The 93,254-nt window shown below is 37.9% G+C and carries 106 protein-coding genes, 1 tRNA gene, 1 riboswitch and 2 other annotated features; of the genes, 17 read left to right on the top strand and 90 right to left on the bottom strand.

Features of this window, described 5'->3' with window-relative positions:
* Positions 1–964: 964 nt before the first annotated feature.
* From EW028_RS14760 to EW028_RS14725, 8 genes are all read right to left on the bottom strand, one after another.
* On the bottom strand, positions 965–1,399 hold the full coding sequence (locus EW028_RS14760) for a helix-turn-helix domain-containing protein (RefSeq protein ID WP_131521419.1): 435 nt from the start codon (positions 1,397–1,399) through the stop codon (positions 965–967).
* Between the two features lie 374 nt (positions 1,400–1,773).
* Positions 1,774–2,106 (bottom strand): hypothetical protein, encoded by a 333-nt coding sequence (locus tag EW028_RS14755; protein WP_131521418.1) that lies wholly within the window; start codon positions 2,104–2,106, stop codon positions 1,774–1,776.
* Positions 2,099–2,482 (bottom strand): hypothetical protein, encoded by a 384-nt coding sequence (locus EW028_RS25670; RefSeq protein WP_227744959.1) that lies wholly within the window; start codon positions 2,480–2,482, stop codon positions 2,099–2,101. Before EW028_RS25670 ends, EW028_RS14755 begins: the two co-directional genes overlap by 8 nt.
* A gap of 35 nt (positions 2,483–2,517) precedes the next feature.
* On the bottom strand, positions 2,518–2,910 hold the full coding sequence (locus tag EW028_RS14745) for a DUF3797 domain-containing protein (RefSeq protein ID WP_131521417.1): 393 nt from the start codon (positions 2,908–2,910) through the stop codon (positions 2,518–2,520).
* 60 nt (positions 2,911–2,970) lie between these two features.
* Complete coding sequence (locus EW028_RS14740; protein ID WP_131521416.1) at positions 2,971–3,681, bottom strand: hypothetical protein; 711 nt, start codon at positions 3,679–3,681, stop codon at positions 2,971–2,973.
* Positions 3,682–3,740: 59 nt separating this feature from the next.
* Complete coding sequence (locus EW028_RS14735; RefSeq protein WP_131521415.1) at positions 3,741–3,965, bottom strand: hypothetical protein; 225 nt, start codon at positions 3,963–3,965, stop codon at positions 3,741–3,743.
* Positions 3,966–3,996: 31 nt separating this feature from the next.
* The gene (locus tag EW028_RS14730; protein ID WP_131521414.1) at positions 3,997–4,308 is read right to left on the bottom strand and encodes a hypothetical protein; all 312 of its coding nucleotides are present in this window, start codon (positions 4,306–4,308) and stop codon (positions 3,997–3,999) included.
* Positions 4,293–4,709 carry a RusA family crossover junction endodeoxyribonuclease gene (locus EW028_RS14725; protein ID WP_131521413.1) on the bottom strand — a complete coding sequence of 139 codons (417 nt, stop codon included), beginning with the start codon at positions 4,707–4,709 and terminating at the stop codon, positions 4,293–4,295. The genes EW028_RS14730 and EW028_RS14725 overlap by 16 nt, the downstream gene beginning before the upstream one ends.
* A 280-nt stretch (positions 4,710–4,989) precedes the next feature.
* Here EW028_RS14725 and EW028_RS14720 point away from each other — a divergent pair, with 280 nt between their 5' ends.
* Positions 4,990–5,460, top strand: coding sequence for a hypothetical protein (locus EW028_RS14720; protein ID WP_131521412.1), 471 nt, complete (start codon positions 4,990–4,992; stop codon positions 5,458–5,460).
* 218 nt (positions 5,461–5,678) lie between these two features.
* Here the strand turns inward: EW028_RS14720 and EW028_RS14715 are convergent, their stop codons facing one another.
* The 16 genes from EW028_RS14715 to EW028_RS14640 form a co-directional block, all read right to left on the bottom strand.
* A complete protein-coding gene (locus EW028_RS14715) occupies positions 5,679–5,867 on the bottom strand; it encodes a hypothetical protein (protein WP_131521411.1) in 189 nt (62 codons plus the stop codon).
* Complete coding sequence (locus EW028_RS14710; RefSeq protein WP_193767390.1) at positions 5,860–6,333, bottom strand: hypothetical protein; 474 nt, start codon at positions 6,331–6,333, stop codon at positions 5,860–5,862. The genes EW028_RS14715 and EW028_RS14710 overlap by 8 nt, the downstream gene beginning before the upstream one ends.
* Positions 6,330–6,620, bottom strand: a complete 291-nt coding sequence (locus EW028_RS14705; protein ID WP_131521409.1) for a hypothetical protein — start codon at positions 6,618–6,620, stop codon at positions 6,330–6,332. Before EW028_RS14705 ends, EW028_RS14710 begins: the two co-directional genes overlap by 4 nt.
* Before the next feature lie 32 nt (positions 6,621–6,652).
* On the bottom strand, positions 6,653–7,492 hold the full coding sequence (locus tag EW028_RS14700) for a DnaA ATPase domain-containing protein (protein ID WP_131521425.1): 840 nt from the start codon (positions 7,490–7,492) through the stop codon (positions 6,653–6,655).
* Complete coding sequence (locus EW028_RS14695) at positions 7,428–8,219, bottom strand: DnaD domain protein (RefSeq protein WP_131521408.1); 792 nt, start codon at positions 8,217–8,219, stop codon at positions 7,428–7,430. Before EW028_RS14695 ends, EW028_RS14700 begins: the two co-directional genes overlap by 65 nt.
* Positions 8,220–8,234: 15 nt before the next feature.
* A complete protein-coding gene (locus tag EW028_RS14690; RefSeq protein WP_131521407.1) occupies positions 8,235–8,462 on the bottom strand; it encodes a hypothetical protein in 228 nt (75 codons plus the stop codon).
* Between the two features lie 78 nt (positions 8,463–8,540).
* Entirely contained in the window at positions 8,541–8,744 is a 204-nt protein-coding gene (locus EW028_RS14685; protein ID WP_131521406.1) for a helix-turn-helix domain-containing protein, read from the bottom strand.
* 175 nt (positions 8,745–8,919) lie between these two features.
* Positions 8,920–9,723, bottom strand: coding sequence for a recombination protein RecT (gene recT, locus EW028_RS14680; protein WP_131521405.1), 804 nt, complete (start codon positions 9,721–9,723; stop codon positions 8,920–8,922).
* 2 nt (positions 9,724–9,725) lie between these two features.
* Positions 9,726–10,655: a YqaJ viral recombinase family nuclease gene (locus EW028_RS14675; protein WP_131521404.1), complete on the bottom strand. Its 930-nt coding sequence runs from the start codon at positions 10,653–10,655 to the stop codon at positions 9,726–9,728.
* A gap of 68 nt (positions 10,656–10,723) precedes the next feature.
* Positions 10,724–10,954 carry a YqaI family protein gene (locus EW028_RS25335; protein WP_193767389.1) on the bottom strand — a complete coding sequence of 77 codons (231 nt, stop codon included), beginning with the start codon at positions 10,952–10,954 and terminating at the stop codon, positions 10,724–10,726.
* A gap of 523 nt (positions 10,955–11,477) precedes the next feature.
* Positions 11,478–11,996: a helix-turn-helix domain-containing protein gene (locus EW028_RS14665; protein WP_103118608.1), complete on the bottom strand. Its 519-nt coding sequence runs from the start codon at positions 11,994–11,996 to the stop codon at positions 11,478–11,480.
* 174 nt (positions 11,997–12,170) lie between these two features.
* On the bottom strand, positions 12,171–12,527 hold the full coding sequence (locus EW028_RS14660; protein ID WP_131521402.1) for a hypothetical protein: 357 nt from the start codon (positions 12,525–12,527) through the stop codon (positions 12,171–12,173).
* Between the two features lie 40 nt (positions 12,528–12,567).
* Positions 12,568–13,506, bottom strand: coding sequence for a PDDEXK family nuclease (locus EW028_RS14655; protein WP_131521401.1), 939 nt, complete (start codon positions 13,504–13,506; stop codon positions 12,568–12,570).
* A gap of 11 nt (positions 13,507–13,517) precedes the next feature.
* Entirely contained in the window at positions 13,518–14,303 is a 786-nt protein-coding gene (locus EW028_RS14650) for a phage regulatory protein/antirepressor Ant (RefSeq protein WP_227744958.1), read from the bottom strand.
* Between the two features lie 293 nt (positions 14,304–14,596).
* Complete coding sequence (locus EW028_RS14645) at positions 14,597–14,803, bottom strand: hypothetical protein (protein WP_131521399.1); 207 nt, start codon at positions 14,801–14,803, stop codon at positions 14,597–14,599.
* Positions 14,804–14,830: 27 nt separating this feature from the next.
* On the bottom strand, positions 14,831–15,079 hold the full coding sequence (locus EW028_RS14640) for a helix-turn-helix transcriptional regulator (RefSeq protein ID WP_131521398.1): 249 nt from the start codon (positions 15,077–15,079) through the stop codon (positions 14,831–14,833).
* Between the two features lie 153 nt (positions 15,080–15,232).
* Between EW028_RS14640 and EW028_RS25995 the strand changes: the two genes are divergently transcribed.
* From EW028_RS25995 to EW028_RS14625, 3 genes are all read left to right on the top strand, one after another.
* A complete protein-coding gene (locus EW028_RS25995; RefSeq protein ID WP_131521397.1) occupies positions 15,233–15,631 on the top strand; it encodes a helix-turn-helix domain-containing protein in 399 nt (132 codons plus the stop codon).
* Positions 15,632–15,737: 106 nt separating this feature from the next.
* Entirely contained in the window at positions 15,738–16,226 is a 489-nt protein-coding gene (locus EW028_RS14630) for an ImmA/IrrE family metallo-endopeptidase (RefSeq protein WP_131521396.1), read from the top strand.
* A gap of 1 nt (position 16,227) precedes the next feature.
* Positions 16,228–17,403: a tyrosine-type recombinase/integrase gene (locus EW028_RS14625; RefSeq protein ID WP_131521395.1), complete on the top strand. Its 1,176-nt coding sequence runs from the start codon at positions 16,228–16,230 to the stop codon at positions 17,401–17,403.
* Between the two features lie 94 nt (positions 17,404–17,497).
* Here EW028_RS14625 and EW028_RS14620 read toward each other — a convergent pair.
* Positions 17,498–17,571: transfer RNA gene (locus tag EW028_RS14620), tRNA-Arg, on the bottom strand.
* 221 nt (positions 17,572–17,792) lie between these two features.
* On the opposite strand from EW028_RS14620, the gene EW028_RS14615 reads away from it, so the two are divergent.
* Complete coding sequence (locus tag EW028_RS14615) at positions 17,793–18,539, top strand: SDR family NAD(P)-dependent oxidoreductase (protein ID WP_131521394.1); 747 nt, start codon at positions 17,793–17,795, stop codon at positions 18,537–18,539.
* A gap of 93 nt (positions 18,540–18,632) precedes the next feature.
* Complete coding sequence (locus tag EW028_RS14610; RefSeq protein WP_131521393.1) at positions 18,633–19,283, top strand: hypothetical protein; 651 nt, start codon at positions 18,633–18,635, stop codon at positions 19,281–19,283.
* On the opposite strand, the gene EW028_RS14605 is transcribed toward EW028_RS14610, so the two are convergent.
* The 13 genes from EW028_RS14605 to EW028_RS14545 all read right to left on the bottom strand — a co-directional run bounded on the left by EW028_RS14605 (position 19,280) and on the right by EW028_RS14545 (position 29,505).
* Positions 19,280–19,978 carry a YqjF family protein gene (locus tag EW028_RS14605; protein ID WP_131521392.1) on the bottom strand — a complete coding sequence of 233 codons (699 nt, stop codon included), beginning with the start codon at positions 19,976–19,978 and terminating at the stop codon, positions 19,280–19,282. The two genes, EW028_RS14610 and EW028_RS14605, sit on opposite strands and share 4 nt — an antisense overlap.
* A gap of 59 nt (positions 19,979–20,037) precedes the next feature.
* Positions 20,038–20,199: a DUF2639 domain-containing protein gene (locus tag EW028_RS14600; RefSeq protein WP_083225372.1), complete on the bottom strand. Its 162-nt coding sequence runs from the start codon at positions 20,197–20,199 to the stop codon at positions 20,038–20,040.
* A gap of 106 nt (positions 20,200–20,305) precedes the next feature.
* On the bottom strand, positions 20,306–21,766 hold the full coding sequence (locus tag EW028_RS14595; RefSeq protein ID WP_131521391.1) for a protein adenylyltransferase SelO: 1,461 nt from the start codon (positions 21,764–21,766) through the stop codon (positions 20,306–20,308).
* A gap of 129 nt (positions 21,767–21,895) precedes the next feature.
* Positions 21,896–22,399, bottom strand: a complete 504-nt coding sequence (locus tag EW028_RS14590) for a metallophosphoesterase (RefSeq protein ID WP_131521390.1) — start codon at positions 22,397–22,399, stop codon at positions 21,896–21,898.
* Positions 22,400–22,411: 12 nt separating this feature from the next.
* Complete coding sequence (locus EW028_RS14585; RefSeq protein WP_131521389.1) at positions 22,412–23,005, bottom strand: XTP/dITP diphosphatase; 594 nt, start codon at positions 23,003–23,005, stop codon at positions 22,412–22,414.
* A 1-nt stretch (position 23,006) separates the two neighbouring features.
* Positions 23,007–23,756 carry a ribonuclease PH gene (gene rph / locus EW028_RS14580; RefSeq protein WP_112116289.1) on the bottom strand — a complete coding sequence of 250 codons (750 nt, stop codon included), beginning with the start codon at positions 23,754–23,756 and terminating at the stop codon, positions 23,007–23,009.
* Between the two features lie 132 nt (positions 23,757–23,888).
* The gene (gene racE / locus EW028_RS14575) at positions 23,889–24,686 is read right to left on the bottom strand and encodes a glutamate racemase (RefSeq protein ID WP_004226440.1); all 798 of its coding nucleotides are present in this window, start codon (positions 24,684–24,686) and stop codon (positions 23,889–23,891) included.
* 10 nt (positions 24,687–24,696) lie between these two features.
* Positions 24,697–25,149: a MarR family winged helix-turn-helix transcriptional regulator gene (locus EW028_RS14570; protein ID WP_016991542.1), complete on the bottom strand. Its 453-nt coding sequence runs from the start codon at positions 25,147–25,149 to the stop codon at positions 24,697–24,699.
* A gap of 74 nt (positions 25,150–25,223) precedes the next feature.
* Positions 25,224–25,445: a helix-turn-helix domain-containing protein gene (locus EW028_RS14565; protein WP_004226437.1), complete on the bottom strand. Its 222-nt coding sequence runs from the start codon at positions 25,443–25,445 to the stop codon at positions 25,224–25,226.
* A 187-nt stretch (positions 25,446–25,632) separates the two neighbouring features.
* Positions 25,633–26,097 (bottom strand): acyl-CoA thioesterase, encoded by a 465-nt coding sequence (locus EW028_RS14560; protein ID WP_131521388.1) that lies wholly within the window; start codon positions 26,095–26,097, stop codon positions 25,633–25,635.
* Positions 26,098–26,290: 193 nt separating this feature from the next.
* Positions 26,291–27,070, bottom strand: a complete 780-nt coding sequence (gene sdhB / locus EW028_RS14555) for a succinate dehydrogenase iron-sulfur subunit (protein ID WP_004226431.1) — start codon at positions 27,068–27,070, stop codon at positions 26,291–26,293.
* A 5-nt stretch (positions 27,071–27,075) separates the two neighbouring features.
* Positions 27,076–28,830: a succinate dehydrogenase flavoprotein subunit gene (gene sdhA / locus EW028_RS14550; RefSeq protein WP_004226429.1), complete on the bottom strand. Its 1,755-nt coding sequence runs from the start codon at positions 28,828–28,830 to the stop codon at positions 27,076–27,078.
* A 66-nt stretch (positions 28,831–28,896) separates the two neighbouring features.
* A complete protein-coding gene (locus EW028_RS14545) occupies positions 28,897–29,505 on the bottom strand; it encodes a succinate dehydrogenase cytochrome b558 subunit (RefSeq protein WP_004226428.1) in 609 nt (202 codons plus the stop codon).
* A gap of 272 nt (positions 29,506–29,777) precedes the next feature.
* Here EW028_RS14545 and EW028_RS14540 point away from each other — a divergent pair, with 272 nt between their 5' ends.
* Positions 29,778–30,212, top strand: coding sequence for a YslB family protein (locus tag EW028_RS14540; RefSeq protein ID WP_048393678.1), 435 nt, complete (start codon positions 29,778–29,780; stop codon positions 30,210–30,212).
* Positions 30,213–30,310: 98 nt separating this feature from the next.
* On the opposite strand, the gene EW028_RS14535 is transcribed toward EW028_RS14540, so the two are convergent.
* From EW028_RS14535 to zapA, 14 genes are all read right to left on the bottom strand, one after another.
* Positions 30,311–31,537: an aspartate kinase gene (locus EW028_RS14535; RefSeq protein WP_131521387.1), complete on the bottom strand. Its 1,227-nt coding sequence runs from the start codon at positions 31,535–31,537 to the stop codon at positions 30,311–30,313.
* Between the two features lie 133 nt (positions 31,538–31,670).
* Positions 31,671–31,848, bottom strand: a riboswitch (Lysine riboswitch).
* 107 nt (positions 31,849–31,955) lie between these two features.
* Positions 31,956–33,746: an excinuclease ABC subunit UvrC gene (gene uvrC / locus EW028_RS14530; RefSeq protein WP_131521386.1), complete on the bottom strand. Its 1,791-nt coding sequence runs from the start codon at positions 33,744–33,746 to the stop codon at positions 31,956–31,958.
* Positions 33,747–33,869: 123 nt separating this feature from the next.
* A complete protein-coding gene (trxA, locus tag EW028_RS14525; RefSeq protein ID WP_004226420.1) occupies positions 33,870–34,181 on the bottom strand; it encodes a thioredoxin in 312 nt (103 codons plus the stop codon).
* A 121-nt stretch (positions 34,182–34,302) separates the two neighbouring features.
* Complete coding sequence (locus EW028_RS14520) at positions 34,303–35,619, bottom strand: amino acid permease (RefSeq protein WP_284705897.1); 1,317 nt, start codon at positions 35,617–35,619, stop codon at positions 34,303–34,305.
* A 91-nt stretch (positions 35,620–35,710) separates the two neighbouring features.
* Positions 35,711–35,944: a binding site (T-box leader), on the bottom strand.
* A 139-nt stretch (positions 35,945–36,083) separates the two neighbouring features.
* Positions 36,084–37,061: an electron transfer flavoprotein subunit alpha/FixB family protein gene (locus tag EW028_RS14515; RefSeq protein ID WP_131521385.1), complete on the bottom strand. Its 978-nt coding sequence runs from the start codon at positions 37,059–37,061 to the stop codon at positions 36,084–36,086.
* A gap of 47 nt (positions 37,062–37,108) precedes the next feature.
* Positions 37,109–37,882: an electron transfer flavoprotein subunit beta/FixA family protein gene (locus tag EW028_RS14510; protein ID WP_131521384.1), complete on the bottom strand. Its 774-nt coding sequence runs from the start codon at positions 37,880–37,882 to the stop codon at positions 37,109–37,111.
* Between the two features lie 114 nt (positions 37,883–37,996).
* Positions 37,997–38,770, bottom strand: a complete 774-nt coding sequence (locus tag EW028_RS14505; protein ID WP_131521383.1) for an enoyl-CoA hydratase — start codon at positions 38,768–38,770, stop codon at positions 37,997–37,999.
* A gap of 14 nt (positions 38,771–38,784) precedes the next feature.
* Positions 38,785–39,366: a fatty acid metabolism transcriptional regulator FadR gene (locus tag EW028_RS14500; RefSeq protein ID WP_054549980.1), complete on the bottom strand. Its 582-nt coding sequence runs from the start codon at positions 39,364–39,366 to the stop codon at positions 38,785–38,787.
* Between the two features lie 138 nt (positions 39,367–39,504).
* Entirely contained in the window at positions 39,505–41,199 is a 1,695-nt protein-coding gene (locus EW028_RS14495; protein WP_131521382.1) for an AMP-binding protein, read from the bottom strand.
* A gap of 447 nt (positions 41,200–41,646) precedes the next feature.
* Positions 41,647–42,060 (bottom strand): DUF350 domain-containing protein, encoded by a 414-nt coding sequence (locus tag EW028_RS14490; RefSeq protein WP_008179180.1) that lies wholly within the window; start codon positions 42,058–42,060, stop codon positions 41,647–41,649.
* A gap of 22 nt (positions 42,061–42,082) precedes the next feature.
* The gene (locus EW028_RS14485; RefSeq protein ID WP_131521381.1) at positions 42,083–44,449 is read right to left on the bottom strand and encodes an endonuclease MutS2; all 2,367 of its coding nucleotides are present in this window, start codon (positions 44,447–44,449) and stop codon (positions 42,083–42,085) included.
* A 17-nt stretch (positions 44,450–44,466) separates the two neighbouring features.
* The gene (polX, locus tag EW028_RS14480; protein WP_131521380.1) at positions 44,467–46,176 is read right to left on the bottom strand and encodes a DNA polymerase/3'-5' exonuclease PolX; all 1,710 of its coding nucleotides are present in this window, start codon (positions 46,174–46,176) and stop codon (positions 44,467–44,469) included.
* Positions 46,177–46,234: 58 nt separating this feature from the next.
* Positions 46,235–46,774, bottom strand: coding sequence for a CvpA family protein (locus tag EW028_RS14475; RefSeq protein ID WP_004226395.1), 540 nt, complete (start codon positions 46,772–46,774; stop codon positions 46,235–46,237).
* A 5-nt stretch (positions 46,775–46,779) separates the two neighbouring features.
* Positions 46,780–47,040 carry a cell division protein ZapA gene (gene zapA, locus EW028_RS14470; RefSeq protein ID WP_016991554.1) on the bottom strand — a complete coding sequence of 87 codons (261 nt, stop codon included), beginning with the start codon at positions 47,038–47,040 and terminating at the stop codon, positions 46,780–46,782.
* A gap of 135 nt (positions 47,041–47,175) precedes the next feature.
* Between zapA and rnhC the strand changes: the two genes are divergently transcribed.
* On the top strand, positions 47,176–48,099 hold the full coding sequence (rnhC, locus tag EW028_RS14465; RefSeq protein ID WP_131521379.1) for a ribonuclease HIII: 924 nt from the start codon (positions 47,176–47,178) through the stop codon (positions 48,097–48,099).
* A 182-nt stretch (positions 48,100–48,281) separates the two neighbouring features.
* Here rnhC and pheT read toward each other — a convergent pair whose 3' ends face one another.
* The 3 genes from pheT to EW028_RS14450 form a co-directional block, all read right to left on the bottom strand.
* Positions 48,282–50,699 carry a phenylalanine--tRNA ligase subunit beta gene (pheT, locus tag EW028_RS14460; protein WP_131521378.1) on the bottom strand — a complete coding sequence of 806 codons (2,418 nt, stop codon included), beginning with the start codon at positions 50,697–50,699 and terminating at the stop codon, positions 48,282–48,284.
* Positions 50,700–50,711: 12 nt separating this feature from the next.
* Positions 50,712–51,749, bottom strand: a complete 1,038-nt coding sequence (gene pheS / locus EW028_RS14455) for a phenylalanine--tRNA ligase subunit alpha (protein ID WP_004226385.1) — start codon at positions 51,747–51,749, stop codon at positions 50,712–50,714.
* 59 nt (positions 51,750–51,808) lie between these two features.
* Positions 51,809–52,049: a binding site (T-box leader), on the bottom strand.
* Between the two features lie 90 nt (positions 52,050–52,139).
* Entirely contained in the window at positions 52,140–52,904 is a 765-nt protein-coding gene (locus EW028_RS14450; RefSeq protein ID WP_131521377.1) for a TrmH family RNA methyltransferase, read from the bottom strand.
* A gap of 170 nt (positions 52,905–53,074) precedes the next feature.
* On the opposite strand from EW028_RS14450, the gene EW028_RS14445 reads away from it, so the two are divergent.
* Positions 53,075–53,470 (top strand): (deoxy)nucleoside triphosphate pyrophosphohydrolase, encoded by a 396-nt coding sequence (locus tag EW028_RS14445; protein WP_131521376.1) that lies wholly within the window; start codon positions 53,075–53,077, stop codon positions 53,468–53,470.
* Between the two features lie 7 nt (positions 53,471–53,477).
* Here the strand turns inward: EW028_RS14445 and EW028_RS14440 are convergent, their stop codons facing one another.
* From EW028_RS14440 to EW028_RS14430, 3 genes are all read right to left on the bottom strand, one after another.
* Entirely contained in the window at positions 53,478–54,455 is a 978-nt protein-coding gene (locus EW028_RS14440; RefSeq protein ID WP_131521375.1) for a sensor domain-containing diguanylate cyclase, read from the bottom strand.
* A 24-nt stretch (positions 54,456–54,479) separates the two neighbouring features.
* Positions 54,480–55,271, bottom strand: coding sequence for an alpha/beta fold hydrolase (locus tag EW028_RS14435; RefSeq protein ID WP_131521374.1), 792 nt, complete (start codon positions 55,269–55,271; stop codon positions 54,480–54,482).
* 124 nt (positions 55,272–55,395) lie between these two features.
* Positions 55,396–56,745: an FAD-binding oxidoreductase gene (locus EW028_RS14430; protein WP_131521373.1), complete on the bottom strand. Its 1,350-nt coding sequence runs from the start codon at positions 56,743–56,745 to the stop codon at positions 55,396–55,398.
* Between the two features lie 152 nt (positions 56,746–56,897).
* Between EW028_RS14430 and EW028_RS14425 the strand changes: the two genes are divergently transcribed.
* From EW028_RS14425 to EW028_RS14415, 3 genes are all read left to right on the top strand, one after another.
* The gene (locus EW028_RS14425) at positions 56,898–58,307 is read left to right on the top strand and encodes a glycoside hydrolase family 18 protein (protein WP_131521372.1); all 1,410 of its coding nucleotides are present in this window, start codon (positions 56,898–56,900) and stop codon (positions 58,305–58,307) included.
* Positions 58,308–58,438: 131 nt separating this feature from the next.
* Complete coding sequence (locus tag EW028_RS14420) at positions 58,439–58,603, top strand: YfhD family protein (protein ID WP_004226371.1); 165 nt, start codon at positions 58,439–58,441, stop codon at positions 58,601–58,603.
* Positions 58,604–58,616: 13 nt separating this feature from the next.
* Positions 58,617–58,808 (top strand): H-type small acid-soluble spore protein, encoded by a 192-nt coding sequence (locus tag EW028_RS14415; RefSeq protein ID WP_004226369.1) that lies wholly within the window; start codon positions 58,617–58,619, stop codon positions 58,806–58,808.
* 44 nt (positions 58,809–58,852) lie between these two features.
* Here the strand turns inward: EW028_RS14415 and EW028_RS14410 are convergent, their stop codons facing one another.
* Positions 58,853–60,997, bottom strand: coding sequence for a bifunctional diguanylate cyclase/phosphodiesterase (locus tag EW028_RS14410; RefSeq protein ID WP_227744957.1), 2,145 nt, complete (start codon positions 60,995–60,997; stop codon positions 58,853–58,855).
* A gap of 198 nt (positions 60,998–61,195) precedes the next feature.
* Positions 61,196–61,723: an RNA polymerase sigma factor gene (locus EW028_RS14405; protein ID WP_131521371.1), complete on the bottom strand. Its 528-nt coding sequence runs from the start codon at positions 61,721–61,723 to the stop codon at positions 61,196–61,198.
* A gap of 238 nt (positions 61,724–61,961) precedes the next feature.
* Between EW028_RS14405 and sspI the strand changes: the two genes are divergently transcribed.
* Positions 61,962–62,171, top strand: a complete 210-nt coding sequence (gene sspI / locus EW028_RS14400; protein ID WP_004226361.1) for a small acid-soluble spore protein SspI — start codon at positions 61,962–61,964, stop codon at positions 62,169–62,171.
* A gap of 78 nt (positions 62,172–62,249) precedes the next feature.
* Positions 62,250–63,629 (top strand): FAD-binding oxidoreductase, encoded by a 1,380-nt coding sequence (locus EW028_RS14395; protein WP_131521370.1) that lies wholly within the window; start codon positions 62,250–62,252, stop codon positions 63,627–63,629.
* A 47-nt stretch (positions 63,630–63,676) separates the two neighbouring features.
* On the opposite strand, the gene EW028_RS14390 is transcribed toward EW028_RS14395, so the two are convergent.
* From EW028_RS14390 to argF, 9 genes are all read right to left on the bottom strand, one after another.
* Positions 63,677–64,189, bottom strand: a complete 513-nt coding sequence (locus EW028_RS14390) for a GNAT family N-acetyltransferase (protein WP_131521369.1) — start codon at positions 64,187–64,189, stop codon at positions 63,677–63,679.
* Positions 64,190–64,204: 15 nt separating this feature from the next.
* Positions 64,205–64,918, bottom strand: a complete 714-nt coding sequence (locus EW028_RS14385; protein WP_131521368.1) for an amino acid ABC transporter permease — start codon at positions 64,916–64,918, stop codon at positions 64,205–64,207.
* A 12-nt stretch (positions 64,919–64,930) separates the two neighbouring features.
* On the bottom strand, positions 64,931–65,635 hold the full coding sequence (locus EW028_RS14380) for an amino acid ABC transporter permease (RefSeq protein WP_131521367.1): 705 nt from the start codon (positions 65,633–65,635) through the stop codon (positions 64,931–64,933).
* A gap of 24 nt (positions 65,636–65,659) precedes the next feature.
* The gene (locus EW028_RS14375) at positions 65,660–66,484 is read right to left on the bottom strand and encodes a transporter substrate-binding domain-containing protein (RefSeq protein WP_131521366.1); all 825 of its coding nucleotides are present in this window, start codon (positions 66,482–66,484) and stop codon (positions 65,660–65,662) included.
* Positions 66,485–66,504: 20 nt separating this feature from the next.
* Positions 66,505–66,783 (bottom strand): glutaredoxin family protein, encoded by a 279-nt coding sequence (locus tag EW028_RS14370; protein ID WP_131521365.1) that lies wholly within the window; start codon positions 66,781–66,783, stop codon positions 66,505–66,507.
* Between the two features lie 12 nt (positions 66,784–66,795).
* Positions 66,796–67,809, bottom strand: a complete 1,014-nt coding sequence (locus EW028_RS14365; RefSeq protein WP_131521364.1) for an LLM class flavin-dependent oxidoreductase — start codon at positions 67,807–67,809, stop codon at positions 66,796–66,798.
* Positions 67,810–67,854: 45 nt separating this feature from the next.
* Complete coding sequence (locus EW028_RS14360; RefSeq protein ID WP_131521363.1) at positions 67,855–69,183, bottom strand: LLM class flavin-dependent oxidoreductase; 1,329 nt, start codon at positions 69,181–69,183, stop codon at positions 67,855–67,857.
* Positions 69,184–69,326: 143 nt separating this feature from the next.
* Positions 69,327–70,223, bottom strand: a complete 897-nt coding sequence (locus EW028_RS14355) for a LysR family transcriptional regulator (protein WP_131521362.1) — start codon at positions 70,221–70,223, stop codon at positions 69,327–69,329.
* Between the two features lie 296 nt (positions 70,224–70,519).
* Complete coding sequence (argF, locus tag EW028_RS14350) at positions 70,520–71,485, bottom strand: ornithine carbamoyltransferase (protein WP_131521361.1); 966 nt, start codon at positions 71,483–71,485, stop codon at positions 70,520–70,522.
* Between the two features lie 243 nt (positions 71,486–71,728).
* Here argF and EW028_RS14345 point away from each other — a divergent pair, with 243 nt between their 5' ends.
* Both EW028_RS14345 and EW028_RS14340 read left to right on the top strand, forming a co-directional pair.
* Positions 71,729–72,175 (top strand): MarR family winged helix-turn-helix transcriptional regulator, encoded by a 447-nt coding sequence (locus EW028_RS14345; RefSeq protein ID WP_131521360.1) that lies wholly within the window; start codon positions 71,729–71,731, stop codon positions 72,173–72,175.
* Between the two features lie 22 nt (positions 72,176–72,197).
* Positions 72,198–73,196: a serine hydrolase domain-containing protein gene (locus EW028_RS14340; RefSeq protein WP_193767388.1), complete on the top strand. Its 999-nt coding sequence runs from the start codon at positions 72,198–72,200 to the stop codon at positions 73,194–73,196.
* A gap of 353 nt (positions 73,197–73,549) precedes the next feature.
* On the opposite strand, the gene EW028_RS14335 is transcribed toward EW028_RS14340, so the two are convergent.
* Both EW028_RS14335 and EW028_RS14330 read right to left on the bottom strand, forming a co-directional pair.
* Positions 73,550–74,638, bottom strand: coding sequence for a M42 family metallopeptidase (locus tag EW028_RS14335; RefSeq protein WP_016994857.1), 1,089 nt, complete (start codon positions 74,636–74,638; stop codon positions 73,550–73,552).
* A gap of 94 nt (positions 74,639–74,732) precedes the next feature.
* Positions 74,733–75,218 carry a dUTP diphosphatase gene (locus tag EW028_RS14330; protein WP_054549960.1) on the bottom strand — a complete coding sequence of 162 codons (486 nt, stop codon included), beginning with the start codon at positions 75,216–75,218 and terminating at the stop codon, positions 74,733–74,735.
* A gap of 105 nt (positions 75,219–75,323) precedes the next feature.
* Here EW028_RS14330 and EW028_RS14325 point away from each other — a divergent pair, with 105 nt between their 5' ends.
* On the top strand, positions 75,324–75,719 hold the full coding sequence (locus tag EW028_RS14325) for a hypothetical protein (protein WP_004226335.1): 396 nt from the start codon (positions 75,324–75,326) through the stop codon (positions 75,717–75,719).
* A 23-nt stretch (positions 75,720–75,742) separates the two neighbouring features.
* Here EW028_RS14325 and EW028_RS14320 read toward each other — a convergent pair whose 3' ends face one another.
* The 19 genes from EW028_RS14320 to EW028_RS14235 form a co-directional block, all read right to left on the bottom strand.
* Positions 75,743–76,006: a DUF1294 domain-containing protein gene (locus EW028_RS14320; protein ID WP_048393614.1), complete on the bottom strand. Its 264-nt coding sequence runs from the start codon at positions 76,004–76,006 to the stop codon at positions 75,743–75,745.
* A gap of 146 nt (positions 76,007–76,152) precedes the next feature.
* Entirely contained in the window at positions 76,153–76,512 is a 360-nt protein-coding gene (gene rplT / locus EW028_RS14315; protein WP_025114500.1) for a 50S ribosomal protein L20, read from the bottom strand.
* Between the two features lie 57 nt (positions 76,513–76,569).
* The gene (gene rpmI, locus EW028_RS14310) at positions 76,570–76,770 is read right to left on the bottom strand and encodes a 50S ribosomal protein L35 (RefSeq protein ID WP_004226312.1); all 201 of its coding nucleotides are present in this window, start codon (positions 76,768–76,770) and stop codon (positions 76,570–76,572) included.
* Positions 76,771–76,801: 31 nt separating this feature from the next.
* The gene (infC, locus tag EW028_RS14305) at positions 76,802–77,305 is read right to left on the bottom strand and encodes a translation initiation factor IF-3 (RefSeq protein ID WP_016994853.1); all 504 of its coding nucleotides are present in this window, start codon (positions 77,303–77,305) and stop codon (positions 76,802–76,804) included.
* Between the two features lie 415 nt (positions 77,306–77,720).
* Complete coding sequence (gene thrS / locus EW028_RS14300; RefSeq protein ID WP_103118643.1) at positions 77,721–79,652, bottom strand: threonine--tRNA ligase; 1,932 nt, start codon at positions 79,650–79,652, stop codon at positions 77,721–77,723.
* Positions 79,653–80,206: 554 nt separating this feature from the next.
* On the bottom strand, positions 80,207–81,145 hold the full coding sequence (gene dnaI / locus EW028_RS14295; RefSeq protein WP_227744960.1) for a primosomal protein DnaI: 939 nt from the start codon (positions 81,143–81,145) through the stop codon (positions 80,207–80,209).
* A 2-nt stretch (positions 81,146–81,147) separates the two neighbouring features.
* Complete coding sequence (locus EW028_RS14290; RefSeq protein ID WP_227744956.1) at positions 81,148–82,530, bottom strand: replication initiation and membrane attachment family protein; 1,383 nt, start codon at positions 82,528–82,530, stop codon at positions 81,148–81,150.
* Between the two features lie 16 nt (positions 82,531–82,546).
* Complete coding sequence (gene nrdR / locus EW028_RS14285; RefSeq protein ID WP_004226277.1) at positions 82,547–83,017, bottom strand: transcriptional regulator NrdR; 471 nt, start codon at positions 83,015–83,017, stop codon at positions 82,547–82,549.
* A gap of 187 nt (positions 83,018–83,204) precedes the next feature.
* Positions 83,205–84,227 (bottom strand): glyceraldehyde-3-phosphate dehydrogenase, encoded by a 1,023-nt coding sequence (locus tag EW028_RS14280; protein ID WP_004226274.1) that lies wholly within the window; start codon positions 84,225–84,227, stop codon positions 83,205–83,207.
* A gap of 206 nt (positions 84,228–84,433) precedes the next feature.
* Positions 84,434–85,027: a dephospho-CoA kinase gene (gene coaE / locus EW028_RS14275; protein WP_131521356.1), complete on the bottom strand. Its 594-nt coding sequence runs from the start codon at positions 85,025–85,027 to the stop codon at positions 84,434–84,436.
* Between the two features lie 13 nt (positions 85,028–85,040).
* The gene (gene mutM / locus EW028_RS14270) at positions 85,041–85,913 is read right to left on the bottom strand and encodes a bifunctional DNA-formamidopyrimidine glycosylase/DNA-(apurinic or apyrimidinic site) lyase (protein ID WP_131521355.1); all 873 of its coding nucleotides are present in this window, start codon (positions 85,911–85,913) and stop codon (positions 85,041–85,043) included.
* Between the two features lie 12 nt (positions 85,914–85,925).
* Positions 85,926–88,553, bottom strand: a complete 2,628-nt coding sequence (gene polA / locus EW028_RS14265; protein WP_131521354.1) for a DNA polymerase I — start codon at positions 88,551–88,553, stop codon at positions 85,926–85,928.
* Positions 88,554–88,557: 4 nt separating this feature from the next.
* A complete protein-coding gene (locus EW028_RS25330; protein WP_193767387.1) occupies positions 88,558–88,710 on the bottom strand; it encodes a hypothetical protein in 153 nt (50 codons plus the stop codon).
* A gap of 56 nt (positions 88,711–88,766) precedes the next feature.
* The gene (locus tag EW028_RS14260; protein ID WP_131521353.1) at positions 88,767–89,153 is read right to left on the bottom strand and encodes a hypothetical protein; all 387 of its coding nucleotides are present in this window, start codon (positions 89,151–89,153) and stop codon (positions 88,767–88,769) included.
* A gap of 260 nt (positions 89,154–89,413) precedes the next feature.
* Positions 89,414–89,863 carry a DNA polymerase I gene (locus EW028_RS14255; RefSeq protein WP_193767386.1) on the bottom strand — a complete coding sequence of 150 codons (450 nt, stop codon included), beginning with the start codon at positions 89,861–89,863 and terminating at the stop codon, positions 89,414–89,416.
* 147 nt (positions 89,864–90,010) lie between these two features.
* Positions 90,011–91,021, bottom strand: coding sequence for a protease modulator HflC (hflC, locus tag EW028_RS14250; RefSeq protein ID WP_131521351.1), 1,011 nt, complete (start codon positions 91,019–91,021; stop codon positions 90,011–90,013).
* Positions 91,021–91,992 (bottom strand): FtsH protease activity modulator HflK, encoded by a 972-nt coding sequence (gene hflK / locus EW028_RS14245; RefSeq protein WP_131521350.1) that lies wholly within the window; start codon positions 91,990–91,992, stop codon positions 91,021–91,023. The genes hflC and hflK overlap by 1 nt, the downstream gene beginning before the upstream one ends.
* 150 nt (positions 91,993–92,142) lie before the next feature.
* The gene (locus tag EW028_RS14240; protein ID WP_131521349.1) at positions 92,143–92,856 is read right to left on the bottom strand and encodes an LrgB family protein; all 714 of its coding nucleotides are present in this window, start codon (positions 92,854–92,856) and stop codon (positions 92,143–92,145) included.
* Positions 92,853–93,221: a CidA/LrgA family holin-like protein gene (locus EW028_RS14235; RefSeq protein WP_131521348.1), complete on the bottom strand. Its 369-nt coding sequence runs from the start codon at positions 93,219–93,221 to the stop codon at positions 92,853–92,855. The genes EW028_RS14240 and EW028_RS14235 overlap by 4 nt, the downstream gene beginning before the upstream one ends.
* Between the last annotated feature and the right edge of the window lie 33 nt (positions 93,222–93,254).

The following is a 93,254-nucleotide window of genomic DNA, read 5'->3' as shown; positions in this document are numbered from 1 at the left end:
TTGCTTGACCGAATTTCATTTATTTTCTCCTTTCAAATACATAATAAAAAGCCCCATCGCATTGATGAAGGCTTTTTCCTATTGTGATAATCCTATTGTCGAGAGCTCACTTGCGACTCGTGGTAGAGCGTACCACGTTATTTCGTAATTGTGTTTTAGATTTATAGTGCATTTCCGTGTACTTTGAAGCTATAGTAAGTTTGTTTTAGTAAGTTTGACTGAATTCTATGGAAAGTGGACGAAGTTCACATATAAACCACTCCTTCAGTTTTTATTAGCCTTTTATATTAATTAAGATACCTAATCTCTTAAAAAATATGGGCCGGCCATGTATGTCATGCTCCGAACAAGTTTGCGAAGCGCGGGTCGGTCGTCGGTCTGTCTTTCCCTAATATTTAGGTTTTTATAAATACCAAGAGAGGAAAAGCTTACCGCGCCGTCCTGCCTCCCAGTTTACAATGGATTTTTTATTTCACAAAACATGCTACATGTTTTACATTTGTTCCTTTTGTTACATCTGTTTCATTTGTTTCTTTCGTTCCACAATCGCGCCTGATTGTGGAAGATCGGTTTTTCAATTAAATGTCCTATAATTTTCTTCGTTTGTTTTTCAAATCATTTATTTTAATAACACCATAATAAACAATCCAAAATAAGAGAATTAAAAATACAGAATAATTCTTTTTACTTTCAGGCAATAAAATTAAAGTTACAATATATATAAGAACACTAGGAACAAGTAATACCCAATACAATTTTCGTCTATTCATTTAAAATCACTTCTCCTTCAAGACAATCTATTGACAGTATAGCTCTCGCGCAAACAACCCTAATAAAGGAATTTTAAATATATTATACCATTAACAAAAAAGCTCCTAAAGCGTCCTTTGGTGACCTTAATTGTTATTCAACAATCTGGCCCCGATTTTTGAATAAATGTTATTAAAAAGAAGTAGCCCATTGGCTACTTCATCATCTGACTTAAAATATTATTTCTCACTCTAAAAATGGTCGTGCTAGATAATCTCATATGCTTACCAATAGCACGCATACTATCACCATCCAGCAATCTATGAAGTACTTCCACCTCTCTGTCTCCAGTTACAAGAGGAATACGTTTTTGAACCTCTGCAATCTTTTGCTCATATTCCTTAATACGATAATTTAACGAATATACACGACGCTGTACTTCTGTATAAACTGGATCACTTGTACCTCCACTAGCTTTTGGCAATGTTGCCTCAATCCCATACATAGCCGTTTTTGCCCCAATGTAGCTATTGATATCAGCTTTCGCTACTGGCTGCCTTGCTTCCTCGATTGTTTCAACCATCCATCGATAATTCTCAATCCATTGTAGTAAATCCTCTTTTGTAACTTTAATTTGCCCTTGTTTCATAGGTTTGCCCTCCTACGGTGTGATATACTAGAGTTGTGAACACCATCAAAGGGCATAAACCAATTCGAGCTGTAGCGTGTGATGACGCTGCGGCTTTTTCTTTTCTAAAACTACTAATATGCTATAATTTGGTTAAAAAGGAAGTAGATAAATTATGTTCGATTTTATTATTGGAATATTAGAAATTATGGCTAAGATTATTTCAGTTATATGGGATGTACTTGTTTTACCATACAAGCTAATTTGGATAATTTTAGTTATCGGTATTCTAGCTAAATTTTATTTTAAAAAATCCCGAATTAACTAATCCTTAAAGTTTGGTAGGTAAATCCCCGCCAAACTTTTTTCGTTATTTCCTCATATTGTGCAGTAGTCTACGCTGGAATCACTTTACCTTTGTAATAATTAAATTCCTTGAATGTGTCACGATAACGTTTGGATAACTCACGATCACCATTAGTTAAGAGTATTTCAAGTTTTTGTGCATTGCCTTCTACAGTAAAGTTGGCTAATTCTTCAAACAGCATTGTTGTTGAAGCTAAAATTTCATCCTTTTTATCAATCACTGTATATACGCAACCGCAATCAGAACCAGCAAAAACAAAACGTAATCCCACATGGCGTACTACATAGTCAAATTCATCATTAGGAAATCGAATAATATCTCCTATTTTCAAATTGTGTAATGCGTGTTTTGGCTTATTCATTTCTCTCGCTCCCTCTTGGCTTAAATTCACCAATATCTGTACCAACTGAACCTAAATACATCTCACGATCATGTTCCCAACATTTTTTACACATTTTTTCACCTGGTACAAAATCCATTAAATGCGGCCCACTTAATTCCGTTGCTATTTCACCGCACCAGCCACACTCACCGCCATTTTCATATTCAGCCATGATTTTATCTAATTGCTGTTGTGTCAGTTCAACTTCTGTGAATGCCACCGCAGTAGCAAGCTCGCCAACATCGTAATAACTTGGTTTACCATCGTACCCATAGGACTCTGAATAGTCCTCTGTCATTTTGTTTAAATCTATAACAAGACGTTCATTTACGACTTTTAAATTAAATTTCGGCATCCCTTTTCCCCTTCCTGAAACTGCACATTTTCTTTCTAGTAAACACTTGCTGCTGGCACTTCCAAAGCCCATTTGCGACCTTCAGGGCTATTAAGCCAAGCCTCAATTTTTGAATTATGATCTATTCTCTTTACACCTGATTTTTCTTTAAGTTCAAGCAAAGGTAAGTATTTATGAGCATTTCGACCATGTATACGCACTTCATAAACACCTCCTACTAATTTTCCACTTCTACGCTGTGTTAACGTTGCTACATGTTTGATTCTTTGATCTACAGTTACAGACCAACCACATTTACAACTTCGTGTAAAGATGTCATCTTCAATTATTAAAGCCCCTTGTGATGGTTCTCCTCCTACCTTGTCGTTACCACACTCTGGACAAGTTGAGTATTTTTTTGTTAATTCCATTGCATCTCTCATATCCATTTATTTTCTTCCCTTCTGAACAATATGTTTCTGTTGTGATTGTTTAATAATTTGAAGTATTTATGCCTTACGCAAGGCTCGTATCTCTCGCGATAATCCAATATATTCATTCCAATATTCCTCACGATAATCTTCTTTCATTTTGAAATAACGTTCGTTATCCTTTACGAAAACCTCACACCACTTTTGATTCCACTTTGCTTGTAAGGTTGCTACCACTGACGGCTTTGGTGCTGCATAATGCGTTTGCACCTTTAAAAGTACTTCTTCAATCGTTAAACCGTCTTTATTCATGTATAATGCATGTTTTATTTTGTCTATAGTGTTTTTATATGGTGTAATTGATTCGCCACCTTTAACGCCACCAACATTTAAAACGTCTAGTTCTTCATCGATATAATCAGCAATTTTAAACCGTTTAGCACTTCGCTGACGCTTGCCCCAAAAATAAATAGACACTTTGTTGCGGTACGCTTTTTCATCGAAATAAATTAAACCTATTTCTAAGTGCTTCAACCAATCTAGGATTAATTGAGCGTGATAGTGTTTCGGCTTTGGAACTAAAATGAACATATAATCGACTAAATGTTTACGTCTTTCTGCTTGTTCAATTACTTTAAAATTAAGTGTCGTTTTCATTTCAATGCCAATGTACACATTTCCATGCTTGCCGACTACATCTAAATCTACTACCTCAGCAAACACTTTTTCACAATTCATTTCATTAGATAAAAACTGTTTTAATGGTTCAAATAAGTCTGATTCTTTCATTGATAAACTCACCTCATTTACTCAAAAATTAGTTTCTTTTACTGCACAATATCTTTCAATTACACCTCTAATTGCTTTAATTTCATGTTCCAAAGTTCTGCAATTTCTTTTGCAACATCAATCTCAAAATCATCAAAGATATAGGCGTTTTCAATATTCCTTGTGAATGTATAATGCCATCTAATGTCAGAATCATTAGCGATATATTCGGATATGATATCTGGTAATTCGCCTCTTATTTTTGGGGGTGTCATATAACTTTGATAAACAAGGTATCGTACCATATTAGATTCACCCTATTTCGCATTCTCTTTTTCAACTATTACTCAACACTGGCTCTTTATTCTTTTTAAACTCCTCAAACCAATCATCATAATCTCCATCCAGCTGTTTTCCTATTAATCCATGCTTTCTTGGTTTGATTACACCTAGTAGCTCCAAATCCATAACTATAAGAGCAGCACTGACCTTATGAATGTTCAACTTGCGATAAATCAGATTAAGAGAGAAATCAGCTTCCCACATACCAATGAATTTTTCGATCTGTGCATGTGTGAAATCCAGTTGCACCATTTCATGTTCTTCCTGTGAAAATAAGATGTATCGATTCTCTACTTTTGGTGCCATTCAATCGTCACCTCTGCCCTCGGATTATCCGAATACCACTTACGAGCAACTAACTCTGTCACTTGGCTGTCATCACGCCATATAACCTTGCTTAGACCGTCTTTAATGCCTTTTGCCAGATTGTCGATGTCTGGTTTAGTTGTTGGTCGCAACTCACCATTTAACGCCTGCTGTAGCTTTTTCTTGCTATTGCTGATAGCTTTTGGCATCTTACGATAAACATCGATAGTTAGCTTTATATCCTCTGTAATTAGTGATTCTGGTGCATGCTCTGCAGCTACTAGTCTCACGAATGATTTATAGTCTTTGGATTCTTTTGGATCGAATGTACCATTTCTTGTTACTCGTGGTCTTTGTTGTGCCTGCACATCTCCAGGTATTTCAAATGTGAGTACGTTCATGTTTGCCCTCCTGTCAGCACTCTCAGAAGTCTGCTGATAAAACAACCTAATGCGGTTCTACCAGCAGCATGTATTTTAGTTACAATTCAAAAATCCTCATAATTCAGCTTGTTATTTACCTGTTGGTACTGCTACTTCAACACCCATTTTAATTAGTTTGGATTATTATTTACGTTAAAGGAGAAAGTTGTTATACTATTTTTCAGAAAACAATATTCTATTATTATGAAACAGATGAAAAATTATCCTTTCTAATTTATAGATAACTAGGAGATAAAAAATGGGACCTATTTTTCCTATTGTTGTAGGAGCTTTTATGTTTATACCTTTGTTAATTATTAGTAGTGTCTATAATTTAATTACTGAAAAGGTTACTGAAAAAGAAATAAGGCCAGTAAAAAACATTGCAAAGAATATCGGTGGTACCATATATGATTTAAGTCGAATAACTGCATATGCTGTTATTCCAACAGGATTATATATATCAAGTATCTATTCTCATATAGCACTTTTTTCAGAATACTTTAAGGAAAATGAATTAGAAGTCTTTTCATTTTTTGTCTTTACATTATTATTGATAAGTGGTTATCACTCTTTGCGTTTTTTATTGAGATACAAAAGTTTTTATATTGAAAGAGTAGATTATTTATTTTTCTTGGTTTTGGTGCCTCTTTTTGTACCATTAGCAGGTGGGATTTTGATAAGAATTGCTTTTTGGTTCTATTATGACTTACTTTCATTCCTTCTATAATTTGTTATACTAATCAGTAGTAACTATAAAATCTTGTTTCTTTATTTCTCTTTCAAAATCTTATTAGATGTACTCCGTCCACCTTTCTTAAGAGAAACTTATCACCTTAAGGCGGTGGGCTATTCTATTAAATTACCTTTCTTCATTTACAAGAATTACATCTACATCCTCATTCCATGTAAATGTTTCTTCACATGCTTTACACCTTTTTAATTTACTCATGCAGCCATCGCCCCTTCCATTTTCATGATGAGATAATCCGTAGCCTCATCAGCATCTTTCAGCCCTACCATGACTCTCAATTGCTCCAAACGGTTATATGCCATGGATTCGTTATGCTTGCCTCCAAAGCGTTGAAATGTGCCTAAATACATCACGATTTGGTCTATTAAAAATTGTTCATTCATGAGCTACACCACCAAGTGCTTGACGTGCCTTTTCGCCTAAATCAACTGCTAAATCAGTTTCTTTATTCATGTGAGCTATAATTACGTATTTACTTAAATCACCATAAAAACAAAGCGTTTCGCGAAGCCGTTCATTTTCATTTTTAGTTTCCTTTAACATTTCACTAGCTTTAAACGTAGCTTTTTCCATAATTTCATAGCATTTTTCAGTTTGTTCTAGTCTTTTTTGCAACCTTTCAACCTCTGCAACAAGCACTGGCACATCTGTAATTGCATGTTTAATAAACTCTGTATCACCATCATTCAAACAATCGTAAGTTTCGTTACCTGTTTGGCAAACTGCGTAATCCTCATTAGGATTGAATATATCGATATGTCCTTCTGCTGTTTCTTCACTTTCCCACGGTCCCAACGTAGCCTTCGCCACACGTTCTTTAATGGCATTCAACTGTTCTTGATTCATCACTCAATCACCTCACGCTCATGTTCTGTCACATAAATGTATGGTCTTGTATGGAAATAATCATTTTCATTTGGGTACTGCACCTCAACTTCTGGATGCCTTGATACGAACTCTTCCACGTCCCATACATTACCTATATCTTCTGTTACTAATGGAATGTCGACTATGCTATGTCGTGTGTTTCCAGACCAACCAGTTCGTTTTAAAGATTCGATGTTTTCGTGCATTGCATCTAAATTGTTATGAATTACTCTGATTGTTTCTTTAACCTTTGTTTCAATAATGTGCATCCCTTCACCCTCCATCAAGGGGCTGTTGCCCCTCACTTGTTTTCAAAAACCTTACGTAATCGGTAGTTCACCTTCATGTCCTTTGGAATCGTTACCGTGAAATCCTGTGCCATTTCAAACAGCCTGCTTGTTAATGCCTCGTCGATGTAGAGCATGTCATCTAATGACAACTCGCTTGATATAAGCAACGGTTTATTGTTTAGGTAACGATAATTGACCACTTCAAAGATTGATTCAGCTTGCCACGGCTTCACATCAACCTTTCCACCAATCGGCTTGAACAGATCATCAATGAACAAGACATCAATTTCCTTCATACGGTCCATGATTTCGTTTTTACGTTCGAAATTGTTAGCAGCCAGATTGTTCATGCCATCCTTGTAAGGAAAATAGAGAACCGGCACTTGCTTTGTATGAATCAAATAATTAGAGATAGCTGTTAACAAATGTGTTTTGCCACAACCAGGTTGTCCAATTAGCATGATGCTGTTCTGTCGGTATCCTTTAATCTGATCAAATGCTGCATAGTACTGATTGGCCTTGCTTTTCATTTCAGCAACCTTTGGATGCACACCCTCCGTCGAGAAGTTTTTAAAACTCATTTTCTGAAATTCTTCTGTAATGGCACTAGATTTGATCAAACGATTAAGTTGACGTATTTTAGAGCATTCGCATTTCTGCCATTCTTCTGTGTCGTACTGCAAAATAACTTCTGTTCCATTTTGTAATAGCGTTGTTTCTCCAGCTTTCTTACGAACCATATAACCACCTTCGTCCTTACATTTAGGACAGTTGTAATTAGGTTCCTCAACTACTGTAGTCTCCGAACACAATTGGCTTCGTGCTCGTAGTTCCTCCAGTACTGCTGCCATTCTGTCGCCCATTCTTTCCATCAATCTTCACCTGCCAATCTGCGTATGAATTAACTCCTTTTTCTAAGGACCAGTTACGAAGTATCCCTTCGATATACTCGATACTTGATTTACCTAAATCAGCAGTAAGCTTAATCGCCTCAACAATTAGTAAGTGGTCAGGATATAAATCAAGAAGCTTGTCCATCTTTCGATGATCCGTAAAGTTACTGATTCGGATTGTTGAATCAAAACAATTTTTAATCTCCAAGAACGGATTGACCGACTGACTCTCTTCTCTCTCTGTCAGTACTTGGTTATTATCAGTATTTGGTTTATTCAATACTTGGTTAATATCAGTACTTAGTAGTGTTCGATTTTCTACTTCTTGAAAACCTACTTCTTGGTTTTCAACTTCTTGCTTTTCTACTTCTTGAAAATCGGTAAGTAGAGAATTTATAGGTACTTCATGAACGATCGTTTCCCATTCTTTAATTCTTTGCCCTTCACGAATAGGTTTTCGTTCGATGTAGCCACACGTCTTTAACTCATTGAAACCAGCTCTGAATGATGCTTTACCGTCTGTTGAGTGTGTCATTAGCTCGTCCATATAAAACACCCAATCATCTGGCATTGAAAGCATGTATGCCATTATGCCTTTAGCTTTCCAAGATAGCCGGTTATCGGTCAATGCCGTTCTATTCATCACTACATAGTTGCTGTTCTTAGCTACTCGGATGATGCCCATTTGCCCTCGCCCCTCCTAGAATGGCAGTGGTGTGCCATCGATAAATAAATCACTGACCTTTTTATTGTGAATCACAGATTCTACTGCTAGAGTTTGAAGCTCTTTATAAGTCGCATTATTGATTTCTTGAATAAATTTAAAAGCTGTATTTGTATCAAGTTGTTGATTAGCTTTTCGAGCGATAATTTCACTAATGATTTCTTTTCGAATTAGTTCTAGTTTTAATTTCAAGGATTTGTTCATACTTCAACCCTCCATATTTTCAATATTCAAACTTTAAGGAATATAAATCATCTTGCCGGTTGCCCTTGCTACTGCTATTTAAGCTTTTTCGTGCTGTATAATATCGCTGATATCACATTTTAAAACTGTACATAAAGTATCTAAATCACTGATTTTTATACTTTTCGAACGACCATAATATAAATCTCTTAATGTTGGATATGCGATACCAGTCATCCGATGAACATCACTAGCTTTTAAATTGCGTGCAGCACACCATATCCTGAAACGTAATTTGATCATAGTTACCTCCTAAAGCAATCCGTCTTGCCTATCACAAATGGCGAAACTACCACTCACTTTGAGCACCCTATAGTTGGGGTAACGTTGCATGTATTGCAGCACCAAGCGCCTTATTTCATCGTTATCCTTCGCCTGTTGGAATATCCAAGCAGGCAGAAGGACTTTGTGGGGTACGTTATTCATTCACTACTTCCACTTCAATTTCGGGTGCATCAACGAAAAATTCCGTTTCTGGTGTGATGTCTTTCATTTCACGTTTTGGTGCTGTACCCTCGTCATAAGCTACTTGTTGCTGCATCTCCACACTAATCGGTAGGTACTTCCACATGTGTCGTACAACGGTCTTTTTCGCCATTTCCTCGTAGTCTGTAGCCCACGGTGAATACGTGGAATTAGCAGCCTTCGAACGACCTTTGCGCTTCTCAATTTCGGCTTTTGACATGAACTCAAATTGATAACCCCCATCCTTAAAATGAGCGACCGCATAGGCACCAACAAAATTGCCTTTATCTTCATCCATACAAGGCTTGTGCTTTAACTTAGGGTCTAACCCTAGCTCATACTCAAATTCGTCTTTCTGGTATACGGCATGAGCGTAAATCGATTGGATATGACCACTTCGTCTAGCAAGATCAATCATCCCTTTGTAACCGATAATAAATTGAACCTCTGTAATGCCCTTTTTGTTATTTTTGAAAGGTAGTAAGTAGCAGTGGCCCATTAAACCCGGCTCTAATCCTAGTTGCGCTGCTTGCATAACAGCTCCTAGTAAACTAGAAACATCCGCATCTTTAAGTGCTGGTGTTGTACGGATTGTCGTCATTGCTAATCGCATTAAACGATCTACATCCATGTGTTTTGGTAAGGCCTGCGCCATTGCTGGTGCCATCTGTTTAAGATAATCATCTATTGTTTTTGGTTTTTGTTGTGTAGCAGGTGCCTGTTGCATTTGAGCTTTTAGATCAGTTGTAGTTGCCATTGTTAGTTAGCCTCCTTAATTGATAAGCGTCTTGATAACGATTCTTTGATATATTTTTCATAAATTGCTGGCTGTTCTTCTTTCAATCGCTTGCTATCCAAACGACTTGAAGCAATAGTTTTATAAGTTACTTTAAAGCGATCCGAATGCCCTTCTGCAGACTCTCCAAGCATCATTTTGAGTTGATTCTCATACTCTTTGCGTTGCATTTCGAGTTGCTTCTCTTCGACTTTTAATGATTCGATAGCTTCAATTAACGTATTCGATTGCTCGTCCAACATAATGGCTGAACCATCATCCTGTGGGTACATCTTGGCTAGTAATTCTGATGCCGATGAACTTCCATCAATAGCTGGTGGAACATTAGCTAGTACGTGATTCTCCCAAAACGCTTTCTCATGTTGGATCATCAATTCAATAAATTCATCATCCCTAGCTACTTCTTTCCAAACGAACTTGTTACCACCTATTAATACAGCGATGTATGCTTTTTCGTAGCCAGTGACTGCTAGGTAATGTTGTAACTGACAAAGGTATGCTGCTGGCACATCCTCGCCATTCCAACTATCTTTTAGGTACTCGCTCGCTGTCTTACATTCCAAAAATGCTTTCTCTCCAACTACATCCCTGTCTAGATTGGCAGTCATAAAATAGTGCTTAGGATGACGTAGCATTCTATTGATCTTTCGAATTTTCTTACCAGTTCGTCTTGCGAACTCCTTAGCTACCACATCCTCAAGAACGTTGCCCCAGTATGCAGCCTCACTATCTGATTCCTCAACAAATTCAGATGTTTTTTCTATATATAGTTGAAACGCTGATTTGTATCTGTTGAAACCTAAGATTGCCGATGCATCCGAACCGCCAATACCACTCTTACGGAGTTGTAGCCATTCAATGCGATCCATTTCTAAAGTAGAAACTGCTTCCATTCCCTTGCCCTCCTATGCTAAAATCTGATTAATAATTGTTTTTCTAAGCCACTATTACGAGTAGTGGTTTATTTTTTTGTGTAAAATTTCGCATTATAGTTATCCTCTAAATACGTATGGATGTTGTCTAAATGAACGATATCTCCATTCGGAAACTCCATGTAGTCATCATTGAAAACTATTAAACTACCGTAATGATCACGAAATTCTGTCTCGATATACCTAAATGTAGGTATTCTATTTACGGCTTCAATCATTCCCAACACCATTGGATTTTCAACTTCTATAAGTTGTCGCATATGCTCACCTTCTTTCCTATGTATTGATGGCATCCCATCAAGCAACTTACAGTGGCAAAGCATACCGGGGAGACGGTTCTGTAAACTGCTTGACGAGGGCGAGATAACTCTCGCAAACGTCTGATTTTGTGATATAATTGATTTGTATAAGTTGTCATAGCTGTTTAATCTTTCGCTCAGATTAAGCAGCTTTTTTGTATTCATTTAGCCTCACTAACACCCTCTTATCACAAAAGAAATGTACATATATTAACCTCTGTTTTAACGTCATGTGTCGCCACGCTCTAGGCTTGATGCGCAAGTTTCTTCACCACCTGTACAAGTATTCCTCGCTGGTTTAAATCAGCAACCGTTGCCCATAACTCTTTTCGCTTATGAAGTTTCTCTAGTTGATCCAATGAATTATGTAGGTCTCATTCTAGTTGTTTTGCTATGTTGATACGACCTGCTTTTACGTGTAGGTTGATTACAGCCGTTAGATCATCGATACATCTGATTTCACGCTCAATTTGTTCATCTATATTCATTTGATAAATCCTACCTTTTGAAGATATTTGTAATGGTCCATCCATACACCTGTGTAACTGATACCAAGGTGCTCGGTTGTTACTGCGATAAAGTTCGCTAGTGCTGTAGCTGCCTCCACTGCCTCTTCGATCATGTCCATAATGTTTTTCCGCTCATAATGCTCGATTGCATCGCTTGGTTTGGCTAAGCTTGTACTAGTTATGGCATCCAAGGCTTCTTGGAGTTCTTCTATTGTTTTCTCACGCACACTACAACGATGGAGGTCTACGTTTGGGCCGTTCAAGTAAATAGGTCCTGTTCCTGTATACTCATGCTGAACTGCTAGAGCAAGCTTCGGATTATCGAATCGATTAACCAACGTTCTACTAATATCTGATGGCACTTTCGCACGGCCATTTTCATATCGAGAAAGACGTTCCCTTCCTACCCCTATGTCCAATCCTAGGCTCAATTGAGTTTCGCCACCTCTCAATTCCTTGATTACTCCCCCAACTGTATTTTCAGTAACATTCACATTTACCACCCTTTCTATTTAATTAAGGTCACATTTCAGGTTAAAGTTAACTTGGTTGCAACCATCAAGTTTCAATAATTTGTGTATAATAATGGTTAAGAGGTAGATTTGCCCCTACCTCTTAGATTTCTACTAGATTGGTAGTTTGATAGAGGCCATTTGCCCTGGCCTCTCCTATGCCCTTAATAATCTAAGTCTTTCATTTTCACTCACGTAAATACCAAGACGCGAGTTCATGTATGACACATTATTGTTTTTCCATGCCAACACTTTGTCCCGAGGATAACGAGCACTTAACGCAAGACATTTTGGAAAACCATCCATTCGAATTATTTTTTCTACTGTTGGTAATTCGCAGTTGAATATTTTAGCTACATCTTCTTTTTTTAAGTTTGGTGGTAGAGAATTTTCGAATTTTGCTTTTTCTATCTCTCGTCCATCCTCTACACCCTGCTTATATGCTTTTTTAAACAAATCAGCTAATTCAGCGTTTAGTAACGCTTCTTTTAGTTCATCTATTGTTAGATTCATAGTTTCGCCTCCAATCTCAATCGCTGGTATAGCGCCTATCTTATTCGTTAGAAACTTTTTTTAAATACTCATTTGCAGCATGTAGGAAACCTTTTGAAGTATCGATGCCGTTTTCTTCTAAAATAACTAACAATTTTTCAATTCTTTTTTCATTCAAATCCGAAGTTAGACTTGTAACAGATTCTATTATTTCAAGCGATTTTTTCATCTCTTTGTTGAAATCAAACAGCGGATCATAGAAGCTGAACAGAGTTACACCTCCTACATCTTCTAAATACTCATCGAAAAGATTCGAGTTTGATCTGGTCACTTTTTCGAAATAAACGCCAATCGGATAAGAATTTGTTTCTTCTTCTCTAACGAATGAATAGTTGTAACAATCAACATTTAATTTTTCTGCTATTTTCAATACGTCGTCACTGATTTCTTTGGCAATTAAACAAACCCTTTTGATATTTTTGTCAAAAGAATATTCAAATGTTTGATAAACGTCCTTCCTCTTTGCTTTGCCGATTTTCAATTCTAAAGCGAACTGGCCGTTTATCGAAATATCAGATTTTCCGAACCCTAAGTATTCTTGTCTTTTAATGCTTTTTTCGTCACCGTAATAATCAATGAAATCTTTAAAAATCATGTTTTCTAAATCCTTTTCGAAACGGAAATTTTCTTTTTCAATTTGAATTCTTTCATCACAGATTAATAAATTTTTATAATTACGACCAAACAAGATTTCTTTTTGATTCTCTTGATGCAACTTATATTCTTCATCTTGAACAACGACTCCGTTATACGCATCAATGAAAATTTCATAAGCATCGAAACTGGATTGTACGAGCAAATATTTTGCATAAGCATGGCAATATGAAACGAACGTTGAAAAATTTTGTTTTTTACCAAAAACTCTGAAATATTCACTCTTATAATGTGGGTGCATCATATTTATTACAGCTAAATACTTAATGTTGATTACATTAGACATTTTTAATCCTCCTATGCTAGTTGTTTATTACCTTCAATGAGCTTTAACTTCATTCGCTCCATCGTTGGTAAAATGCCTTTTGCTTTTAAAGTTTCGTAAAGGAATAAACGCCCTTTTTGCGTCCACTTTGTATGAAGTCTTACACCAGTGGAACCATCTGGCTTTTTGTATTCTTTCGTTTCAGATTTTGTGTAGCCTTGACCTTTGAACTTGCTATACAGTAACCATTGTTTATTCAAGCTGTATTGAATGCCATGCTCGTTTAATAATTTATTTAGTGCGTATGCACTCATTCCGTAATCCTCTGCAATCTGCGAAGTTAGAAGTAAATCAGTACATTTCAGTACTTCGTCAACGTAAGTTACGATTGGTTGCATATCAGCTACTTGTTGCTGATACATTTGCTTTTCGATTTCAAGTTGTTCGTTCTTTTCAACTTCTTTGACTAACGCCAGTAAGGCTTCTTTGTAATTAGTTGGTAATTGCGGTTGCGTTAGTTGACGTTCCATTTCGTTGAATGCTTGAATGTATTTCAATTTGAAGTCTAGCGCTTTGCTTCCGTTGAAGCCCATTGCTAATAAAGTAAAACCATCTCGGTTCATATAAAACATGCGATATTGCTGTTTGTTTTGTGGATGTTTATAAACACCTTCTTTAAATAGGTCTGTCCAATTTTGGACACCCTCCCTTAATGCATCAATATCACGAAGTACATGATTGTGCCCTTTTTCAAAGTCTTGGGCTACCTGTAATGATGTAGTTACAGCTTGTCTATTTTGAATGATTACTAGATTCATGATATAACCTCCTATTTTTTAAAATTTTCCAATCTGCTAAACTATTGGTAGATTGGAGGTGGAATTTATGGCTACAAGAGCAGATATAACGTGTAAAAACTGTGAAAATACATTTCAAGTATTTTGGAATGATTTCACCAAACAGCTCCCATTAGGTTGCCCATATTGTTCATGTACTATTGACGAGACAATGACAGAGATGATAAAAAACGCTCTGGGTACTACATGGGAAGTAAACTATCATTTCCGAAAATATCACGAAGAAAGAGGTGAGGCTCTTTTCACCGTTGATATTAAAGATGTTTTTGTTCCAATTGATAAATTCGACTTTGATGAATAAAAAAGTCTAAAACTAGAGTTGGGTGTAAATTCGTTTGGGAAATAGCATTTTGCAAAAGTGTTTCTAACAAAGCGTAATGCTCACCCATCTCTTTTTTTAAAAATATTATTTTGTCCTGTTGATTTTTCAATTCATTTTCAATGTTCGCTAATCGATTCATGATGAAACCTCTTTTTTTATTTTTGTATCAAATTGCTACATTAATGAGATTAGATGAGTGATTTTGTAACATATCGTTACATTCATCATCAAAAAAAAGTACCCAATCAAAATCTAATACCTCAGATATAGATTTAGCTACATGTACTGAAGGTCTACGTTTACCTTGTTCAATCATGGTATAGTAAGCTCGTTCAATTCCAGATGCTTTCGCAACATCATCGTGAGTCATTTTTTTATCTAAGCGTTTTGCTTTTAACCAAGTTCGGTTTTTCATTTGCTCACCGCCTTTCGTATTACTTAACTATAATATAGTATCACTTCGTTACATTGTCAACACATTTTGTATCGTTTTGTTACATTTTTATTTTTTATTGGATTAGTAACAAATTGTTACATATAATTATGCTTAGAAACGCGAGGTGAAATTATGCTAGGTGTACGCTTGAAATATCTACGTAAATCTAATAACAAAACACAACAAGATATAGCTGACATACTAGGCATTACAAGACCAGCTTATACTGCTTATGAACAAGGTAAAAGAAATCCCGATTATGAAATACTAGAAAAAATTGCTGATTATTATAATGTCTCAACTGACTATCTTCTTGGTAGAACAGAGAATAAAGAAGCTTTACATAAACAAGCTGGTATCTCGGACGATGACTATAACAATTTAAGTGCATATCAAAAAGAAGTTATTAATTTCTTCTTAACTAGAGAGAATTTGTTTTTCAAAAACCAACCCGAAAATTTGCTTGATGCTTTAGAGCAATTCGAAGTTTATTACGAGGTATGGAAAAAGCAACAAGAAAATAAGAAGTGATTTTACATTCTTATGTAGACTTTCCAGACATTTAAAAATTCGCCTTTCCACTGGTGAATTTTTTTGTTAACATCAAAAGAACATATGTTTGTAAAAGAGGGATGTTATGACGTTTGTTTATACTCATTTAGAAGATTACGTTCGCGATTTATACACTAGTATTGGGGTAACTAAACCTTCCCACTTAGATCCGCGGATAATTGGCCCGAAGCTTGGCTTCACAGTAATTTACTTACCAATAGATTCAGTAAGTTACGACAATATAATAATTATAGATTCAAGATTATCTAAGCAAGAACAATGGCAAGAATTTTGCCATGAATTAGGCCATGTAATCTCGCATTCTGGCAATCAAACAAAAACTCACCCTTTATTTGTAGAGTACCAGGAATGGAAAGCGAATAATTTTGCTTTGCAAGCTTGTGTTCCTACTTTTATGTTAAATAAAATTAGACTTCCTATAGATGAAGAATTGGCGATTATTAAAATTTGTCTACTTTTCAAAGTTGAATATGACTTCGCTGAAAAGAGACTCAATCATTACTTTAACAATCATTTTTTTAAGAATTGTAATCTAGTTGAAAGGAGTTATTAACATGGGATATGTACAGAAAATTAGTAAGAACAAATTTAAACTTATCGCTGATTTAGGGTATCGTGGTAATCGTCGGATTCGTAAGACAAAAAATGTAGAAGCTAAAAACGAGAAAGAAGCAATGCGTCTACTCATACTGTTTGAAGAAGAAATGAAGCAAAATAAAGATGTCTATTTTAGTGATATTGATTCTATTACTCTAAACAATCTTTTTCCTAGATGGAAAGAAAATTATGCAAAACAACATTATAGTGCACGGTCGTTTCACGATAACTGTACACATTTAGAAAAGCGCATCCTCCCTATTTTCGGGCATATGAAATTAAAGGATATAAAAAAAGTGGATGTAGTATTCTTTATCGGTGACTTACAAAAGAAAAAACGTAGATTAGATGGTGATGAAAGTGAACTGGCCCCCTCAACCATCCATAACATATACAAAGCATTCGCTAGTATTATGAATGTAGCTGTTGAATGGAATTTAATCGAAGAAAGTCCATGTAAAAATATAAAACTACCCAAACTCAAATATGAAGAAGGAAAAGCCTACAATGAGGGACAAGTTAAATTGTTGTTTGAGCGATTAAATAATAGAGAGACTGCTGAAAAACGATTGTTAGTTGAACTGGCTGTAGTAAGCGCTGCTCGACAAGGTGAACTAGTAGCCATCGAAGAAAAACACTTAAACATAGAAAACAATACCTTATTAATTGAACAAGCTTTAGTTAATTTAACTGGAGAAGGAATCATTGTAAAAGAGACGAAAGGTAAAAGAAAACGAGTTGTGACTATCCCTTCAAATATCATGAATGATTTAGTTACACTTGCTGCAGTAAAAAAATATCAATTAGAAGAAGCTGATGACGAGCGAGAATGGGAAGGACATATTTTTCTTTTCTCAAATGAGTTTGGTAAACCTTATCGTCCAGATTCAATAAGTCAGTGGTGGGATCGTTTTATGAAAAGGAATCCAGATTTGCCTAGAATTCGTTTTCACGATTTAAGACATACTTCGGCCACCCTATTAATTCATGCTGGTGAACATCCTAAAGTTATTCAGTCGAGATTAGGTCATTCTAATATCACAACTACAATGAATACTTACGGACATCTTTTACAAGAAACAGATCAACGAGCTAGTTCTCATTTTGATAAACTTTTCGATGAAAAAGACTGATTTGGGCACCTCTTGGGCACCATTTAGTGAATTATACATTTATGTATAAAAATAAAAAGCCCTACAACCGTTGTGGCTGTAAGGCTTTACTTGACGTCCCAGGAGGGATTCGAACCCCCGACCGACGGCTTAGAAGGCCGTTGCTCTATCCAGCTGAGCTACTGAGACATGATGTCGTTTCTTATGTATTCCATAGGAAGGACAATATTTATTATATGTACTTTATAGCATAATGTCAACATTAATTTTACTATGCAGGCAAGGTTTGCCTCATATTTTTTATCATATGTTGCTACAGCGTCCATTATACCATTTCTTCACCCTCTTAACAGGACGGATAGCAAAATATTTGCTACACTATTGGCGATAAAAAAGTAGGAGGTTTGTGGATGTTTAAAGATTTAGTCGTTATGGTCACAGGTGGTGCACAAGGGATTGGTAAGGGTATTACGCTTGCATATGCACAACAAGGTGCAAAAGTGGTGATTGCTGATTTGAAGGCAGGCTTAGGTCAACAGTTAGAACAGGATATGCTTGCTCAAGGCTACTCTGCATTATTTGTGCCAACGGATGTGACAAAGGAACAGGATATCATTCATTTGATGCAGCGAGCTGTTGAGCAATATGGAACCATTCATATTTTAATTAATAATGCTGGGAAGTTCCAGCATCAATCTCCCTATGAGGTAACGTTTGATGAGTGGCAGGATTTGTTGCAGACGAATTTAACGGGTACCTTTTTCTGTGCCAGAGAGGCTGCAAAAGTGATGCGGCATAATGCAAAGGGTGGTTCCATTGTTTCGCTGGCCTCAACGCGAGCTGAAATGTCAGAGCCTCATTCAGAAGCTTATGCGGCTACAAAGGGTGGTATCATCGCGTTAACACATGCTTTAGCGCGATCTTTAGGGCCAGATCAAATTACAGTGAATTGTATTTCCCCTGGGTGGATTGAAACAGGTGATTACGAGGCACTACGGCCAATCGACCATGCGCAGCATTTGTCAGGAAGGGTTGGTCTGCCTGAGGATATTGCACAGGCTTGTCTCTATTTAACAAACCCGATCAATAACTTTGTGACAGGTATTAATCTTACAGTTGATGGTGGCATGACGAAGAAAATGATGTATGAAGCGTAATTTTGTCGTCTCTTCTTTTCTTTCTTGTTCTTCATACTCCGAGATTCCTTAGAGTATGCTACTGTAGGAGAAAGAACAAGAAGGAGTGAAGCCTTGTACCCCTATTCAAATGGTTTTTCATTAAGTCAGCTGTATCATGCTCCCTATACGCAGTATACGGCTCCGATTCGTCACATTTTACAGTCAAATGATTACCGACGCTGTATTAGTAAAGGCGAAGCAGACTTTATGGCTATGAACCGCTTACTTTGGATGGAGCATGTGAATTGGACACGGATGACTATTATTAGCATTGTGTTTAATTTGCCTGATTTACCCTTTGTGCAGCAGCGTTTGCTACGCAATGCAACCGATTTAGGGAATTGTTTACGCCCCTTTTATGGTGACTCCGTGGCGGATCGTTATGCAGCTTTAATTAAAGAGCATCTGGTAATTGCGGCTCAATTAGTGACAGCTGCTGCGAAAGGTGACGCTACCACAGCGGAAGCTAAAGAGAGGGAATGGTATCGTAATGCAGATGATATTGCTTTCTTTTTGCATACAATCAATCCATACCTAACTAGAGAGGCCGTACAAAAAATGTTTTATACGCATTTAGCTTTAACGAAAAATGAAGCTGTCACGATGATACAAAAAGATTATCAGGCAGATGTAGAGGTATTTGATGAAATTGAAGCAGAGGCACTTGCGATGTCGGATATGATTGCCAGCGCCATCGTTATGCAATTTTGCTACCTCTTTTAATGCAAAAATCTTGATGGATTTATGATCATTTTATGCTCAACTACTGGAGGAAAAACTCTCGCCGTTTTGTTTTTAGCATAATGAGCACGAGGCTGCATGCCCTGAAGTTTCCCCTTCATAAAAGAGGCTAATGTATTGCTTTCAATCGTTACGTTGGCTCTTTTTAATTCCCACGGGGAGTGGTGAATATCAATGCGAAAAAGTGTATCCTTCCATTTCGCCCATGAATGGTAGCGCTCTACAATCCATCGGTCAAAATTAGTATTGGTCTTGTCTCCTATAGTATAAATAACCCTCAATCTTTCGTCACATGCTTTGTAATGGCTTGTATATGAATAGTGATTCCCTCTTTGTTTTACTAGGATGTTGGAATGGCGATATGGCAAGCTACCTATTGCCGTAATTTTTGATAAGAAATTATTCGTCACATCTAAATGAAAAAAATAAATGCCTTTCATGCCGTTATACTCCACATATGTTCGGACATTCAATTGTAAATAGGTATTCATCCCAGGAAGAGGTGGTAAAAAGCGTAGCCGATGTCGATAAACTTTAAAAAGGACAGCACTAAGCCAGGCATTTTGTTCAAAGAGATCGAGCTTCAGTTCTTTAGGTACATGTTTTTCGAGTTCTTGAGGGGCTATCGGCCAATGTAAAAATAGAACATCTTGCCATGTTTGAGTCATCATCCACATCGTAAAACTCCTTTCTAATCACTAGTTTTTCCTAGAAAGGAGTTCTTCAAACAAACGATCTATTGATTTTGGTCAGCAGACTCTATTTCGACATAACGATAATATAAGTTTCGTAATTCAGATTCTTTATATAAGCCTAAATGACTTTTAAATTGAGGATGAACCATAATTCCATGAGCACGTAAAACTTTGACAAACCAACCCTTTGAATACTTATGCACCAACCCTATTCTCCTTTATTTTTATTCATACATAGAATATGCGTTTGAATACGGTAGAGTGCCTTTACAAATAAAAAACGAGAGAATAAATAGCTCTCGTTTTTAGTTATGTGCCACAAAACGTACGATATGGTTGATTAGTCGGTTCAGGTAATGAAGCGTATTCTTGTTGGTCTTTCGTATGAGCATATGGCTGGGCTAGGACTTTTAGTAAGTTGTTCATCACACTATAATCGCCTTGTTCTACAGCCGCTTCCAAAGCTTCTTCTACCCTGTGGTTTCGTGGAATAACAGCTGGATTATGTTGACGCATTAATTGTTGTGACATGTCTTTTGTTTGCTGCTGTCTCGCTAATCGAGCTTGCCATTTGTGATGCCAGTCTTTAAAAGCTGATGCATTAAATAATGGGGAATCCTCCAATTGCTCAAATGTTAAGGCGATAAATGTATTCGTATAATCAGCTTGATATTGCTGAAGAAGCTGAAGAAGCTCTTCAACAAGCTTGATGTCTTCTTGCTCCTCATTAAAAATGCCTAGCTTTGCACGCATACCTTCCAACCAATTTTCTACATATAATTTTGGATACTGTTGTAGCGTTTCTTGTGCCAGTTGAATGGCTTTTTCTTGATCATCATCAATTAAAGGTAGTAAGGACTCTGCTAAGCGCGTTAAATTCCAGCCACCGATATTGGGCTGATTTCCATAAGCATAGCGTCCTTGGTGATCAATCGAGCTAAACACAGTCGCAGGATCATAGATGTCCATGAATGCACAAGGACCATAATCAATGGTTTCACCGCTAATGGTCATATTATCGGTGTTCATGACGCCATGGATAAAGCCCACTAACTGCCACTTTGCTATAAGGGAGGCTTGTTTCTTTATGACTTCATTTAACAAATAAAGATAACGATTTTGATTGCCAATATTAGCTGCGTAATGTCGTTCTATTGCATAATCAGCTAAAAGCTGTAGCTCCTCATCTGTCCCCCATTGCGCAGCATATTGAAATGTCCCTACCCGCAAATGACTACTTGCAACTCTTGTGACAATAGCGCCTGGTAGTTCCGTTTCTCGAATAATCATTTCACCTGTAGTGACTACTGCTAGACTACGTGAAGTTGGGATCCCTAGTGCAAACATCGCTTCACTAATAATATATTCTCTTAGCATTGGACCTAATGCGGCTCGCCCGTCTCCACCGCGAGAATAAGGTGTTCTACCTGATCCTTTTAAAGCAATATCATACCGTTCCTTTTGAGGTGTGATTTGCTCCCCATATAATAGAGCCCTACCGTCACCTAGCATATTAAAATGACCAAATTGATGCCCTGCGTAAGCCTGTGCAATCGGTTCGCCACCTTCTGGAGTTGTATTACCAGCTAAAACGGCTAATGCTTCCTCACTCTTTAAAGCCTGAATGTCTAACCCAAGTGAGGCTGCAACTGATTCATTTAATAAGATCAATTTTGGTGAACGAACAGGATTTAACGATATGTCGGAATAAAAAATACTTGGTAGTTGAACGTAACTATTATCAAAATGCCAGCCAATTGTTTTTTTCATATTTTCTCCTTTATTGCCTTTACGATTTATTTTTGCTATTTCAGCATGAATCATTCATAGGCAATTTTACCATTATCAGTAGCCCAAATAAAAATCCGCATACTTTACTAGTTATGCGGATTTTCTCTATTATTGTCGATCAAATGTATATGTAGCCATACATTGATTATCATCTGTCATGCAATCAACTTTAAAAGATGTCGCATTGATTTCCACAACAGCAAAGCTTTTCTCTTTACGACCACGTGGTTTTAATAAGCTGCCTGGATTTAAAAATAGGATATCATCCATCATTTCGGCACCAAGAATATGTGAATGACCAAAGCAAACGATCTGTGCACCTACTTCTTTAGCACGATAGGATAATGATAAGATGGAATTTTTCACATTGAATAAATGACCGTGTGTCACAAAAATCTTTACATCATGGACCATGAAAATTTCTTCTTCAGGGAAAGCTTTCTCACGATCACAGTTTCCACGTACTTTTTTCAATCCTTCTAATGCCTCATGTGAATAGGGAAGTTCACTATCTCCACAATGAACCACAATATCTATTTCAGGATAAAAACCTCTAACCTTTTCGATGACATGGCTGTCACCATGTGTATCGCTCATAACAAGCATTTTCATGGATATCACCTCTTATTTGATAAGATTCGGTAATTGCTCCTTTAACTTGCGAATTGCATTGCCTCGGTGAGAAATAGAACCCTTTTCCTCTTGTGAAAGCTCAGCCATCATTCGATTTAAGCTTGGCACAAAAAAGATTGGATCATAGCCAAAGCCATTCGTTCCGCGCTTTTCATGGGCAATGACGCCTTCACATGTACCAAATACCGTTGTTGTTGCGAAATCAGGTCCTGCAATTGCAATACAGCAGCAAAAACGTGCTGTACGTTTGTCATCTTCGACGCCTTGTAAATTTTCTAACAGTTTAATCATGTTTGCTTCATCGTCATGGTCACCAGCATAGCGAGCGGAGTACACACCTGGCTCACCTTTTAATGCATCTACTGCTAAACCACTGTCATCTGCAATAACAATGGTATTAAGCTCCTTCGCCAATGCTTCTGCTTTTAAGATGGCATTTTCTTCGAATGTTGTTCCTGTTTCTTCTATTTCCATATCTGGTGCCACTTCAAACATTGTTACGACTTCATAACCAAGTGGTCCAAATAATGCTTCAAAATCTTTTGCTTTTCCTTTATTTTTTGTGGCGATGACTACTTGTTTCATATTATTGATTCCCTCCAACTTTGTGTGCCAGTTCACCAAGCGTTATTTTTTGAAGCTCCACTAATTGTTGTATGCCTTTTTCACCTAATGCTAACAATTCATTTAGTTCTTCACGAGAAAAAGTAGCTTCCTCACCAGTACCTTGTAATTCAACAAATCGTCCTGCGCCTGTCATCACAATGTTCATATCAACAGCTGCAGCCACATCTTCTACATAATTTAAATCAAGAATAGCGCCTTGTTCTTCAACGATCCCAACACTTGTAGCTGCTAAAAAGTCTGTTACTGGGAATTTTTCAAATGGCTTTTCTTCAGCAAATTTAGCAATGGCCTGTGTCATGGCAACAAATGCTCCCGTAATGGATGCTGTACGAGTACCGCCATCCGCTTGAATGACATCACAGTCAATCCATACAGTACGTTCGCCTAGCGCCTCTAAATCGACTACAGCACGCAATGCACGCCCAATCAAGCGCTGTATCTCCATTGTACGACCATTGACTTTCCCACGAGAGGATTCACGTGGTGTACGTTGAGCGGTTGCACGAGGCAGCATGGAATACTCGGCTGTAATCCACCCTTTCCCTTGCCCACGTAGAAAACCAGGTACCTTGTCTTCAATCGTTGCGGTGCAAATTACTTTTGTATTGCCTACTTGAATTAATACGGAGCCTTCAGGGTGTAATAGATACTCACTATCTATTTTCACAGGTCGTAGCCCATCTGCATTTCTACCATCATATCTTGTCATATATTTCGTTCCTCCTAAAAACTTTCGCGCCCTCATCTTATCATAATTTGTGCCATCAAAAAAGTACTCGGTGGCTTATGTACAATGCTAAAAACGTAAAAAATCAGCCTAGCCTGTTGCTAAGCTGATTTTTTATTTTAATGTGATACGTTTTATGTCGAGAGTACCTTGCTCTAACCAATTCTCAGCAATCGAACGGAAAATTGGGACAGAACCAGTTGCAAAAAATCTATGAGCAGGCACCGCATTTGCATTTGCTAAAGTGCCATTATACGCTAACATTTCCTGTACATCCTTTGCTGTTTCCTCCGCAGAAGATAAAACATTCACATCTTCTCCGACAACAGCTTCAATTTGTTTTTGTAAAATAGGATAATGTGTACACCCTAAAATAACCGTATCAAATTGTCGATTTTTCAACGGCTTTAAGCCTTCTGCTATTAAATTATTTGCAAAGTCACCTTTATATTCGCCACTTTCTACAAGTGGTACGAATGTGGGACAAGCTAGTGGAATAATATGTGTTGACGTATTGAGTGACAATAAGGCTTCTTCATACGCCCCACTTTTAATTGTTCCTTCTGTTGCAAGCACAACGACTTCATGTCGCTTCGTTTTTTTTACAGCTGCACGTGCGCCAGCATTGATAACACCTAGTACTGGAAAAGGCATATTTCTTTGTAAACTTTCGAGTGCTACTGCAGTCGCTGTATTACAAGCTATAACGAGCATCTTAACATTCATTTTTTCGAGTGCTTTTGCCATTTGCCAAGTAAAATTCCGTACTTCCTGACGACTTCTTGGACCATACGGACACCTTGCTGTATCGCCAATATAATAAATCGTTTCGTTTGGCAATCGCTTCATGATTTCTTTTGCTACGGTTAAACCGCCTACTCCTGAGTCAATAACGCCTATCGGGGCATTCATACTTTCCGCCTCAATCCTGTTTCATGTGTACATGTAGTTTTTCTAAATAGCTTGATAATTGCGCGACTTCTTGTTCATTAAAACCAACAAGCATCTCTTGCAAATATTGCTGTCTTTTTTCAATTACTTCTTGAATGATACGTTCGCCCTTTTCGAGAAGATGAACGACAACGACACGGCGATCATTTTCATCACGCACACGCTTGACTAATTCATTTTTCTCCATTCGGTCCACTAAATCTGTTGTCGTGCTAAAAGCTAAATATAAACGGTTTGATAATTCGCCAATTGTAATATCACCAAGCTCTTCTAACCACTGTAATGCAACAAATTGTGGCGGCGTAATCGCATAATCGGAAACAATTTCTCTTCCCTTTTGCTTCACGATGGCCGCTATATAGCGTAATTCCTTTTCAACCGTTGCAACGGTTTCAGGTGAGTGCTTTGTTACTTCATCCGACATATAACTATTTCACTCCTAAAAATACGTTGAATAGTTCTATTTTGTCGTTTTTTTCACGAAATAGCAAGTGTCCATTAGTCTAATTTAAATTCTTCCAAGCGTAACAGCTCAATTAACGCCTGAGATCGATTCGTTACACCTAGCTTTTGAATTGTATTGGAAATGTGATTTCGCACTGTTTTTTCACTAATACCAAGCTGCTCTGCAATATCTCTCGTTGTTTTTTCAGCTAATAAAAGCGCAAATATTTCACGTTCTCGGTTTGTTAAAAGAGAACGATGATGAGAGCCATTCATTCAGTTACACCCTCCTCCCCCGCACGTATTGTAACTTATGTTAAGGGGCAGGAAGCGGTGACGGCTATTTGCATGATTATTCCATGTTTCCTTAAAAATTTCGAAAATTACATTGTTACATTCATAAATTTTACGTAAAAAGTAAAACCTACTATTTCACTTAATTTACATATACTTATATATTGAACTAGTGAGGCAGAATGGCCAACTGAATGAATTTTGTTTTTTCTTCCTCTGAAATCGGCACACTTTTACCTGTACGAGGATCCATTTGCACAATTGTGCCACGACCAGTGAAACAGATTTCGTCCTTTTGATTTTTTGCTAGATAGTGAATGTCCAGCGACGAATTCCCAACTTGCGCGATTTTTGTATAGATTCGTAGTACATCATCAAAGAAAACCTGCCTTACATAATCACATTGTAAATCGGCTACAATGGGTATAGATTTCACATTCTCTTCTCCAACTGAGGGCATTAAAATTCCTAAATGTCGGAAGTAATCAATTCTTGCCTGCTCAAAATATGTAAAGCTAATCGTATTGTTCATATGACCATACATGTCTGTTTCTGAAAATCGCACTCGTACCTCACTAAAAAATGAAAAACCCTTTTCCCACTCTTGAAAATTATCGATATAATTTGCCTTCATGATATACCATCCCCTGTCATGTAATTGCCCGTCTTTTATCAATCAACGGCAAACAAAATGAATACATATTCATTATAAAAGAAAATACTATATTATCATAGAAAAAACGTAAATAACACTTGATAAATTTCATTTCTATAACTTTAAAAAACTCCCTTACACTTCGTGTAAGGGAGTTCAGCTTGTCCGTATATTAGTCTACGTAGTGGTCAGAACCGAAGAAGTTACGGAACATTTGCACTGTAGTTGCACGGTTTAATGAAGCGATGGATGTTGTTAAAGGAATACCTTTTGGACATGCAGCAACACAGTTTTGAGAGTTACCACAGTTTGCAAGGCCACCGTCACCCATAATCGCATTTAAACGTTCATCTTTAATCATAGCACCAGTTGGGTGAGTGTTGAAAAGACGTACTTGTGATAATGGAGCTGGTCCGATGAATGAAGCCTTTTCAGACACGTTTGGACATGCTTCCATACATACACCACAAGTCATACATTTAGATAGTTCATAAGCCCATTGACGTTTACCTTCTGGCATACGTGGACCTTCACCTAAATCATACGTACCATCGATTGGTACCCATGCTTTAACTTTTTTAAGCGCGTTGAACATACGTTCACGGTCAACTTGTAGGTCACGAATAACAGGGAATGTTTTCATTGGCTCCAATTTAATCGGCTCTGTCAATTGGTCTACTAGTGTAGAACATGATTGACGCGGACGGCCATTGATCACCATTGAACATGCACCACAAACTTCTTCTAAACAGTTCATATCCCATGATACTGGTGATGTGTTTACACCATCTTCAGTAACAGGATTTTTTTGAATTTCCATTAAAATTGAAATTACGTTCATACCATGACGGTAAGGCACTTGGAATTTTTGCCAGTAGCTATTGCCGCCTTGTGTATCTTGACGTAAGATTTCCACTTTGACCATTCTTCCAGTATTTGCTGCGATTTGCATAACTTTTAGTCTCCTTTCGCAGAGTAGTCGCGTTTACGTGGTGGGATTAATGAAACGTCGACTTCTTGGTACGTGATGATTGGATTACCAGTAGCTGGGTCAAACTTCGCCATTGTTGTTTTTAAGAAGTTCTCGTCATCACGGTTAGGGAAATCAGGTTTATAGTGTGCACCACGAGATTCATTACGTAATAGTGCACCTTTTGTCATTACTTTTGCAAGCACTAACATATTTTTAAGCTGACGTGTAAAGTGTGCGCCTTGATTGCTCCATTTTTGCGTATCATTGATGTTGATGTTGTTCCAACGCTCAGTAAGCTCATCAAGTTTTTTCAATGTATCTTCAAGCTGATCATTGTAACGTACTACAGTCATTGTAGCAGTCATCATTTCACCAAGCTCTTTATGCAGTAAGTAAGCGTTTTCTGTGCCTTCCATTTTCATGATAGCATCCCATTTCGCTTGTTCCTCTTTTACACGAGCATCGTAAATCTCTTGTGGAAGATCTTCAGCATGCTTTTTAAGGTGTTTTACATAGTCTACTGCGTTTGGTCCTGCAACCATACCACCGTAGATAGCAGATAATAATGAGTTTGCACCAAGACGGTTTGCACCATGTTGAGAGTAATCACATTCACCTGCTGCAAATAGACCAGGAATTTCAGTCATTTGATTGTAGTCAACCCATAATCCACCCATTGAATAGTGAACTGCTGGGAAAATTTTCATTGGTAATTTACGTGGGTCATCCCCTACGAATTTTTCGTAGATTTCGATGATACCACCAAGTTTAACATCCAATTCATGTGGATCTTTATGTGAAAGATCTAGGTATACCATGTTTTCGCCATTGATACCAAGTTTTTGGTTTACACAAACGTCGAAAATTTCACGTGTTGCAATATCACGTGGTACTAAGTTACCATAAGCTGGGTATTTTTCTTCTAGGAAGTACCAAGGTTTACCGTCTTTATAAGTCCAAATACGACCACCTTCACCACGAGCTGATTCTGACATTAGACGGTTTTTGTCATCTCCAGGAATCGCTGTTGGGTGAATTTGAATGAATTCACCATTCGCATATGAAGCACCTTGTTGATAAACGATAGAAGCAGCAGAACCTGTGTTAATAACAGAGTTTGTTGTTTTACCGAAGATAATACCAGGGCCACCAGTCGCCATAATAACAGCGTCTGCACGGAATGATTTAATTTCTTCTGTACGCATATCTTGCGCTACGATACCACGACAAACGCCGTCTTCATCGATAATAACACCAAGGAATTCCCAGTGTTCATATTTATTTACTAAACCAGCTACTTCATGAGAACGAACTTGCTCATCTAGCGCATATAGTAATTGTTGACCAGTTGTTGCACCAGAGAAAGCTGTACGGTGCATTAAAGTACCACCAAAACGACGGAAATCTAAAAGCCCTTCTGGTGTACGGTTGAACATAACACCCATACGGTCCATTAAGTGGATAATGCCAGGTGCTGCATCACACATACCTTTTACTGGTGGTTGGTTCGCTAGGAAGTCCCCACCATATACTGTATCATCAAAGTGGATCCATGGAGAATCCCCTTCACCTTTAGTATTTACCGCACCATTAATTCCGCCTTGCGCACAAACAGAGTGTGAGCGTTTTACAGGAACTAATGAGAATAAATCAACTTCAGTACCAACTTCAGCTGCTTTAATCGTTGCCATCAGACCGGCAAGACCACCGCCGACAACAATTATTTTGCTTTTCGCCATGATTATTTCTCACTCCTCTTAAAAAATTGCAATGATTGCATGTGCTCTATCGTAGCTTCTATTGAATTATACGAAAGCTAAAATAGCAGCCACACCAACTACACTTAGAATTACGAAAAGAATGTTTGTTACGTAAGTAGCGATCTTTTGAGACTGAGGAGATTGTGTAATACCCCAGCTTACTAGGAATGCCCATAAACCGTTAGATAAGTGGAAAGTTGCTGATAAAATACCAACAATGTAGAATCCAAGCATGAATGGATTAGCAACAATATTCGCCATCATGTCGTAATCAACGTGTGTGCCAAGTGCTTTTTGAATACGAGTTTGGAAAATATGCCATGCAATGAATATCACTAAGAATACACCAGTAAAACGTTGTAAAGAGAACATCCAGTTACGGTACGTGCTGAAACGTCCAGTGTTTGGTGTAGCAGTGAATGCAATGTAGACACCATAGAATGCGTGGAACATTAATGGAATATAGATGACAATCCATTCAACTAGGATAAGGAATGGAATCTTTTCCATTACTGCGGTAGCATCGTTGTAACTTTCTGCCCCGCCTGTTGCTGTAAAGTTAATGAACAGGTGCATCGTTAAAAACAGACCTACTGGAATGATCCCAAGTAGAGAATGTAAGCGACGCCATAAAAACTCTCGATCTTTCGACAAGACTGTTACCCCCCTTAGTACTTAAAATAGCACAACAAAAGAAGTCATCATTTTGTAAATGATACTTCATTGACTGTGTATTTCATCATGGTACAATATTATGACATGTTTATTGTACTCTCAAGAGCTACGAGCGTCAAGGCAACTCGGAGTTTTTCATAGAGCTTATTAAAGAACTAATCTAGTACATGATGCGTCGTTTTTTCTCGAAAAATCTATCATTACTTTATTACCGTTAAATTTTAAGAAAATTCTAAGAAAGAAGGATAACAATGTTAAACACTCCATCTCCTACAATCTCATCATTTGGCTATGAGATCATTCGTGATCATATTCTATCTTCTATACTTGGTAAACATGAAGATGACGTCCTATATTGGGCAGGTAAAGAGCTTGCTCGCAAGTTCCCATGTAAAAGTCAAGATGAACTTATCGCATTTTTCGCAGATGCCTGCTGGGGTACATTAGAACTCATAAAGGAATCAAAAGATGGACGTATTTTCCAGTTGACAAATGACCCTGAAATTCTGCAAATAAAGCAGCGCAGCTTTAAACTTGAAGCTGGATTTATAGCAGAGCAAATTCAACTAGCTAAAGGCTACCTAACAGAATGCTATAATGAAAAACGGGAAAAGCAACAATACGTCATGTTTACAGTCAAATGGGACGTTAAAGAACGTATTATGAATACCATTCCCTCAGAATAATTAAAAAGGATTGTTTCCCAGTAAAGAATGGGATGACAATCCTTCTTTTTTCTTCCTTTTATTTCGGTCAATTACATAAAATGCTGTTTCTTCTATTATTATATGTAAAGTGCTTGCTCTAAATTAAACTCATCATGGAGAGCATTAGCTGCTTGGATCATATCATCCTGTGGTACAACAACGGACACTTTTATTTCAGAAGTACTAACCATTTTTACAGGGATATTTTCACGACGTAACCGATCAAACATACGAGCAGCAACGCCTGGATTGGAAGCCATGCCTGAACCAATAATAGAAACTTTTGCTAGTCCAATTTCGAAGTCAGCAAAACTAAATCCAAGTGATAATTTACTATCCTCTAAAACACGTAATGCTTCCGCAAATTCCTCTTTTAAAATGGAAAACGATACAGTTGGCTTCAACCCATCAATAATGGCTTGGACAATAATATCTACATTAATACGGTTCTCTGCAAGAACCGTAAATATATCTGCTAATAAAGCATTGGAAAAAGCATCATACCCTACTGTTAAACGAATAATATCTGATTCAAATGCAACACCACGAACGACTAAATTTTTTTCCATTTCCACTTCCTCCTTCAATAAAGTGCCTACTGATTCTATTAAACTTGAACGTATAATAACAGGCATTTGAAATTTCTTCGCTAACTCCACCGCACGAGGATGTATGATATGAGACCCTAAATTCGATAATTCCAACATTTCATCATATGAAATTTCTTGAAGCTTTTGGGCATTGGGAACATATCGTGGATCTGCTGTATAAACACCATCCACATTTGTATACATATCTACTCTCTCCGCTTCCAACGCTATGGCAAGTGCAACAGCAGCTGTTTCAGCTCCACCTTTTCCAAGCGTGGTGATATTGTGCACTTCGTCAATCCCTTGTTCTCCAGCAATAACCACAATTTGTCCCTGTGCAAAATGTTCTTCCATACGACTAATATCTATATAGTCGATACGAGCATGTTGATACATACCATCCGTATGTATACCAGCTTGCCATCCAGTTAGAGACACAGCCTCATAGCCTGCTTCCTGCAAGGCAATGGCAAATAAAGCACTAGATAATTGAGAGCCAGTTGACAAAACTGCATCTAATTCTCTTTTCGACACATCGTCAGTTAGTTGGTGTACCATCATTTTCATCTCTTTCGCAGTGTGTCCCATTGCTGCAACGACCACTACTACATCCAATCCTTTGTCCTTTTCAGCAATCGCTTTCCTAGCAGCCTCTTGGATTTGTTCAGTAGAAGCTAATGCAGCTCCTCCAAACTTCATCACGACTTTAGCCATTTCTTTCGTTCTCCCTTCCAGTTCATGTATTTCACCAAATTATGGGGGGTAAAACCGTTTCTAGAAAACTAAAAGGCAGCCTCCACATAACGTGAAAGCTGCCTATAACATGTACAATAATCGTAACTTGCGCATGTGTGATAGCTCTCCGAAACGTTTAGAATCGACAGTCTTACATTTCTTAAATGCAAAACCAGTACAGTAATGGAACAACAATACTGTACTTCGGCAAGCTCCCCTTTCACACAATATCTCTGGACTTGTCCATCCTCCATTGTGTTACTCTTGAATCTTGCACCTCTATCATCACTTTAAAGTGAATGTATTCAATTCATTAAGCCTTAGCGTAAACAAACTAGTCACGCAGTTGGCTCTCCATAACATTGAAAACAATGTTATTTATAACCATAGCACATGCCTATTCCTTTGACAATGATTGTTGCTGAAAATAGCTAAAAATTTGGCTTGCTAAATTAGCGGGCATCCCAGCCTCCTGTAATGCTAGCTCGCTCGCCTCTCGAATTTTTTTGACTGAACCGAAATGTTTAAGAAGCTGTTGCTTTCGTTTTGGTCCTACCCCTTCAATATGATCTAATACAGATTGAATGGCATGCTTCTCATGCTGTTGACGCAAGAAGGTAATAGCAAAGCGATGGACTTCGTCTTGAATTCGTTGTAATAAATAAAAGCCATCACTTGTACGTTTTAAGCTAATCACTTCTGGTGGATCACCGAACAAGAGCTGAGATGTATTATGCTTATCATCCTTGGCTAAACCAGCAATCGGTATAACAAGACCAAGCTCATCTTCTAGTACTTCACGGGCTACTTCCATTTGTCCCTTACCACCATCAATTAAGACTAAATCTGGTAATGGTAGTCCTTCCTTTAAAACACGGATATAGCGACGACGTATAACCTCCTGCATTGCACCGTAATCATCATGCTTGGCTGCTGTACGCGTTTTATATTTTCGGTACTCCTTTTTCGCAGGCTTCCCATCAATGAAAACAACCATAGCAGACACTGCATCCGTTCCATGCATATGACTATTATCAAAAGCTTCAATTCGTAAAGGAGTACTAATACCCATTGCTTTGCCAAGTGCCTCACAAGCACCAATCGTACGTTCTTCCTGGCGCTCTATTAGCTGGAATTTAGCTGCCACAGCAATTTCAGCATTTTTGGTAGCTAATTCAACCAATTCCTTCTTTTGACCTCTTTTCGGTGTGAGCACTTTAATTTCTAATAATTCTGTTAAGATAGCTGCATCAATGGCTTGTGGAATAAAAATTTCTTTTGGCTTAATATGCTCTGGCTTTTCATAAAAGCGCCCAACAAATGTTAAAAATTCTTCCTCTGCATCTTGATAGATCGGGAAAATTGAGACATCGCGCTCAATCAGCTTTCCTTGGCGCACAAAGAAAACCTGAACACACATCCATCCTTTTTCAACAGCATAGCCAAATACATCTCGATTTGTTGTATCACTTGAAACTATTTTTTGTTTCTGCATAACCGTATCAATATGGGCAATTTGGTCTCGGAATTCCTTCGCTCGCTCAAATTCTAGGTTTTCTGCAGCTGCTAGCATTTTAACTTCAAGCTCTTTTTTGACTGCCTCCACACCACCATTTAGAAACTTCGTCATATCCTCAATCATTTCTTGATAAACCTGACCATCAATTTCCTTCACACAAGGTGCTAAGCATTGACCCATGTGATAGTACAAGCAAACCTTGGAAGGTAATTGTACACATTTGCGCAGCGGATACAATCGATCCAATAGCTTTTTCGTTTCACTTGCTGCATAGGCATTCGGATAAGGACCAAAATATTTTGCCTTATCCTTTTTTACCTTCCGTGTCGTAATCAGACGAGGATGTTTTTCATTCGTAATTTTTAAATATGGATAGGTCTTATCATCCGTTAACATGACATTATATTTTGGATCATGTAATTTGATGAGATTCAGCTCTAAAATAAGTGCTTCAATATTTGATGACGTTACAATATACTCAAAATCTTCTATTTCACCTACAAGCCTTTGCGTTTTCCCTTCATGTGTTCCCGTAAAATAAGAGCGTACACGGATTTTTAGAACTTTTGCTTTACCGACATAAATGATAGTCCCTTGTCGATCCTTCATCAAATAGCAGCCAGGTTGATCTGGTAAAATATCCAGTTTTCGCTTTATTAAATCGTTCATTACCTACCTGCCCCCCTAAGTAAAAATTCCCCTCATTAGAATCATGTTAGTTATTTTCTTTATTATATAACGAAAAAAAGCCGAACACATCCATTGATGGCTCGGCTTTGTGAACTTCATTCATTACGCATGTTTTGCGATAAATGCTTCTAAAGCTTCTTTTGGTTGGAAGCCTACTGTTTTGTCAACTAATTCTCCATCTTTAAATAATAGTAAAGATGGGATTGACATAATTTGATACTGAGCTGCAGTACCTTGGTTATTGTCAACGTCAACTTTTACAATTTTAGCCGCACTACCTGCTGCGTCCATTTCTTCAAGAACTGGCCCAATCATTTTACATGGTCCGCACCAAGCAGCCCAAAAGTCTACTAGTACTAACCCTTCTTTAATATCGTCCTGGAACGTAGCATCTGTTGCATGTACAATTGCCATTTGAAATCCTCCTTAAACTTACTATGCTTGTAGTATAGCATGGATAAATTCACTTGAGCGAACAATCTGCCTACAATGTATTTTTTATGCAAATCTGTGTCGAAAAATCAATACACAGTCATTAATTGACTTGATAACGACCCTTCAATACATAGGTTAACGTAATAAAAAGGTAAATAGCTAACGTAATGCCTGTCACAATAATAGATGTGGTGAAAATAATTCCGATGAGAATCGCACTTAACGCCAATATAGCTATCCAAGTCGTATAAGGGAACCATTTTACTTCATAGGCACTTGTGTGCTCTGCTTGTTTTTTACGTGATTTTAAATGAGCAATCGCAATAATTAACCAAATAAATAACACAGTATAACCAAGTGATCCCATTAGAAAATCAAATGTTTTGCTTCCCGCATATAAAGATAAAATGACCCCTAAATACATCGCTAAAGTACACATTAAAATAGCATATACTGGTACTTTTCGTTTCGATAAATAAGCAAAGATTTTAGGCACACGTCCATCTACAGCCTGTGTATAGAGTACGCGTGATGAACCATACAGTCCTGAATTCATTGATGAAATAATGGCAAGTAAAACAACAGCGTTCATAATATGGTCTGCCCCTGGAATACCAACCATTTTAAAAACCATGACAAACGGGCTTTCAGGAACCCCATTTACTTCATTCCAAGGAATCAAGCTTACGATAATAAAGAATGGCAGTAAATAAAAAGTAACAATACGTACTAATGTACTGCGAACAGCTTTTGGCACTACTTTTTCCGGATTTTTCGTTTCAGCTAATGTAATCCCGATGATTTCTGTCCCACCATAGGAGTAGATAACTACAAGCATGGCAGCAATTAATCCCGTCGAGCCATTAGGGAAGAACCCACCATGCTCCGTTAAGTTAGCAAAACCAACAGCACTATGATTTCCAAACGTCACAAGCAATAAAATAAGTCCTGCAATGATAAAGACAATAATAACAGTAATTTTGATTAATGCTAGCCAATATTCTGTTTCTGCAAAGATTTTTACGGATAATAAATTAATCGCTGTTACTAACACAGAAACAGATAGTGCCAGTATCCAAATTGGATATTCTGGTAACCAATATTGAATAAAGATAGCAGCCACGACAGACTCTGCTGCAATATTTAAAACCCACATTTTCCAGTAGATCCAATCTAGGAAATACGCAGGGTATTTACCTAACACGGATTGCACTAAATCTCTAAAGGTTCTCGCTTCTTTATTACGCACGGCCATTTCTGCTAAGCCTTGCATAACAAATAATAAAATAATGCCGCCGATTAAATACGCAATCAGCACAGATGGTCCTGCCATATCAATGGCTGCACTACTTCCTTTAAATAATCCCGCACCAATGGCACCACCTAACGCCATCATCGTGATATGACGCGAGGTCATTGTTCTTGTTAATTGTTGCTTGTTTTTTTCCACTTTCTTACCTCCTAAATATCAAAAAAGCATACCATCTATTCCTTCATCATCAAATGAAAGAAGAGACGATATGCTATCAGCAAACCGCGGTACCACTCTAATTGGCTCTTGAGAACCCAGCTTAAAAAACCTTGTAACGAAGGTTAATCGTCAAACAAATAGAATAATCTGATAATTCTATTTGTGTTACCACTCATAGGCAAGTTCAAAGTCTTATTGGTCTGCGTTGCACCAACCCGCAGCTCTCTTCACCGAATAACGAGCTTTTACTACTCCTAATCTTTGCGTTTCAAATCATTAATGTATCCATCACTATAATGTCTATCGTTAATTATGTCAATATTTTATTTTGCAATAATTTTCAAATAGTACTTTTTAAAATGGAAAGCAATATAAAAAAACAGGAAGGGTTATCCCTTCCTGCATCTGTATTACGCATTCACTTTTAATGCTTTAAATTCTTCAATTAGAAGCGGAATAACTTCAAATAAATCTCCTACGATACCATAATCCGCTACTTTGAAAATATTTGCTTCAGGATCTTTATTGATAGCAACAATGACTTTTGAATTGGACATTCCAGCTAAATGCTGAATTGCGCCCGAAATACCTGCTGCAATATAAAGATCTGGTGTTACAACCTTACCTGTTTGTCCGATTTGCAGCGAGTAATCACAGTATTCAGCGTCACATGCACCACGTGATGCACCTACTGCACCGCCTAGTAAATCAGCTAACTCTTTTAATGGCTCGAAACCTTCTTCTGATTTCACACCACGACCACCAGCAACAACTACTTTCGCTTCTGAAAGATCTACACCTTCTGAAGATTTACGAACAACTTCTTTAATAATTGTTCGCAGGTTTGTAATCTCTACAGTGATTGCAGACACATCACCTGTTTTTCCATCTGCTTTTTCTAAAGGTGTAATGTTATTTGGACGAATAGAAGCTAAAACAACGCCTTCTTTAACTTTTACCTTTTCAAAGGCTTTACCAGAGTAAATTGGTCGGATGAATACCACATCATCGCCGGCACCTTCAATAGCAGTGACATCAGATACCAGACCTGCTTGCAATTTGCTTGCAATTTTTGGCGATAAATCTTTCCCATTTGCTGTATGACCAAAGACAATACCTGCTGGTTGTTCTTGCTCGATAACAGCTAATAGTGCTTGACTATAGCCATCAGATGTATATTGTTTTAAATGTGGATGTTCCACTGTTACTACTCGATCAGCACCATATTCAAATAGTGGACCTGTTAAACCTACTACAGCATCCCCTAAAAGTACCCCAACAACTTCGCCACCATCAGCGATTTGTTTTGCAGCTGCAATTGCTTCGAAAGAAACATTACGTAAGCTTCCTTCACGAACTTCACTTAATACTAATACTTTTTTTGACATAGCATATTCCCTCCGTTACCCTTTAAGATTCGATTGACATCCAATAATTAAACAACCTTTGCTTCCGTGTGAAGTAGATTTACCAGTTCTTTTGCTTGTGCAGAAAGGTCGCCTTCTAAAATACGGCCTGCTGCTTTTTGAGCTGGTAAGAAGATGTCTACTGTTTCAATCTTCACTTCTACATCATCTTCATCGATATCTAAATCATCTAACTCAAGCTCTGCAAGCGGTTTCTTTTTCGCTTTCATAATACCTGGTAGAGATGGGTAACGAGGCTCATTTAAACCTTGCTGAGCAGTTACTAATAACGGTAAAGAAGTTTCAATTACCTCTGAATCCCCTTCGATATCTCGAACAATTTTCGCAGATGTTCCGTCAATTTCAAGTTTTGTAATCGTAGTAACATAATTCATATCCAATAGATCAGCTACACGTGGACCTACTTGCCCTGAACCACCATCAATCGCAACATTTCCTGTTAAAATTAAATCTGCATCTTTATCTTTTAAGTATTCTGCTAGTAGATAAGCTGCTGCATTTTGGTCTAGCTCATCTAAATCATCTTCTGTATTAATAAGCACTGCTTCGTCTGCTCCCATAGCAAGCGCTGTACGTAATTGCTTCTCTGCATCCTCGCCACCAATTGTCACCACTGTTACTTTACCACCAGCAGCATCGCGAACTTGGATTGCTTCTTCAATGGCATATTCATCATAAGGGTTGATAATGAATTCTGCGCCGTCCTCTTGGATTTTACCACCCGACACAACGATTTTTTCTTCTGTATCAAACGTACGTTTAATTAATGCAAAAATGTTCATATATCCATACCTCCTGGAACGTTTTATAATTCTAAGTAAACTTATAAATATTATATATTTTCAGTTTCGTTAACGCCGATAACATACTGAACGTTGCTATCGACATTTGGAAAATTATTTGCCAGTAAACACAGGCTCACGCTTTTCAATGAATGCTTGAATTCCTTCTTTGGCATCTTCTGTGACAAATACTGTCCCAAAGGATTTCGCCTCTGCTTCAATGCCTTCATAGAATGATGCATGCTTTGCATATTGCAATGTTTGAATAGCTGCTTTTAAAGCAATTGGGCTTTTCTTAGCAATGCTCTTAGCAATCTTTAACGTTTCTTCTAGCAATGCTTCGTCTGGGAATGAACGGTTTGCTAAGCCCCACTGAACAGCTTCGTTACCAGAGATTGGTTCACTTGTAAACATCATTTCAGCAGCCTTAGCTACTCCAACATAGCGTGGTAAGCGCTGTGTACCACCAAAACCAGGAATAAGACCTAATTGTAATTCAGGTAAACCTAATTTTGCTGATTCAGTGACAAATCGCATATGACAGCTCATTGCTAACTCAAGCCCTCCGCCTAATGCCGCACCATGGATGGCTGCAATTACAGGCTTAGAAAACGATTCAACACGCTCAAAAACCTGCTGCCCGTTGCTAGCTAGCTTTGTAAATTCCTCTCCAGATTCTACCCCAATAAATTCTTTAATATCTGCCCCTGCAGAGAAGAAACGGCCTTCACCATGAAGTACAAGGACTCTTACAGCATCATCGTGTTCTACAGCATCTAGCACAGCGTTAACTTCTGCAATAATACCGCGAGATAATGCATTTGCTGGTGGACGTGCAATTGTAATAATCGCTACTCCATCTTCTACTTTCCAACTTAGAAATTCCATTTCTCCACATCCTTTTAAGCTTTAATGCCGTTCAGGATTAATGCCTGAACCTTTGGAACCTGTTCCATCAAATCATATCGATAGTCATTCATAACCCACGACGTAATAGTTTCATCAATTGTTCCAAAAACCATTTGTCGAGCCAAGCGTACATCCATCGTCTGATTGAACTCACCTGTAAGCATACCCTCGATTAAAATTTGGTCAAGTAGCTGTAAATACTCGCGCAATACGGAATTAATTTTTAATCGTAAGTCTTTGTTTGACTGGCGAAGCTCTAATTGTGTGACAGTTGCTAGGTATCGATCTGTCGCTAGAACATTAAAATGATTTTCAATCATTCGTGAAAGTTTGTCTTTAGACGTACTCCCCTTTTCTATTATATCTTGTAATGACTCTACAAAAACAGCCATTTTTTCATTAAAGACAGAAATTAATATATCTTCTTTATTTTTAAAATATAAATAGATTGTTCCATCGGCCACCCCTGCCTGTTTGGCGATTTTCGATACTTGCGCTTGGTGATACCCATTTTCCGCAATAACGATGACAGCTGCATCAATAATTTGTTTATATTTTGGCTTATCTCGTTTCACTTTTATATCACCACCTAAAAAACATGCGCACGTCGATATGACGTGTAAACCTAAAAAAATATGAAAATATGAATGGTCATTCATTCATATTTTCATATTATATTTTACAGCATTGCTTGTCAATACTTTCACACGTATTTATTTCGCTTCTTTATTCGCTAATTTTGTTTTTTCTTCTTCAACTAACGTACGACGCAAAATTTTTCCTACAGCTGTTTTTGGCAGCTCTTCTCTAAATTCATAATAACGCGGAACTTTAAAAGCTGCTAGATGCTGACGGCAATATTTATTTAATTCGTCCTCAGTAATCGAATATCCTTCTTTTAATACAATATAAGCTTTAACTGTTTCACCACGATACGGATCAGGTATGCCTGCTACTACGCACTCTTGGATCTCTTCACGTTCATATAACACTTCTTCTACTTCACGTGGATAAATATTAAAGCCGCCTGCTATTATTAAATCTTTTTTACGATCTACTACATAGAAGAAGCCTTGCTCATCCATATAACCAAGATCACCTGTTAAAAACCAACCATCAGCAAATGTCGCTGCTGTATCCTCCGGACGGTTCCAGTAGCCCTTCATTACTTGTGGTCCTTTAACAGCAATTTCACCAACTTCACCAATAGGTAGCTCTTCTGTATCACCTGTACGTAAAATAACCGCTTCTGTATTTGGCCAAGGTAAACCAATCGAGCCAATCACCCGCTTCCCCCAAATTGGCGTAGCATGTGTTACAGGTGAGGTTTCAGTTAACCCATATCCTTCTACTAGCTTTCCACCAGTCACCGCCTCAAACTTCTCTTGCACTTCAATCGGCAATGAAGCAGAGCCACTTAGGCATGCCTTAATGGATGATAAATCATAATTCGCAATGTCTGGGTGATTTAAAAGGCCGATGTATAAGGTTGGTGCGCCGGGGAACAGAGTTGGTTTTTGTTTATCAATTGTTTTTAATGCCGTTTCTGCATCAAACTTCGGTAATAGCACCATTCTATTTTGAGTGAATACAGATAAAAGCATAACAGTTGTCATGCCATAGACGTGGAAGAATGGTAGAATGCCCATAATGGTTTCTTCACCATGAACACATTTATACATCCAAGCATCACACATTGTCGTATTGGCAATTAAATTTTTATGGGTCAGCATAACGCCTTTTGGGAAACCTGTTGTCCCACCCGTATATTGAAGGAGTGCTAGGTCTTCTTCAAAATCAAATGGCATATTGTCAATTATCTTAATTGGTGCTGAACGCATTATTTCTGAAAACAGATGATTTTGACCGCTATGTTCAACCTTGACACTAAAGCCATACTGCTTTTTTTGAATAAATGGATAGACTAAATTTTTTGGGAATGGTAAATAATCCTTAATAGCTGTCACAATGACATTTTCAAGAGCAGTCTCTTTCATAATTTTCATGACTCTCGGATATAAAATATCCATGACAAGAATAACCTTTGCTCCTGAATCAGCCATTTGATATTGAAGCTCACGTTCAGTATAAAGTGGATTTGTTTGTACTACAACAGCACCTGCATACATGGCACCATAGTAAGCGATTACACTTTGTGGCGTGTTAGGCAACATAATTGCTACTCGATCTCCCTTTTCCACACCTAGTGTTTGTAAATAGTTTGCGAACCTTAAAGCTGACTCATATAGCTCGGTGTACGTCAAATCCTTTCCCATAAAATGAATCGCTACTTTGGATGGATTCTTTTTATAGGCACGTGTCAAAAACTCTTGCACTGGAATTTCCTCAAACGTTAAAGACGATGGTACTTCTTCAGGATAATTTGCTAGCCATGGTTTTGCTGTCATACGTCCTCTCCCCTTTGTCCCAAACTTTGTCAATTCTTATATTTATTATAATGAAAAAGAAATACAGTTTCAAACAGAAAATAGAAAATAAATGCATTTTCGATTAATTATTATGCAATTAACAACATTAATATGATTGGTATTTATCAGGATTTATTTCAATACACCTTATGAATGCTCGTTCATTCTCGAGTCACTCCATAAAAAAACAATCAGCATATTCCTATATTATAAAAATAATTTTTCTACCCTTTAATAGAGTTTTATGAAAGAAAGTTAATAGGTTGTAGTAGAAATTTATGCTATGTACAATTAACAAAAAACGCATCCTCATAAAGAGAATGCGTTTTTTATTTAAATCGTTAACATATAGTAGACACCTACTGCCAAAAATGCAATACAGACAACGATTAGTACTTTTGCTAATTTTTCCATGTCATGACACTCCTATGCAATACTTGCCCCAATTACAAACGAAAGACCGACTGAAATGGTAAAGGAAATGAAACCAACTGAGCGATTATCATTGGCAATCTCTTGATCAACGTTAAAACGAGGTGTCATAAATTCAAATAAGAAATACGCTACAATCAATAATGTAAAGCCAAAAAGGCCCCAACCGATCATTTCACTTAATGTGCTATGACGTGCAATGGAAAAGCGGAAGATATTACAAATCCCTAGTATTTTCCCACCTGTTGCAAGAGCCACAGCCACATTACCTTTTTTAATTTCTTCCCAATTTTTATATTTCGTAACGACTTCGAACAATGCCATCGAGACGACTAAACATAATACTACAACACTAAAATATCCTGCCGTTTCGATAATTGGATATCGCCAAAAGCCAGAATTCAGCATTTTTCTCCGTCCCCTTTATAGCTTATTTCAATTCAACAATTGTGACGCCTAAGCCCCCTTCACCGGCTTCACCAAAACGGAAGGATTTTACGCGCTTATGCTTTTTCAAATAGCTTTGAATTCCTTGACGTAAAGCCCCTGTACCAACTCCATGAATAATGGACACACGACCATAATTAGAGAGTAATGCATCATCAATATATTTCTCTGTTCTTACGATTGCATCCTCATAACGTTCACCACGTAAATCTAATTCTAGTTTCACATGACTATTTCGATTTTTCACACCAGCTGTTCGTAATACAGGCTCTTTTTCAGGTTTAATATATTCCAAATCACTATCTGAGATTTTCATTTTTAAAATCCCCATTTGGACAACCCATTCAGTATTCGACACCTTTTCTAACAAAGTACCTCGTTGACCATAGCTTAACACCTTTACCTCGTCTCCGACAACTAAGTTTTGTGCACGAGCTTTGACTTGTGCCGCCTTTTTTAGCACTTTATTGTCTTCAAGTGGTGTTGCTTCTTCCAAGCGTTTACGTGCTTCAATCAATTCATGCTCCTTGACAACTTGATCAGCATTTTTACGCATTTCTCGAAGCTCTGCAATAATCGCTTCTGCTTCACGTTTTGCTTCATCAACAATTTTACGCGCCTTTTCCTTCGCCTTCTTATCAAGCGCCTCTTTACGCTCCTCATAGGCTTGCAATTTATCTTGAAGCTCTTTACGTAATGTTTCTGATTCTAATAGCAATGCATGCGAACGCTCTGCATCATCTTCAGATTGGCGACGTGTTTCTTCCAATGAGGCAATCATCGATTCAACCTCATGTCGATCGGTTCCAGTAAAGCCTTTAGCACGATCAATAATGGATTCAGGTAAACCAAGTCGACTGGAAATTTCAAATGCATTTGAGCGCCCAGGTACACCGATAAGTAGACGGTAGGTCGGGCTCAAAGTTTCAATATCAAATTCTACACTGGCATTGGCTACACCTGGTCGATTATAGCCATAAGCTTTTAGCTCAGGATAGTGAGTTGTAGCCATTACACGAGCACCGCGCCCATGTACTTCGTCTAAGATTGAAATGGCTAAGGCTGCCCCTTCCTGTGGGTCAGTACCTGCCCCTAACTCATCAAAAAGAACAAGTGATTCGTGATCAAATTTTTGTAGGATGTCAACAATATTAACCATATGGGACGAGAACGTAGAAAGTGACTGCTCAATTGATTGCTCATCACCAATATCGGCAAATAATTGCTCAAATACAGCAAGTTCTGAGCCATCTAATGCTGGCACTGGTAATCCAGCTTGTGCCATTAATGTACACAGACCAACCGTTTTTAATGTCACCGTTTTACCACCTGTATTAGGACCTGTAATGACAATAGCTGTAATGTCTTTACCAAATTCAATGTCATTGGGAATAGCTGATTCTATTGGTAGCAATGGATGACGCGCACGTATTAGTCGGATATAACCATCCTGATTCATTTTAGGCATTGTACATTTATTGGCTTGGCCATATTTGCCCTTTGCTAAAATGACATCGATATCGCCTAATACCTTCACTAAGTTAAATAAATCTGATGCTACTTCTTGCACCATTGCACTTAATGCTAGTAAAATACGTTCAATTTCAGCCTGCTCTTTCATTTTCAAGCGATGAATTTCATTGTTTGCTTGGACAACAGAATCTGGCTCAATAAATAAGGTTTGACCAGAAGAAGATTGGTCATGGACAATCCCACCATAGTGGTGACGATATTCCTGCTTTACGGGAATAACAAAGCGATCATTACGAATTGTCACAAGTGTATCAGAAAGCATTTTCGCTGCATTACTTCCCCGAATTAAACTTTCCAGCTTAGAGCGGACTTTCCCTTCTTCAGCACGCAAAGATTGGCGAATAGAGCGCAATGTTTGACTAGCAGAATCTAAGACAGCTCCATTGTCGTCAATACAGTTATTAATTTCATGTTGCAATCCTGTTAGGACAGGCATTGCTTCCGTTTTGGAGATGAAATGGGGAATATCAATCACTTCATCGGCTTCTAAATCTTCAATAAAATTGCGTAGAATTCGGCTTGCTCGAATCGTGCTCGAAATTTCCATTAGTTCTACTGCTGCTAACATGCCTCCTATTTGAGCACGTCTGGCAGAGGGACGGACATCAAAAATTCCGCCCATTGGTACATTGCCCTTCACACGCAAAATGGATAGTCCCTCATCCATTTCCTCTAATAATTGTACTACTTTATCAAAATCTGTTTGTGGCACAAGCTCCTCAATGGCAGATTTACCAATAGAGGAAGTACAATAGGAAGCCACTTGTTGCCTAACTTTATCGTATTCTAGTGTTTTCAATGCGCGTTCTGCAATCACTGAGAACACCTCCTCAGCTATTTATTTCGTTGGATGAACGCTTCAAACTGTTCACGCGTCCATGTATTCACAATCATATCTTTCGGTAACCATGCTCTATTTGCATAGCGAACCCCAATATCCATAAAACGTAAATGTGCAATATCATGTGCATCTGTGTTGATGGCTACTGGCACACCTGCTGCGCATGCCATTTCTAAATGTTCTACACATAAATCGAGACGATACGGATTTGCATTTAACTCTAAAATTTTACCATATTCCTTTGCCCACGCAATTAACTGTTTCATATCAGGATTATAACCATCGCGATCTTCAATAATTCGACCAGTCGGATGGGCAATCATATGAACATAGGGATTTTGCATAGCTGTTAGTAAACGTGCCATAATTTTATCTTGCGATTGTGTAAAACTAGAATGAATGGAAGCAATAACAAAATCGAGCTCTTTTAACACTTGATCTTCGAAATCAAGGGAGCCGTCTGGTAAAATATCCATCTCCGTTCCTTTAAACAAATGAAAATCTGGATGTGCTGCATTAAATGCCTCAATTTCTACACGCTGCTTTTCTAAACGCTCCGGTGTTAATCCATTTGCTACTTTTAGGAATTGCGAATGGTCTGTAATAACGCTATATTGATAGCCTCGTGCTAGTAACGCCTCGCCCATTTCTGCAACAGAGTATGCACCATCTGACCATGTTGTATGCATATGCAAATCAGCTTTAATATCCTCTAGTCGAACTAAGTTTTGAATTATGTTTGTTTTGTCAAATTCTGCTGTTCCTGTCCGTAAGCTCGGTGGAATCCAAGGTAGATCAAAATGAGCGAAAAATGCTGCCTCGTCTTGGAACGTTAAAACGGAACCATCTTCCTGTTCCACACCATATTCACTTATTTTTTCACCACGGGCTTTGGCAATTTGCCGCATACGAACATTATGATCTTTTGAACCTGTGAAATGATGTAACGCAGTCGCATATTCATTGTCTTTCACTAAACGGAAATCAACGCTAACTGGTTCATCTAAGTCTAAAATCACCGAAATTTTTGTATCCCCCGCCGCCACGACTTCTTGAATGGCCAAGCTATTTAACAACGTTTCGCGTACTTCCTCCACTGCTTCTGTCACAACAATAAAATCAATATCTTTGCTAGTTTCTAACGCTCGACGGAAACTCCCAGCAACTGAAAATCGGTCTACTTCCTTCATACTACCTAGAAGCGCCTCAATTTGTAAAACCACAGGCTCAAGCTGCCAAATTGGTAGTCGTTCTGAACGATTTGCTAAATTGGCTAGCTCCTTTAAAATTTTCTCTTCAGTTTTTACAGCAAATCCAGCTAATTCACGTACTTTTCCTGCTTCACAAGCTGCCTTCAAGCTTTCTGCAGAGTCAATACCAAGCTCTTGGTGTAGTTTCGCAATTTTTTTTCCTCCCAAGCCAGGTAATTTTAGCAATGGCAGTAACCCTTTAGGTACAACCTCTTCTAACTCCTTTAACAAACTCGATTCACCTGTTGCCATTAAGTCCTCTATTACAGCCGCAGTACCCTTGCCAATCCCTTTGAGTTTTGTTACATCATCCATTTCGCTTAATGATCGCTCGTCCCCCTCTAGTGCTGCCGCGGCCTTTCGAAAGGCTGATACCTTGAATGGATTTTCTCCCTGTAGTTCCATATATAAAGCAATTTTTTCGAGTGTGCGAATAATTGTTTTTTTATTCATTGGTAATTCCTCCTATCGTAAAAACACTTCCCTCAAGACAGAGAGAAGTGCATAGTTACTATTGCATATAAATATACCACCAGTTTTGGAACATCTTTGTAATAATTGGTGTGTGCTCCAACATGAGACCACTTAACAATGACTTCGACATTAAATTTTGTATGGCATCTACTGGTAATAAGGCGCACACATATAGCAAAATAAACATAATTAAATAGTTTTCAATCATGCCAAGTAACGCCCCAAGCCAACGATTCACAGTATTTAGCACTGGCAAATACGCGATAAAGTCAAATATCGATGCCACGATTTGCAACGTTATTTTTACTGCAAAGAAAATAACAGCAAAGGCAATTACCCGATAAAAGGTACGGTCTAAATCTAGACTATCAATGACAACGCCAAGGCTACCTGTGTCAGTGACGCCTGGATATGGAACCCAAAATACAAATTTTTGTGCTAATGGCTTATAATAAATATACGCAACAATTAGGGCTACTACAAAGCTGACAATATGCATCATCTGTACAATAAAACCTCGTTTTGCACCGACGCCTATACCAGCTAACAGTACCACTAATATGATTAAATCTAACATTCTCTTCAACCCTTTAACTTTTTCAATTCTTCTTCTAATTGCTCCATTCGTTCTTTTAATAGTAAATAATCATGAACTGTATTTACTGCTGTCAGAACAGCAAGTTTTGTGCTATCAAGTGAGGGATTATGTACGTTCATCTCGCGCATACGGTCATCAACAATCGAAGCAACAAGTCGCATATGGCCAATGGATTCAGAGCCGACCATTTTATATGTATGACCATATATTTCAACAGAAATTTTATTCTTTTCTTGTTTTTCCATAGTCGCACCCTCCTATAAATTCGATGCACACACGATTTTAGAGGCTTGTGAGCACCATCACACAAAAAAGCTATTTATTATCATACCATGAAAGGTATAAAATTGTGAACAACGAGGACAGAAAGGAACGATTAAATGGCAAATATTGTGCTTTCCATTTCAACAAATATTCAAAAAGAGGTGATGGCTTACTATGCATCGCACTTTATAGAACGAAAGGCTCCGGGAGTCATTTTTGCGGCAAAACTACCAGATACAGCCATAACTATGTATAAATCAGGCAAATTAATGTTTCAGGGGGGCGGTGCTGAACGTGAGGCAGCACGTTGGGGAACTGTTGAAAAAACTGCTACGCCACTCTCCACTATCGGGGCAAAAGGGGATGTACTGCCTAACAATTTCGCAACCATGTCTGTTTTAGGCTCAGACGAAACAGGCACAGGTGATTATTTTGGTCCAATCACTGTAGCAGCAGTATATGTGCCTACTTCCAAAATCGAACTCATGAATGAGCTTGGCGTAAAAGATTCAAAAATGCTAACAGATGACTATATGAGGAAAATTGCACCTGATTTGCGTGCAGCCTGTGTCCATAGTGTTCTCGTCTTACGCAACGAGAAATATAACAACTTACAAGCGAAAGGCTATTCCCAAGGTAAAATGAAAGCCATGATGCATAACAAGGCACTACAAAACACGCTATCAAAAATGGCTCCTGAAAAACCTGAATTTATTCTAATCGACCAGTTTGCTGAACGTGGTGTCTATTACAATTATTTAAAAAATGAACGTGACCTTGTGCAAGAGAATGTCTACTTTTCTACTAAAGCAGAACAATTACATGTAGCTGTGGCTACAGCATCTATTTTAGCTCGTGCTGCCTTTTTAAAGGAAATGGACCGTTTGAGTGACATTACAGGGCTTACATTAATGAAGGGCGCCTCTAACAAGGTAGATGTGCAAGCAGCCCGAATCTGGTGTAATCAGGGCGAAGAATTTCTACGCTCCATCACAAAATGGCATTTCGCCAACACTGATAAAGCACGGAAGATGAAGTAAATCATACTATTGGTTGCTTAAAAAAGCTTTTTTGGGGTTCCTGATGAGCGTGAGACGCATTAGGAACCTTTTTGAGCGCTTTCCTCTTTTTTGGATCACTCTTTCTTCACCTTTTGGATCATCATCTTCACCATTCTCAAACAAAAAAAGACTGCCTCGTCAGACAGTCTTTTTTCATTATATTAGCGTACTTCTGTGCCTGCAATCGTAGCAATGGCTTTTAATACTTTGTTATGTGCGGCCACTACTTCTTCGTCTGTTAAAGTACGTTCTGGATCAAAATATGTGAGAGAGAAGGCAACCGATTTTTTACCTGGTTCCATTTTCTCCCCTTCGTAAACATCGAATACGCGGATATCTTTTAATAGTTTCACACCCGCTGCATCAATGGCTTCCATTACTTCGCCCGCTGTTGTTGTACGGTCCATTATAAGAGCGATATCACGAGACATAGCTGGGAAACGAGGCACTGGTGTGTAGGCAAGTGGTGCTTCTTGTGCCGTTGCATTTAATAGGGCCACTAAATTCATTTCCATTACATACGTGTCTTTTACACCCCATGCTTTTTGCTCTGCTGGGTGAAGTCCACCAATGATGCCGACTTGCTTGCCATCTAATAAAATGCTAGCTGTACGACCTGGATGTAAGCCATCCACTTGTGATTTCACAAATGTCAGGCGATTTGCTAAGCCAAGTTTGCCAATAACACCTTCGATGATACCTTTTAACACAAAGAAATCTACAGCTTTTTTCTCACCTTGCCAAGCATGGTCTAGCCATTTGCCAGTTAGTACTGCTGCCACATGCTCTTCCTCATATGGTTGCCCCTCATCTGATTGACCAAGGAACACGGAACCAATTTCATATAAAGCCACGCCTTCAGCTTGACGTGCAACATTATAAGCCGCCGCTTCGATTAAATGTGGAATAAGGCTTTGACGTAATGTAGAACGCTCCTCACTCATTGGCATAAGCAAGCGAGTTACCGGCTCTGCTTTCAAAGCAAAACGTTGTGACAATGCATCCGACGTTAACGAATAAGTTACCGCTTGATACAGGCCAGCCCCTTCCATGTAATGACGAACAACACGTCGATTTGCTTGGTAAGGTGATAAATTACCTACTTGTGTTGCACCCTCTGGTAATGTCATTGGGATTTCATCATAACCATAAAGACGAGCAATTTCCTCCACGATATCCTCTTCAATTTTAATATCTTGTCGACGTGTTGGTGCATCAATAATTAATAAACCATTTGCTGCCTCTACACCAAATTTTAAACGCTCTAAAATAGAAAGCATATCTTCTAATGCAATCTTCATACCTAAACGTTCATTAATAAAATCTGGGGAAACGACTACTCGCGCTGGTGTTTTATCTAACTCATCTACTAAACATGTACCTTCTAATACTTCACCGCCTGCTAATTCAGCAAGGAGAGCGGCAGCACGTTCGGCAGCTGGTAAGACACGATTTGGGTCTACCCCTTTTTCGAAACGAGCCGATGCATCTGAGCGTAGGCCAAGATGACGAGACGTTTGACGCACTGTTAAACCATCAAAATAGGCTGACTCAATGACAACAGTCGTTGTTGAATCTGTTACCTCTGAATTAGCACCACCCATTACACCAGCAATGGCTACTGGCTCTTTGCCATTTGTAATGACTAAATCTGAAGCTTTTAATGTACGTTCTTGGTCATCTAATGTTGTGATTTTTTCACCTTCTGTTGCTTTACGAACAACGATTTTACCCGTCGCTAGGCTATCATAGTCAAAAGCATGTAGAGGTTGACCATATTCCATTAATACATAGTTCGTTACATCTACGACATTATTGTGTGGACGTACTCCCGCAGCCATTAGACGATTTTGTAGCCACATTGGTGATTCACCAATTTTTACGTTTTTCACAACTTTTGCTACATACATAGGATTTGCTTGTAAATCTTCTACATGAAGCTTCAGGTAATCCTGTGCTTTTTCACTGGCAGTTTGATAGGAAATTTCTGGATATTTAATTTCCTCTGAAAGAATAGCACCTACTTCATATGCTACACCTAGCATTGAAAGAGCATCTGAGCGGTTTGGTGTTAGTCCTAACTCCAACACTGTATCACGTAGGCCCAATATAGCCAGTGCATCTGCCCCTACTTCTGCATCTGCTGGTAGGACGAAGATACCTTCTGAATACGCCTTAGGCACAAGCTTTCCTTCGATTCCAAGCTCTTGTAAGGAACAAATCATTCCGTTCGATTCATAACCGCGAAGTTTTGCTTTTTTGATTTTAATGCCACCTGGTAAATGTGCACCTGGACGAGCAACAATGACTTTTTGACCCGCATCAACATTCGGTGCACCACAAATTATTTGTTGAGGCTCTGCTTCGCCAACGTCAACTTGGCAAATATTTAACTTATCCGCCTCTGGATGTTTCTCCTTAGAAACTACATAACCAACTACAACTTTATCCATAGCATTAGCACGATCAATTACTGCATCTACTTCGATCCCAGAGCGTGTAATTTTTTCTGCTAATAGCTCAGGTGCTAAGTCCTGTGTATTGATATAATCTTTTAACCATTCTAATGATACTAACATGTTTTATCCCCCTTACGCTTCTGTTCGCTCAAATTGTGATAAGAAGCGAGTGTCACTTGTATAGAAATGACGAATATCGTCAACACCGTATTTCAACATCGCAATACGTTCTGCACCAATACCAAATGCAAATCCAGATACTTTCTTTGGATCATAGCCAGCCATTTCTAATACGTTTGGATGCACCATACCTGCTCCTAGAATCTCAATCCAGCCAGTGCCCTTACATACGTTACAGCCTGCTCCACCACATTTGAAACAAGAGATATCCATTTCTACTGATGGCTCAGTAAATGGGAAGAAGCTCGGACGTAGTCGAATTTCGCGGTCTGCACCAAACATTTTTTTTGCTAACGTATCTAGTGTTCCTTTTAGGTCACTCATGCGAATATTTTCGCCAATGACTAAACCTTCAATTTGCATAAACTGATGTGAATGTGTTGCATCATCATTATCACGTCGGAATACTTTACCAGGACAAATTATGCGAATCGATTCACCTTTTTTGGCTTCCATCGTACGAGCCTGTACTGGTGAAGTATGGGTACGTAATAATATTTCCTCGGAAATATAGAACGAATCTTGCATATCACGAGCTGGATGTCCTTTTGGTAAATTTAGTGCTTCAAAGTTATAGTAATCCTTCTCCACTTCTGGACCTTCAGCAATTTCATAGCCCATTCCAATAAATAAATCTTCAATTTCTTCAATGACACGTGTTAAAGGGTGACGATTCCCCACTTTAATTTCTCGACCTGGTAAAGTGACATCAATCGACTCACTCGCTAATTTTTCAGCAATGGCTGCCTCTTCCAACACGGTAATCTTTGTTTCTAATACTGCCGTTACATTTTCACGAACATTATTCACTAAAGCACCCATTTTCGGACGTTCTTCAGCTGATAATTTGCCCATCCCTTTTAGTAAATCAGTGATAGGTCCTTTTTTTCCTAAATACGCAACACGTACTTCATTCAATTCTTTTAAATTTGCAGCTGCTTCAATTTTAGCAAGTGCTTCTTGCTCTAATTGTTTTAATTGCTCTTCCATGTTAAAACCTCCTCAGAAAATAAATGCCTGCTTTTTAGGCATAAAAAAACTCGCCCCTAAAAAGGGACGAGGACATTTTCGCGGTACCACCCTAGTTATTGCAATGCAAAGCCTTACAATCACTTCATTGACATAACGACTTGATAAAGCCGGCTTACCTTTACAGCATTACACTGGTCCCGGTAGCTGCTCGCGGGCTGAATTCAAAACTGCATTGATACGGCGTTGGCTCTCAATCTCTGGCCTACGCTCCCTGTCGTCCATTCACAATCTTTACTACTTCCCGGTCAAAGCATTTATTATTTAAACATACATTTTAGAATAAATTATACAATAATGGGCTGTAGCAAATCAAGAGACAACTGCCTCAATCCCACAATGAACAATTAATTACTTGGCAAAGCCATATAAAACAATACCTGTTGCTACTGCGACATTTAATGATTCAGCCTGTCCAAAAAGAGGAATGATCATATTTTGATCTGTCATCGCTAATAACTGAGGCTGAATGCCACTTCCTTCATTCCCCATAATAATCGCAAATGCACCCGTATGCTGAATATCACTATATGGCACCGCTTCCTCGTCTAATGCAGTACCAAATACTGGTACACCTTGATCCTGTAATATATCTATCGATTCTGCTAAATCTCCACGCACTACCGGAATATGGAAATGGGAGCCTTGAGCAGCACGTAGTGTTTTAGGATTATAAAGATCGGCACAGCCTTTTCCTAAAATTACAGCATCTAAACCTGCAGCATCTGCTGTACGAATCATCGTTCCAATGTTACCAGGATCTTGGACAGCATCAATTAATAACACTTTTCGCCAAGTAGTCATCACATTATCCTCTAAGACGGGCTGTTTACATACAGCAAAAACACCTTGAGAAGTTTCTGTCTCCGCGAATTCCTTCGCTACCGCAGTCGATACCTCTACAATAGCTATATCATCGATTGGCCATAACATTGGTAAATCTATACCTTCACGCACTATAATTTGTAATACTTGCTTTTTATTTTTTAATGCTTCTTCAACAAGATGAAAGCCTTCTACTAGGAATTCACCCGAACGTTCACGCTCTTTTCTTGTTGTTGCTAACTTTTTCCAATATTTCACTAACGCATTTTGCGTAGATTCAATTCTCTTCATCGTACCTCTTACCGCCTTTTTCCTATATATTGACCACTATTATACCCTACGAAATGGCAAATTTCATAGCTAAGTAAGAAAACTGTTATTTTCCTGTGGTGGCAAGTGGCGTACAACTTAAACATGCTATAATCATACACATCTAATGAAGACACAAAGTGAGGTATATAATGAAAAAAACAATACATGTAGTAGGGGCTATTATTGAAAATGAGCAACAAGAAATTTTCTGTGCTTTAAGAAATCCCCAAATGGTATTAGCAAACTATTGGGAATTCCCTGGCGGTAAAATAGAGCAGGGTGAAACACCTGAACAGGCACTTTATCGAGAAATCCTTGAGGAATTTAACTGTCTGATTCAAGTAGGTAAACTAGTGGCTGTAACACTCCATGAATACGAACAATTTTTTGTTCATTTAGAAACATACAAAGCTTCAATTATAAAAGGCACACCCCAAATTCTAGAACATGCTGAAGCAAGATGGGTTCCCCGCAACCAATTGCTTGACCTCCCATTTGCCCCAGCAGATCTTCCTTCTATTCAAAAATTAATAGCCGAATTGTAAAGGCTATTCACTTTATCTCATGAAAATGAGTGACTTTGTTTCGTCCATGCTCTTTCGATCCATACAATGCTTTATCTGCTTTTTTTATCAATGTCGTCTCTGTATCTTCTGAAGTTACTGTGGCAATTCCCATACTGATCGTAAGATGACCTGTTGGCCAACCATCCTGCTCCACGGTGTGCCTAATTTTTTCGCCGATTTCTTTTGCAACAGGTATCTCGGTCTCTGGTAAGATGATCATAAACTCCTCCCCACCATAACGAGCGACGATATCTTCCAGACGTACTTGTATTTGTAATAGTTGTGCCAATTGAACGAGGACATCGTCTCCAATTTGATGACCATATGTATCATTGACCTTTTTGAAATGATCGATATCTAAAATGCATAACGAAAAAGGTACTGCTGTCTCATGAAAACGATTAAAATGTTGTTCGAGTTGTTCCTGGAAAAATCTCCTGTTTTTCAAGCCAGTCAGTTTATCAGTCATTGATAATTCTACTAAAGCAGCATTCATTTCCAATAATTTCGCCTGTTGAAGTTCTATTTCTACATGAATTTGCTCCAAATTAGCTAATGCACGATCCTTTTCTTGGTAGGCAGCCTCAAGTAGTTTTTTGGCTGATCGTAATTCTTGTTCATAATCTATGCGCTTTTTCATCTTTACTAAAATACAATCAATGCGCTCTACCAAATCCTCTTTGTACAATTTAGCATTCATTAAAAACGGAACCGACATTCCGTCCTTCTGTTTGAGATGAATGAATAATTCCTCTACTTGCCCCTCTAGATTAATCGTAGGATAAAAATAAGAGTGAAAAATCATCTTATTGGGCGTAGATAGAAGAATTTCTAGATGCATATGTAATAATTCCTCTTGCTCATAGCCGATCCAATCTAGCAGGGTTTGATTGATTTCTGAAATAAGCCCTTCATGTGTGATGGAAAGAAATCCACATGGTGCATTGTTGAGTCGTTTTTCCATTGTTGAAAATCCTTTCATTTTTCCTTACAAAAAATCTGCAATACATTGTATCGTTTCATTTGGGTGACTAATATGTGGATAATGACCTTTTGCTTCCATTAATTGTAACGTGCTATTTTTGAGATGCTGATGTAAATAATCCCCTACACTAATTGGCACAATACTATCTTCCGAGCATTGGATAATTAACGAAGGAACGGAGACCTTTGGTAATTCACTTCGATGATCAGATAAAAATGTGACCTCAGCAAATTCTTTTGCAATGATAGGGTCTGCTGCTATAAAGGTTTGCTTCAGTTCCTGTGTTAATGCTGGCTGATCAGGGTTACTCATTGCAATAGGTGCCATATAGCTAGCCCAACCTGTAAAGTTCATTTCCATCATGTCTAGTAACTCTGCTATATCACTTCGCTCAAATCCCCCTCGATAACCATCATCATTTAAATAACAGGGAGAAGGACCAATCATAATCAATTTCTTAAAATAGTCAGGGTGCTGGATAGATGCGAGCAGTCCTATCATGGCACTAATGGAATGCCCTACAAAAATACTATTTTGTAATGATAGCGTTTCAATAATGTCCAATAAATCTTGTACATAGCCCTGTAACGATTGATATTTTTCTGATGAATAGGCATTTATATCTGAGTTACCTGAGCCTACATAATCAAATAATATAATCTTATATTTGTCCATAAATGCAGGTGTAATGAAACGCCACATATTTTGATCACAGCCAAATCCATGTGCAAAAATAAGCGGTTGGTCTCCATGTCCGAGTATTGTTACATTATTACGAACAACAATATTTTCCATTCCAATCATCCTTTTAGAAATATATGTAATAGTTTTATTGTGACCCCTTATACAGTATTTATCAAGCTAAAACATGAAAATCAAAAAGAAGCAGGAGTGCCGCTTCACCTGCTCCATTCTCCAGCTACAACCACTTTCTTATAGGTGGGATACTCTGCTGAAATTGAAATACATTATAGGGATCATATTTTGTTTTCACTTCACGAAGCCTTCTAAAATTGCGTCCGTAATAGGCTGTATGCCAGTCCTTAATATATCGATCTGGAAAATTCACATAATCACCAGACGTATAAGGTGATAAAGCTTGACGTAAATTTTCTACCCACTTAATATTTTGTTCTTCCTCTTTTGGGTTTTTCCAGGAAGTATTATATTCTTGAGCTATTATCGCATTGCGATAGTAATAGGCTGTATGCTGGGGAGCAATTTCACCTACTGCTCCTCTTAAAGACTGTTGCCATATTGTTGTATTTGAATTAGGTGCATGGGCTAAAAATTCTTTCATTCTCTGAATCGCCTTATATGGAAACGGTCTCTCCAAAAATGACCCTGATCTTTTTCGAAAGGCAGGCTGATTACCGCTTGGTAAATCAAAAAATTCTATTGCCTTGCTATATGGCACTTCCTTTATCCAAATACTTGTTGGCAAGCCTGTTTTTCTAAGAGGGCGAAGCAATTTCTTTAATTCAGCTGCTGTTCCTATAAACTCACCTTGTGCGACTATCTCACCTACTTCCTTTGTTTTTAGCTCAATCTGTGAGGTTAGACGCTTATCTGTATAGGGAGCCCATTTTTGCCATGCATCAAAGGCCACTTCAAAGTCATCCCATCCCCATGTAATAGAAAAGAGTGATACGTCATTAATCGCATGAAGCTTGAATGTCAAAGAAGTGACGATACCAAAATTGCCGCCTCCTCCACCACGACTTGCCCAAAAAAGATCATGATGTTGTTGCTTATTCGCTCTGATTACCTGAGCACCCTCCTGTTCACTAGCAACCACCGCTTCGATTTCAATAAGATTGTCACAAGTTAATCCAAACGGTCGTGATAGCATCCCAATCCCTCCACCAAGGGTTAAACCGACCACCCCAACACTACTTTCTGTACCAGCAGGAATGGTAACACCATGCTCCCATAATGTACGGTATACGTTTCCCATATTAGCTCCAGCATCAATCCTAGCCGTCATTTCTGAGAGATTTACCGAAATATCATTCATATCACTTACATCAATGACAAGCCCTTTATTTACTAAAGAAAAATTTTCATAGCTATGACGACCACTTCGAATTCTGAAAGGCTCATTGTTTTCTCTAGCCCATTTTAAGGCATTAACCACATCTTTCGTTTTTTGACAAAACACAATGACACTCGGATATTTGGGATTAGTTAAATTATTATTCGTTCTCGCTTGTTCATAATCCGAATCTTCAGGCGTGACGATTCTTCCTGTGAGCTTCGCCTTTTTCAACATCAAGCCCCTTTCTCACAATGATACTTATCCTATGCAACTCATTGAGAAAGAATTTGACTTTTCAACTATTTTACTGGACTCACACTAAAATACTCTTTTTCACACTTGAAACATATGATGCACTAATAACAACGTGTTGGAGGTGTTCTATGCTTATCCATGTGGTAAGTGCTGGCGAAACACTGTGGCAAATCGCTAATCGTTATGCTGTACCCGTTCAATCTATTAGCCAATTAAATGCATTAGCTACTCCTGATCAATTAGCCATCGGACAATCACTGGTTATCCCTTCTCCTTATACAATTTATACCGTTCAAAAAGGAGATACGTTATGGTCAATCGCACAGAAATTTAGCGTTCCCTTGCAATCTATCATATTAGAAAATCATCTAACGAATCCCGATCAATTAACACCAGGAACGAAATTAATTATTCCACCCATTATTCATATCGTGCAGCCAGGAGAAACTTTATGGCAAATAGCACAGCGCTATGGTACGACCGTTCAAGCCATTGCTGTAGAAAATAAACTAAACAATCCCAATATGCTGTATGTTGGTTCACAATTGATGATTCCAAGAAATTTACCAACGATTGAAGTCAATGCTTATTCCTACCAACCTTCAGAAGAAGCTGTAGACTCCATTAATGCTATTGGTCATCTACTAACTTATTTTAGTCCTTTTGCTTATAAGATGAAGGAAGATGGGACATTACAGCCCATTCATGATGAAAATATGATAGCGGCAGCAAAGGCTAAACATATTATCCCAATGTTAACGCTCACTAATTTTACTTCTACAGAAGAAGGCTCTAATTTAGCACATGTCGTCTTGTCCAATGCAGAGTTACGTAAAAAGGTCATGAATAATGTATTACAGGTGATGCAAGATAAAGGTTATCAAGTATTAAATATTGATTTTGAAAATGTTTTACCTGCTGATCGTGAAAATTTCAATGCCTTTATTCAACTGGCTGTAGATACACTTCATCCAAAAGGCTATTTGGTTTCAACAGCACTCGCCCCTAAAACAAGCGCTTCACAAACTGGGACATTATATGAAGCGCATGATTACGAAGCACATGGGAGAATAGCAGATTTTGTTGTATTAATGACATATGAATGGGGCTATCGTCTTGGCCCTCCACAAGCCATTTCCCCGATTAATGAAATGCGAAGAGTCGTGGAGTATGCTTTAACTGAAATACCAGCTGATAAAATCTTATTGGGCTTTGAGTTGTATGCGCGTGATTGGCTCTTACCTCATGTCAAAGGCCAAGAAGCCGAAACGTTTAGCCCACAGGAAGCGCTCAATAGGGCCATCAAGTACGGGGCAACAATCCAATATGATCCAACGGCCCAATCTCCTTTTTATCGATATGTTGATGAGCAAGGAAGGCAGCACGAGGTATGGTTTGAAGATGCGAGAAGTGCACAAGCCAAATTCGACATGACTAAACATTACAATTTACGTGGCATTAGTTATTGGGCATTAGGATTCCCGTTTCCTCAAAATTGGGTTTTATTAAACGATAATTTTTCTGTTAAAAAATCTTAATACACATTATTGTTCGCAATCAACAAAGAGCTATGCGAATTTTTCCTTGTGAAGTGCGATCTGTGCTGACGGGATAAAAAGTTCATTTCAAAGCCATATTAATGTATATCAACAGGAAAGGAGCAACTCACATGGGAAGAGACAATAAACAAGGTCAAAGCAATAATAAAGGCTCATTACCTCAAACGCCAAAAAACCAAAAGATTGCACCAAACAAGGTGAGTGAGGAATTTTCTCAAGAGTTTATGGAGCTAATTAACACAGTCACGCAAAATAAGAATAAGCAGAAAAAATAAGGGGGGGCTTCAGTTGGATTTTCAACGTGCACAAGAAATTGTCGCCTCACCTTTAGAATTTGAAGTGAGCTATAATGGCGTTTCCATCTGGATCGATCAGCTCCACGATGATGAAAAAACAGCGACAGTTCACCTACGCCGTTCTTTAGAAGAGCGATCTGAAGTAGCTATATCCGAATTAAAAGAAGAATATCTCGTTCACTAAAAGCAAGAACCTGCTTACTCAATAGTAATAAGCAGGTTCTTTTTTTAAATACTATAATCTTCAATATATTGAAGTTGTGTTAATACTTCCTCCACACGATGATGTAAATCTTTATAGGTTTCGGTAATTTGCTGTGGGGATATTGGCTTACTGAATAGATAGCCCTGAATATAATCACAGCCACCATCTATTAGAAAAGATAATTGCTCCACTTCTTCAATGCCCTCTGCCACAACCTTCAAACGTAAATGTTTAGCCATCGAAATAATCATGGAAACAAGTGCTTCATCATTCGGATTATGTGGCACGTTTCTCACAAATGTGCGGTCAATTTTTAAACAATCAATTGGGAATTCCTTTAAATAAGATAGAGAGGAATAACCTGTTCCAAAATCATCTACAGCAATTTGGATGCCTAATGCCTTTAACTCATGTAATAGCTGTGTCATTTGATCAATATTCATCGTCATACTTTCTGTAATTTCTAATTGTAAAAATGACGGATCTAAATTGGTACGATGTAAAATATCTTGTACCATTTCTACTAAATCCTGTTGAAATAACTGGCCAAGTGATAAATTCACTGCCACTTTCATCGAAGGTAAGCCTTGTTTCTCCCATATTTTCGCTTGAGTGCATGCGGTTTCTAAAATCCATTTACCTAGTGGGATAATAAGGCCACATTCTTCAGCAATAGGAATAAAGATATCAGGTGGAACAAAGCCCCGAGTTGGATGACGCCAGCGAACCAAAGCTTCGACCGATTCAATGGTGCCTGTTTTTAAGTTGACCTGTGGTTGATAGTCTAAATAAAATTCATTATTGGCTAACGCATTATGTAAGTCTTGCTCTAACAATATTCGATCTGCAATACCTTTAGACATGTACGGTTTATAAAAAAGAAATCTTTGAGGTATTTGTCTAGCTTCTCGCATCGCTAACTGTGCATGCATTAATAGCTCTTCACCAGTCCATTGCTCCTCATAGAGAGCAATCCCAATATTTAGACTGCCATTCAATGAAAATAATTGGACCTGTAAAGGATCTGTCATGGCACTTTTAAGATTTAAGCAAAATTGTAGTAGTTCCTCAATCGTCTTTACATGGTCAATATAAATAACAAATTGTCCTTCACGCAGTTTAGTTGCAAAATAATGGGGAGGTACAATCGATTGAATTCGCTCTGCAACAAGTTTCATCATTTTATTAGAGTTACTAATCCCAATGGACGAACGAATCGCCGCAAAGCGATCAATTTCTATGGCAATGATAGCCTTTTGCGCTTTATGTTCATGTAAATTTTCTTTTAACGTCTTAAGTAAAAAATGTTCATTTGGCAACAATGTAATATCATCATGATAAGCTTGAAATCGAAGCTCCTTTTGAGATTGTTCAAGATCCTTTTTAATTTTCAACAGCTGCTGAAAGGGTTTTTCCACAGATGTATAATAAATCGCCTTTAGGAAAAAATAGAATGCTAAAAACTGATAGATCAGTGCTGAGAAATCCCATATCGCATTTTGATCTTGACTAACAATAAAGAAGACATCACTCACAATAAGGGAAATAGCTGCGCTAATTAGCCACATGGAACGCTTTGGTAATTTTTTTACATATGTACTAACAATAGCAATGGTTAAAATTTGAAGAATAATAGCAATTAGGTGTACCATATTATCAATCGTATCTAACCAATTTTTAGGCAATACTTTGGGCGAATTATAGGCCAGAAAAACGCTTCCTAGAACGAAAAGCATCGAACAACCATATGTCAGTATCCGATGATTCATGGTTAATCGCTTTTTAGGGTTTAAAATAATAAGTATAAATCCAATGGCTAAGTATAAACGCATTAATATATGTAGGGGCTCGTTCATAAAGTACCATTCTCTAGATTGGCTAAAAAACAAGCTAACTAATTCTAATAAGGCAATAATGAAAAACATGTTTCCTATGTATAAAGTTTGATTGGATAATAAGTGTGAAAATACTAAATAGGATTGGATCGCAATTGCCATTGTAAAAACAATGATTAATATTTGTATCACCAATTTCATATCTTGATACATGTTACCTTGGAAAACACCATATATTTGATTGCTAAAGCTCAGTAATGGTATGACAAGTAATAAGGGTAATACCATGTACCAAATTTCTTTTTTCTCTATCTGATTAAACCATCTCTCCACTCCAAACCCTCCATACTACTATATAAACATTCACTAGGAAATTTTATCTATCTATATCGATTATTTAAATTTGAATTGTATATTTCTTTGACTTCTTACAAATCATAACACTTTTATCGGAATTTGTATGCACCTATGTGAAGTATGCTAATATTCATTTTATTTCAATATTAGCATACTTTTGATATTTTTAGTTCTTTATTCCACCCTGGAAAGTTGACGTTTCAATCTCTGAATGATTCTACCTCTTCTTTTTTTAATAGCAACAGCGGATAAGCCTAATGCATTAGCTATTTCTTGATCACTGTAACCTTCTACATAATAAAGTAGTAATATTTCTCTTTCTATCTGCTTAAGCTGAGACAACTTAATTTCAAGTAAGCTAGGATTTTTTTGATTGTCCCATCCCTCCAAGTCACTAAGAATAAAATTGAGTGTTTCACCATCAACAACCGTTTTTCGCTCTGAATAGTTTTTTTCCTTTGATAATTCATTTAGAATCTCACCTTTTATCGAAGAATAAAGATAAGCAGAAAATTGTCCCTTTGCTGGATCTGCTTTTAGCCATGCCCTCCATACCGCAATAGAAGCAATATGACGATAGTAATCAAAATCCTTGTAAATATGAAGCTGCTTAAAAATGGCTGTAATCATTGGTTGCACAGCCTCTAAAATTTCTTCAAAAGATTGTGTGAATGAAAGCTTGTGATTGTTGCGAATGGACATACCACTCTTCCTGTCAACTGTGCACAGTTTAATATTCCTAGGTAACACAATCTTAGACTGTCATGTTGTTTGAGAGCTAATGCCCATTTTCAACATTTCAGCGCGCAGAAAGAATAAAATGCCTGGCATATTTAGTCATAATTCCTCTAAAGTTATTGCAAAAATTATCTATTTTCTTTGGTATTTCATACATATTTAAACGATAGTTGGACAAATTACTACTAAGGAGGCGATATAGATGAATTTTCAAATAAGAGATGCAATTACAGCGAATGTACATGGTCAATCTGCCGCAGAATTCAAAGACATTGTGGAAGATGCTATTAATCGTGGAGAAGAGCATTTATTACCAGGGCTTGGGGTGTTTTTTGAAAAATGGTGGAAGCAATCCAGTCCATCTGAACAAGATGAATTTGTTCAAAAACTAGAAAAAGTATTTGCTAACTGATTTTTAATGAACTGTGCATTCCATTTCCAATAAATGCGTGATAAAGTTTTACTTATCAGAAAATTTGGAGGGATTGGAATGACTGTTGCAGTAGAATTACTTGTCAATCAACTCAAACAGGTTTTATTAGAAGAACAAGTGTCAACAAACGAAACGGTACGACAGCTACATGGAAAGGATGAATCACATCATATGATGAGATTACCTGATATCGTTGTCTTTCCCCGTTCCACAGCTGATGTCAGTGCCATCTTAAAAATTGCACATGCTCAACGTGTACCAGTTGTACCATTCGGTGTTGGCTCCAGCTTAGAAGGAAACGCGATTCCTATTGCACATGGTATTTCTATTGATTTCTCTGAAATGAATACGATTTTAGAAGTTCGACCTGACGACCTTCTTGTAAAAGTTCAGCCTGGCGTGACACGCTCTCAACTGAATAAGGAGTTAAAAAAACACGGACTACAATTCACAGTGGATCCAGGTGCAGATGCAACACTAGGTGGCATGGCTGCGACGAATGCGAGTGGTACGACTGCTGTGCGTTACGGTGTTATGCGTGATCAGGTTCGTGATTTAGAGGTTGTCCTTGCAGATGGCTCTGTCATCCATACAGGTAATTTAGCCGCGAAATCCTCTTCTGGTTATCATTTGAATGGACTATTTGTTGGCTCAGAAGGAACACTTGGCTGCTTTACGGAGTTAACGTTAAAAGTGTATGGTATACCTGAATTTGTGATAGCAGGTCGAGCTGTTTTTGACACAGTTGGAGATGCTGTGAGTGCAGTGACCGCCTTATTACAGGCTGGTATTTCAATTGGTCGAGTGGAATTGGTCGATGAATCCTCTATGAAGCAGGCCAATGTCTATAACGATACATCCTTTAGCGAAAAACCAACATTGTTTTTAGAATTCCATGGAAACGAAGCGGGTATGCATGCGGACATCGCATTTGCTACAGAAATTTTTGAGGATTACAGCTGTCTATCCGTCGAATTCGAGCAAGATAATGCTGCTCGTAATAAGCTTTGGGAAGCACGACATTCTTTAGCCTATGCATATATTCATGCTTATCCTGGTAAGAAGCTCATGTCAACGGATGTCTGTGTACCAATCTCTGTGCTTGCCGAAACCATTTTATATGCACGAGAACAGCTTGATCATGTTGGACTCGCAGGTGGGCTTGTTGGCCACGTGGGCGATGGAAATTTCCATGCACTTTTAATGTTAAATCCAAATGACGCCGAGGAGCAGGTAAAAGCGGATCGCTTCAATGAACAAATCGTGCAATATGCACTACTTCGAGGTGGTACATGTACGGGCGAGCATGGTGTTGGCATTGGGAAAATGAAATATCAAGCCACTGAGCATGGTACCTCTTTAGTCGTCATGAAAAGCATAAAAGCAGCGCTTGATCCACTTAACATTATGAATCCAGGAAAGATTTTCACTCTATAATTAACATTAAAACCCGCTGATTGACTAGAGCATCAGCGGGTTTATCATTATAAATCATAACGGAAGCTCTTGACTAATATATCTCCCTTGTAAAATTCCTTCGACTCATCTCGCACAAAACCTAATGATAAGTAAAGATTAATGGCTGCCTGCATCATATCACCTGAGTGTAAATAAAGTGCCTGATCCTGTCTCTTTCTAGCAAAGGCAAAACTTTCATTTAATAATTTCTTAGCAACCCCTTGCCCTCTTCCTTTTGGATGCACACCTAATAAGCGCACAATCGTCGATTGAATATTTAGCTCTGGCAAGCCATACGCTTTCCCTGCATCTGTAAATAGTTGTAATCCACCTAATATGTCATCTCCGCGTTTTGCAATAAGAATTGTCTCTGCATTCGGATTACCAACCGAAGCACGGATATCACTTAAATATGATTGCCAGTGCTCTGGGTCTTCATAGTCCTTTTCATATTGCGCATAGCTCTCAACTAAAACCTCAAGATAGCTTGCATAATCTTCCTCTTGTAAATGTTCAATCACAATATCCGCTACTGTCATTCTAATTTCCCCTTTCTATGATGAAAAACCGCCCTTACTATAGGCTGTTACTCTTTTTTCAATACGGTGTGAAACCCATTCTACTATGATGGAAATTCCCCAATAAATAAGACCAACAGCAATAAATGACTCTAAAAACTTTAAGTTCATGGAAGCAATAATATTTGCCACACCGGTCAATTCTTTAATGGATAGGAAAAATGCTAATGATGTAGCATGTAAAAAACCAATAAAAACATTCGTCAAGTTGGGAATAGATTGCCCAAATGCTTGTGGTAAAATATAACGTCGCATCGCTTGAGGAAATGTTAATCCAATCGCATATGCTGCTTCTAATTGTCCTTTAGGTACAGCTAATATCCCTGAACGAATAATTTCTGAGGCATAAGCCCCTGCACTAAGTGTTAAGGCTAGTATGACAAAAAATAAAATAGGAATAGAATTTGATTGTATCTTTAAATGAAGCAAATTAGCTACACTATCAACTAGCATTGGCAAGCCAAAATAAACGAGCATGATATGCATAATGATAGGTGTTCCTCTGAAAAATGAAACATAAAAATTAAGGACAGATGAGACTATTTTTATCTGTTGAATGCGCACGAAAGCTACACTTATGCCAATAACGATTCCTAATAAAACAGGTGTAATAGTCATGAATAAGGTTAACGGTATTACTTTACTAATTTCTCGTAATGCTTCTACTATAAAAGCGATATCAATGGTCATAGCATATTCCCCCTATTGTGAAGCAAGCTCCTTTGGCATATAGCGATTAAAATAGCGTTCATTAAGTTTAAATACTTTTTCAAGGATTATCACGATGACATAGTAAACAATTGACAAAGCTACATAGATTTCCAACGCTCGTGTCGTAGAAGCAATCAAGGTTTCTCCTCTCCCCACCATATCCATTACACCGATGGAGAATGCTAACGATGTATCTTTTAATGAACTAATCATTGTATTTGCTATATTTGGAAAAGCAACACGTATTGCCTGTGGCAAAACAATTCGCATAAAACCCTGTGATCCACTTAAGCCTACTGAATAGGCCGCCTCCATTTGACCCCGATCAACGGTTAAAATTGCTGCACGAAATATTTCGGCAAAGGCTGCCGCATTGCTGAATGTGTACGTAATAATAACAAAATACATTGCATCCATTCGTGTCACATCAATATGAATGAGCTTTAACAATGCGGGTATACCGTAAAATACTAAGAACAACTGCACTAAAATGGGTGTACCACGAATAAAGGATATATAGATTGTAATAATTTGCTTCAATATCGGTATGTGAAGTAGCTTTGGTATGGCTAGCACAATCCCAAGCATCATACCAAAAAGTATGGAGAATACTAGAATCTCGAAAGTTATGGGTAAATACTGAAGCAATATTGGAAGTACTTCCGCAATTAGCACGACATCAAAGTTATTTTCCATACTGCCATCTTCCTTTCCTGTTCATTAGAAGTCTACTGTATAATCATCACCCAACCACTTTTTACTAAGCTCACTCACTACCCCCTCATTCTTTAATTCAACGATTGCTTCATCTAAGCGCTCCTGTAACTTCACTTCATCTTTATTGAGTAAAAAGTAGACCTTTGAATTTAATAATGCATCACCTACAACCTTTTGCTGTGCCTCATTGCTTTCGTTATAGTATCGAACAGCAAACGGTGTGGTAATAATGGCATCAATTCGTCCCGTTGCAAGTTGATTATTAACATCAACTGAGCCAGAAGAATAAACGATATTGGCTCCTAAATTATGCTCTTTATTATATTTTTCAATAAAAACAGCAGAATTACTTGTTGGTGAAACACTCACATTTTTCCCTTTTAAATCATCAATGGATTGAATGGCATTATTTTTCTCGTTGACTGTCACCTTTAATGGGAAAACATTATACGGCTCTTTATTAAATAAAAACTTCTCTTCACGCTCACTATTAACTTCCATTTGATGGGCAATAAAATCTATTTTTCTTGTTTCTAAACTTAGTAATAAATTGGAGAATTCCATTGTTTTAAATTCAAACTCATATTCTGGTAGCTTCTCATCAATTGCACGAACAAGCTCTACATCATAACCAGTTAAATTTCCCTTGTCATCTAAAAAACAGATGTTTGGAAACTGAGTTCCCGTACCAACTATAATTTTTTGAACATCCTTGCCACTCTGTGCTGTTTTTTGAGCACTTGCGTCACCAATTGTTTTTTCTGAGTTTGCACAAGCAGTTAATAGCGCTGCTAGCACAAGTAGCAAATAAAATGATATTTTTTTCATAAGATTCCTCTCTCCTTCTGTTATGCATATGAGGGTAGATTCACAGCAAATGCCTTCTGTAGATGTTCTAATCCAATTTCCGTTACAGCTCTATAGATACCTGTTTCACTTGACCCGATTTCTACAACAGGCACATGTCGAACACCATACTTTATATCAAGGATGTCTCTGAATATATCATTAGACGTGACATCAACTGTTTTGTAGGAAATATGTCGTTCTTGTAGATATGCTTTTATTTCCTCGCAATAACTACAACCTTGCTTCGACCAAATGATTATATCTAAACTTTTTGTCATTTCATGACCTCCTTAGATTGCCTTCACCTTTTGTTGTAATTGCAAATGGACAGGACTTAAAAGCTCAAACGAACGTTGACGTTCAAATTCCTTCAAGATGGGTGTATGCAAAATAAATTCATCAATTTGGAATCGTACATGGTAGTCATCTAAGTTGGCTCTAATGTCTTCTGCTGTACCGTATAAAATATCGGCCTCATACTGCTCCACCGTGTATTCCTCTCCTGATTCCTGACCAAATTTCTCTGCTAGCTCTACTGATTGTAGTGTCAAGCTTCTGCCACTTGCTAAATGGACCTTTGTGATTTTTTGATCTCCAATTAGCTCTTTCGCTTCCTTTTTGCTTGGAGCAGCAAGTGCGGCAATGGAAAGCGCAAAAATACCGTTTGGATGATGACTGCGATAGGTTGAAGCTGCTTGTGCCAAAACCTTATTGTCGCTATTAATAAATCGAGCAAAGACGAAGGCAATGCCAAGTTTCCCTGCAAGAGTAGCACTTTCTGGGCTAGCACCTAGTAAAAATAATGCTGGCTTTTTCTGCGGTATCGGCGTTGCTTGTATGCCATATAGTTCGTGCTCTTTTGGTATGGTTTGTTCGATCAATTGCTGTAATAATGTTAGTCTCTCTTCAAAATCTTTCCCCTGGTTAAGGGTGCCATATTGTAGAGCCTTTGTTGAAAGTGGTAAGCCACCAGGGGCTTTACCAATGCCCAAATCTACACGTTCTGGCTCCAATGATGCTAGAACATGGAAATTTTCTGCTACTTTATAGGGGCTATAATGCTGTAGCATAACCCCTCCTGATCCAATTTGAATGGATTTGGTTTTGGCAAGTAAATAAGAAACTAATACTTCTGGAGAAGAGCCTGCTAATGATTCTGTATGATGATGCTCCGATACCCAAAAACGTGAATAGCCTAACTGCTCAGCTCGTTGTGCTAAAGCCACCGTTTTTTGTAATGTTTGTTCATTGCTTGCTCCTTCAATAATAGGGCTTTGATCTAATATGCCTAATGTATAACTCATACAATCACTCCCAATCTCTTTTATTCAAATTAATTTACTAGGTTTTTAGACAGACTGTTTAACATAGCGACTTTCCTTGAAGGGTAAACCTAAATTCCCTCGCAAAGTATCTGCCTCATAGTCTTTACGATAAAGCCCTCTTGCTTGTAAAATTGGCACTACTTTATCAACAAAATCTTCAAGAGCACCAGGGACTGTCACGCCAATAATAAAGCCATCTGCTGCTTTCTTTTCAAACCATTCTTGTACAAGATCTGCTACTTGCTCAGCTGTCCCAAAAAAGGCTGTTTTTGGTGTCGCCTCGCGTAAAGCGACTTGACGTAATGTCAAACCCTCTTGCTTAGCATATCGTTTAATATAATCGGTTGTGCTTCTAAAGCTATTGGCTCCAATATCCCCTAACTCAGGAAACGGTGCATCCACATCGTATTGGGTAAAATCATGATGGTCGAAGTAACGTCCAAGATATGCAAGAGCACGGTCTATGGAAACTAACTCAACAATTTCTTGATATTTCGCCTCTGCTTCCTCCACCGTATCGCCAATAATTGGTGATATACCTGGAAAAATCTTTACTTCTTCGGGATTTCGTCCAAATGTTGCCACCTCTTTTTTTACTCTCGAGTAAAATTTCTGTGCCTCTTCAATAGATGCCCCATGTGTGAAAATGGCATCTGCCTCTTTTGCAGCTAATCGAATGCCTGCATCAGACGACCCAGCCTGGAAAATAACGGGCTGGCCTTGCTTTGTTCGACCAATATTGAGTGGTCCTTGGACTGAAAAATATCGCCCTTTATGATGTAATGTGTGTAATTTTTCTGGATCAAAAAATTGATCATTGTCGACATCTGTAATAAACGCATCATCATCCCACGAGTCCCATAAGCCCTTGACAACCTCTAAATGTTCTTCCGCAATTTGATAGCGTTCTGCATGGCTAGGATGTTGGTCGATTGTTTTGTTATAGTTCAAAGCAGTACTTTCTAATGGTGTCGTTACAACATTCCATCCAGCACGCCCAGCACTAATATGATCTAATGAAGCGAATTGGCGTGCTACTGTAAATGGTTCGCTATAGGAAGTTGAGACTGTTCCAACTAATCCAATGTTTTTCGTCGCTACTGCTAAAGCCGATAAGATTGTAATAGGTTCAAATCGATTTAAAAAATGAGGGATGGATTTTTCGTTAATAAATAAACCATCCGCAATAAATGCTACATCAAATTTTCCCTGCTCTGCTTTCTGAGCCTGTTGAATATAGAAAGGTAAGCTTACACTTTGATTGCTCGCCACCTTTGGATGACGCCAACCAGAAATATTTCCTCCTACCCCATGAATAATTGCTCCAAATCGAATTTTATCCTGTCTAGCCATGTCATTTCCTCCTCATTTTTTACTTTACTAAACATAGTGGTTAAGTATGTTTTATTGGATTGAGAATGATATTACCGTTCCTTTCGACGATATGCAATAGGTCCAGTAATAGAAAAAATTTTATGTGGTGATAAAATATTTTATCAATACGTGTCTTCTATGCCTTCATAATGCTTAGCTGTTTCACAAATTGTCTGCCAAAAGGCTGATGGCAACGTCTCTTTCTCTTTATAGGTTAAAAATATATGTTGATTCATATCCAGTAAATGCTTGACGTCTATCTCCACAAATTCACCGCTTTCCAGTTCCTTTTTGATGCATAGATGTGGTAAAAAGCTTAGATAGTCTTTTGTCCGAATAAATTCTTTGGCAACTTCTAAATGATCTGTTCGTACTTCAATATTGGCTGCTACTCCCTCTACCTCGAACATTTTATGCACATAATTCCAATCAAACGCCCCACATTCAAAAAACACCATTTTCTGTTGAGCTAATTCTTTTGCTTGAATAAGTTCATCTAGTTGTAATGGGTGATCACGGTGTTTGACAAGTTTCACTGTATTGTTCAATAAAAGCTCGTTCTCAATGCCATCCCCATGTACATATTGAATAAAGCCGAGATGAATTTGGTGGCTTTGTAGCTTTTCTAAAATGTTTGTTGTGGAACCTGTAAATAATTGAAAACGCAAATAAGGGAATTGCTCTTTCCATTTAGGCAATGCATAGGCTAAGAAATACTGGGCTGTTACGCCGTTTGCACCAATACATACCTCATCGGTCTCCTGCGTTTCTTCTAATTGCTTCTTTCCTTGCTGAAATGTTTGCACAATTTGCGTGGCAAATGGTAAAAAGTCTCTCCCTTTCTCTGATACGCTCACACTTCTTCCATCTCGGTAAAATAACTCAACACCTAGCTCTCGTTCTAATGACTTAATACGTGCAGTTACAGTTGGCTGTGAAAGAAATAATGCATTGGCTGCTTTATGGATACTTTTGTAATGGACAACATATAAAAATGCCTCGATATGATCTATATTCACGAGGAGTTCACCCCTTCATTACTTATTTAACCTATTATATAAATAATCCCTTATTTTCTCTATAACTTATAAGAAAACTATGTTTTATATTTTTGACAAAGAAAAAAGTAACCCAGCTTCTCCCAGGTTACTTTCCTATGTAGCGATGTAGCCATCCATCTTGACAACAAACATCGCACGTGGTGAACATCCCTCTGTCTGCCTACCACTTTTATGTTATTCACATGAACACCCTCTGTTGTCCATGTAAACTCTATCTATCGTACTTCTCAACTCGAGAAAGCATATGTCTATATTTAAGCTAAAATCGATGCTAATACAGCTTTTTGAGCATGCAATCTATTTTCGGCTTGCTCAAAGATGTAAGAATTAGGTCCGTCAATAACTGAAGTCGCAACCTCTTCCTCACGATGTGCTGGTAAGCAATGTAAGAACATATAATTTGGTTTTGCATAGGCTACTAGCTCATCATTAATTTGATAGCCAGCAAAATCTTGTAAACGTTTTGCTGTTTCTTCCTCTTGCCCCATAGATGTCCAAACATCTGCATAGACGACATCTGCATTTAATACTGCTTCAACAGGATCATTCGTGATCATAATCGTACTGCCATTTGCTGCCGCAATCGCCTGTGCTTTAGCGATGACTTCCCCATCACATTCATACCCTACAGGTGTCGCAACAGCTACATTCATGCCAACGTGTGCTGAAGCTACTACGAGTGAATGTGCTACATTGTTGCCATCACCTACATAGGCAATTTTAAGTCCTTTTAACATGCCTTTATTTTCTGCAATCGTCTCTAAATCAGCTAATGCCTGGCAGGGATGATAAATATCCGTTAATCCATTGATGACAGGGATTGCTGCATGCTCTGCCAGCTCTTTGACCATTTTGTGAGAGTTTGCGCGAATCATAATGCCATCTAAATAGCCAGATAATACATGCGCTGTATCGTAAATTGATTCACCACGACCAATTTGCAAATCACGCGCATGCATAAACATGCTTTTCCCACCTAATTGATTCATACCAACTTCAAATGAAATACGTGTACGAGTTGAATGTTTCTCAAAAATCATACCAAGCGTTTTACCTTCTAGTAATCTTGGACATTTCCCCTCTTTTGTAATCATTTTAAGCTGTGTTGCTAATTCAATAAGATCTTGAACCTCTTGACTTGTATAGTCTAGCAAAGTTAGTAGATCTTTTCCTTTTAAACTAGTCACTAACTTTAACTGTACTTCTTCGAGTAATTTCATAGCCTTCGCTCCTTATATCGTTGCTGTTGAAATTAGTATAACATGCATAAATATAAAATCAACTGAATTTTTATAATAAATTTTAATTATTATTCATTTGTTATTAAATGTGACGAAAATTCGTCAAAACGAATATTTATGCATATTTCCTTTTTTATTAAACAAACATATTCTTAAATAATTGCATTATAGTTTATATGCATTCATAATTAATGTATATTAACTATTTAGGCGGTGAAAGAAATGGAAAACGAGCTGATACAGCTGGTCAAAGAGCTGAACCAAGTAGAGTATGAAACAAATGTGATGCTAACAGAAGAATTTTCCACCCTATTAGACGAAACATTAACTACAAAGCAAGCACTATTTTTAAGCCTTCTTCAAACACATGGTCCTTTGCAAACCTTCGAATTAGCAAAGTTGATGGGGACCTCTGCTAGTGCTGTAAGTCAATTAGTAGGAAGACTAGAACAGGAGAGCTTTATAAAAAGAACCGTAAATAAAAAGGATCGTAGAGAAATCATCATCGAGTTAGATACGCGGGGCTTTGATTATTTTCAAAAACAGGAAAAAATTGAGTTAGCCATTATCAATAAATACTATTCACAGCTCGCTAAAGAGGATTTACTGCAATTAAAAGAAATATTTACGAAGCTCCATGCTATTGTCTCTAGCGCTCAAAAAAATTAGCGATGGAAAAGGAGGAATATTTGTGGATTTAAATGATTTAAAAAAGGATATTTTTAAAATTGCTTATCCTTACGTAAAGACTCGTCCGAATGTAATCCTATCCATTGGTGTTATTTGTCGTAATCTAGATGCTGCTTTTATATTCAACGGCTCAAATGTCACATATGATAAAAAACCCTATATCTATGAAATTGGATCAATCTCTAAAGTTTTCACAACATCCATGCTTGGGGAAATGATTCAAGAAGGAATCGTGAAGATAGAAGACTCTATCGCCAAATACTTTTCTGAAATTCCCGACAATCACCCTGTAACTTTGAGGCATTTGGCAAATCACACATCTGGTCTACCGGGATTTGGTGTACTGAAGAACATCTATAATCTTTTTGATAACCAAACACCTCGTGACCCCTTTTGTCCCTACTCATTGAATGAGGCAATACAGTATTTTAAAACCCATACCCAGGAGCCTAAAGTTAAGTTTAGATATTCTAATGTAGGAATGGGCCTTTTAGGATATTTATTAGCAAATGAACTTCACACTGACTTTGAAACAGCCATTACTCGTAGAATCGTAGAACCTTTAAATTTAACGAATACCTTTATTTCTATCCCCCCCTCTAAAGAAAATACCGTATTGAAGGGATATTCTGTTCGGGGACATAACAAGCCCCCACTTGAAATGAATGAATTTATGGCAGCGGGCGCTATACGATCCACTGTTGATGATTTATTAAAATTTTTAAAAATACACGTTGGCAATCGAAATTCAGGCTATTTATTAACACACCAAGCTACTCATACTATTTCAAAAGATGTAAGCATCGGATTAGGATGGGTACTTGAAGACGATATTATTTGGCATAACGGATCAACAAAAGGCTTCTCTAGTTATCTAGGGTTTAATAAAAAACAGCAAACAGGTGTCGTGATTCTATCCAATTATCGATCCTCTATACTTGCAACCAATCCTCTTGAAATGGGGAAAAGTATCTTACAGCTTTTAGAAAATTCTTTATAGCGAAATCGGGGTGTTTCTTGGATGGTATAAAAGGAAATACCCTATTCTTCACAAGAACTCGCTTGTAGCTCCTATACACCTCTTGAAACCTATCCACCTTCACTCATTCTCAGTAATCTTGGCCCGCTAAACGTTTCTAGAAGCTAGCAATGGTTCTTATCATAAGCTAACTTAACATACTTTGGCTGTTGCTCAGTTAAAAGCAACTGTCAGTTTGCTCGCAGATATTTTCCATTAATTTATATTTTGATTTCTATAAAATATTAGCAAGTCCTAATTGGCCTTGGAATGAGTAAAAAAGCCTCCTAACATTTTGTTAGAAGGCAAAATCATGCTATATCTATTTAGCAGTATCAGTCAAAAGTAATTTTATTGACTGCATCACGGTCTAATTTTTTAATGACTTCTACCATTAATTTAACGGCATTATCATAATCATCACGATGTAGGATACCTGCATGTGAATGAATATAGCGTGTTGCAATACCGATTGATAGTGCTGGTACACCATTTGCTGTTACGTGGATGGAGCCAGCATCTGTACCACCGCCAGCCATCGCTTCAAATTGATATGGAATATTGTGCTCATCTGCTACATCTAATACGAATTCACGTAAGCCACGATGTGAAACCATAGATGCATCATACACAACGATTTGAGGGCCTGCCCCCATCTTACTCGTTGATTCTTTGGCTGTAACTCCAGGCGTATCTCCTGCTACACCTACGTCCACTGCAAATCCAATATCTGGTTGGATTTTATGTGTAGCAGTTTTTGCACCGCGAAGTCCAACTTCTTCTTGTACATTCCCTACAGAATAAAGAATATTAGGGTGCTTTTCATTTTGTAACGCTTTCATAACATCAATCGCGATTGCACAGCCGATACGGTTATCCCAAGCTTTAGCTAATAGATACTTATCATTTTTCATTACATTAAACTCAAAGTACGGTGTTACCATATCGCCAGGACGTACGCCCCACTCAAGAACTTCATCTTTAGAAGCTGCACCAATGTCGATAAACATATCTTTGATGTCTACTACTTTATTACGTACATCAGCAGGTAAAATATGAGGTGGCTTTGAACCAATAACCCCAATTACTTCATCGCCCTTACGTGTAGTAATTGTTACACGCTGTGCAAGCATAACTTGGCTCCACCAGCCACCTACTGTTTGGAATTTGATAAAGCCTTTGTCATCAATTTGTGTAACCATGAAGCCTACTTCATCTAAATGTCCTGCTACAACAATTTTAGGACCGTTTTCATCGCCAACTTTTTTAGCAATGACACTACCTAAGTTATCTGTTTCTACAGTATCTGCATATGGTGCAATGTATTTTTTCATGACCTCACGCGGTGCACGTTCATTACCTGCGATACCATTCGCATCTGTTAAATCTTTAAACATTTGTAATGTTGGATCTAGTTGTGTCATCCTTTTGCCTCCTACTTCTTGTATCTATTTTATTATACTTCGTTTACCGAAATATTCCTAGCTTAATCGTCTGAAAATTGGTGTATTTCTTACTTTAATAACCTGAGCGCTGCCGATGATAATTTTCTTGATTTTTTTCAAGATAAGCACCCACCACATCCTCAAATGTAAAACCGAGATTATACGCTAGTAACCCATAGTATTGCCAAATAGCTAAATAACGCTCCTCTGTAGGTTGATGAATAAATGCTAAAATAACACTTTGTGTTTCTAAAAAAGTAGCTGTTAAATCTTTGTTTTCTTCTACGAAAGGCCACATTTCAATCGATGTATAGCCCTTTAATAAGCCAAGAGATAAGATAAAATGAATCGAATCTACATATTCTTCTAAAATGACTTCACGTGCTGATGGTCCCTTTGTGCTCCAAAATTTAAAGCAACGTGTTTCATTAGCAAGCTCAGCTAGCTCCACTAGTAAGGCTAAGCCCTTTTCCTGAAACACATCTTGCTGAATATTTTGTGTTTGCTCGATAAAATCATCAAGCTCTTTTTGCATGGTAAACAATTGTTGTAAATTCATTTTTTTCTCCTAAATTTCTAAAAAATTTTTTATAAAAAGTGAAACTATTTGACCCTTCTAATCGTATAGGAAAGAATAACCTTTCTTCAAGGGGGAAATTTAAACATGTTGCCGTTACTAATTCGACTTGCTGTAATAGCGCTTATTATTTATGTATTTTACAAAGCGATTCGTTATATAACCGATCCTAAACGCAAACTTGATGAAGCCTATGAAAAAGGCCAGTATTATTTCTATGATGACGTTAAAAATGTCCGAAAAAATTTCTTTATTTCCTATAAGGGTGCTCTTTTTGAAGGTGAAAAATACCTAGGCACAACAGAGGATGCATTTGAGGTTGTAACCATTTTCGTCGGTGCGCGTGATGCTGCAACATTACAAGGCTTCAGCAAAAGCGACTTTGAATATTTGCAGCAAGAAATATTATTGAACTATCCAAGCGCCAAAATCAATTGGAAGCAGCCCATTGAACAGCTTATGCGAAACACATCCCCGTCATGAGGATGTGTTTTAATTATTCTCATTTATGTCCAGAGCTGCACAATGATAAAAATTTGTATGGCTGCAAGTAGGGGAAAACCAAATGCAAAACGATTATGACGTGTTTTGTGGCGGAATAAATACATACCCAATACACCCCCAGCTGCCCCTCCTGCTATGGCTAGTGTAAATAATGTACGCTCTGCTATACGCCATTCATGATTCTTTGCTCGTGATTTATCCATCCCCATTAAAATGAGCAATACAATTGATACAATGCTCATATAAGCTAATAATGCTTGTCCCATCTCTTACTCCTTTAAAACCGTGATACTATTAATCTAACACAAAAAAGACTGATGGAAAAACCCATCAGTCTTTTTATTGCACTTATGATATTTCACACCTGTCGCTAAGCTTTCGGTGCAGAAATAATAGTGAATGTTGTCAGCTATTATTTAGCTACTGCTTTTTTAGCAGCGTCTGCTAATTGAGTGAATGCTGTAGCATCAGTTACTGCAAGGTCAGCTAACATTTTACGGTTAACTTCAATACCTGCAACTTTTAAACCGTGCATTAAACGGCTATAAGAAAGACCGTTCATACGAGCAGCTGCGTTGATACGAGTGATCCATAATTTACGGAAATCACGTTTTTTCTGACGACGGTCACGGTATGCATATTGACCTGATTTCATTACTGCTTGGTTAGCAACTTTGTATAATGTATGTTTTGAACCATAGTAACCTTTAGCTAATTTCAATACTTTTTTACGACGTTTGCGCGTCACTGTTCCGCCTTTTACGCGTGGCATATGAATTACCTCCTGCTTTTCATTTAAAAATGAATGTTAGTATTTTTTTGTAGTCAATTATTTCATGTAAACAAGTAAAGATTTGATGCGTTTGAAGTCACCAGATGATACGATGTTTGCTTTACGTAGGTGACGTTTTTGTTTCGTAGATTTGTTTGCGAATAAGTGGCTTCCATAAGCACGGTCGTATTTTAATTTACCTGAACCCGTTTTTTTGAAACGTTTCGCAGCTCCACGGTGAGTTTTCATTTTTGGCATGTCGAATTCCTCCTAAACTGTTCGTCTAATATTATTTCTCGTTCTTTGGTTGAAGAACTAAGAACATGCTTCGGCCTTCCATCTTCGGTTTTTGTTCTACCGTTGATACTTCAGCACAAGCTTCAGCAAAACGATCTAACACACGTTGACCAATCTCTTTGTGTGTGATCGCACGACCTTTGAAACGTAGGCTACATTTTACTTTATCGCCTTTTTCAAGGAATTTAATCGCATTACGTAACTTCGTTTGGAAATCATGCTCATCGATTGTTGGGCTCAAACGAACCTCTTTCATTACGATGACCTTTTGATTCTTACGAATTTCACGGTCTTTCTTTTGCTGTTCAAACTTAAATTTACCATAGTCCATGATACGAGCGACTGGCGGCTTGGCTTGAGGGGCCACAAGGACAAGATCCAAGTTTACACGAGCGGCGATTTCTAGCGCTTCATTACGTGTCTTTACACCAAGCTGGTCACCATTGTGATCGATTAATCGAAGTTCACGTGCGCGAATGCCTTCGTTTACATACATGTCTTTGCTAATAGTAATCCACCTCCAAGTAGTTGTCGCGAATACATGGTTTGGGCAAAGCCTTGCCCGGTTGAACGGTACATCCTCTCGTCATGTCCATAAAAAAAGGACGGACATTTTTGAAGATGTCCGCCCGCTATATGTGCATGCGCAAGTCTACGCAAAACAATTCAACGTGTCATACCTGTTCACAGCCTTTAAAGCGTTGTATCAGGTGAGAAGCGGGCAGCCTCTACTTCAACCACAAACTTTGTATTCATTAACCTTAATTATATTAGCATGTATATGATAAGCTGTCAAATATTTATTTTCTTATCAGTGCTAACATAACCAAAATGAAGCTCTTCTATACAAATGCAAGATTTATTTTATACAGAAACCCTCACTTTGGCAAGCAAGGGTCTCTAGTTAAAGCTTATTTTGTAATTTCTGCTTTAATAGCTGCTAGGAAATCCTCAAAGCTAATTGTTTCGGAATCTTTCGAGCCATAACGTCGAACATTCACGCCATTTGCCTCAACCTCTTTATCCCCGATAACAAGCATATAAGGAATCTTTTTCATTTGTGCCTCACGGATTTTATAGCCTAACTTCTCTTCACGATCATCCATTTCCACACGTAAACCAGCTGCTGTCAGTTGCTCTTCAATTTGCTTTGCATAGTCGAAGTGAGCTTCATTCGATACTGGAATAACTTCAACTTGTACTGGTGCTAACCAAGTTGGGAATGCTCCTTTGTATTCTTCAATTAAGAAGGCAACAAAACGTTCCATTGTTGATACAACACCACGGTGGATAACAACTGGACGATGAGGCTTACCATCTTCCCCAACATAAGTTAGGTCGAAGCGCTCTGGTAATAAGAAGTCTAATTGAACTGTAGATAAAGTCTCTTCTTTACCAATCGCTGTTTTTACCTGAACGTCAAGTTTAGGACCATAGAATGCAGCCTCACCTTCCGCTTCAAAGTAGTCTAAGCCAAGTTCATCCATTGCTTCTTTTAGCATGCTTTGTGCTTTTTCCCACATTGCATCATCATCGAAGTATTTCTCAGTATCTGCTGGGTCGCGATAAGATAAACGGAATGAGTAATCATTAAGATCGAAATCTTTATAAACCTCTAAAATTAACTGTACTACTTTTTGGAATTCCGCTTTAATTTGATCTGGGCGAACAAAAATATGGGCATCATTTAATGTCATCCCACGAACACGTTGTAAGCCTGAAACCGCCCCTGACATTTCGTAACGGTGCATTGTGCCAAGCTCTGCAATACGCAATGGTAGATTACGATATGAATGCATGCTGTTTTTGTACACCATCATATGGTGAGGACAGTTCATTGGACGCATAATTAATGTTTCATTATCCATTTCCATTGGTGGGAAAATTGAATCTTGATAATGATCCCAGTGACCAGAAGTTTGATAAAGCTCTTTAGAACCTAATACGGGTGTATAAACGTGCTTATAGCCAAGTGATAATTCTTTATCGACAATATAACGTTCAATAACACGACGAATTGTTGCACCATTTGGTAACCAAAGTGGTAAACCTTGGCCAACCTTTTGGGAAGTTGTAAACAGTTCTAATTCTTTTCCGATTTTACGGTGATCACGTTCTTTTGCTTCTTCTAGCATTTGAAGGTGGTGTTTTAATTCCTCTTTTTTGAAGAACGCTGTACCATAAATACGTTGTAACATTTTGTTATCAGAGTTCCCTCTCCAGTAAGCACCCGCTAATGATAAAAGCTTGAATTCACGAAGTTTACCCGTAGATGGTACGTGGATACCACGGCAAAGATCAAAAAACTCGCCTTGATAATAAATAGATACTTGCTCATCTGCAGGAATGGCTTCAAGTAATTCTAATTTATACTCATCGCCAATTTCTTCATAAAGGGCTTGTGCTTCAGCACGGCTTACATTTTTGCGTTCCACCTCAAGGTTTTCAGCAATAATTTTCTTCATTTCTTTTTCAATGGCTGGTAGATCTTCAGCAGTGATTGGTGTTGGTGAGTCGATATCATAGTAGAAACCACCTTCAATTACTGGACCAATACCAAGCTTTACATCTGGGAATAGACGTTTAATAGCTTGCGCTGTTAAATGGGCAGTTGAGTGACGTAAAATTTCAAGTGCTGCCTCATCATCTTGTGTAATGATTGCAATAGTTGCATCCTCTTCAATTGGTGTTTTTAAATCCACTAACACACCATTAATTTTACCTGCATACGCTTTTTTACGTAAGCCAGGGCTAATAGATAATGCTACGTCATCCGTTGATGTGCCTTTTGCAAATTCCTTTACAGCGCCATCTGGGAAAGTTAATTTAATCATTTCTGACATAATCTTTGCACTCCTTTGTTTTTGATAAATACATCATGCTTGATGATTGGCTGGAGCAATATTTGTGTGACTCTACGGCTTGGTTTGAGCGGAGTCATTGCTTTTTTAAGCATTTCTCAGTGCAATCGGAGCGGCATCTTCATGCTTCTGAGTATTTTCTTACTCTCTATGAGCAAGTTAACCACTTTCGCGAGCGACTTATCTCCCTATATGAGCGGAGCCACCACTATTTCAATGAAATCTGAGAAAAATAAAAAAAGCTCCGTCCCTCACAAAAGGGACGAAGCGTATGCTCGTGGTTCCACCCTTCTTCCTTCCGACTTACATAAAGTCAGACGAAGCTCAAGGCTAGCTAACGGGCTAGGGACCGGCGAAAGATTATCCCTTTCGCTGCTCAGTAGGTAGTAAATAATGTGCCCATACTAGGAAGTTTTCAGCCGATGACTTCCCTCTCTAAAAGCTGATACACAAAATTCATGTCCTCATCAATGCATATTGATATTAAGTATATGAGTCAGTATACGCTCGATTGTCGAAAAATGCAACTATCAATGTTACATCCGACGATTTTTGCCTCGCATTTCGATCGGCACGGTTAGGGCTTTAATTCGCTCCATAATACGTCCCGCTTTGACAACCTCAATATCACCTTTTTGTGACTGAGCTAAGTGATGCTCTAATTCTTCATAGTTAAAATTAGACGTAATAAAAGTTGGCAATTGCTCTGCCATCCGATAATGGAAAATAGTCCCCAATATTTCATCACGTGTCCAGGCAGTCATTGTCTCCGCGCCTAAATCATCTAGCATTAAGACAGGAGCCTTTTTAATATAATCAATTTTCTCATTCAATGTATTATCGCCAATGGCATTTTTCATTTCTCGTAAAAACTCTGGAACGAAAACTACCACAGATTTAACTTTAATTCTAGCTAATTGATTGGCCAAAGCACCAAGTACAAAGGACTTCCCTACACCAAACTCACCGTATAAATAAAAGCCCTTTGTCGGTAGTTTTCCTGTTTCTATTATACTATCTACAAAATCTGTTGCTTTATTGGCAATATCGATTCGTGAATGGTCATCTATAAATAAATCACTTATTGTAGCTTGCAATACATCCTTTGGCATATGCATACTAGCGATCATGTTGGCAACATCTCGGCGCTCGTCCTCACGTATCTTTTGCTCACACTGGACATAATCAATCTCTAACGACTTTCTGACAACTCTTAACTGCGGGATGAAGCCTTTTAAATAATTTGTGCAATTGTCAGTATTGTCACAGCCACAGCACACAGTAGATTGACTAATATATTCTTGAAGCTTTGGTAGGTTTCGCTCAATGTTCTCGTAGTTTAGTTCTTCTGCATGTTGAGCTATAAATTCCTCCACACGCGGATGTTCTAAAATTTCTCGTCGCATCGCTTCATATCGTGCTTGAAATGAAGGTACATTAATTGCTCGTTTTAGTGGTCCATTAATGGGTTCGATTGTCATTCACCTACCTTATTTTGTATATTCCCTAATTTTTCAAGAATTTTTTGTCTTTCTTTTTCAAAATCAGTATGATCAATCGGGGATTCTCCTGCATCGGATTTATCATTTCGTTTATAGAACCATTCAGGCACTTTTTCTTCACGTTGATATCTTGAACGTCCTTTTGTCTGTTGACTCGTTTTATTGGACGTTTGCGGCTTGTTTTTCCAAGCTGTATATTTATCATGCTCTTGACGTGCAAGTTCCATTGCTTCCTTAGCGGTCTGAACATTTTTTCGTACCCAATGATCAGCAATCGTTTCCACATATTTTTTAGGGAGCTTCATATCTGTTGTTAGCATAACGTATTCTAACAATGCATTAACCACTCCAATTGGCATGCCATGTTGAACGATTAAATTTTCTGCAAGTTGGACTGAGGTTTGTAATGGTTCTTTACCATTATTTATATCTCTTAAAACTTGGACAGGCGCCGTTGTTTCTAAATAGTGTTGAAGTTCCTGATCCTTGGTTTTTTGTCCCGCTTCTGCTACTGGTAGAGGATCGGTGACACGGGCAAGTTTTGGCGGCTCCTTGGATACGGTTAATTTATAAAAATCAGCAGCAGCCTTTCGTAAACGTTCCTGAGAAATGCCTAAATCATCATCTAAAGCAAGTATGACTACTTTTTGCATATCAAGGGCTGTTAAATGATATAAAAATGCCAACTTGGCTATAGCTTCACGCACTTCAAATGTCAACAAATTGGAAGGTACCAATTGCTCAGACAAACCGGCTTGCAATAAATCAAAATCGAATTGCTCCAAATAAAATGGATACACTTTTTGTTTATCCTTAGGACTCGTATCCACTTGTAAATCTGATGGAATATTGGCATGAACAGGCTTGTAGACATCAATAAAAGCACGAGATACATCCTTAAACGCCGTGTCCTTTACAGGTGACATAAAGCGCTGACGTAAGTTGCGATAAGCCTGCTCTCCAATTTTACTAAACAAAAACATCGACAGTAGCGGGTCTTTCATAAAGCTATCTGCATCTAATGGGCGCTGTAGCTCATATAAAAAACTACGCTCACCAGCATTTTCTTTTTTCCATGTACGCAGCAAACCAATAGCTTCTAAAGCAATACGAGCCTCAAACACTTTACCAATTGGTAGCCCTAGCACATTCATTAAATAATAATGTGTCATTTGCTGCTTTGGCATTTGCTCTGCTTCTGCCCATAATGTTAAATAGAGGCTAACTGGCTCTGATCCCGTTAATGGTTGATAAAATAATGTAACTAATTGACGCTCTTGTGTAGAAAATGCATGAGGTAGACGAATGTCGAAAGGATCGCCAGGCTGCAATTCCTTATATAAATGAATCAACGGCATTCATCCTCTCTGTTTGCTATGATTTCTTCTCCGTTTGACGTTGAATAATGTCTTTTATTTCTTCAATAAAGACATTGATATCTTTAAACTGACGGTAGACCGACGCAAAACGCACATAGGCAACCTCATCAATTTTGGCTAAGCGGTCCATGACCATTTCGCCAACATCTTCTGAGCGTACTTCCGAATTTCCAATACGACGAAGATCTTTTTCAATGGACAGAACAAGTTCCTCCAGCACATCAAGTGCCACTGGACGTTTTTCACAAGCACGAATAAGCCCACGAAGCACCTTCTCACGGCTAAACTCTTCTCGTGAACCTTCTTTTTTCACAACGACTAATGGTGTCTCTTCAATTTTTTCAAACGTTGTAAAACGGAAGCCACATGACTCACATTCACGACGTCTACGAATTTCTTTATTATCATCTACTGGCCTCGAATCCACAACACGCGTTCCGTTAAATTGGCAAGATGGACATCTCATATAATTACTCTCCTGGTTTACAACAATTTAATATATCTATTATAACAAATTTCCTACATGTAAGAAAAGTGCATTCACGTTTGTGAGCTCATGATAAATCTAAAGCACCTGAAGTACAAGAAAAGTTTCTGTAAAAAAAGAGCACATTGAAACCTTTTCGATTTCAATGTGCTCTCTATAGAAATTATTACGCGTTTACCGTTTCTAAAGCATTTGCCACTTTTTTTACAAGGTCAACAACGCGTGCAGAGTAGCCCCACTCGTTATCATACCAAGCAAGTACTTTTACTTTGCGGTTGCCTAACACCATTGTAGAAAGTCCATCAACTGTTGAAGAATAAGTTGTTGTATTGTAATCAGAAGATACTAATGGCTCAACAGAGAAATTAAGGATACCCTTCATTGGACCTTCTGTTGCCGCTTTTACAAATGCTGCATTGACTGCATCAACTGTTACATCTGTATTTAAATCTACTACAAGATCAACTAAAGATACGTTTGGTGTTGGAACACGAAGTGCCATACCATGAATTTTACCCTCTAATTCAGGTAACACTAATTTTAATGCTTTCGCTGCACCTGTAGATGTTGGGATAATGGATTGGGCGCATCCACGTGCACGACGTAAATCTTTATGCGGATTGTCTAAGTTCTTTTGGTCATTTGTATAAGCATGAACTGTTGTCATTAAACCATTCTCAATACCAAATGTGTCATTCAATACTTTTGCTACTGGCGCTAAGCAGTTTGTTGTACAAGAAGCATTTGAAATAACATCATGTTTAGCAATATCCAATTTGTCATCATTTACACCTAAAACAATTGTTACATCTTCGTTTTTACCCGGTGCTGTTAAGATTACTTTTTTCGCGCCAGCTGCTAAGTGCATAGCTGCTTTATCACGCTCATTAAATTTTCCTGTAGCTTCAATAACGATATCTACACCCATTGTAGACCAAGGTAATTTTAAAGGATCACGTTCACTAATAATTTGAACACGTTTACCATTTACAACTAAAGCATCGCCTGCTGGTTCTACCGTACCTTCAAATGTTCCGTGATTTGTGTCATACTTAATCAAATGTGCTAACGTTTCTGCAGGATAGCTTGCGTTAATTGCAACGATGTTTAAATCTTGTTGTACGATAGCCTGGCGGAAAACCATACGTCCGATACGCCCGAAACCATTAATAGCAATTGATACTGTCATTTATAATATCCTCCTGTGAGTACATACTCAGATTAATTAATTATATACTTTATGGTGATTAGTATAACACAATTTTAAAAAAGATGAACATTATATATTGAGAATATAAAAGTTCTTATTTTCTGAAAAATTATTCTTTATTATGGCGTTTCCCCATAAAAAAATGCGTAGCAAGATCGGCTTGCTACGCATCATAGAAGAACTCATTAAATAACATCCCAATAATGCAGGATTTTTTTTAATTGTTCTGCTGTACTTTCTATATTTTCGTTATTATAAATGACCGCATGTGCACCCTTTTCTTTGACAGACATCGGCAGTTGAGAGTGCATACGTGCCAATGCATCTTCTTTAGTTAAATTATTTCGTTCCATTAAACGTCGAAGCTGAACTTCTTCACTGACCGATACCACAATGATACGTTCCACAAAATGTTGAAGCTTACTCTCAAATAACAAAGGAATGTCCATCACAACATGTTCATGTCCTGCTTCTAAATAGGCATCACGCTGACGTAACATTTCTTTTCTGATTGCTGGATGCATGATATCATTTAACGTTTTGCGTTTGGCAGGCTCATGGAATATGATATCACCCAGCATAGTTCGATTTAAATTGCCGTCCTCAAGCAAGATAGCTTGTCCAAAACTTTCAGCAATCAAAGCTAATGTCTCTGTTCCAGGTTCTACGACATCTCGTGCTACGACATCTGCATCAACAATCGGTAAACCCAGTTCGCTCATCATTTTAGCTACTGTACTTTTTCCACTTGCAATACTTCCTGTAAGTCCGATAATCATTGCTAAATCCCCTTTAATGTTGACAATTTGGGCAATAGACAGAGGTGCGCCCTCCAATTGTCATTTGACTTGTTGCCGTTTCACATGTTGGACATACCTTTTTCCCATACATTTTTAATCGATTCTGCATACTCCCTGCTTCCCCATTAATATTCCGATAATCAGAAATAGTTGAACCACCCGCTTCAATGCTTTGACGTAGGACGGCAACAATCTCCTCAAATAATGCTCGCTTCCGCTTTTCACTAATGCGGCTCATTTTGCGTGCAGGGTGAATTTTCTGAGCAAACAATGCCTCTGTTGCATAAATATTGCCACAGCCCGAAATGACTTGCCCATCCATAATTACTTCTTTTACAGCTTTATTTTCATATTTCGGTAGCTTAGATTTTGTTATAAAAAATTCACATGCATGCTCATCAAATGGCTCTGGTGCCATTTTTGTCAATGGCGCATGATCTTCAATTTTTGTCAGAAAACGAAGTTCACCAAAACGGCGAATATCTGAATAAATCAAGTATCCTCCATCTGCCATTTCAAATGTTGCATGGATATGCTTTTGAAACTTCGCCTCATTAATTTCATCGGGTGAATTCACAACAAACCAAGCACCTGTCATCCCTAAGTGACTAACAAGAACATATGGAACATCATCCTTCATCAAATGAAAGAAAATATATTTTGCTCGTCGTTCAATTTTGGTAATGGTCATCTGGGACAAAGTACTTTCAAATGCATCAGGCTCTGCTTGTTTGACAATACATTGTTTACCCTCACTAAAAGAGAAATGTACTCGTTCGGAAAGCTGAACCTGTTGAATGGTACGTCCTTCAACTGTTGGCTTCAATGCCTGGACGACACCCTCTACCTCTGGTAATTCAGGCATTTGAATCCCTCCTTATTTTGCCTCGTACCAAGTTGAGCCATTGTTAAAATCTACTTTAAGCGGTACAGCAAGCTCAATAGCGTTCTCCATGACTTCTGGTACTATTTTTTCTAGCAAGGCAATCTCTTCCTTTGGTGCCTCAAAGATTAGTTCATCATGCACTTGAAGCAGCAGTTTTGCCTGCATCTTTTCTTTTTTCAATCGAGCATCCATATCAATCATTGCCTTTTTAATGATATCCGCTGCACTACCTTGAATTGGCGTATTCATCGCCGTACGCTCAGCAAAGCTTCTTAAATTAAAGTTTGAACTTGTAATATCCGGTAAATAACGGCGTCTATTTAATATCGTTGTCACATAACCATTAAATTTCGCATTTTGTACAATGTCATCCATGTACTGTTTTACACCAGGGAAACTTGCGAAATACTTTTCAATAAAATTAGCTGCTTCCTTACGCGTAATATCTAAGTTTTGGGATAGACCATAATCACTAATACCGTAGACTATTCCAAAGTTAACAGCTTTCGCTGCGCGACGCATATTACTATCTACCTCATCTTCTGACACATGAAATACATCCATAGCTGTACGTGTATGAACGTCCATTCCTTCACGGAAAGCCTCAACAAGGTTTTGATCTTCTGACATATGTGCAAGAACGCGTAATTCAATTTGCGAATAGTCAGCAGAAAATAATATCCAATCCTCTTTTGAAGGTACAAAGGCTTGACGAATTTTGCGGCCCTCCTCTAAACGAATTGGGATGTTTTGTAAATTCGGGTCTGTTGAGCTTAAACGCCCTGTTGCAGTTAAAGCTTGCTGGAAGCGTGTATGCACTTTACTATCTGATTCATGAATCTCCTTTAGTAAGCCTTCAATATATGTGGATTGTAATTTTCCAAGTTGGCGATACAACAGAATATGTTCGATGATAGCATGCTCTGACTGTAGTTTTTCTAGGACATCTGCAGCAGTTGAATAGCCTGTCTTAGTCTTTTTAATCACAGGTAGCCCTAGCTTATCGAATAGAATCACACCTAATTGTTTTGGTGAATTAATATTAAAGGTTTCTCCAGCTTCTGCATAAATTTCTTGCTCAATTACCACAAGTTTATCATTAAGCTCTTGCCCCATTTGCTCTAACGTAGCGCGGTTAACCGTAATCCCTTCGCTTTCCATTTCACCTAAAATCCCTGCCAATGGTAGCTCTAGGTTTTTATAAAGATCGAATTGTTCATTTTCCTTTAATAAGGCTTCCAGTTTCGGCTGTAATGACCATACTGCAAAAGCTTTACGGCTAACATGCTGTGCAAGTTGGTCCAGATCAGGTATTGCACGCTTGGCACCTTTTCCATATACCGCTTCATCTGCTTGGACATCATAGTAGCCTAGTTCCCTTGCAAGTGTTGCGATATCATCGCCACTTAATGCTGGATTATTAATATAAGAGGCAAGTAGCAAATCAAAGTCAACGCCAGCTAATTGAATCCCAGCTCGCTTTAATGATGCTTGAGCTGCCTTAGAATCGGACATATATTTTATTTTTGTGGCATCTTCTAGCCAACGACGGAGAATATCTGATTTTGCTGCTTTATCAAATGGAATATATTGCGTCTTTACGCCATCTGATAAGGCAATTCCCAGCTGCTGACAAGTATGATAGTGCTCGTTTTCAAGCTCTACATGCACAGCCATCACGTCTTTTAAATCCTCAGGTCGAACTTCCTGGACAAGGTCATAATCGAGAGGCGCCTGTTCTTCTTCTTGCACTGTAAAGTCACTTTTATCAAGCAGCGATTTAAAGCCAAGCTCACGCCACACATTGATTAATTCATCTTCTTTTGGCCCATTATAGGCAAGATCAGCCAGTGAAATGGTGATTGGAGCATCCGTATAAATCGTTGCCAGTTTCTTACTCATGATGGCTTGCTCTTCATTAGCTACAAGCTTTTCCTTCATTTTAGAAGCTTTCAATGTATCCATTGCTTCATAAAGTGCTTCAACGGAGCCATGCTCTTTTAATAATTTTACAGCCGTTTTTTCCCCGACGCCTGGTACACCAGGAATATTATCGGAGGAATCCCCCATCAAGCCTTTCATATCAATAATTTGGAGCGGCGTTAATCCGTACTTTTCCGCAATAAAGGCTGGTGTATTTTTCTCTATTTCCGTAATACCCTTTTTCGTTATATAAACGGTTACTTGCTCTGTCGCCAGCTGAGTTAAATCACGGTCTCCAGAAACGATGATGACATCCATATCCTGTGATGAAGCCTCTTTAGCAAGCGTTCCGATAATATCATCCGCTTCATATAATTCCTGCTCATATTGCTTAATACCATACGCATCAATGAGCTTTCGTAAATAAGGAAATTGCTCTGATAATTCTGGTGGAGTCTTTTGACGTCCTCCTTTATATTCTGTAAAAGTTTCATGGCGGAAGGTTGTTTTCCCAGCATCAAAAGCAACCAATATTTTGGTTGGCTGTTCTTCCTCTAATATTCTTTGTAGCATTGTTGTAAAGCCGTATACAGCATTCGTATGAATGCCACTATCATTCGTTAGCAATGGCAACGCAAAAAACGCGCGATACGCTAAACTATTACCGTCCAATAATAGTAATTTTTCCTTGGTCATGATTTTATCCTCCTGCGTTGTCTTCTACTTCTACTTTATCATAACAATACATTTCAAGTAAAAAAAGCAGGCGTCCATCCTCAAGGTTATCCATTATTTTTAATGGTTTATCCACCAATTTTAAGTCTCTATCCACTACTTTAGCATTTCTTTTCATTCAAAAAAGCCAACCGCGCGCACGGCGGTTGACTTGTTTAAAATATTTTAACACCCTTAACGCATATTACCTATAATAGATGAACGACTATCCTGCATTTTTTTCACAAAATTAGTCATTACATCAAAAGCCTCATTCCGTTTACTATTCATGCTTTGTAAACGGAGCATATCCATTTGCTGTGAATTACTTAAAACATCCATTTGACCTTGCTGTGCATTCAAATCAGCTAGCTGCTGATTTCGTTGATGAATCCCCTCTAGTTGATCCTTAAGCTGATTTTCGAACAGCTGTGCTCGCTGCGATTGAACTGCCTGTAATGCCGATTCTAGATCCATGCCTTGAATATCAATTGGTTGAATTAGGCTATTAGCAGAGGATTGCCCTGCCCCACTAAATAATAATCCGACTGCTAAAGCACTTCCAAACACGACCTTTTTCATCTTTATTACCTCCTATTAAAATGAATCTTTGCTTATCATACATACTAAAGGTTAAAACTAGGTTAAAAAATTCAATATGGTATGTATGCATCCGCCTATCAAGTTTAGTCATTGACTATTCTCAATAACTTGACTGTACTACAGATTAAATAAGGGCAATACTGACAAATGTTAATAATTTACTTATTACATCCATTACTAAAAAGCAAAAACTTTCATTCAAGGACAAGTCTCCTGTAAATGAAAGTTCCTAATAGTTGTTATTGATTTGAAGTACGATAAAAAACTTCTTCATAGATGACAGTTAATATAAATGCATTCATAAAAGCAAACACAAGGAATAACGGCATGCCGCCTAATTGTGGATATGTTAGCTCTTGATTAAATACCATTACTGTACTAATTTGTGCCAAAAAGAAGATTAAGCCAATTCCAACTTGCCAAATAGGACGCTTGACCTTTCTTTTTTCATACCAAAATAATTTCTTAAAAAGGTTTCTTACATCATCTGCAATAATAATACTGACTAAAAAGATACAAACAAAAAATACTGGTATATGATAAACACTCTTCGTCACCCACGAAAAATCGGATAGACGGAAGAGAAGTGTTACTATCGAAGCTATACTACAAGCAATCCCTAAATTTTGGAGCCATTTGCTAATTTGTAATTTCAAAGCCCTTACCCCCAACCATTCTTTTTTAAACATTATCATTCTATCAAATTATAGCTGATTGGGGAATACAAACTTATAAATTTCTATTATTTTCTTCCTATAATAATTTGATTTCACGGATAGTTATAATTCTAGTGCAACAAAAAAGTCGTCTCCTTCAAGACAGAGACGACTTTAAACTTATTTTATATAACCAGACAAGATGTTGGCATATGGTGAAGTAGCTGGCAAGATAATAACCGTATCTTCCCCAACCGTTTTCTTATACGATTCTAGTGTGCGGTATAAAGAATAAAATTCAGGATCTTGAGAGAAAGATTTATTGTAAATCTTTGCAGCCTCTGCTTCTCCTTCAGCTTGAATTAAAGCAGCTTCTTTACTTGCTTTAGCAAGCATTTCTTGTACTTGTTGATCTGTTTGTGCCTCAATACGACGTTTCTGTGCATCTCCTTCTGACAAGTACTTTTGGGCAATTGATTCACGATCTGAAATCATATTCGTAAAAACGGATTGTTCATTTTCTGTTGGTAAATCAATGCGACGTATACGCACATCTACTACTTCAATACCATAGTTATCGTTGGAAAGAAGTTCATTAACACGTTCAGTTACTTGATCGTTTATGCTGCCTCGAGAAGAATCCTCATCATTTATGATCTCAGTATAGTTAATTCGGCCAAGTTCAGAGCGAATAACAGAATAAATGAATTCTTCCATACGTGATTCAACTTTTTCTATCGTACCAGCATTCGAAATTAATAGCTTAGGATCCGTAATACGCCATACAGCATAATTATCAATAATAATTCGTTTTTTATCCTTTGTATTAATCTCTTCTTCCGAAATCTCATATGTCATTTGGTTTTTTGGTAACTTCGTGACACTTTGAATAAAAGGAATTTTCATATTTAAACCTGGTTCACGTTCAAACTTAACAACTTCTCCAAACTGCCGAACAACTGCATACTCTGATTCTTTAACGATATAAATATTCGCTAATAAAGTAATCGCTAGAGCGAATATGATCGTCAATGTTACAGCTAGAGAGATATATTTTTTAGGATTCTTCGGTCCTTTCTTCGACATTTTAACTACATTGTCCCCCGAATCACCTTCTGAAGGAGCAGCTTTTTTACTTTTACCAGATAAGAAATTGAGGAATTTTTCTAGATCCTTATTTTTTTGGTCCATTAGTTACCGCTCCCCTCTTTTTTCTCTGTTTGTGTCTGTTGCGACTGTTGAGGCTGTAGTTGCTGAAGTGGTAAATACTTCATCGTACTACCGTCATCATTCATAATGTAAATTTGGGCTTTTGGCAAGACATTTTCAAGCGTCTCTAATATTAATCGCTCTCTTGTAATTTGCTGATTTCCCTTGTATTGCTCATACATTTTATTAAAGACGGCTACATCCCCTTGAGCTTGCTCGATACGGGCTGTTTTAGTACCTTTAGCCTTGGACATAATCGCATCACGTTCACCCTGAGCCTCATTAATGCGTTGGTTTTCATATTTTTCAGCTTCGTTTATTTTTGTATTTTTCATTTCACGTGCATCTGTTACAGCAGTGAATGCTGCACGCACATCTTTATTTGGCAATTCTACATCTTGCAATTTCACACCTAAAACGCTTATTCCAATATCATATTTTTCAATAAGAGAAACTAATAATTGGCGAGTATTTGCTTCGATGTCAGCTTTACCTTCTGTTAACGCTGCATCGATAGAAGAACTTCCGATGATAGAACGAATGGCACTCGATGTCGCGCTATGTAGTATTCTTTCTGGATCTTGCGAATTAAATAAAAACTTATTAGGCTCTGTAATTTTCCATTGAACAACAAGGTCTGTTAAGACAATATTTTCATCCCCTGTAATCATTTTTGTTTCGGCGTCGTATGCCTCTAACTCACCTGCTTTATTTTGCTTATAACCAAATTGCAGACTAAACGTTTCTTTTGACAAAATTTCTACGGATTGGACGGGCCAAGGTAATTTAAAATGAAGACCTGGATTTGTTACTGTATCATCGGCACGACCAAATGTAATAACCACAGCTTGCTCTGATTCATCTACCGTGTACCATGATGTAAAAACTGTAATAAGTGCAATAATTCCAAATATTCCAAGTCCAACAATCATTAGTGTCCTTTTCACACTCATGTCTGTTCCTCCTTTTGCTTAGTACTATTGTTTACGGTGAACCTTTATAAAAAGTTTCAAAATATTTTCATATAATGATTGTAAAGGACAGAATCCTCTGTATCTCACGCTTAACAAAAGCTTATTATTGCAAAAAAATCCTGTTACCTTTTATGGCAACAGGATATTGATAACCAGATGTTCAAATACTGGGAAAACGGTAGTGGATAATACAATACTAATTAATGCAGCAACGATCATCGCTAGACTAGCAAAGGTGCCTTCTAGCTCTCCAAATTCAAATGCTTTAGATGTACCCGTTCCATGTGCACCCATACCAAGCATTAAGCCCCTAGATGAAGGCCTGTGGAAACGACATACTTTGATAACGATTGGTGCTAACAAGCTCCCTAAAATACCAGTCGTCATAACGAAAACAGCTGTAAGCGTAGGAGAACCACCAATCATATTAGAAATATCCATCGCAATAGGAGTTGTGACAGAACGTGGCACTAAACTATGCACCAACTCATCATTTAAACCCACCAATAGAGCCATCATAAAGGATGACACAATAGCAACCGCTGAACCAACAGCAATGCTAATGAAAATTTCAAATGCGTGTTTTTTTAATAGGTTGACATTTTTATATATAGGAACGGCAAACGCAACGGTTGCTGGTCCTAGTAAATTTGTTAAGACACTCGCTCCAGAATTGTAGGATTTATAAGATATACCTGTCAGTAGTAAAATACCTATAATGACTAAAGGTGTAATCAGCATAGGTGTCAGCCATTCTTTTTTATATTTTTTATAAAACATTTTACAAATATAAAAAATAGCAACCGTCCCAAGTAAGCTGACAATGGCGATTAATAAAGTCATATCGCATCACCCTTCTTTCGCTGCTCTAGCCATTGTGCTGTATACCCCGTAACAAACATTACCACAATGGCACTCACGACAATGACCAGCACAACCTTCATTCCCTGCAGACCGAATAAGGCATGATAATCAATAACACCGATGGCAGATGGAATAAAGAATAATAAGAGTTCACTTAATAGTACGGCTGCTCCTAATTCAATCCATTCAAGCTTAATTATATGAAACTGTAACAGCAAAAATAATAGGACAAGTCCTATTATACTCCCTGGAATCGGCAAATGAAGTAGGCGTGCAATAGTATTTCCGATTAATAATAGGATATAAAGATAGCCGATTTGCACGATACTTTTGACGATTTTCATGGTCATCCTTCTCTCATTTTTTTCTGTGCCTCA

Origin of the sequence: Lysinibacillus sp. OL1 (genome assembly GCF_004332175.1) — a bacterium.
Classification (GTDB): Bacteria; Bacillota; Bacilli; order Bacillales_A; family Planococcaceae; genus Lysinibacillus; species Lysinibacillus capsici.
The sequence above is the reverse complement of the archived record's forward strand: the minus strand, read 5'-3'. Positions and strand labels throughout refer to the sequence as shown.

What these genes read in the sequence shown, in the direction of transcription:
- EW028_RS14760 (WP_131521419.1), bottom strand. Translation starts at nt 1,399, where the DNA reads ATGAAACAAGGGCAAATTAAAGTTACAAAAGAGGATTTACTACAATGG.
- EW028_RS14755 (WP_131521418.1), bottom strand. Translation starts at nt 2,106, where the DNA reads ATGAATAAGCCAAAACACGCATTACACAATTTGAAAATAGGAGATATT.
- EW028_RS25670 (WP_227744959.1), bottom strand. Translation starts at nt 2,482, where the DNA reads ATGCCGAAATTTAATTTAAAAGTCGTAAATGAACGTCTTGTTATAGAT.
- EW028_RS14745 (WP_131521417.1), bottom strand. Translation starts at nt 2,910, where the DNA reads ATGGATATGAGAGATGCAATGGAATTAACAAAAAAATACTCAACTTGT.
- EW028_RS14740 (WP_131521416.1), bottom strand. Translation starts at nt 3,681, where the DNA reads ATGAAAGAATCAGACTTATTTGAACCATTAAAACAGTTTTTATCTAAT.
- EW028_RS14735 (WP_131521415.1), bottom strand. Translation starts at nt 3,965, where the DNA reads ATGGTACGATACCTTGTTTATCAAAGTTATATGACACCCCCAAAAATA.
- EW028_RS14730 (WP_131521414.1), bottom strand. Translation starts at nt 4,308, where the DNA reads ATGGCACCAAAAGTAGAGAATCGATACATCTTATTTTCACAGGAAGAA.
- EW028_RS14725 (WP_131521413.1), bottom strand. Translation starts at nt 4,709, where the DNA reads ATGAACGTACTCACATTTGAAATACCTGGAGATGTGCAGGCACAACAA.
- EW028_RS14720 (WP_131521412.1), top strand. Translation starts at nt 4,990, where the DNA reads ATGGGACCTATTTTTCCTATTGTTGTAGGAGCTTTTATGTTTATACCT.
- EW028_RS14715 (WP_131521411.1), bottom strand. Translation starts at nt 5,867, where the DNA reads ATGAATGAACAATTTTTAATAGACCAAATCGTGATGTATTTAGGCACA.
- EW028_RS14705 (WP_131521409.1), bottom strand. Translation starts at nt 6,620, where the DNA reads ATGCACATTATTGAAACAAAGGTTAAAGAAACAATCAGAGTAATTCAT.
- EW028_RS14700 (WP_131521425.1), bottom strand. Translation starts at nt 7,492, where the DNA reads ATGGCAGCAGTACTGGAGGAACTACGAGCACGAAGCCAATTGTGTTCG.
- EW028_RS14695 (WP_131521408.1), bottom strand. Translation starts at nt 8,219, where the DNA reads ATGGGCATCATCCGAGTAGCTAAGAACAGCAACTATGTAGTGATGAAT.
- EW028_RS14690 (WP_131521407.1), bottom strand. Translation starts at nt 8,462, where the DNA reads ATGAACAAATCCTTGAAATTAAAACTAGAACTAATTCGAAAAGAAATC.
- EW028_RS14685 (WP_131521406.1), bottom strand. Translation starts at nt 8,744, where the DNA reads ATGATCAAATTACGTTTCAGGATATGGTGTGCTGCACGCAATTTAAAA.
- recT (WP_131521405.1), bottom strand. Translation starts at nt 9,723, where the DNA reads ATGGCAACTACAACTGATCTAAAAGCTCAAATGCAACAGGCACCTGCT.
- EW028_RS14675 (WP_131521404.1), bottom strand. Translation starts at nt 10,655, where the DNA reads ATGGAAGCAGTTTCTACTTTAGAAATGGATCGCATTGAATGGCTACAA.
- EW028_RS25335 (WP_193767389.1), bottom strand. Translation starts at nt 10,954, where the DNA reads ATGCGACAACTTATAGAAGTTGAAAATCCAATGGTGTTGGGAATGATT.
- EW028_RS14660 (WP_131521402.1), bottom strand. Translation starts at nt 12,527, where the DNA reads ATGAATCTAACAATAGATGAACTAAAAGAAGCGTTACTAAACGCTGAA.
- EW028_RS14655 (WP_131521401.1), bottom strand. Translation starts at nt 13,506, where the DNA reads ATGTCTAATGTAATCAACATTAAGTATTTAGCTGTAATAAATATGATG.
- EW028_RS14650 (WP_227744958.1), bottom strand. Translation starts at nt 14,303, where the DNA reads ATGAATCTAGTAATCATTCAAAATAGACAAGCTGTAACTACATCATTA.
- EW028_RS14645 (WP_131521399.1), bottom strand. Translation starts at nt 14,803, where the DNA reads ATGAATCGATTAGCGAACATTGAAAATGAATTGAAAAATCAACAGGAC.
- EW028_RS14640 (WP_131521398.1), bottom strand. Translation starts at nt 15,079, where the DNA reads ATGAAAAACCGAACTTGGTTAAAAGCAAAACGCTTAGATAAAAAAATG.
- EW028_RS25995 (WP_131521397.1), top strand. Translation starts at nt 15,233, where the DNA reads ATGCTAGGTGTACGCTTGAAATATCTACGTAAATCTAATAACAAAACA.
- EW028_RS14630 (WP_131521396.1), top strand. Translation starts at nt 15,738, where the DNA reads ATGACGTTTGTTTATACTCATTTAGAAGATTACGTTCGCGATTTATAC.
- EW028_RS14625 (WP_131521395.1), top strand. Translation starts at nt 16,228, where the DNA reads ATGGGATATGTACAGAAAATTAGTAAGAACAAATTTAAACTTATCGCT.
- EW028_RS14615 (WP_131521394.1), top strand. Translation starts at nt 17,793, where the DNA reads ATGTTTAAAGATTTAGTCGTTATGGTCACAGGTGGTGCACAAGGGATT.
- EW028_RS14605 (WP_131521392.1), bottom strand. Translation starts at nt 19,978, where the DNA reads ATGTGGATGATGACTCAAACATGGCAAGATGTTCTATTTTTACATTGG.
- EW028_RS14595 (WP_131521391.1), bottom strand. Translation starts at nt 21,766, where the DNA reads ATGAAAAAAACAATTGGCTGGCATTTTGATAATAGTTACGTTCAACTA.
- EW028_RS14590 (WP_131521390.1), bottom strand. Translation starts at nt 22,399, where the DNA reads ATGAAAATGCTTGTTATGAGCGATACACATGGTGACAGCCATGTCATC.
- EW028_RS14585 (WP_131521389.1), bottom strand. Translation starts at nt 23,005, where the DNA reads ATGAAACAAGTAGTCATCGCCACAAAAAATAAAGGAAAAGCAAAAGAT.
- rph (WP_112116289.1), bottom strand. Translation starts at nt 23,756, where the DNA reads ATGACAAGATATGATGGTAGAAATGCAGATGGGCTACGACCTGTGAAA.
- racE (WP_004226440.1), bottom strand. Translation starts at nt 24,686, where the DNA reads ATGAATGCCCCGATAGGCGTTATTGACTCAGGAGTAGGCGGTTTAACC.
- EW028_RS14570 (WP_016991542.1), bottom strand. Translation starts at nt 25,149, where the DNA reads ATGTCGGATGAAGTAACAAAGCACTCACCTGAAACCGTTGCAACGGTT.
- EW028_RS14565 (WP_004226437.1), bottom strand. Translation starts at nt 25,445, where the DNA reads ATGAATGGCTCTCATCATCGTTCTCTTTTAACAAACCGAGAACGTGAA.
- EW028_RS14560 (WP_131521388.1), bottom strand. Translation starts at nt 26,097, where the DNA reads ATGAAGGCAAATTATATCGATAATTTTCAAGAGTGGGAAAAGGGTTTT.
- sdhB (WP_004226431.1), bottom strand. Translation starts at nt 27,070, where the DNA reads ATGCAAATCGCAGCAAATACTGGAAGAATGGTCAAAGTGGAAATCTTA.
- sdhA (WP_004226429.1), bottom strand. Translation starts at nt 28,830, where the DNA reads ATGGCGAAAAGCAAAATAATTGTTGTCGGCGGTGGTCTTGCCGGTCTG.
- EW028_RS14540 (WP_048393678.1), top strand. Translation starts at nt 29,778, where the DNA reads ATGTTAAACACTCCATCTCCTACAATCTCATCATTTGGCTATGAGATC.
- EW028_RS14535 (WP_131521387.1), bottom strand. Translation starts at nt 31,537, where the DNA reads ATGGCTAAAGTCGTGATGAAGTTTGGAGGAGCTGCATTAGCTTCTACT.
- uvrC (WP_131521386.1), bottom strand. Translation starts at nt 33,746, where the DNA reads ATGAACGATTTAATAAAGCGAAAACTGGATATTTTACCAGATCAACCT.
- trxA (WP_004226420.1), bottom strand. Translation starts at nt 34,181, where the DNA reads ATGGCAATTGTACATGCAACAGATGCTACGTTCCAGGACGATATTAAA.
- EW028_RS14520 (WP_284705897.1), bottom strand. Translation starts at nt 35,619, where the DNA reads ATGACCTCGCGTCATATCACGATGATGGCGTTAGGTGGTGCCATTGGT.
- EW028_RS14515 (WP_131521385.1), bottom strand. Translation starts at nt 37,061, where the DNA reads ATGTCAAAAAAAGTATTAGTATTAAGTGAAGTTCGTGAAGGAAGCTTA.
- EW028_RS14510 (WP_131521384.1), bottom strand. Translation starts at nt 37,882, where the DNA reads ATGAACATTTTTGCATTAATTAAACGTACGTTTGATACAGAAGAAAAA.
- EW028_RS14505 (WP_131521383.1), bottom strand. Translation starts at nt 38,770, where the DNA reads ATGGAATTTCTAAGTTGGAAAGTAGAAGATGGAGTAGCGATTATTACA.
- EW028_RS14495 (WP_131521382.1), bottom strand. Translation starts at nt 41,199, where the DNA reads ATGACAGCAAAACCATGGCTAGCAAATTATCCTGAAGAAGTACCATCG.
- EW028_RS14490 (WP_008179180.1), bottom strand. Translation starts at nt 42,060, where the DNA reads ATGCTGAATTCTGGCTTTTGGCGATATCCAATTATCGAAACGGCAGGA.
- polX (WP_131521380.1), bottom strand. Translation starts at nt 46,176, where the DNA reads ATGAATAAAAAAACAATTATTCGCACACTCGAAAAAATTGCTTTATAT.
- EW028_RS14475 (WP_004226395.1), bottom strand. Translation starts at nt 46,774, where the DNA reads ATGTTAGATTTAATCATATTAGTGGTACTGTTAGCTGGTATAGGCGTC.
- zapA (WP_016991554.1), bottom strand. Translation starts at nt 47,040, where the DNA reads ATGGAAAAACAAGAAAAGAATAAAATTTCTGTTGAAATATATGGTCAT.
- rnhC (WP_131521379.1), top strand. Translation starts at nt 47,176, where the DNA reads ATGGCAAATATTGTGCTTTCCATTTCAACAAATATTCAAAAAGAGGTG.
- pheT (WP_131521378.1), bottom strand. Translation starts at nt 50,699, where the DNA reads ATGTTAGTATCATTAGAATGGTTAAAAGATTATATCAATACACAGGAC.
- pheS (WP_004226385.1), bottom strand. Translation starts at nt 51,749, where the DNA reads ATGGAAGAGCAATTAAAACAATTAGAGCAAGAAGCACTTGCTAAAATT.
- EW028_RS14450 (WP_131521377.1), bottom strand. Translation starts at nt 52,904, where the DNA reads ATGAAGAGAATTGAATCTACGCAAAATGCGTTAGTGAAATATTGGAAA.
- EW028_RS14445 (WP_131521376.1), top strand. Translation starts at nt 53,075, where the DNA reads ATGAAAAAAACAATACATGTAGTAGGGGCTATTATTGAAAATGAGCAA.
- EW028_RS14440 (WP_131521375.1), bottom strand. Translation starts at nt 54,455, where the DNA reads ATGGAAAAACGACTCAACAATGCACCATGTGGATTTCTTTCCATCACA.
- EW028_RS14435 (WP_131521374.1), bottom strand. Translation starts at nt 55,271, where the DNA reads ATGGAAAATATTGTTGTTCGTAATAATGTAACAATACTCGGACATGGA.
- EW028_RS14425 (WP_131521372.1), top strand. Translation starts at nt 56,898, where the DNA reads ATGCTTATCCATGTGGTAAGTGCTGGCGAAACACTGTGGCAAATCGCT.
- EW028_RS14420 (WP_004226371.1), top strand. Translation starts at nt 58,439, where the DNA reads ATGGGAAGAGACAATAAACAAGGTCAAAGCAATAATAAAGGCTCATTA.
- EW028_RS14405 (WP_131521371.1), bottom strand. Translation starts at nt 61,723, where the DNA reads ATGTCCATTCGCAACAATCACAAGCTTTCATTCACACAATCTTTTGAA.
- sspI (WP_004226361.1), top strand. Translation starts at nt 61,962, where the DNA reads ATGAATTTTCAAATAAGAGATGCAATTACAGCGAATGTACATGGTCAA.
- EW028_RS14395 (WP_131521370.1), top strand. Translation starts at nt 62,250, where the DNA reads ATGACTGTTGCAGTAGAATTACTTGTCAATCAACTCAAACAGGTTTTA.
- EW028_RS14390 (WP_131521369.1), bottom strand. Translation starts at nt 64,189, where the DNA reads ATGACAGTAGCGGATATTGTGATTGAACATTTACAAGAGGAAGATTAT.
- EW028_RS14385 (WP_131521368.1), bottom strand. Translation starts at nt 64,918, where the DNA reads ATGACCATTGATATCGCTTTTATAGTAGAAGCATTACGAGAAATTAGT.
- EW028_RS14380 (WP_131521367.1), bottom strand. Translation starts at nt 65,635, where the DNA reads ATGGAAAATAACTTTGATGTCGTGCTAATTGCGGAAGTACTTCCAATA.
- EW028_RS14375 (WP_131521366.1), bottom strand. Translation starts at nt 66,484, where the DNA reads ATGAAAAAAATATCATTTTATTTGCTACTTGTGCTAGCAGCGCTATTA.
- EW028_RS14370 (WP_131521365.1), bottom strand. Translation starts at nt 66,783, where the DNA reads ATGACAAAAAGTTTAGATATAATCATTTGGTCGAAGCAAGGTTGTAGT.
- EW028_RS14365 (WP_131521364.1), bottom strand. Translation starts at nt 67,809, where the DNA reads ATGAGTTATACATTAGGCATATTAGATCAAAGCCCTATTATTGAAGGA.
- EW028_RS14360 (WP_131521363.1), bottom strand. Translation starts at nt 69,183, where the DNA reads ATGGCTAGACAGGATAAAATTCGATTTGGAGCAATTATTCATGGGGTA.
- argF (WP_131521361.1), bottom strand. Translation starts at nt 71,485, where the DNA reads ATGAAATTACTCGAAGAAGTACAGTTAAAGTTAGTGACTAGTTTAAAA.
- EW028_RS14345 (WP_131521360.1), top strand. Translation starts at nt 71,729, where the DNA reads ATGGAAAACGAGCTGATACAGCTGGTCAAAGAGCTGAACCAAGTAGAG.
- EW028_RS14335 (WP_016994857.1), bottom strand. Translation starts at nt 74,638, where the DNA reads ATGACACAACTAGATCCAACATTACAAATGTTTAAAGATTTAACAGAT.
- EW028_RS14330 (WP_054549960.1), bottom strand. Translation starts at nt 75,218, where the DNA reads ATGAATTTACAACAATTGTTTACCATGCAAAAAGAGCTTGATGATTTT.
- EW028_RS14325 (WP_004226335.1), top strand. Translation starts at nt 75,324, where the DNA reads ATGTTGCCGTTACTAATTCGACTTGCTGTAATAGCGCTTATTATTTAT.
- EW028_RS14320 (WP_048393614.1), bottom strand. Translation starts at nt 76,006, where the DNA reads ATGGGACAAGCATTATTAGCTTATATGAGCATTGTATCAATTGTATTG.
- rplT (WP_025114500.1), bottom strand. Translation starts at nt 76,512, where the DNA reads ATGCCACGCGTAAAAGGCGGAACAGTGACGCGCAAACGTCGTAAAAAA.
- rpmI (WP_004226312.1), bottom strand. Translation starts at nt 76,770, where the DNA reads ATGCCAAAAATGAAAACTCACCGTGGAGCTGCGAAACGTTTCAAAAAA.
- infC (WP_016994853.1), bottom strand. Translation starts at nt 77,305, where the DNA reads ATGTATGTAAACGAAGGCATTCGCGCACGTGAACTTCGATTAATCGAT.
- thrS (WP_103118643.1), bottom strand. Translation starts at nt 79,652, where the DNA reads ATGTCAGAAATGATTAAATTAACTTTCCCAGATGGCGCTGTAAAGGAA.
- EW028_RS14290 (WP_227744956.1), bottom strand. Translation starts at nt 82,530, where the DNA reads ATGCCGTTGATTCATTTATATAAGGAATTGCAGCCTGGCGATCCTTTC.
- nrdR (WP_004226277.1), bottom strand. Translation starts at nt 83,017, where the DNA reads ATGAGATGTCCATCTTGCCAATTTAACGGAACGCGTGTTGTGGATTCG.
- EW028_RS14280 (WP_004226274.1), bottom strand. Translation starts at nt 84,227, where the DNA reads ATGACAGTATCAATTGCTATTAATGGTTTCGGGCGTATCGGACGTATG.
- coaE (WP_131521356.1), bottom strand. Translation starts at nt 85,027, where the DNA reads ATGATTATCGGACTTACAGGAAGTATTGCAAGTGGAAAAAGTACAGTA.
- mutM (WP_131521355.1), bottom strand. Translation starts at nt 85,913, where the DNA reads ATGCCTGAATTACCAGAGGTAGAGGGTGTCGTCCAGGCATTGAAGCCA.
- polA (WP_131521354.1), bottom strand. Translation starts at nt 88,553, where the DNA reads ATGACCAAGGAAAAATTACTATTATTGGACGGTAATAGTTTAGCGTAT.
- EW028_RS25330 (WP_193767387.1), bottom strand. Translation starts at nt 88,710, where the DNA reads ATGAAAAGAAATGCTAAAGTAGTGGATAGAGACTTAAAATTGGTGGAT.
- EW028_RS14260 (WP_131521353.1), bottom strand. Translation starts at nt 89,153, where the DNA reads ATGAAAAAGGTCGTGTTTGGAAGTGCTTTAGCAGTCGGATTATTATTT.
- EW028_RS14255 (WP_193767386.1), bottom strand. Translation starts at nt 89,863, where the DNA reads ATGTTTAAAAAAGAATGGTTGGGGGTAAGGGCTTTGAAATTACAAATT.
- hflC (WP_131521351.1), bottom strand. Translation starts at nt 91,021, where the DNA reads ATGGACCAAAAAAATAAGGATCTAGAAAAATTCCTCAATTTCTTATCT.
- hflK (WP_131521350.1), bottom strand. Translation starts at nt 91,992, where the DNA reads ATGAGTGTGAAAAGGACACTAATGATTGTTGGACTTGGAATATTTGGA.
- EW028_RS14240 (WP_131521349.1), bottom strand. Translation starts at nt 92,856, where the DNA reads ATGACTTTATTAATCGCCATTGTCAGCTTACTTGGGACGGTTGCTATT.
- EW028_RS14235 (WP_131521348.1), bottom strand. Translation starts at nt 93,221, where the DNA reads ATGAAAATCGTCAAAAGTATCGTGCAAATCGGCTATCTTTATATCCTA.